This is a genomic window from Vibrio sp. R11-SG3-ISO9 (assembly GCF_059834255.1).
The window spans coordinates 173,015-288,357 of sequence record NZ_JCBDGU010000009.1 but is presented as its reverse complement, the minus strand read 5'-3'; the positions used below and the strand labels follow the sequence as shown (position 1 = coordinate 288,357).

At 45.0% G+C, this 115,343-nt stretch carries 102 protein-coding genes, 1 tRNA gene and 2 pseudogenes (2 of these 105 running past the window's edge); 42 read left to right on the top strand and 63 right to left on the bottom strand.

What is annotated here, in order from left to right; genetic code table 11:
* The 4 genes from AC6R05_RS03880 to fabB form a co-directional block, all read right to left on the bottom strand.
* Positions 1–4,646, bottom strand: partial view of a FimV/HubP family polar landmark protein gene (locus AC6R05_RS03880; protein ID WP_500646623.1) — the 5' portion only. It extends 646 nt beyond the left edge of the window; 4,646 of the gene's 5,292 nt are visible here — the first part of the coding sequence; it begins with the start codon at positions 4,644–4,646; its stop codon lies beyond the left edge, outside the window.
* A gap of 209 nt (positions 4,647–4,855) precedes the next feature.
* Positions 4,856–5,869 (bottom strand): aspartate-semialdehyde dehydrogenase, encoded by a 1,014-nt coding sequence (locus AC6R05_RS03875; RefSeq protein WP_032551900.1) that lies wholly within the window; start codon positions 5,867–5,869, stop codon positions 4,856–4,858.
* A gap of 12 nt (positions 5,870–5,881) precedes the next feature.
* Complete coding sequence (locus AC6R05_RS03870; RefSeq protein WP_285468336.1) at positions 5,882–7,015, bottom strand: 4-phosphoerythronate dehydrogenase; 1,134 nt, start codon at positions 7,013–7,015, stop codon at positions 5,882–5,884.
* A gap of 334 nt (positions 7,016–7,349) precedes the next feature.
* Positions 7,350–8,561: a beta-ketoacyl-ACP synthase I gene (fabB, locus tag AC6R05_RS03865; protein WP_032551898.1), complete on the bottom strand. Its 1,212-nt coding sequence runs from the start codon at positions 8,559–8,561 to the stop codon at positions 7,350–7,352.
* Between the two features lie 56 nt (positions 8,562–8,617).
* Here fabB and mnmC point away from each other — a divergent pair, with 56 nt between their 5' ends.
* A complete protein-coding gene (gene mnmC / locus AC6R05_RS03860) occupies positions 8,618–10,768 on the top strand; it encodes a bifunctional tRNA (5-methylaminomethyl-2-thiouridine)(34)-methyltransferase MnmC2/FAD-dependent 5-carboxymethylaminomethyl-2-thiouridine(34) oxidoreductase MnmC1 (RefSeq protein ID WP_500646622.1) in 2,151 nt (716 codons plus the stop codon).
* A 61-nt stretch (positions 10,769–10,829) separates the two neighbouring features.
* Here mnmC and AC6R05_RS03855 read toward each other — a convergent pair whose 3' ends face one another.
* The 3 genes from AC6R05_RS03855 to AC6R05_RS03845 all read right to left on the bottom strand — a co-directional run bounded on the left by AC6R05_RS03855 (position 10,830) and on the right by AC6R05_RS03845 (position 12,321).
* Complete coding sequence (locus AC6R05_RS03855) at positions 10,830–11,351, bottom strand: NADPH-dependent FMN reductase (protein WP_285468332.1); 522 nt, start codon at positions 11,349–11,351, stop codon at positions 10,830–10,832.
* Positions 11,352–11,517: 166 nt separating this feature from the next.
* A complete protein-coding gene (locus AC6R05_RS03850) occupies positions 11,518–11,781 on the bottom strand; it encodes a YfcL family protein (protein ID WP_032551895.1) in 264 nt (87 codons plus the stop codon).
* A gap of 9 nt (positions 11,782–11,790) precedes the next feature.
* On the bottom strand, positions 11,791–12,321 hold the full coding sequence (locus AC6R05_RS03845; protein ID WP_500646621.1) for an elongation factor P hydroxylase: 531 nt from the start codon (positions 12,319–12,321) through the stop codon (positions 11,791–11,793).
* A 298-nt stretch (positions 12,322–12,619) separates the two neighbouring features.
* Here AC6R05_RS03845 and AC6R05_RS03840 point away from each other — a divergent pair, with 298 nt between their 5' ends.
* Positions 12,620–13,243, top strand: coding sequence for a trimeric intracellular cation channel family protein (locus AC6R05_RS03840; RefSeq protein WP_500646620.1), 624 nt, complete (start codon positions 12,620–12,622; stop codon positions 13,241–13,243).
* A gap of 101 nt (positions 13,244–13,344) precedes the next feature.
* Here AC6R05_RS03840 and aroC read toward each other — a convergent pair whose 3' ends face one another.
* The 5 genes from aroC to AC6R05_RS03815 all read right to left on the bottom strand — a co-directional run bounded on the left by aroC (position 13,345) and on the right by AC6R05_RS03815 (position 19,360).
* Positions 13,345–14,430, bottom strand: coding sequence for a chorismate synthase (aroC, locus tag AC6R05_RS03835; protein ID WP_032551893.1), 1,086 nt, complete (start codon positions 14,428–14,430; stop codon positions 13,345–13,347).
* A 242-nt stretch (positions 14,431–14,672) separates the two neighbouring features.
* Positions 14,673–16,850, bottom strand: coding sequence for a putative Ig domain-containing protein (locus AC6R05_RS03830; RefSeq protein ID WP_500646619.1), 2,178 nt, complete (start codon positions 16,848–16,850; stop codon positions 14,673–14,675).
* Positions 16,851–17,028: 178 nt separating this feature from the next.
* Positions 17,029–17,616, bottom strand: coding sequence for an ECF-type sigma factor (locus tag AC6R05_RS03825; RefSeq protein WP_331440849.1), 588 nt, complete (start codon positions 17,614–17,616; stop codon positions 17,029–17,031).
* Positions 17,617–17,622: 6 nt separating this feature from the next.
* Positions 17,623–19,056: a serine/threonine protein kinase gene (locus AC6R05_RS03820; protein WP_500646618.1), complete on the bottom strand. Its 1,434-nt coding sequence runs from the start codon at positions 19,054–19,056 to the stop codon at positions 17,623–17,625.
* Between the two features lie 227 nt (positions 19,057–19,283).
* A tRNA-Arg gene (locus tag AC6R05_RS03815) sits at positions 19,284–19,360 on the bottom strand.
* 210 nt (positions 19,361–19,570) lie between these two features.
* On the opposite strand from AC6R05_RS03815, the gene folD reads away from it, so the two are divergent.
* The gene (gene folD / locus AC6R05_RS03810) at positions 19,571–20,431 is read left to right on the top strand and encodes a bifunctional methylenetetrahydrofolate dehydrogenase/methenyltetrahydrofolate cyclohydrolase FolD (RefSeq protein WP_032551891.1); all 861 of its coding nucleotides are present in this window, start codon (positions 19,571–19,573) and stop codon (positions 20,429–20,431) included.
* 106 nt (positions 20,432–20,537) lie between these two features.
* Here the strand turns inward: folD and AC6R05_RS03805 are convergent, their stop codons facing one another.
* The 4 genes from AC6R05_RS03805 to AC6R05_RS03790 form a co-directional block, all read right to left on the bottom strand.
* Entirely contained in the window at positions 20,538–21,737 is a 1,200-nt protein-coding gene (locus AC6R05_RS03805; RefSeq protein ID WP_500646617.1) for a NupC/NupG family nucleoside CNT transporter, read from the bottom strand.
* 206 nt (positions 21,738–21,943) lie between these two features.
* Positions 21,944–22,864 (bottom strand): LysR family transcriptional regulator, encoded by a 921-nt coding sequence (locus AC6R05_RS03800; RefSeq protein WP_500646646.1) that lies wholly within the window; start codon positions 22,862–22,864, stop codon positions 21,944–21,946.
* Between the two features lie 177 nt (positions 22,865–23,041).
* Positions 23,042–24,034: a lytic murein transglycosylase gene (locus AC6R05_RS03795; protein WP_500646616.1), complete on the bottom strand. Its 993-nt coding sequence runs from the start codon at positions 24,032–24,034 to the stop codon at positions 23,042–23,044.
* A 32-nt stretch (positions 24,035–24,066) separates the two neighbouring features.
* Positions 24,067–24,357, bottom strand: a complete 291-nt coding sequence (locus AC6R05_RS03790; protein WP_032551887.1) for a YcgL domain-containing protein — start codon at positions 24,355–24,357, stop codon at positions 24,067–24,069.
* Positions 24,358–24,578: 221 nt separating this feature from the next.
* On the opposite strand from AC6R05_RS03790, the gene minC reads away from it, so the two are divergent.
* From minC to AC6R05_RS03770, 4 genes are all read left to right on the top strand, one after another.
* On the top strand, positions 24,579–25,241 hold the full coding sequence (minC, locus tag AC6R05_RS03785) for a septum site-determining protein MinC (RefSeq protein WP_032551886.1): 663 nt from the start codon (positions 24,579–24,581) through the stop codon (positions 25,239–25,241).
* Positions 25,242–25,261: 20 nt separating this feature from the next.
* Positions 25,262–26,074 carry a septum site-determining protein MinD gene (gene minD / locus AC6R05_RS03780; protein ID WP_032551885.1) on the top strand — a complete coding sequence of 271 codons (813 nt, stop codon included), beginning with the start codon at positions 25,262–25,264 and terminating at the stop codon, positions 26,072–26,074.
* A gap of 6 nt (positions 26,075–26,080) precedes the next feature.
* Positions 26,081–26,344, top strand: coding sequence for a cell division topological specificity factor MinE (gene minE, locus AC6R05_RS03775; protein ID WP_032551884.1), 264 nt, complete (start codon positions 26,081–26,083; stop codon positions 26,342–26,344).
* A gap of 191 nt (positions 26,345–26,535) precedes the next feature.
* On the top strand, positions 26,536–26,955 hold the full coding sequence (locus AC6R05_RS03770) for a YMGG-like glycine zipper-containing protein (RefSeq protein WP_150869046.1): 420 nt from the start codon (positions 26,536–26,538) through the stop codon (positions 26,953–26,955).
* Positions 26,956–27,021: 66 nt separating this feature from the next.
* Here the strand turns inward: AC6R05_RS03770 and rnd are convergent, their stop codons facing one another.
* From rnd to yoaA, 7 genes are all read right to left on the bottom strand, one after another.
* Entirely contained in the window at positions 27,022–28,140 is a 1,119-nt protein-coding gene (rnd, locus tag AC6R05_RS03765) for a ribonuclease D (RefSeq protein WP_500646615.1), read from the bottom strand.
* 113 nt (positions 28,141–28,253) lie between these two features.
* The gene (fadD, locus tag AC6R05_RS03760) at positions 28,254–29,948 is read right to left on the bottom strand and encodes a long-chain-fatty-acid--CoA ligase FadD (protein WP_500646614.1); all 1,695 of its coding nucleotides are present in this window, start codon (positions 29,946–29,948) and stop codon (positions 28,254–28,256) included.
* Between the two features lie 106 nt (positions 29,949–30,054).
* The gene (locus AC6R05_RS03755; RefSeq protein ID WP_500646613.1) at positions 30,055–30,906 is read right to left on the bottom strand and encodes an alpha/beta fold hydrolase; all 852 of its coding nucleotides are present in this window, start codon (positions 30,904–30,906) and stop codon (positions 30,055–30,057) included.
* A 62-nt stretch (positions 30,907–30,968) separates the two neighbouring features.
* Entirely contained in the window at positions 30,969–31,529 is a 561-nt protein-coding gene (locus tag AC6R05_RS03750; RefSeq protein WP_285468317.1) for a Slp family lipoprotein, read from the bottom strand.
* A gap of 37 nt (positions 31,530–31,566) precedes the next feature.
* A complete protein-coding gene (locus tag AC6R05_RS03745) occupies positions 31,567–31,872 on the bottom strand; it encodes a chromosome partitioning protein ParA (protein WP_150869051.1) in 306 nt (101 codons plus the stop codon).
* Between the two features lie 181 nt (positions 31,873–32,053).
* A complete protein-coding gene (gene tsaB, locus AC6R05_RS03740; protein WP_285468316.1) occupies positions 32,054–32,755 on the bottom strand; it encodes a tRNA (adenosine(37)-N6)-threonylcarbamoyltransferase complex dimerization subunit type 1 TsaB in 702 nt (233 codons plus the stop codon).
* 53 nt (positions 32,756–32,808) lie between these two features.
* The gene (gene yoaA / locus AC6R05_RS03735) at positions 32,809–34,728 is read right to left on the bottom strand and encodes a DNA repair helicase YoaA (RefSeq protein ID WP_032551875.1); all 1,920 of its coding nucleotides are present in this window, start codon (positions 34,726–34,728) and stop codon (positions 32,809–32,811) included.
* Positions 34,729–35,043: 315 nt separating this feature from the next.
* On the opposite strand from yoaA, the gene purU reads away from it, so the two are divergent.
* Positions 35,044–35,877 (top strand): formyltetrahydrofolate deformylase, encoded by an 834-nt coding sequence (gene purU / locus AC6R05_RS03730; protein WP_032552212.1) that lies wholly within the window; start codon positions 35,044–35,046, stop codon positions 35,875–35,877.
* A 136-nt stretch (positions 35,878–36,013) separates the two neighbouring features.
* Here the strand turns inward: purU and AC6R05_RS03725 are convergent, their stop codons facing one another.
* Positions 36,014–36,604 (bottom strand): VOC family protein, encoded by a 591-nt coding sequence (locus AC6R05_RS03725; protein WP_500646612.1) that lies wholly within the window; start codon positions 36,602–36,604, stop codon positions 36,014–36,016.
* 307 nt (positions 36,605–36,911) lie between these two features.
* On the opposite strand from AC6R05_RS03725, the gene argS reads away from it, so the two are divergent.
* Together argS and AC6R05_RS03715 are read left to right on the top strand one after the other, a co-directional pair.
* Positions 36,912–38,645 carry an arginine--tRNA ligase gene (gene argS / locus AC6R05_RS03720; RefSeq protein WP_150893820.1) on the top strand — a complete coding sequence of 578 codons (1,734 nt, stop codon included), beginning with the start codon at positions 36,912–36,914 and terminating at the stop codon, positions 38,643–38,645.
* 409 nt (positions 38,646–39,054) lie between these two features.
* Positions 39,055–39,483 carry an HIT family protein gene (locus AC6R05_RS03715; protein WP_500646611.1) on the top strand — a complete coding sequence of 143 codons (429 nt, stop codon included), beginning with the start codon at positions 39,055–39,057 and terminating at the stop codon, positions 39,481–39,483.
* Positions 39,484–39,549: 66 nt separating this feature from the next.
* Here AC6R05_RS03715 and AC6R05_RS03710 read toward each other — a convergent pair whose 3' ends face one another.
* The 5 genes from AC6R05_RS03710 to znuA all read right to left on the bottom strand — a co-directional run bounded on the left by AC6R05_RS03710 (position 39,550) and on the right by znuA (position 47,642).
* On the bottom strand, positions 39,550–39,780 hold the full coding sequence (locus AC6R05_RS03710) for a FeoC-like transcriptional regulator (RefSeq protein ID WP_152469100.1): 231 nt from the start codon (positions 39,778–39,780) through the stop codon (positions 39,550–39,552).
* Positions 39,777–42,050, bottom strand: a complete 2,274-nt coding sequence (feoB, locus tag AC6R05_RS03705; RefSeq protein WP_500646610.1) for a Fe(2+) transporter permease subunit FeoB — start codon at positions 42,048–42,050, stop codon at positions 39,777–39,779. Before feoB ends, AC6R05_RS03710 begins: the two co-directional genes overlap by 4 nt.
* Complete coding sequence (locus tag AC6R05_RS03700; RefSeq protein ID WP_152469102.1) at positions 42,050–42,271, bottom strand: FeoA family protein; 222 nt, start codon at positions 42,269–42,271, stop codon at positions 42,050–42,052. The genes feoB and AC6R05_RS03700 overlap by 1 nt, the downstream gene beginning before the upstream one ends.
* 855 nt (positions 42,272–43,126) lie before the next feature.
* Positions 43,127–46,480, bottom strand: coding sequence for a helix-turn-helix domain-containing protein (locus tag AC6R05_RS03695; RefSeq protein WP_500646609.1), 3,354 nt, complete (start codon positions 46,478–46,480; stop codon positions 43,127–43,129).
* 274 nt (positions 46,481–46,754) lie between these two features.
* Positions 46,755–47,642: a zinc ABC transporter substrate-binding protein ZnuA gene (gene znuA / locus AC6R05_RS03690; RefSeq protein WP_500646608.1), complete on the bottom strand. Its 888-nt coding sequence runs from the start codon at positions 47,640–47,642 to the stop codon at positions 46,755–46,757.
* 83 nt (positions 47,643–47,725) lie between these two features.
* On the opposite strand from znuA, the gene znuC reads away from it, so the two are divergent.
* Both znuC and znuB read left to right on the top strand, forming a co-directional pair.
* Positions 47,726–48,505 carry a zinc ABC transporter ATP-binding protein ZnuC gene (gene znuC / locus AC6R05_RS03685; RefSeq protein ID WP_285409141.1) on the top strand — a complete coding sequence of 260 codons (780 nt, stop codon included), beginning with the start codon at positions 47,726–47,728 and terminating at the stop codon, positions 48,503–48,505.
* Positions 48,505–49,290 (top strand): zinc ABC transporter permease subunit ZnuB, encoded by a 786-nt coding sequence (znuB, locus tag AC6R05_RS03680; protein ID WP_076654554.1) that lies wholly within the window; start codon positions 48,505–48,507, stop codon positions 49,288–49,290. The genes znuC and znuB overlap by 1 nt, the downstream gene beginning before the upstream one ends.
* Positions 49,291–49,381: 91 nt before the next feature.
* On the opposite strand, the gene sucD is transcribed toward znuB, so the two are convergent.
* The 8 genes from sucD to sdhC all read right to left on the bottom strand — a co-directional run bounded on the left by sucD (position 49,382) and on the right by sdhC (position 59,014).
* Entirely contained in the window at positions 49,382–50,254 is an 873-nt protein-coding gene (sucD, locus tag AC6R05_RS03675) for a succinate--CoA ligase subunit alpha (protein ID WP_004737919.1), read from the bottom strand.
* Entirely contained in the window at positions 50,254–51,420 is a 1,167-nt protein-coding gene (gene sucC, locus AC6R05_RS03670; protein WP_500646607.1) for an ADP-forming succinate--CoA ligase subunit beta, read from the bottom strand. Before sucC ends, sucD begins: the two co-directional genes overlap by 1 nt.
* A 225-nt stretch (positions 51,421–51,645) precedes the next feature.
* On the bottom strand, positions 51,646–52,854 hold the full coding sequence (odhB, locus tag AC6R05_RS03665) for a 2-oxoglutarate dehydrogenase complex dihydrolipoyllysine-residue succinyltransferase (RefSeq protein ID WP_500646606.1): 1,209 nt from the start codon (positions 52,852–52,854) through the stop codon (positions 51,646–51,648).
* 21 nt (positions 52,855–52,875) lie between these two features.
* Positions 52,876–55,692, bottom strand: coding sequence for a 2-oxoglutarate dehydrogenase E1 component (gene sucA / locus AC6R05_RS03660; RefSeq protein ID WP_500646605.1), 2,817 nt, complete (start codon positions 55,690–55,692; stop codon positions 52,876–52,878).
* Positions 55,693–55,790: 98 nt separating this feature from the next.
* Positions 55,791–56,504 (bottom strand): succinate dehydrogenase iron-sulfur subunit, encoded by a 714-nt coding sequence (locus AC6R05_RS03655; protein WP_150869062.1) that lies wholly within the window; start codon positions 56,502–56,504, stop codon positions 55,791–55,793.
* 12 nt (positions 56,505–56,516) lie between these two features.
* Positions 56,517–58,283: a succinate dehydrogenase flavoprotein subunit gene (gene sdhA / locus AC6R05_RS03650; RefSeq protein WP_032551861.1), complete on the bottom strand. Its 1,767-nt coding sequence runs from the start codon at positions 58,281–58,283 to the stop codon at positions 56,517–56,519.
* Positions 58,284–58,628 carry a succinate dehydrogenase, hydrophobic membrane anchor protein gene (gene sdhD / locus AC6R05_RS03645; protein ID WP_032551860.1) on the bottom strand — a complete coding sequence of 115 codons (345 nt, stop codon included), beginning with the start codon at positions 58,626–58,628 and terminating at the stop codon, positions 58,284–58,286. It lies immediately after the preceding gene.
* Positions 58,622–59,014, bottom strand: coding sequence for a succinate dehydrogenase cytochrome b556 subunit (gene sdhC / locus AC6R05_RS03640; protein ID WP_150893808.1), 393 nt, complete (start codon positions 59,012–59,014; stop codon positions 58,622–58,624). Before sdhC ends, sdhD begins: the two co-directional genes overlap by 7 nt.
* A gap of 416 nt (positions 59,015–59,430) precedes the next feature.
* Here sdhC and AC6R05_RS03635 point away from each other — a divergent pair, with 416 nt between their 5' ends.
* A complete protein-coding gene (locus AC6R05_RS03635) occupies positions 59,431–60,720 on the top strand; it encodes a citrate synthase (protein WP_032551858.1) in 1,290 nt (429 codons plus the stop codon).
* A gap of 432 nt (positions 60,721–61,152) precedes the next feature.
* Here AC6R05_RS03635 and AC6R05_RS03630 read toward each other — a convergent pair whose 3' ends face one another.
* Positions 61,153–61,911 (bottom strand): Nif3-like dinuclear metal center hexameric protein, encoded by a 759-nt coding sequence (locus AC6R05_RS03630; RefSeq protein ID WP_500646604.1) that lies wholly within the window; start codon positions 61,909–61,911, stop codon positions 61,153–61,155.
* Positions 61,912–62,017: 106 nt separating this feature from the next.
* Between AC6R05_RS03630 and AC6R05_RS03625 the strand changes: the two genes are divergently transcribed.
* Complete coding sequence (locus AC6R05_RS03625; protein ID WP_500646603.1) at positions 62,018–62,776, top strand: DUF1853 family protein; 759 nt, start codon at positions 62,018–62,020, stop codon at positions 62,774–62,776.
* Between the two features lie 74 nt (positions 62,777–62,850).
* On the opposite strand, the gene pgm is transcribed toward AC6R05_RS03625, so the two are convergent.
* Together pgm and seqA are read right to left on the bottom strand one after the other, a co-directional pair.
* Positions 62,851–64,497, bottom strand: a complete 1,647-nt coding sequence (pgm, locus tag AC6R05_RS03620) for a phosphoglucomutase (alpha-D-glucose-1,6-bisphosphate-dependent) (RefSeq protein WP_152469111.1) — start codon at positions 64,495–64,497, stop codon at positions 62,851–62,853.
* Positions 64,498–64,587: 90 nt separating this feature from the next.
* The gene (seqA, locus tag AC6R05_RS03615; RefSeq protein ID WP_032551854.1) at positions 64,588–65,127 is read right to left on the bottom strand and encodes a replication initiation negative regulator SeqA; all 540 of its coding nucleotides are present in this window, start codon (positions 65,125–65,127) and stop codon (positions 64,588–64,590) included.
* A gap of 93 nt (positions 65,128–65,220) precedes the next feature.
* Between seqA and AC6R05_RS03610 the strand changes: the two genes are divergently transcribed.
* From AC6R05_RS03610 to fldA, 3 genes are all read left to right on the top strand, one after another.
* Positions 65,221–65,982 carry an alpha/beta fold hydrolase gene (locus AC6R05_RS03610; protein WP_150895921.1) on the top strand — a complete coding sequence of 254 codons (762 nt, stop codon included), beginning with the start codon at positions 65,221–65,223 and terminating at the stop codon, positions 65,980–65,982.
* 130 nt (positions 65,983–66,112) lie between these two features.
* Complete coding sequence (locus tag AC6R05_RS03605) at positions 66,113–66,334, top strand: DUF2788 domain-containing protein (RefSeq protein ID WP_032551852.1); 222 nt, start codon at positions 66,113–66,115, stop codon at positions 66,332–66,334.
* Between the two features lie 55 nt (positions 66,335–66,389).
* Complete coding sequence (gene fldA / locus AC6R05_RS03600; RefSeq protein WP_150869066.1) at positions 66,390–66,923, top strand: flavodoxin FldA; 534 nt, start codon at positions 66,390–66,392, stop codon at positions 66,921–66,923.
* A gap of 83 nt (positions 66,924–67,006) precedes the next feature.
* Here the strand turns inward: fldA and AC6R05_RS03595 are convergent, their stop codons facing one another.
* Positions 67,007–67,507 (bottom strand): DUF4442 domain-containing protein, encoded by a 501-nt coding sequence (locus AC6R05_RS03595; protein WP_152469113.1) that lies wholly within the window; start codon positions 67,505–67,507, stop codon positions 67,007–67,009.
* A gap of 208 nt (positions 67,508–67,715) precedes the next feature.
* Between AC6R05_RS03595 and fcrX the strand changes: the two genes are divergently transcribed.
* Together fcrX and AC6R05_RS03585 are read left to right on the top strand one after the other, a co-directional pair.
* Positions 67,716–68,165: a ferric iron uptake transcriptional regulator FcrX gene (fcrX, locus tag AC6R05_RS03590; protein WP_032551849.1), complete on the top strand. Its 450-nt coding sequence runs from the start codon at positions 67,716–67,718 to the stop codon at positions 68,163–68,165.
* Positions 68,166–68,257: 92 nt separating this feature from the next.
* Positions 68,258–68,842 (top strand): hypothetical protein, encoded by a 585-nt coding sequence (locus tag AC6R05_RS03585; RefSeq protein ID WP_500646645.1) that lies wholly within the window; start codon positions 68,258–68,260, stop codon positions 68,840–68,842.
* A 96-nt stretch (positions 68,843–68,938) separates the two neighbouring features.
* Here the strand turns inward: AC6R05_RS03585 and glnS are convergent, their stop codons facing one another.
* Together glnS and nagE are read right to left on the bottom strand one after the other, a co-directional pair.
* A complete protein-coding gene (glnS, locus tag AC6R05_RS03580) occupies positions 68,939–70,606 on the bottom strand; it encodes a glutamine--tRNA ligase (protein ID WP_150893795.1) in 1,668 nt (555 codons plus the stop codon).
* A gap of 306 nt (positions 70,607–70,912) precedes the next feature.
* Complete coding sequence (gene nagE, locus AC6R05_RS03575; protein WP_032551847.1) at positions 70,913–72,472, bottom strand: N-acetylglucosamine-specific PTS transporter subunit IIBC; 1,560 nt, start codon at positions 72,470–72,472, stop codon at positions 70,913–70,915.
* A 476-nt stretch (positions 72,473–72,948) separates the two neighbouring features.
* Here nagE and nagA point away from each other — a divergent pair, with 476 nt between their 5' ends.
* The 4 genes from nagA to asnB all read left to right on the top strand — a co-directional run bounded on the left by nagA (position 72,949) and on the right by asnB (position 78,871).
* On the top strand, positions 72,949–74,085 hold the full coding sequence (gene nagA / locus AC6R05_RS03570; protein WP_500646602.1) for an N-acetylglucosamine-6-phosphate deacetylase: 1,137 nt from the start codon (positions 72,949–72,951) through the stop codon (positions 74,083–74,085).
* A gap of 2 nt (positions 74,086–74,087) precedes the next feature.
* Positions 74,088–75,302 (top strand): DNA-binding transcriptional regulator NagC, encoded by a 1,215-nt coding sequence (gene nagC, locus AC6R05_RS03565; RefSeq protein ID WP_032551845.1) that lies wholly within the window; start codon positions 74,088–74,090, stop codon positions 75,300–75,302.
* A gap of 84 nt (positions 75,303–75,386) precedes the next feature.
* Positions 75,387–76,973, top strand: a complete 1,587-nt coding sequence (locus AC6R05_RS03560; RefSeq protein ID WP_032551844.1) for a cation:proton antiporter domain-containing protein — start codon at positions 75,387–75,389, stop codon at positions 76,971–76,973.
* Between the two features lie 233 nt (positions 76,974–77,206).
* Positions 77,207–78,871, top strand: coding sequence for an asparagine synthase B (gene asnB / locus AC6R05_RS03555; protein ID WP_500646601.1), 1,665 nt, complete (start codon positions 77,207–77,209; stop codon positions 78,869–78,871).
* 74 nt (positions 78,872–78,945) lie between these two features.
* Here asnB and rfaH read toward each other — a convergent pair whose 3' ends face one another.
* A complete protein-coding gene (gene rfaH, locus AC6R05_RS03550; protein ID WP_032551842.1) occupies positions 78,946–79,464 on the bottom strand; it encodes a transcription/translation regulatory transformer protein RfaH in 519 nt (172 codons plus the stop codon).
* A 438-nt stretch (positions 79,465–79,902) separates the two neighbouring features.
* Between rfaH and AC6R05_RS03545 the strand changes: the two genes are divergently transcribed.
* On the top strand, positions 79,903–81,294 hold the full coding sequence (locus AC6R05_RS03545; protein ID WP_150869072.1) for a peptide MFS transporter: 1,392 nt from the start codon (positions 79,903–79,905) through the stop codon (positions 81,292–81,294).
* An 84-nt stretch (positions 81,295–81,378) separates the two neighbouring features.
* Here AC6R05_RS03545 and hemH read toward each other — a convergent pair whose 3' ends face one another.
* The 3 genes from hemH to htpG all read right to left on the bottom strand — a co-directional run bounded on the left by hemH (position 81,379) and on the right by htpG (position 85,464).
* Complete coding sequence (gene hemH, locus AC6R05_RS03540; RefSeq protein ID WP_150893789.1) at positions 81,379–82,341, bottom strand: ferrochelatase; 963 nt, start codon at positions 82,339–82,341, stop codon at positions 81,379–81,381.
* 219 nt (positions 82,342–82,560) lie between these two features.
* The gene (gene adk / locus AC6R05_RS03535; RefSeq protein WP_032551838.1) at positions 82,561–83,205 is read right to left on the bottom strand and encodes an adenylate kinase; all 645 of its coding nucleotides are present in this window, start codon (positions 83,203–83,205) and stop codon (positions 82,561–82,563) included.
* A gap of 354 nt (positions 83,206–83,559) precedes the next feature.
* A complete protein-coding gene (htpG, locus tag AC6R05_RS03530) occupies positions 83,560–85,464 on the bottom strand; it encodes a molecular chaperone HtpG (protein WP_150869074.1) in 1,905 nt (634 codons plus the stop codon).
* Positions 85,465–85,736: 272 nt separating this feature from the next.
* Here htpG and AC6R05_RS03525 point away from each other — a divergent pair.
* The 4 genes and pseudogenes from AC6R05_RS03525 to AC6R05_RS03510 all read left to right on the top strand — a co-directional run.
* Positions 85,737–86,109 (top strand): annotated as a pseudogene (locus AC6R05_RS03525) (winged helix-turn-helix domain-containing protein); the annotation flags it as partial.
* A 164-nt stretch (positions 86,110–86,273) separates the two neighbouring features.
* A pseudogene (locus AC6R05_RS03520) lies at positions 86,274–86,642 on the top strand (transcriptional regulator); the annotation flags it as partial.
* 1 nt (position 86,643) lies between these two features.
* Positions 86,644–87,159 (top strand): regulatory protein ToxS, encoded by a 516-nt coding sequence (locus tag AC6R05_RS03515; protein WP_500646600.1) that lies wholly within the window; start codon positions 86,644–86,646, stop codon positions 87,157–87,159.
* 108 nt (positions 87,160–87,267) lie between these two features.
* The gene (locus AC6R05_RS03510; RefSeq protein WP_150869077.1) at positions 87,268–87,573 is read left to right on the top strand and encodes an Rdx family protein; all 306 of its coding nucleotides are present in this window, start codon (positions 87,268–87,270) and stop codon (positions 87,571–87,573) included.
* 54 nt (positions 87,574–87,627) lie between these two features.
* Here AC6R05_RS03510 and yfcE read toward each other — a convergent pair whose 3' ends face one another.
* The 5 genes from yfcE to AC6R05_RS03485 are packed head-to-tail and all read right to left on the bottom strand — an operon-like array spanning position 87,628 to position 90,534.
* Positions 87,628–88,173 (bottom strand): phosphodiesterase, encoded by a 546-nt coding sequence (gene yfcE / locus AC6R05_RS03505; RefSeq protein WP_390518845.1) that lies wholly within the window; start codon positions 88,171–88,173, stop codon positions 87,628–87,630.
* A 44-nt stretch (positions 88,174–88,217) separates the two neighbouring features.
* Positions 88,218–88,628 carry a CBS domain-containing protein gene (locus AC6R05_RS03500; protein WP_500646599.1) on the bottom strand — a complete coding sequence of 137 codons (411 nt, stop codon included), beginning with the start codon at positions 88,626–88,628 and terminating at the stop codon, positions 88,218–88,220.
* Positions 88,625–88,975: a P-II family nitrogen regulator gene (locus AC6R05_RS03495; RefSeq protein ID WP_150869079.1), complete on the bottom strand. Its 351-nt coding sequence runs from the start codon at positions 88,973–88,975 to the stop codon at positions 88,625–88,627. The genes AC6R05_RS03500 and AC6R05_RS03495 overlap by 4 nt, the downstream gene beginning before the upstream one ends.
* The gene (locus AC6R05_RS03490) at positions 88,976–89,803 is read right to left on the bottom strand and encodes a DUF1538 domain-containing protein (protein WP_500646598.1); all 828 of its coding nucleotides are present in this window, start codon (positions 89,801–89,803) and stop codon (positions 88,976–88,978) included.
* On the bottom strand, positions 89,800–90,534 hold the full coding sequence (locus tag AC6R05_RS03485) for a DUF1538 family protein (RefSeq protein ID WP_500646597.1): 735 nt from the start codon (positions 90,532–90,534) through the stop codon (positions 89,800–89,802). The genes AC6R05_RS03490 and AC6R05_RS03485 overlap by 4 nt, the downstream gene beginning before the upstream one ends.
* A gap of 302 nt (positions 90,535–90,836) precedes the next feature.
* Between AC6R05_RS03485 and AC6R05_RS03480 the strand changes: the two genes are divergently transcribed.
* From AC6R05_RS03480 to AC6R05_RS03460, 5 genes are all read left to right on the top strand, one after another.
* On the top strand, positions 90,837–91,751 hold the full coding sequence (locus AC6R05_RS03480) for a TIGR01777 family oxidoreductase (RefSeq protein ID WP_150869082.1): 915 nt from the start codon (positions 90,837–90,839) through the stop codon (positions 91,749–91,751).
* Between the two features lie 47 nt (positions 91,752–91,798).
* A complete protein-coding gene (locus tag AC6R05_RS03475) occupies positions 91,799–92,626 on the top strand; it encodes an SDR family oxidoreductase (protein ID WP_500646596.1) in 828 nt (275 codons plus the stop codon).
* 379 nt (positions 92,627–93,005) lie between these two features.
* The gene (locus AC6R05_RS03470; protein WP_500646595.1) at positions 93,006–93,860 is read left to right on the top strand and encodes a co-chaperone YbbN; all 855 of its coding nucleotides are present in this window, start codon (positions 93,006–93,008) and stop codon (positions 93,858–93,860) included.
* A gap of 180 nt (positions 93,861–94,040) precedes the next feature.
* Complete coding sequence (locus tag AC6R05_RS03465) at positions 94,041–94,967, top strand: SPFH domain-containing protein (protein WP_032551825.1); 927 nt, start codon at positions 94,041–94,043, stop codon at positions 94,965–94,967.
* 3 nt (positions 94,968–94,970) lie between these two features.
* Entirely contained in the window at positions 94,971–95,426 is a 456-nt protein-coding gene (locus AC6R05_RS03460) for an NfeD family protein (RefSeq protein WP_500646594.1), read from the top strand.
* A gap of 54 nt (positions 95,427–95,480) precedes the next feature.
* Here AC6R05_RS03460 and cueR read toward each other — a convergent pair whose 3' ends face one another.
* From cueR to zipA, 5 genes are all read right to left on the bottom strand, one after another.
* Positions 95,481–95,873 carry a Cu(I)-responsive transcriptional regulator gene (cueR, locus tag AC6R05_RS03455; RefSeq protein WP_150893775.1) on the bottom strand — a complete coding sequence of 131 codons (393 nt, stop codon included), beginning with the start codon at positions 95,871–95,873 and terminating at the stop codon, positions 95,481–95,483.
* 540 nt (positions 95,874–96,413) lie between these two features.
* Positions 96,414–97,214, bottom strand: coding sequence for a DUF2057 domain-containing protein (locus tag AC6R05_RS03450; protein WP_500646593.1), 801 nt, complete (start codon positions 97,212–97,214; stop codon positions 96,414–96,416).
* Positions 97,215–97,297: 83 nt separating this feature from the next.
* Positions 97,298–98,398, bottom strand: a complete 1,101-nt coding sequence (locus tag AC6R05_RS03445) for a porin (RefSeq protein ID WP_500646592.1) — start codon at positions 98,396–98,398, stop codon at positions 97,298–97,300.
* A gap of 523 nt (positions 98,399–98,921) precedes the next feature.
* Positions 98,922–100,934 carry an NAD-dependent DNA ligase LigA gene (ligA, locus tag AC6R05_RS03440; RefSeq protein ID WP_500646591.1) on the bottom strand — a complete coding sequence of 671 codons (2,013 nt, stop codon included), beginning with the start codon at positions 100,932–100,934 and terminating at the stop codon, positions 98,922–98,924.
* A gap of 90 nt (positions 100,935–101,024) precedes the next feature.
* Positions 101,025–102,041, bottom strand: a complete 1,017-nt coding sequence (gene zipA, locus AC6R05_RS03435) for a cell division protein ZipA (RefSeq protein ID WP_500646590.1) — start codon at positions 102,039–102,041, stop codon at positions 101,025–101,027.
* A 233-nt stretch (positions 102,042–102,274) separates the two neighbouring features.
* Between zipA and cysZ the strand changes: the two genes are divergently transcribed.
* The 5 genes from cysZ to crr all read left to right on the top strand — a co-directional run bounded on the left by cysZ (position 102,275) and on the right by crr (position 107,263).
* Positions 102,275–103,030: a sulfate transporter CysZ gene (cysZ, locus tag AC6R05_RS03430; protein WP_032551818.1), complete on the top strand. Its 756-nt coding sequence runs from the start codon at positions 102,275–102,277 to the stop codon at positions 103,028–103,030.
* 227 nt (positions 103,031–103,257) lie between these two features.
* Complete coding sequence (gene cysK / locus AC6R05_RS03425; protein ID WP_032551817.1) at positions 103,258–104,226, top strand: cysteine synthase A; 969 nt, start codon at positions 103,258–103,260, stop codon at positions 104,224–104,226.
* Positions 104,227–104,526: 300 nt separating this feature from the next.
* Complete coding sequence (locus tag AC6R05_RS03420) at positions 104,527–104,784, top strand: HPr family phosphocarrier protein (RefSeq protein ID WP_032552209.1); 258 nt, start codon at positions 104,527–104,529, stop codon at positions 104,782–104,784.
* A 138-nt stretch (positions 104,785–104,922) separates the two neighbouring features.
* Positions 104,923–106,647: a phosphoenolpyruvate-protein phosphotransferase PtsI gene (gene ptsI / locus AC6R05_RS03415; protein ID WP_500646589.1), complete on the top strand. Its 1,725-nt coding sequence runs from the start codon at positions 104,923–104,925 to the stop codon at positions 106,645–106,647.
* A 106-nt stretch (positions 106,648–106,753) separates the two neighbouring features.
* Positions 106,754–107,263: a PTS glucose transporter subunit IIA gene (gene crr / locus AC6R05_RS03410; RefSeq protein WP_032551815.1), complete on the top strand. Its 510-nt coding sequence runs from the start codon at positions 106,754–106,756 to the stop codon at positions 107,261–107,263.
* A 69-nt stretch (positions 107,264–107,332) separates the two neighbouring features.
* Here the strand turns inward: crr and AC6R05_RS03405 are convergent, their stop codons facing one another.
* The 5 genes from AC6R05_RS03405 to AC6R05_RS03385 all read right to left on the bottom strand — a co-directional run bounded on the left by AC6R05_RS03405 (position 107,333) and on the right by AC6R05_RS03385 (position 112,736).
* A complete protein-coding gene (locus tag AC6R05_RS03405; RefSeq protein WP_500646588.1) occupies positions 107,333–108,460 on the bottom strand; it encodes a flagellin in 1,128 nt (375 codons plus the stop codon).
* 187 nt (positions 108,461–108,647) lie between these two features.
* The gene (locus tag AC6R05_RS03400) at positions 108,648–109,781 is read right to left on the bottom strand and encodes a flagellin (protein ID WP_500646587.1); all 1,134 of its coding nucleotides are present in this window, start codon (positions 109,779–109,781) and stop codon (positions 108,648–108,650) included.
* 235 nt (positions 109,782–110,016) lie between these two features.
* On the bottom strand, positions 110,017–111,150 hold the full coding sequence (locus AC6R05_RS03395) for a flagellin (RefSeq protein WP_285466089.1): 1,134 nt from the start codon (positions 111,148–111,150) through the stop codon (positions 110,017–110,019).
* A 135-nt stretch (positions 111,151–111,285) separates the two neighbouring features.
* Positions 111,286–112,209, bottom strand: a complete 924-nt coding sequence (locus AC6R05_RS03390; protein WP_500646586.1) for a Dyp-type peroxidase — start codon at positions 112,207–112,209, stop codon at positions 111,286–111,288.
* Between the two features lie 65 nt (positions 112,210–112,274).
* Complete coding sequence (locus AC6R05_RS03385; protein ID WP_500646585.1) at positions 112,275–112,736, bottom strand: DUF2919 domain-containing protein; 462 nt, start codon at positions 112,734–112,736, stop codon at positions 112,275–112,277.
* A gap of 108 nt (positions 112,737–112,844) precedes the next feature.
* On the opposite strand from AC6R05_RS03385, the gene AC6R05_RS03380 reads away from it, so the two are divergent.
* Together AC6R05_RS03380 and AC6R05_RS03375 are read left to right on the top strand one after the other, a co-directional pair.
* Positions 112,845–113,186 carry a DUF2956 domain-containing protein gene (locus AC6R05_RS03380; RefSeq protein ID WP_150869094.1) on the top strand — a complete coding sequence of 114 codons (342 nt, stop codon included), beginning with the start codon at positions 112,845–112,847 and terminating at the stop codon, positions 113,184–113,186.
* A 9-nt stretch (positions 113,187–113,195) separates the two neighbouring features.
* Positions 113,196–113,528 (top strand): DUF4156 domain-containing protein, encoded by a 333-nt coding sequence (locus tag AC6R05_RS03375; RefSeq protein WP_500646584.1) that lies wholly within the window; start codon positions 113,196–113,198, stop codon positions 113,526–113,528.
* A gap of 71 nt (positions 113,529–113,599) precedes the next feature.
* Here the strand turns inward: AC6R05_RS03375 and AC6R05_RS03370 are convergent, their stop codons facing one another.
* Positions 113,600–113,887 carry a winged helix-turn-helix domain-containing protein gene (locus AC6R05_RS03370; RefSeq protein ID WP_032551746.1) on the bottom strand — a complete coding sequence of 96 codons (288 nt, stop codon included), beginning with the start codon at positions 113,885–113,887 and terminating at the stop codon, positions 113,600–113,602.
* 205 nt (positions 113,888–114,092) lie between these two features.
* On the opposite strand from AC6R05_RS03370, the gene AC6R05_RS03365 reads away from it, so the two are divergent.
* Both AC6R05_RS03365 and dapE read left to right on the top strand, forming a co-directional pair.
* A complete protein-coding gene (locus AC6R05_RS03365; RefSeq protein WP_372068130.1) occupies positions 114,093–114,440 on the top strand; it encodes an ArsC family reductase in 348 nt (115 codons plus the stop codon).
* Between the two features lie 100 nt (positions 114,441–114,540).
* On the top strand, positions 114,541–115,343 hold the 5' portion of the coding sequence (gene dapE / locus AC6R05_RS03360) for a succinyl-diaminopimelate desuccinylase (RefSeq protein WP_032551744.1). Its footprint extends 337 nt past the window's final position; the window shows 803 of its 1,140 coding nt (coding positions 1–803); it begins with the start codon at positions 114,541–114,543; the stop codon falls past the right edge of the window.

Genomic DNA, 115,343 nt, shown 5'->3' with positions numbered 1-115,343 from the left:
TCATCTTGAGTAACTGGCGATGATGGTTGTTCTGCTTCAGGCTGATGCGGCGTAATCTCATCATTTGCAAAGCTATTCGCTCCAGAGAAAAGGTCATGCAGTGCATCTTGCTCTTCCGCTTGCGCGCCGTATGTATTAAGTGGCTCACCAATTTCAGAGAACGCATCGCTAAGCGCTTCATCTTCTCCATACTCAGGTAGCTTACTTTCATCAAGCTCCGCACCCAGCTCAAGAGGAACTGGCTCAGATTGCTGCAGTTCAATGTCATCCAACACCGCATCTGCTTTTGCACTCTCTTCGTCGTATTCTGGTAGCTCACTCTCTTCAAGCTCTAGCGCGCCATCATCAATGGTAAGGTCCTGCTCGAGTTGAGCATCATCTTCACCACTTAGAATCTCAGCTAAAGCGTCTTCTTCTTCAAAGTCTGGTAGCTCTAAATCGTCGAACGAGAATTCGTCTTCAGCTGCTCGTTCTTGTGCTGGAACTTCTGAAGTCAAACCTTCTTGAGCCGACTCTTCCTGAGCTAAAGGCTCTTGAACTGAAGACTCTTGATCGACTGTCTCTTGAACAGGCGCTTCTGATTCTAGTTGCGGCTCAGCTTGAACAGCATTTAGTGCATCATCTTCGTCAAACTCTGGCAGTTCGAGATCATCAAACGAGAACTCCTCCTCAGCAGCTTGCTCTGGAGCTGAAGTTTCTGCCTCTAATTGCGGCTCATCTTGAACAGCATCTAATGCATCGTCTTCGTCAAACTCTGGCAGCTCTAGATCGTCGAACGAGAACTCTTCTTCAGCAGCTTGCTCTGGGGCTGGCGTTTCTGTTTCTGGCGTTTCCGTCTCTAGCTGCGGCTCATCTTGAACAGCATCTAATGCATCGTCTTCGTCAAACTCAGGCAGCTCTAGATCGTCGAACGAAAACTCTTCCTCAGCAGCTTGCTCTGGAGCTTGCGCTTCTGTTTCTGGCGTTTCCGTCTCTAGCTGCGGCTCATCTTGAACAGCATCTACTGCATCGTCTTCACCAAACTCTGGCAGCTCTAGATCGTCGAACGAGAACTCTTCCTCAGCAGCTTGCTCTGGAGCTGGCGTTTCTGTTTCTAGCTGCGGCTCGTCTTGAAAAGCATCAAGCGCATCGTCTTCACCAAACTCAGGCAGCTCTAGATCGTCGAACGAGAACTCTTCCTTAGTTGCTTGCTCTGGAGCTTGCACTTCTTGAGTTACAGGCTCTTGAATTGGCGCTTCTGTTTGGAGTTCAGGCTCTTCTTGAGCTGGTGTTTCAGAAGCTGGCGTTTCATCAGCCTGCGGCTCTGCCATTAAAGGCTCGGAACTCGCATCATCTTCGAACAACCAGTCGTCGTCTTCTGGAACGCCAAACTCGTTTGGAATGATCTCTGGCATATTCGCAGCACGAACTGGCTCTGGCTCTGGCTCTGGCTCTGGCTCTGGCTCTGGCTCTGGCTCTGGCTCTGGCTCTGGCTCTGGCTCTGGCAAGGAGTCTTCCATATCCAGCTGAGGCTCGCTAGCTTCAATTTTCGGCGCGAAGTCAAAATCCGACTCCAACTCTTGCGGCGACTCAACATCGTCGATTGCAGCAGAAAGCCAATCATCCTCAAGCTCTGTCGAATCTTCTACCGATTGCTCTTCTGTGAACTGCTGTGATGTCTCTTGTTCTAAATCTGCGGCTAATACATCTTCCAGATCATTTAGTGTCGGCTGAACTTCCGGCTCTGGTTGAGACAGTAGTTCTTCTACGCTTTCTTCCAAATCCGCAGATGGCGTTGGTTCATCAAATGCTTCTAGCTCAGGATCGAACTCTTCTAACTCGGGCTCTACTGCTGATGCAATATCCTGCTCTACGCTCTCAACTTGTGGGGAAGCAAGCATATCCTCGTCGATAGCAGCTTCTTGATCAGTAGCTTGAGTCTCTGATGTCGCTTCTAGCGTCGAATCATCAGTCGCAATAGAATCTTCTTGTTGAGTATGTTCATCAAACAGAGCATCTGCTTGAGGCGCGATGTCGAACATGTCATCAATAAAGTCGTTACGGTTGAAGTCTTTGCTTTCTTGCTCAACCGGAGCTGTCGGCTCATCTGTTACTTCAATATCATCAACAGGGCTTTCCGCTTCTAGCGCTTCAGATTCTAACTCTGCGGCAACTTCTGGTTCAGAATCTTCTTCCGGTTCAAGAGCTTCTGCCGTTTCAAATGGATCAAGTTCGTCTAAGCTCGCTTCTGGAGTTTCAGGCGCCTCTTCAAGTGCTGAAGAGAGTGATTGCTCAAAGCTTGGTTCTTCAGGCTGGGTGTCTTGTTCAGGCTCTAGATCATCAATGCCACTAGTTAGCAGATCATCGAACGGGTCGAGAGATTCTGACTCTTCTTGCGTCTCAGGTTCTGGCAGTGATGAGTCAGATAAGTCGTTACCCAGAAGCTCATCGAGTGTCTCATCATCGTCAAGTGACAACGGCGTATCATCGTCATCTAAGAAGTCATCGAGCAGATCTGTACTGCTTTCATCTAACTTAAAATCATCTTCATTTTCTTCAGATAAACCCGACAACTCTTCAAGTTCAGCAAGCGGGTCTAGGTCTAGATGTTCCTGTTCGCCAGTCTCATCGTCATCTCCTAGCATGTCATCAAGAAGATCGGTTGAATTGCTAAGGTCTACATCGTCACCATCAAGCAGTTCATCGAGTAAGTCAGTACTTTCGTTAGAAGCCAGCTCTGGGTCGTTGGAAAGTAGATCGTCTCCAATCAATCCTTCCTCTTCAGGCGCAGGCTGATCAAATTGAGAAAGGATATTCTCAATGTCATCATCAGAAGCGAGCTCACTTGAGAACTGAGACGTCAGGTCTTCTTGCTCATCAAGGTTAAACTCGTTTTCAGTATCCGCTGGCGACTGCTCCGCAACTTGAGCGAAAATATCGTCAATATCATCGTTACTTGCAGGCTCAGCTGGCGATTGTTGCTCTGAGATAAGAGCATCAATATCGAATTCGTCACCTAAGTCAGGCGTATCAGTAGAAGCCGACGACTCATCCGCAGACGGCTGCTGTTCTGAAATAAGCGCATCGATGTCAAAGTCATCACTCACACCCGGCGTCGTAGAGCTGTCGTCTTCCGACATCAAGGTATCGAGGTCGAAGCTATCGTCATCATCATCGCTAGATGCAAACAGGTCGTCCAACATCGACTGATCCAACTCATTAGAGCCAAGATCTTCAGTTTGGGCATCTTGAGACAATAGAGCTTCAATATCGTCGGCAGACATTGGGTTATCATCTGAAAGGTCAAAGTCACCTTCATCAGAATCAAGTGCACTCTCTACTGTTTCGTCAAGGGCACGCTCCATCTCTTCAAGACCAAGCGCTTTTTCTTCACCGTTAACACTAATGCCGTTATTGCTATCAAGGTCATTGCTGTCTAAATCGATATCCTCGAAGCTACCATCTAGATCGCCGTCATCACCAATACCAGCAAATGGGTCGTCATCTTCGCCGTCAAGGTTGAAGTCAAGATCAGCATCGTCCAATCCAGCAAAGACATCTTCCTGCTCACTGCTGCCTTCATCATCAAACAGCTTCTCAGTGTCTTCATCAGCACCGAACAACTCATCGTCCAAAGAAAGCTCTGTATCAAGGTCCGCCATCTCTTCGTCGAGTGGCATTGGAACAACGTTGTTTTGCTCCGGTAAGTTATTAGTTTCTTGCGCTGCTTGTTGAGGCTCGTCTTGTTTAGACTTTCTGCCCAGCAGTAGAACAATGATTAGACCAATTAGAAGACCCGGAATAATAGCCAACGCAGCAACAAGCCAACCGTTAGACAGCAGTTGGTCCATGGTGCTAGGTGCCATTTTTTCCATTTCAGCGTTCTTCTGACGCTCTTCTTCAAGCAGTTTTTCTACTTCATTGCGAATACGGTCTTCATCGCTCAGCTCAGTTTTGAGTACTTCTACTTCAGACTGAACATTGGACAGCATCAGACGCAGCTGATGGTTTTTCTCTTCAAGAGACAACAGCTCAGACTCTGACATCTCCAGCTGCTTCTCAAGCTGGTTCACTTCATTTTCTTGAGGCGACATCATCGGCTTTGATGGCGCTGCAGGTTTGGTCTCAGCCGCTACCTTAGGTTCAACCGTTTCTGGTTTTACGACTGGAGCAGGTTTTGGTGTCGCAGGTTTTACTACTTCTGGTTTAGTAGGAGCGACTGGCTGGCTAGATGGCGCGTTCAGCTTAGCTTGGTGCGAGTCCATAATTCGGATCGCTTGCTGCGTTGAGCTTGCGCGAGCCTGCTCTAAAGATGGCACACGCAGGTAACTCGATGGCTCTAAACTGTGGATGTTTTGATTTTCAAAAGCCTGAGGGTTTAATCGGTAGATCGCCAAAAGCGTTTGTTGCACTGAAACTGAGTTATCAGGGCGCAGTCGAGACGCAATAGACCACAAGGTTTCGTTGCCATTGGTTGGTCCATAAAATCGAGAAGGCTCACTCGCTTGATTGAGTGATTGAGCGCGAACTGGCTCTGAGAATGTTGGCGAGGATTTTATCTGTCCATCGGGGCCAACCACTCGAATAGTATCTGCACGAACTACGGAAATCTGAGTCGCAATAACAAACGCTAAAGGCATCCACCACTGCTTGAAAATTTGAAACATAAAAGGCTCAGTTAGGTGCTTAAATTCGGAAAAATAACGATCTACTAAATATATCGGATAACAGGAGCAAAACTATAGGGATGAAAACAAAAAATGTGTTGCGACGACAATATTCGCAGCAATTTCACACAATTTGTGAAGATGTATTTTTGATTGATTAAAAAAGCCCCACTAATGAGTGAGGCTTCAATAAACAGTGAGGGTGTCGATTAGAAGTAATCGCGAATCAATACTTCACCGATTTGCACTGCGTTAGTCGCTGCGCCTTTACGAACGTTGTCAGCAACTACCCACATATTAACGCCACTGTGGTGACTGATATCACCGCGGATACGACCAACCATTACATGATCTTTACCGCCTGCATCACGAACCTGAGTTGGGAACTCTGCACCGTGGAACACTTCAACACCTTCTGTGTTCTCTAGCAATTGAACTACATGCTCAGCACCGATTGGAGAGCGTGTTTCAATGTGCAGAGATTCAGCGTGACCGTAGAATACTGGCACGCGAACACATGTAGGGTTTACTGTGATTGAAGAGTCAGCGAAGATTTTTTGAGTTTCCCAAACCATCTTCATCTCTTCACGGGTATAGCCATTTTCAGTGAACTCATCAATCTGAGGGATACAGTTAAATGCGATCTGTTGAGGGAACGCTGAGTTCTCTGCTGGCATACCGTTCAGCAGCTTCGCTGTTTGGCCTGCTAACTCATCAATACCCGGCTTACCTGCACCAGAAACCGATTGGTACGTAGAAACGTTAATACGCTCTAGACCCACTTCATCGTGAATCGGTTTTAGTGCGACAACCATTTGGATAGTTGAGCAGTTCGGGTTTGCAATGATGTTACGGTTACGGAACTCTGCGATTGCTTCTGGGTTCACTTCAGGAACAACCAGAGGAACATCGTACTCGTAACGGAACTTAGAGGTGTTGTCGATAACAACGACGCCTTCGTCTGCTGCAATCGGAGCCCACTTCTCAGATAGATCACCACCAGCAGAGAAAAATGCGATGTGTACTTGAGACCAATCAAAGTCTTCGACATTCTGCACTTTTACCGTTTTACCATTGAAACGGTAGGTTTTGCCTTCACTACGTTCACTTGCTAGTAAGTGCAGTTCACCGACAGGGAATTTACGCTCTTCTAGTACTTCGATAATGGTTTCGCCAACCGCACCCGTCGCACCTAAAACAGCAATATTAAATTCTTGGCTCATTGTTTCTCTCTTTTATAAAGTTGGCTTTACCATAAAACCGAGTTTCGCTAACGGTGCTAAGTTACAAGTCTCATCACCCGTTAGTTCGACTGCACTGTATTCTCTGCGGTCCCAATATTCTTTACGCATGCGGTCAAAAGAACCTGGCGTAGCGATATTGCGACGGAATAAGGCGTCGTCTTTGCGCACATCATAGATCAACTGAGTCAAATTGTGCAGTGTTGCTTCGTCCCATGCTCTATCTAATTTCATTTGCGGCACTGGTGCCGTCGGCAATAAGTCACTTGCATATGCACGTTGCTCTTTACCTAAGAACTCACAATAGCTGTTGAAAATCATGGTTGTACCGCGCGCTTTGCCCTCTAAACCATAACCAGCAACATGCGGTGTTGCGAAGGCAAGCAGTGGCAATAGCTCCATGTCCACTTCTGGTTCGAATTCAAATACATCCAATACCGCTGTGAAACCATCCGCTTTTTGTAGGCGAGCCTTCAGCGCTTGGTTGTCCACCACAGGACCGCGAGCTGCGTTAATCAAGATTTGATCAGCACGGAAGTTGTTCAGTACCGTTTCGTTGATCAAGTGATGCGTTGGGTAGTCACCCGTTTTGGTAATTGGCGTGTGCGTGGTGATAATGTCCGCTTGCTCAAGCAAAGTCTCAAGCTCAGTGAAATCACGCGCGTCGCCCTCTTGCTGTTTTAGAGGATCATTCAAAAGCACTTTAATGCCGATACCTTCTAAGCAACGAGCTAAGTAGCTGCCCACCTGACCACAACCGATAATGCCGACCGTTTTGTCGAATACTGAAAAGCCTTGCTGCTGAGCCAGTACCATCATTGAGCTGAACACATATTCAGCCACACCGACTTTGTTACAACCTGGAGCGGCTGTGAAGAAAATCCCACGCTCTTTCATCAAGTCTTGATCAACATGATCCATACCTGCGGTTGCTGTACCGACGAACTTCAATTTATTCGCTTTGCTAATCAGCGACTCATTCACTTTAGTCACAGAGCGAATCATTAGAGCATCAACATCTACAAGGTCGTCTGCAGTTAGGGTACGGCCTGATTTTAAAATCACTTCGCCCAGTTGACTGAATAGAGCTTCAGCATAAGGCATATTTTCATCGATTAAGATTTTCATTACGCGGGTACTTTAGTTACGGTCCATCGACCTAAAATGAGGATTGAAATGATTGTGCAAAATTAGACAGCGGCTGTCGAGGGCAAATAGACAAACGACCTTAGCTTGTGGCGCTTAGGACGCTATAAAAAGAAAAATGCCCGATTGAATAAACAATCGGGCAAATACCCAGAACAAAAGGATCCTGTCTCGCTCTCCAGGAGACAGAGTCTGCGTCTGTTCGATCAGTGACTAACCAAAGCCAGTACTGATCAAGCTCTGGAAACCTATAAATCTAATAATCTATACGCCTGTCGTCAGACTTATTCTGTTTATTGGTGATGAAAGTAAAGACTTAGTCTTGGTACTTTTTGATCACTAGCGTTGCGTTAGTGCCGCCGAAGCCGAAGCTGTTCGACATTACTGTTGTTAGCTCTTGCTCGCGAGCTTCAGTTACGATGTCTAGACCCGCTGCTGCTTCGTCTAGGTTTGCAACGTTGATGCTTGGCGCAATGAAACCATTGTCTAGCATTAGCGTTGAGTAAATCGCTTCGTGTACACCAGCAGCACCTAGAGCGTGACCTGTCATCGCTTTAGTTGCAGAGATAGCTGGGCTGTTGCCACCGAAGACTTCTTGGATAGCGCCAAGTTCTTTAACGTCACCAACTGGCGTTGAAGTACCGTGAGTGTTCACGTAATCAACACCTTCAACGTTTTGCATTGCCATCTTCATACAGCGAACTGCGCCTTCACCAGACGGAGCTACCATGTCGTAACCGTCAGATGTTGCACCGTAGCCTACGATCTCACCGTAGATTTTCGCGCCACGTGCTTTCGCGTGCTCAAGCTCTTCGATAACTAGCATGCCGCCACCACCAGAGATTACGAAACCGTCACGGTCTGCATCGTAAGTACGAGATGCTTGCTCTGGAGTGTCGTTGTACTTCGTAGATAGTGCGCCCATCGCGTCGAACATCATAGTCAAAGACCAATCTAGCTCTTCACCGCCACCAGCGAATACTACGTCTTGTTTACCCAGTTGGATAAGTTCCATTGCGTGACCAATACAGTGTGCAGATGTCGCACACGCAGAGCTCATTGAGTAGTTCACACCACGGATTTTGAAAGGAGTCGCTAGACAAGCAGAAACCGTTGACGCCATTGTACGTGGAACCATGTATGGACCAACACGCTTAACGCCTTTTTCACGCAGGATATCAACCGCGTTAACTTGGTTTAGAGATGAAGCACCACCAGAACCCGCAACAATACCTGTGCGATCGTTTGATACTTGCTCTTCTGTTAGACCAGAGTCAGCGATTGCTTGCTCCATTGAAAGGTATGCAAATGCCGCTGCATCACCCATAAAGCGCATTTTTTTGCGATCGATATGGTCAGCTGGGTTCATTTTTAGGTTACCCCAAACTTGAGAGCGAAGGCCTTGTTCCTTGAACTGCTCTGAAGCGGTAATACCTGACTTACCCGCTTTTAATGATGCTAAAACTTCTTCGACGTTGTTACCGATACTTGAAACAATACCCATACCGGTGATTACGACTCGTTTCATGTGACATTCCTATAATTCAAAATTCAGCTAGATGATAACCAAGAAGGCCAACAAAAGTGGTCAGCTTTCCTAGAAATTCGTACAATCCCTCCCAACATATCGCTTCAAATCACAAAATGACAGATTTTATGACTTCAATTACTAATGCTGAACTGGAATGGAACGAGTCTGGTACGCCAGTTTCCGACCAATTCGACGACGTTTACTTCTCAAACGTGAACGGTTTAGAAGAGACTCGTTACGTGTTCTTAAAACAAAACCACCTTCCAGAGCGCTGGCTAGAACACGAACAGCGTCGCTTTGTAATTGCAGAAACAGGCTTCGGTACTGGCCTAAACTTCCTTGCTGTCTGGCAGTGGTTTGATAAGTTTCTAAAAGATAACCCACAAGCTGTGACCAAAGAGTTACATTTCATCAGTTTTGAGAAGTATCCACTAAATAAAGACGATCTCATCAAAGCACACAAGGCATGGCCAGAGCTTGCTGAGTACGCGACTCAGCTTCAGGAGCACTACCCGATTGCACTGCCTGAGTGTCACCGCATTGTGCTAGGCGATGGTAAAATCACACTCGATCTGTGGTTTGGTGATATCAAAGACTGCATGCCACTTGTCCCTAACCCACAGCAGGGATTAGTCGATGCTTGGTTCCTCGATGGTTTCGCACCGAGCAAAAACCCTGAAATGTGGAACCAGAACCTGTTCAATGGCATGGCTAAACTGGCTAAGCAAGATTGTAGCTGCGCGACCTTCACTGCAGCGGGCTTTGTTCGCCGCGGTCTTATTGAAGCTGGCTTTGAGATGAAAAAGGTCAAAGGCTTTGGTACCAAGCGCGAAATGATTGCGGGCCGCCTCACTGAAAAGCAAGATGACTCTAATATCAAGCCCTGGTTTGGTTTAGCGCCTCATAGTGACACCGAAGATATTGCCATAATTGGTGGTGGTGTGGCGAGCGCAGCACTAGTCAAAACGCTAACCCGCCGCAGTAAACAAGTATCGCTCTATTGTGAGCATGCACAGCCAGCAGAAAATGCATCTGGCAATAACCAAGGGGCGATCTACCCGCTGCTAAGTGAAACTCGCTCAAACGTGTCGCGTGTATTTGGTCCTGGGTTACTTTTTGCGCGCCAGTTCATTGAGCAAGCATCTCAATCTGTCGAGTTTGATCACGACTGGTGTGGCGTGAATATTTTGATGTGGGATGAGGGCTCGACCAAAAAGCTCAATCGTATGCTTGAAGGTAACTTCCATACTGATTTAATTCAACGTCTGTCTCCAGACCAAGCCAATGAAAAGATTGGTCTGCCTGTTGATAAAGAGAGCGTCTACTTCCCACTCGGCGGTTGGTTAAGCCCACGCCAACTGACTCAAGGCTTGATTTCTCAGCTTGAAGCAAGTGGCTTGCTGCAAGCTCACTACCAACATCAAGTAACCAATCTGGAGTGGCTTGATGCTGATCAGAAGTGGAAACTCACCATCGATACCCCGCATGGCGAAGTCACAAAATTGCATAGCCAAGTGGTAGTGGCTAATGGACACAAGTTTACTCAGTTTGAGCAAACCGCTCCGGTGCCATTGACCCCGGTGAAAGGCCAAGTCAGTCATATCCCAACCACTGAGAATCTGAGCAAGCTTAAAACCGTGCTCTGCTTCGACGGCTATATGACACCGCAAAATCCGAACAATGGTCACCACTGTATTGGGGCAAACTACGACAAGAGTAATATCGATCAAGAGTTTGATATTGAGGTTCAACAGCACAATGGTGAGCGCCTACATGGCTCGCTGCCAGACCAAGCTTGGACTCAAGATGTCGACACTACTGGTAACCTATCGCGACAAGGCATCCGCAGTGTTAGCCGTGACCATCTACCATTTGTTGGTAATGTCGGCGATTTCGAAGCGATTAAAGTGCAGTATCAAAACCTGCATAACTTTAACCCGCAACGTGATGAAGCTAGCAACATTCAGACAGTTGCCAGCTACCCTAACCTCTACTGCTTTATTGGCTTAGGCTCGCGCGGATTAAGCTCAGCGCCCTTACTCGCTGAAGTGTTAGCATCGCAGATCTGTGGTGACCCATTACCATTGCCTGTTGATGTATTGGAAGCGATTCACCCTAGCCGCATGTGGGTAAGAAGGCTGCGTAAAGGCAAAGCGCTCACCGCTGGTTGGGTGGCAGACAAACAAGCCGAACGTAATCAGTAAAACCAAAAAGCCCAAGCTTAGTTAAAAGCTTGGGCTTTTTTTAATTTCTAGTAAGCATGACTTACAGTTTGGCTACCGCATCTTTAATCTGGGTTGCGATCTCTTCATTGCTGATCGAACCCGTCTCAAAGTCAAAGTTATCGTAGAAGCTTGGTACAGAAACCGATGCCTTCACATTGCCACCGAAGTAAGGTGCTGAACCTGTTGCCGCACCTAGCACATTCTGTGCACCACCAGGGCCTGGAGACGTCGCTAGGTATACCGCTGGTTTCTCACCATATACTGAGCGCTCAATTCGTGTCGCCCAGTCAAACAGGTTTTTAAACGCTGCTGGGTGGTGGCCGTTGTGCTCAGCAAAAGAGATTACATAAGCGTCGGCTTCCGCTAGGTCGCGTAAAAATGCTTGAGCACCTTCCGCTTGGCCAATCTCTTTCTCTTTATCTTCACTGAACATTGGAACTTGGTAATCGTTAATGTCCAAGATTTTTACTTCGGCTCCTTCAATCAAGTTAGCCGCGTAAGTTGCTAGAGCTTTATTGATAGAAGTAGAGCTGGTGCTTGCGCCAAATGCGATAACTTTCATGATGATTTCCTTTCGTTTATCTCAGTAAGTGGTATTAGATTAGCCTAAGCACGAAATGGAACAATCACAAGATTTGTACAGACTCATTCAAATTCTTCGAACAAGTTAGAAAGGAAGAACGGCGCACCACAAGGAGGGTTAAATCAGCGCGCCATTTATGAAGAAGTTAAGCGAGGTTTTGTAGTTCAACCCATAGGTCATTAACGATAGTACGGTCTGCTGGAGTCAGTTCTGCACGAGCGTCTTCTAGGCTCTTTTCGATGCGAACTTTTACTTCAGCAATATCTTCGATGCCTTCTTCTTCACACGCTGCAACAGACAGTGAAATATGACCACGCAGATAGCCACCCGCAAACAGCTCATCATCAGAGGCATTCTCAATACGAGCATCAATTACTTCAAGTAGCTTTTCTTCAAATTCGATAATCATAGTCTTCTCTTATTTCACAATAAATTGGTTCGCCGTCAATGGAGCAATGTCATAGAAGTCTCGCAATGCCTCTGACAGCATTTTTACGCGAGGTGGCAAACCCACTTCTAAAATACCCATGACTTCGTTGTACACCTTTTGCATAAAGGCCAAACGATCTGGCTCAAAATCGCCGTGTAGATTGTCACAGCTGACGTTAAAAGGAAAGCCTGCACTCAATGCTAAGATCCATTCGTATGCTTGAGGTCGAATTTCTACCTTCTCAAACTCCGCTTGCACAGCCTCAGTGCGACCATCCGGCTCATACCAATAACCAAAGTCTTCCAATAAACGGCGCTCTGGGCCAGCCACACACCAGTGAGCAATCTCGTGTAACGCTGATGCGTAAAACCCACGAGCAAAGATGATGCGATGGTGAGCAACTTGCTCATCCGCTGGAAGGTAAATCGGCTCATCTTCTCCCAACTCTAACTTGGTATTAAAGCTCTCGAAAAAAGTGCGGTTGAAGATGTTAATGATATCTGGATATTGATGCGTCATAAGATAAAAAATAAATAAGAACAACGAGGGCATTTTGCGTTTTTTTGAGTGCTTGGTAAAGCCCTATTCCGCGTAATGTCATTAGGTTGGTAAGCTCATCGGGCCATGATAATCGATTGCTCATCCCAGATTAACCCACCTTAGGTTGTATGATTAGTTTTGCTAATCTGAAACGCCAATTCGCGGTACAAATATTCATTCGTAAAATGTGACTTTTCGCACTAAACTCGCGCTTCTTTTTTATATCGTACGGCTCATAAATCACGATTTTATAGACCGAAATTATAGAGTTACAGCAATGCTACTAAGTGTTTTATATATCATTGGTATCACGGCAGAAGCCATGACTGGCGCACTCAGCGCTGGCAAACAAAAAATGGATTGGTTTGGTGTAATGCTGGTTGCCAGCGCAACCGCAATTGGTGGTGGTACAGTACGAGATATCTTGCTTGGCCATTACCCACTAGGCTGGGTGGAAAACCCAGAATTTTTGGCTATTACATGCATTGCGGGCGTCATCACTACTGGCCTCGCAAAGTGGGTGATTAAGCTCAAAGGCTTATTTATTCGCTTAGACGCACTTGGTTTAATTGTATTCAGCATCATCGGTACTAAAGTAGCCATGAACATGAGTTTGCACCCAATGATCTGTATGGTGTCAGCACTAGTCACTGGTGTCTTTGGTGGCCTACTGCGTGACCTTATCTGTCGCCAAACGCCACTTGTGCTGCATGAGGAGCTTTACGCATCTATCGCACTTATCGCATCAGGCCTATACCTCGCATTACTAGAGTTTGGTATTAATGATGTAACCGCAACCATCACAACCTTGGTTGTTGGCTACCTATTGCGAATGGCAGCAGTGCGCTTTAAGTGGCGTCTACCATCATTCCACTTAGACCCAGAAAGCTCTGTTCACTGATCTGTGGACTAATCAGAGACAACGAACTTACTAGAAAACAAAAAGGGTTGCTCCAACAGGAAGCAACCCTTTTTTAATCCATTACCCTACACACTCAGTCGTTAGATTTGAGGTGTATTGGTTGTCACGCCGTGGTTTTGACCACGATGACGTAATAGGTGATCCAGAAGTACAATCGCTAGCATCGCTTCTGCAATTGGCACTGCACGAATACCAACACATGGATCGTGACGTCCTTTAGTGATCAACTGTGTAGGCTCGCCATCTTTAGTAATAGTATCGCCCGGCACGGTGATGCTTGAAGTTGGCTTAAGCGCGATGCTTGCTACGATATCTTGCCCCGTTGAAATACCACCCAAGATGCCACCAGCGTGGTTACTTGTGAAGCCTTCCGGTGTTAGTGGGTCACGGTGCTCGCTGCCCTTTTGATTAACGACATCAAAGCCATCGCCAATCTCAACACCTTTAACCGCATTAATGCTCATTAGTGCGTGTGCGATGTCAGCATCTAGACGATCAAAGATCGGCTCACCAAGACCGACTGGTACTTGCTTTGCCACAACTTGGATCTTAGCACCGATAGAGTTACCTTCTTTCAGTAGATCACGAATCATCTGATCGAACTCTGGCACTTTATCTGCGTCAGGACAGAAGAATGCATTGTTCTCGATTTCGTTCCAATCTACTTTCTCGATAGCGATATCGCCCATCTGAGATAGGTATGCCTGAATCTCGACACCGAACTCTTGCTTAAGGTATTTCTTCGCAATTGCACCCGCTGCTACACGCATTGCTGTTTCACGAGCTGAAGAGCGACCGCCACCACGGTAATCACGTACACCATATTTCTGATGATATGTGTAATCTGCGTGACCCGGACGGAACTTGTCTTTAATTTCTGAATAGTCTTTAGAGCGTTGGTCTGTGTTTTCGATTAGTAGACCAATAGATGTACCCGTAGTTTGACCTTCAAAAACACCCGACAAGATCTTCACTGCGTCAGCTTCACGACGAGCAGTGGTATAGCGAGAAGTCCCCGGACGACGACGGTCCAGATCTTTCTGCAGATCTTCTTCGGTAATTTGTAATCCTGGTGGGCACCCGTCTACGATACATCCTAGTGCGATACCGTGACTCTCTCCGAATGTAGTTACTCGAAAGTGTTGTCCGATACTGTTTCCTGCCATTGCTTCCTCTAAATTAGCAGCTAGTGAGGCGGTTTGAATAAGTAAACCTTCTTCCTAGCGGCTTTACTTGTCTATTCTTCGTGGATTCATAGTGGCTTTATTACTAAATGATGTAAACCCCCAATAGGGAACAATTGTCAGTTTATCGAAAAATAAAAAAGGAAGCCTATCGCTAGGCTCCCTTAATTCAATTATTGGATCCACCTTATTATTAAGGGTATATCTGAATCGGGAGCTTCCCATTAATCGTCGTTTGACGAGCCATCCCACACCATGTTGAAGTTCACGTCAGTGATGTACTCACTCCACTCATCACTGATCTGGCCAATGATGCTATAGTTCTCATCTAACTCAAGTGAGTGACTATCTTGTAGTCCGAATAGGAAAGAAAATACCGCATTCGGCGTACTACCTTCGTAGATGTCATCACAAAAGTATGGAGATAGACTGTAACCATTGTCAGCGGAAAGCGACTCAGATGTCACAGTGAATCGTTCAAAGATAGCGGCATCGCCATCATGAGAATTCAACAATCCGTCACAGCTAATACCATTCATCCAAACCTTGATGTAGTCGTGAGAATTACCTGGTGAAAGCGCTGCTGTGTTCATCTGCAATGAGGTAGAAATTAATTGGTATTGGTGCTCTTGTTCACCAGGCCAGTATAAATAAGCATCACGCAACTCAGGGCCATCACTGGATTTCACTTGAATACGCTTTTCTGCATCCGCTTGACTGCTAAATCCAACATAACGACTCGAGCGTCCCTCTTCTGTCCAAAGCATGGTCACCGCACCTTGCGAGATAACGTTGCTATCGTAGTCATTAGTGACATCGTAGCGCATGATCATCGTATCGCCGTCTTCCGTATATGAACCGACTATAGTGTCACCCTCGACAACATAAGTTCCCACTTTCATTGTCGCTTCAGTTGTACACGTAGTCTTATTACTTTGGTCGCGATCGTTATAGAAGATCTCCCCATCTTCAAAACGTACTGTGTCACACCATACTTGAGAGTAATTTGTGCCGTTAGAACCTCTTTCAAGGAAATACCAAGTGTTATCCTCTAACGGGTGAGAATCGCCTGGTGGTAGTGGCGCTTCTTCAATAATCGGGAAGCTCAGAGTTGCCGCAACCCATTCACTGTTTACACCATCATTCACTGAAAGAGTCAGTGTTTCTGCACCCGCTGCAGCTGAACGCGGAATCAGACCGGTAAAGCTCACGACACCCTCGTCGTCCACTAGAGCGTTGAAGCCTGTGCGTGCAACGGTTGATAGCGTCGTTTCTACTTTGTAGCTCAGAGCATCACCATCTTGATCAGTGAACAGCGCGCTTACATCAAGCGTATCCGTCAACGACTCGCCTTCTGTCAGCATCCATGTATTCATTGTCGACTGTAGGTTTGCAAGCTCGCCCTCATCAACAACTGGAGGCTGGTTATCCGTTAACACGGTAACTTCAAACGTCAGTGGGTATGAACGAGCACCATGCTCATCGGTGGCGAAAATATGATAAGTGAAACCGCCCGCGATCTCAGGTTCACCAGTGATCAGGCCGGTTAGCGAATCGATAGACAGGCCATTATTACCTTCACCTTCAACAACCATAGTGAAGGTAATATCATCGCCTTCAGCATCTTGGAATTTGTCACTCACATTGAACGGACGCCATGCTTCACCCAGCGTCAATTCAACGGGCTCAGTGGTACCGACAACTTTTGGACGAGTATTTGGGATAACGGTGACATCGCCGCCATCTGATGGAATATCAATAATAGGCGAGTAGTCGTCTAGTGTTTGACCGTCGGCATCAATGATCTCTTGCGTTGCCTCCGCCATCGCTTGAGTCAGCTTCAGCTTGGTTTCGATATCTTGGTCGGAATGATCTACCAGCACTTCACCAATCAAATTCAGTGCTTCTGCCTGCTCTGTGGTATCGGCAATGTAGTCACCAAAGATAAGAGCTTGTGACACCTCAAGACCTGCGTCACCCGTGATAGCAGCAACGACTTGTTCCTCAGCTTCAGCAACTGTCAATTCCGAGTCTTCAGCAAGAAGTTTGTTCACCATGTTAGTCATTGGGTTGATGATTGTGCCACTGCCCGCATTTGCCAGCGTGAAGTCATGTTGAACCAGACCACGGTTGCTATCTACCGTTTGACCAGCAACTGCATCAACACAGACAACGGCATTTCGATACTCTACGCTGAGATTTGCCTGACCTTTATTATCCGTTTTGCCCTGAGACAGATCACAAACACCATCTTGAGTACTATCCACCGAAACATTGGCATTCGCTAAGTAGCCATCAATTGCGGTAATTGAAAATGATGTTGGTCCACTTGAATCACTGTCTGAACCACACCCGACGAGAGCCACTGCAATTGACGCTGCCAGTAAACCTTGCTTTTTCATTGATATTCCCTTTGTAAGCCTTTTATTGTTTGAGCCATGACTGAGTGTTGAGAATCAGTGGCATCAAGTCGGCGTTATTTTTAGGGAGATCACTCACCACAAACAAGACACAGGGAACAACAGAAAAACCGTAAAATTTTTTATGAATTTATTAATAAAATTAGACACTTCACAAAGATCATGCGGCAAGCCTGCTGTGAAGCCAACTCTTAGCAAATTTAAGATCTTTTTCCACCAAGCTGGAGCTGCACTCTAGAAGCTGGCAGATCTCGGTATGCCTGAGCCCAATGTAATACTTTAGCTTTAAGACATTAGATTGGCGTGGATAATAATTGGTAAACTCAACCAAAGATTGTTCTAGCGCGATCCTGCGCTCTAAAGGCAGGCCTTCAATTGACAAGGCTTTTTCTATGACAAGGGATTGATCAGGTTGACGCTTATCCGCTTGTGCTGCCCATGCTTGGTTGATAAGAATATGCTGCATTGCTTTGGCAGCCATCAAATAAAAATCTCGAGTTTTTTCGATGGTTCCTTTATCCAAGACTGACACCTTCAAATACGACTCGTGAATCAGAGCGGTAGTATTGGTTGATTCTTTGTTTAGGCTAGCACCCGACTTTTGACGACGCTGTTGAGCCAACTCTTTTAGCCTACGGTAGGCAAAACGAAATATCTGCTCTTCAGACTTTTTACAACCCACCTGCCATTGTGAAATCAGCTCCGTGAGATGATCGCTATCGACCCTAACCTCTTTGGTTACAGTCATTGCGTGTTACCCCACGGACTCATTGAAAGTGACAACCTCATCGGTTGGATGAATCTCATCATGCTCTTGGTCTCCTTCAGACTGCATAAGCTGTATATTCAATGGATAAATGATGTTGTATTCGATGTCATCAGCAGTGCTGCTACTGACGACTTGCACTGAAGAATTCAAATCTCCCCGCCTTTGTGGCCAGAATGAACGTGAGGGAGTATCCAACACGAGCTTGCGTTGGTTTTCTCGGTTCTCAATTACCGCTTCCCAATCTGTTAAATTGTTGTTCAGGGGATAAACACTGGCCGTCACGTCATTGAGCATTTCTTCCAATGTCAGCTTTTGACGATTGAGATCTTGAGTCGCGGTCGACAACGCCATAATGATAGCCATCATGCTCAGCACTAGAGCAGTACTACACAGAGTAAACACTGGATAACGAATCATTGATTTCTTTATCACTTCAACGCTTACTTTGGACTCTTGGCTTAAAGGGAAAAAGCAGCGAACATTTTCGATATCTTGCGCAAGATCTTTGGCTCTGGCATATCTGCGGCTAGGGGAGGAATGAGTCGCTAAAGCCACGACCTTAGTGATATCGCCTCTCGGCTGAGCTCGGAGGATATCCAAATACAGAATCCGACCTAAGGCGTACACATCCGTTCGCTTGTCTATCGCATCGTTATCAAGCTGCTCTGGGCTTGCGTAGTTTCGCGTGAGTGCCAACACATTTTGGGTGATTAATTCCCTATCCCCAGTGCTCAGCCTTTGTACTTTTTGAGCAATATTAAAGTCGATGATTTTCGGTACACCATCACGACAAACCAGTATGTTTTCGGGCTTAAGATCCCCATGAATAACCTGATGTTGATGAGCATGCTCGACAGCCAAGCAAATATCTCGAAACAGCATCAATTTCTGCTCGAAACTCAACGAGTGTGAGCTTAAGTAGTCGCGTAAGTTCAACCCATCGACAAACTCCATCACGATATAGATCGCTCCGTCATAAATACCTGCGTCGTAGACTTTGGCAATATTGGAGTGACTGACATTAGCAAGGAGCTGTGCCTCTGAAAAGAGTGCCTCTTGACCTAGCAGTCCTAAGATCTCGGGATGGAAAAATTTGATTGCGTACTGGTGATGAAACAGTGAATCGTGGCGAACAGCATAATAAACCGCCGCAAATCCTCCTCTACCTAGCTCATGACCGATAACATAGCGATCAACGCGAAGGTTTTCATAACAAATGGTAGATTCATTAGCTGTCGATAGATGCACTTCCAATGCTTCAATCGCTAAGTCATTGTTGGCGTGTTTCAATAATTCATCGACATTACGGGCAAGTTGAGGCGAGTTTTGACGAACATCCGAGAGTATAAGATCGCGTTCGCTGGCGTTCTTATCAATCAATCGATAGAAGAGTTGAGTACTACTGAGGTTAAAATCCATTTTAAGTGTCAGTTATTATAGCCACTGGTTTTATATCCCAGAACTTTTAACCCTATCAATTAAAGGGAAATAACTTGATACAGTTTGTAGACTCTTGAAATGAATTTCTAAAAGTTCCATCAAGCAAAAAAATAACAGAGTGACGAGCAACTAAGTCACAAATATAATTAAGCCGGAAATGCAAAAAACCCGACAACTCAAAGAGCTATCGGGTTTCTTAAAATAAATGGCACGCCCTGTAGGATTCGAACCTACGACCACATCCTTAGAAGGGACGTGCTCTATCCAGCTGAGCTAAGGGCGCGCTACAGGAAAGAATTATACGAATTCGAATCAGTAAAGCAACGGCTTTATCTAACATTCTGATCTAAGTGAGTAAAAAAAGGGCAAAGGCATTATAAGTGTTGAAAATTAGACCAAAGCAAACGTTTGCTTGATGGAAATCAAAAACGTTTTCTGGAATAATGCGCCAAAACATCAGCCACTAACTTGAATATCAATACTAAGGAAATTCATGACTGCTCAAAATATTGATGGAAAGCTAATATCTCAAACCGTTCGCTCTGAAGTTGCTGCACGTGTAAAAGCGCGTACTGAAGCAGGCTTACGAGCGCCAGGCCTAGCGGTAGTTTTAGTGGGTGAAGACCCAGCTTCTCAAGTTTATGTGGGGAGCAAGCGCAAAGCGTGTGAAGAAGTCGGCTTTGTATCAAAGTCTTTTGACTTACCTGCAACGGCAACCGAAGAAGAGCTACTTACTCTTGTTGACCAATTGAACGAAGATCCAGAGATTGATGGCATTCTTGTTCAGCTACCTCTTCCTGCCGGTATCGATAGCACACACGTACTAGAGCGTATTACGCCAGAAAAGGACGTTGATGGTTTCCACCCATACAATGTCGGTCGTCTTGCACAGCGTATCCCTAAGCTACGTTCTTGTACGCCAAAAGGTATCATCACTCTGCTTGACCGCTACAATATCGATCTGCGTGGTAAGCACGCGGTTGTTGTTGGCGCATCAAACATCGTTGGTCGTCCTATGACTCTAGAACTGCTTCTAGCGGGTTGTACAACGACAACTTGTCACCGTTTCACTAAAGACCTAGAAGGCCACGTACGTCAAGCTGACGTTGTTGTGGTTGCTGTAGGTAAGCCTAACTTCATCCCAGGTGCGTGGATCAAGAAGGGTGCAGTTGTGGTCGATGTTGGTATCAACCGCCTAGAGTCAGGCAAATTGGTGGGTGACGTGGAATACGATGTTGCAAAAGAGAGTGCAAGCTTCATTACTCCAGTTCCTGGTGGTGTTGGTCCGATGACGGTTGCAAGCCTTATCGAGAACACAATGATCGCTTGTGAGCAGTTCCACTCTAACAAGTAACCACTGCCTCAAATAGCTATTATCTCATGTAGCCATTGCTTCAAATAATGAAAAGCCGCGATAATCCGTCGCGGCTTTTTTATTGGCTATTCACTTATGGCAAAGGCTATAGCGACAGCGCTACACCTGCAATCGAAGCACTCATCAAGTTCGCTAGTACGCCTGCACAAATCGCGCGGAAGCCGTACTTAGAGATGAACGAACGACGCTCTGGAACTAGGCTACCCAAACCACCTATTAGAATCGCCATAGTTGAGATATTCGCAAAGCCACACAGTGCAAAGGTTACGATAGCTTGAGAGTGTTCGCTCAGTACTTCCTTCGCTTCCATTAGCTGGATGAAGGCAACAAACTCATTCACAATAATCTTGTTACCGATCAGTGAGCCCGCAACAACCGCTTCGTTCCATGGCACACCAATCAGCCATGCAACGGGTGCAAACACATAACCTAGGATAAGCTCGAAGCTTAGGTCCACACCGAACCAACCACCAACTGCACCTAGCATGCCGTTCAGCATTGCAATCACGCTGACAAAAGCAAGAAGTGTTGCACCCACTGCGACTGCAATACGAAGTCCAGACATAGCCCCATCTGCCATTGCCTCAACTACGTTCGTTGCTCGTGGAATTTCTACATCTGACTCAATGCTCTCTTGAGTCTCATTAGCACTGCCCGGTACCAAGATTTTTGCCATCAATAAACCTGCAGGCGCAGACATAAATGCCGCAGCAATTAGGTAGTTCAGATCCACGCCTAGAGACGCATAACCAACTAGCGTGCCGCCTGCTACCGATGCCAAACCACAAGTCATTACCGCAAACAGCTGAGAATCGGTCATGTGCTTCAGGTAAGGCTTAACCACTAATGGTGCCTCAATCATGCCAACGAAGATGTTCGCCGTAGCAGAAAGAGATTCCGCACGGCCTGTACCTAACAGCTTCTGCAATGCGCCGCCAATTAGGTTGATCACTTTTGGCATGAAACCGATGTGGTACAAACCTGAAATCAGAGCTGAAAAGAAAATGATGATACCGAGAACATTAATCGCGAATACGAAACCACTATTGGTTAGGCCACCAAATAGGAAGCCGATGCCCTCTTGGCCGTAATTGATTAAGCTCGAAACGGCTCCCGTCACGCCATTAAGCACGTCTTTACCCATAGGTACGTACAACACAAGCAGTGCAAAAGAGACCTGAAGTAAGAAAGCAAGAGACACCGTTCTTAGCTGAATATTTTTTCTGTCCGTAGATAGTAACCAAGCGATTACTAGAAGAGTAATGATTCCAATTAGGGATGCCATATGCGTCAAACCTGAAAAGTTGTAGTAGGAAAGGCGACGCATTGTATAGAGGAAACCGTTTGCGGCAAGCAGTGGTTGTTACATGGATGTTGGCTTAACTGTCCATTTAAGCACCAAATATATAACTCATTGAATTAATTAAAACTTTATTGATTATTTTTAATACTTTTTCCATATGGAAATTATATTTTCAAAAACAGCGACAGTTAGCGGTGTAATTCAACGCAAGTTTTCAGATTTTTATCCCAATACGTCGGAGAACCAATGTGCTGTTTCAGGAACTCAATCACCGTGGATAGCTTCTTTGGCATGTTCTTGCGGCTTGGATAGACAGCAAAAAATGGCATGATCTGACTGGCTTTCCACTCAGGTAATACCTGAATTAGCTGACCACTGCGAAACTCCTCTTTAACAAGATAAGTCGCAAGATAGGCAATTCCCCAACCTGCCACAGCTGCGTCTCTTACCGCCTCTGCTAGATCGACAGAGTAATCACCACTAACGGTGACACATAAACTTTCTTGTCCGTTATCGAACGCCCAAGAGGTGTAATCACGCTCACGGCTACGATAGATAAGACAGTTATGTTCGCTCAGGTCCGAAGGACAACTCGGTGTACCCGCTTTGATCAAATAATCCGGTGATGCCGCGACGACAAACTGGCTGTCTGCTAATCGCTGAGCAATGTAGCCTTCCGGCAACTCTTCATTGTTGGTGATCCAAAGATCCAAGCGTTCTTCGATCATATCCACTTTGTAATCGAACAAGTGAATCTCAACTTTGAGCTGTGGATAGAGCTGACGTAACTGATCAATAGCAGGAATCACATGCAAAGTACCGAACGATTGTGAGATACCGACGCGTAACTTACCGGAAACATCATCACGTTGGCTCTCCATATCCATTTGTGCAGCCTTGAGCGTGCCAAATAGCTGTTCACAGTGCTGATAAAACACTTCACCCGCTTCGGTCAACGTGAGGCTGCGCGTCGTACGCTGAACCAGCTTAATCCCAATGTTGTCTTCCAACAGTGCGATCTGCTTACTGATGTGCGATACCGATACATTTAAGCTCTTTGCTGCACTGGTAAAACCGCCATGCTTAATCAAGGCGTGGAAGATCACCATTTGTGCCGCTCTGTCTGTTAACACTCCGCCTACCCTCTATCTATCTTAAAAACAGCCTATCTAAAATAAGCCATTAATCTGGAACACTATTTACTAAAAAACAAAAGGACTCCGAAGAGTCCTTTTTAATCTGTTGGCTTACGCCGCTTTGCCTTGGTTGCTTTCTTTAAACTTAAGTTATTTAAACTTAATTCGATCAGCGAGGTGACTCACTGCCAGTGCAAAGTAGTACGAACGATTCCACTTCATCAGTACATTGTAGTTATTGTAAACCAAGTAAGAGCGCCCGGTTTGGTCATCCGGCATGATCAACCAAGCTTTAATATCTTCATCAAGCTTAGGCAGTGGGCTACCATCAAAGCGCGTAATACCCAGCTTTGACCACTCTTGAAGGTACTTACCTTTCTCTTCCGAGCGGCCCTGCATATCTAGCGAGATATTCGCCGGCACTTTTACCTGTCTGCCCCATGTGTACTTATCATCCCAACCAGACTGGCTCAGATAATTCGCCGCAGAAGCAAAAACATCAGCTTCGGTATTCCAGATGTCTTTCTTACCGTCACCATTACCATCCGCAGCATAAGCTAGGAATGAACTTGGCATAAACTGAGGTTGCCCCATCGCTCCAGCCCACGACCCTTTCATATCCTGAGGTTTAATATGCCCCTCTTCAAGAATGGTCAGTGCTGCCATCGCTTCTTTGGTAAAGAACGCCTCGCGACGACCTTCGTAAGCCATTGTAGTTAGCGCGTCAATCACACGATAATTGCCAGTAAAAGTACCAAAGTTACTCTCAACGCCCCACAATGCGACGATAAAGCGAGGTTGAACACCATACTCATCACCGATGCGTTTCAGCTCAGTATGGTGCTTATCATAAAGCGACTGCGCTTGCTTAACCTTCCAAGCAGGAACTGCTCTTGGGATGTACTCGTCGAGCGTCAGTTTTTTCTCTGGCTGATTTTTATCAGCCTTCACTGCACGCGGTTTAAACGTCACGCCATCAAAGGCTTGGTCGATGATCGATTGAGAGATGCCTTGCTCTGAGCCCTGCTGTTTTAGCTTTTCAACAAACTGCTCAAAGCTCAACTCGTTAGCGTGTAACGGAGCCACTGCACTGCCGACCAACAACGCCGACACGGTAATTAGGGTTTGCGATAATTTACTCAACGATCATTCCTCCCTGAATAAGGTGAGTAAGACTACTCTTCATCTTGAGTGTTTTGTTGAGCCTTACGCTCCTTATACAACTCAAGTTCATTCACTGGTGGTGGCGGCAATTGTAAAAAGAAGCCGTCGGTTTCTAGAGACTCACGAACTTTATCGATGTTCACTTGCGCCAATTTACGGCCATCCATTTTGATGACCATTACGAAGCTAGGTTTACCAAACATTTCCATCAATGCGTCAGGAACTTGTGAAAAATCATCCTTTTTAGGGATATAAAGGTATGTTCCTTCTTTTTTTGAGCTTTTATATATAGAACACAGCATGACAAACCTTTTCTAAATGTTTATGACTACAAAACTCTCACATGCGAGATCAATAGTTTATGTTGGTGAAATATTGGGAACAAAACGTCCATTTGACAACAAGATCACTTGCTGTGCTTGGTCTGGGAATATAACATGATAAGCCTAGTTTCAGGCAATGCCCTTTATCGTAAAGATGAAAGAAATTGTAGCCAACCGTTATTGAGGTCCTGTAGTTTTCGATGTCTAGTAACCCAGATTTAAAAGGTAGCAGCTTTACGCTATCTGTCTTGCACTTATCCGATGATAACGTCGAAAATGCAGCGTCATTCCTTCAAGAAAAAGTCGACCAAGCACCAAACTTTTTTGCTGCAGCTCCTGTGGTAATTAACATCAGTCAAGTTGCTGGTGATATCGACTTCCTTCAACTTAAAAACGGCATCTCTCAAGCAGGTATGATCCCTGTCGGCGTAACGGGTTGTTCCGATAAGCGCATGCAAAACCTAGCAAAAGAAGCAGGCTTTGCTGTAATGACGGCGAGCAAGTCCCCTTCACAGGCTCCGGCTAAGATGGCGCCCACAAAAGTGGTAAGAACTCCGATTCGTTCTGGACAACAGGTCTATGCTAAAGATGGTGACCTATTAATTTTGAGTCACGTGAGTGCTGGGGCGGAAGTGATTGCGGATGGCAGTATTCATATTCATGGCACATTACGCGGCCGCGCAATTGCAGGCGCAAGCGGTCAAACTGAAGCAAAGATTATCTGTAACGATTTACAAGCCGAGCTGGTTTCCATTGCAGGCAACTACTGGCTCAGCGATCAAATTGAAAGCGAGTACTGGCAGAAGAAGACCATGTTCAGCATGGACAACGACGTACTACGTGTTGACGTACTCGCACTATAAAGAAATAAAAGGAAAAAATAATGGCACGCATTATCGTTGTAACGTCAGGTAAAGGCGGTGTTGGTAAAACTACCTCCAGTGCAGCTATTGCCTCAGGTTTAGCTTTGAAAGGAAAGAAAACAGCGGTTATCGACTTTGATATTGGTCTGCGTAACCTCGATCTTATCATGGGCTGTGAGCGTCGTGTCGTTTACGATTTCGTTAACGTTATCAATGGTGAAGCAACTCTGAACCAAGCGATGATCAAAGACAAGCGCACAGACAATCTATACATTCTTCCAGCCTCTCAAACTCGTGATAAAGATGCACTAACCAAAGACGGTGTTCGTCGTGTATTTGATGAGCTAGACGAAATGGGCTTCGACTTCATCATCTGTGACTCTCCAGCAGGTATTGAGCAAGGCGCTTTGATGGCACTCTACTTTGCAGATGAAGCTATTGTGACGACTAACCCAGAGGTGTCTTCAGTTCGAGATTCAGACCGTATTCTAGGCATCTTAGATTCTAAGTCACGTCGTGCTGAAGACGGCCTAGAGCCAGTGAAAACTCACCTACTGCTAACACGCTACAATCCTGCGCGTGTAACCCAAGGCGAAATGCTAAGCGTAGAAGATGTAGAAGAGATCCTTCACATCTCGCTATTGGGCGTAATCCCGGAGAGCCAAGCAGTACTGAACGCATCAAACAAGGGTGTACCAGTAATCTTTGACGAAGCAACTGACGCAGGTATGGCTTACAGTGATACTGTAGACCGTCTACTCGGCAGCCAAGTGGACTTCCGCTTCCTAACGGAAGAGAAGAAAGGCATCTTCAAACGACTATTCGGGGGCTAAGCAACTATGTCATTACTAGAGTTTTTTAGACCACAGAAGAAAACCACAGCTAACCTAGCCAAAGAACGCTTGCAGATCATCGTGGCAGAACGTCGCAGCCATGACGACCCTGCACCTTCGTACCTGCCGCAACTAAAAGAAGACATCTTGAAGTGTATTGCCAAGTACGTTGAAGTAGATCCTTCAATGGTCGACCTATCATTCGAGCACAAAGACGATGATATCTCTGTTCTTGAATTGAACGTCAAACTGCCAGAAGACGACAAGTAATTTCGTCGAAATTCTAGATCCCTAAAACGGCTCACTTGCTTTCAAGTGGGCCGTTTTTATATCTCAAGACAATCCATACATATGTCAAACCATAACCACTGGTTATTATTTCTATAAAGAGTCAGCATTATCCAAGCCTGATTGTTTTTTGTACTCTGAATAGGTTCCCTACAGACAGAAAGAGTACAACTATGACTTACCTAAACAACACATTAAAAGCCATCATAATTACCTCTGTATTGGTTGTTACTGGATGTAGTTCCCCTGCAATGGACAAAGACAATGAAAATGCCGCTAGAAATCGCGGTGCCGCAGGAGGTGCTTTGATGGGGGCAACATTAGGTGCGCTTACTGGTGAACCAGGGCTAGCAGTGAAAGGCGCTGTAGCGGGTGGTGTTACAGGAGGTGTCGCTGGTTCAATGAAAGACCTTGATGACTCTCGCCAGAGTGAAAACACTCAGGTTCTGGCGGATGGTCACTCACAAGATAATCGCAGTGACGCAGAGAAACGCGTTGCCGAGCTCGAAGCTGAACTAAGAATCATGGAACTGGAACAGCAACTGGCTGAAGCTAAAGAGAAAGAAACGTCCACAAGCGACGACAAATCGTAATGACAAAAAAGGGGTAAAACGATTGTGTTTTACCCCTTTATATCTATCTGCGAATCAGAAAACTGGCTACTTAATCAGCTTATTCAATTTCTCACCTGCAATTTCTAGTCGCCAGCCTTGCATTACATCAGGCAATTTTTCTGGGTTGCGATCGTGTTTCCAAACCCAACTCAAGACTTGATTAAGCTGTTTTTTAGAAGCGATAAACTCAGTCGCCAAACCACTATGTTGAGATGCTTTCTTCACTTCATCTTTTAGGACTTTAAACATCTGCTTATAACCAGGGAAGTCCATCAAGCGTTCAACAAGCGCTGGGTACTCCTCTTCTGGAGTGTGCTCTGCCAATTTCACGATAGAGCTGATTTTCGCACCGTGGCGACGCACTGAACGGAAATCAAAACCTTCCTCTTCCATGCGCTTTGGATTTTTAATAGCAAAACGAGCTACCGCCCAAAGGTCTTGCTCTTTGAAAATGAAGTTAAGCGCTAGATCACGCTTAATTGCTTCTTTTAATCGCCAAGTTGCCAAAGGCTTCAAGATAGCCAGTTGCTTAGGTTTTAGCTGCCAAGCACCTTTAATGTCTAGATAAGCGTTCTCTGGCTCAATTGAGCGAATACGCTTGCTGACTTGCAAATCAGACTCTTGCTGCGCGGCATCCCACCAGCCAGCTTCCATCACTTTCTCTAGCAACTTGTTATACATTGGCAGCAAGTAGTAAACGTCTGCTGCGGCGTAATCCAACTGCTTTTGTGATAATGGGCGCGCTAACCAATCGGTGCGTGATTCACTCTTATCCAGGTCAATACCAACGAATTCAGATACCAGTGCAGCAAACCCCGTCGATAAACCGTGCCCTAAGAAAGCGGCCATGATTTGCGTGTCCACCATTGGTGTTGGCGTACAACCAAATGCATTCTGGAATACTTCCAGATCTTCACCGCAAGCATGTAACACCTTCAGTACTGAAGCGTCTTTTAGCAGCGATACGAACGGGGTCATCTCATCCAATGCGATTGGGTCAATCAAAGACAGAGTTTCACCATCAAATAATTGAATCAAACCTAACTGCGGGTAGTAAGTTCTGGTACGGACAAACTCGGTATCAAGCATCACAACATCGGCTTCACGGGCTTGCTGACATACACGTTCAAGGTCTTTCAATTGGGTAATGATTTGATAGTTCACAAAAACTCTCACTGATTTAATTATTCCGCCGGATACAAAAATGCCGACATTCACTGTCGGCATTCTATCACTAATTTACATTAACCGCTTAGATTAAGCGGTAAGACCATCAGTTATGCACTTGCACGTTTAGCAAGCTCGGCATCGTTCTCTTCGCGCAGTACGCGACGCAAGATCTTACCTACGTTGGTCTTCGGTAGATCATCGCGGAACTCAACCAGTTTTGGCACTTTGTAGCCTGTTAGGTGCTCACGACAGTGCGCAATCACATCTTCTTTCGTCAGGCTTGGGTCACGCTTAACCACGTAAACCTTCACAAGCTCACCAGAAACTTCGTGTGGTTGGCCAATTGCCGCAACTTCCAGTACCTTACCGTGCAGAGCTACAACATCTTCGATTTCGTTAGGGTAAACGTTGAAGCCAGATACCAGAATCATATCTTTCTTACGGTCAACGATGTGTAGTAGACCTTCATCATCGAACTTAACGATATCACCAGTCGACAACCAACCATCATGGTCGATCACTTCCTTGGTCGCTTCAGGACGCTGCCAGTAGCCTTGCATCACTTGAGGGCCACGTACTTGCAGCTCACCCACTTGATCATTCGCAACAACATTGCCTTCGTCATCAATGATGCGAACATCTGTCGACGGCACAGGTAAGCCAATAGCGCCCGTGTAATCTTTAAGATCGTAAGGGTTACCCGTAACCAGTGGAGAACACTCGGTTAGACCATAGCCTTCCAGTAGGTGAATACCTGTTACCTTCTTCCATTGTTCAGCAACAGCGCGTTGCACTGCCATACCACCACCCACAGATAGGCGTAGGTTGCTGAAGTCCAGTTCATGGAAATCTTCATTGTTCACAAGCGCATTAAAGAGTGTGTTTACACCGGTAATCGCCGTGAATGGGACTTTCTGTAGCTCTTTGATGAAGCTCGGGATATCACGAGGGTTAGTAATAAGCAGGTTGCGACCACCCATTTCTACAAACAGTAAGCAGTTCACTGTCAGTGCGAATACGTGGTAAAGAGGTAGTGCCGTTACCACTAGCTCACGACCTTCATTCAATACAGGGCCGTACGCTCCTTTCGCTTGAAGAACGTTCGCGATCATATTGCGATGCGTCAGGATTGCGCCTTTCGCGACACCCGTAGTGCCACCTGTGTACTGCAGGAACGCGATGTCATCACCAGACATGAATGGTTTTACGTATTGTAGGCGGCGACCTTTATGCAGTGCCTTGCGGAATGAGATTGCGCCCGGAAGATCGTACTTAGGAACCATGCCTTTTACGTACTTCACTACGAAATCGACAATCGTACCCTTCGCACGCGGTAACATCTGACCAAGGCTAGTCAGTACTACGTGCTTAACAGGAGTATTATCGACCACTTTCTCAAGCGTACTCGCAAAGTTCGAAACGATAACAATCGCTTTTGCGCCCGAATCGTTTAGCTGATGCTCAAGTTCACGTGGGGTGTACAGAGGGTTTACGTTAACTGCAATCATACCAGCACGAAGTACACCAAATAGTGCAATTGGGTATTGCAGTAGGTTTGGCATCATTAGAGCGACGCGATCGCCCTTTTTCAGCTTCAGATCATTTTGTAGGTAAGCGGCGAAAGCACGGCTACGCTCTTCGAGCTTACGGAATGTCATGACCGAGCCCATGTTTTCGAATGCAGGTTGATCAGCGTACTTCTGTACAGACTGCTCAAACATCTCAACTAAAGATTGGTACTGATCTGGGTCGATCTGCTCTGGTACGTCACTTGGATAACGTGAAAGCCAAGGTTTATCCACGATGTTACTCCTCGTTTATCAGCTGACGACTGTTTCGCCGCTATTTATCATGGCGATATTACAGCACAGCTTTAGTGCATGAGCACTAAAAGGCTCAAACACTTGTTTAAATTTTGTTAACTACACCAAGAATTAGCTCAGAAACTGACTCTGGGTTCTCTAAATGACAATGGTGTCCACCTGAAATCATCTTAATAATTGGGGGATTTTGAGTGGATTTGTAGCGATTATGCTGTAAATCCTTAAATCCTTCATTTCCCAAGATTATCAATTGAGGGCATTCTATAGCCTCATTTATCGCATCCGCGTGTGACTGAGACATGCGATAAACAGAATCACACTTCAATTTTGGGTCACTACGCCACTGCCAAACGCCCTCAAATTGCGCAATGCCTCGAACAACAACGGGAGCGATCAAATCTGGTGCAATTTGATTAGCATGAGATCTCAGTTTAATGGCGTCCTCTAGGCTAGCTAATGGACGTGAAGGCTTTCTTCGCTGTCGTTGACGACTGAGTACCCCATCTCGCAAACGAGAGACTGTTGCTTGGGGAGCTTCGGAAAGAGGTCCGTGACCTTCAATTTGGATTAATCCAGACACCATTTCAGGAAAGGCGGCACTATAGCAACTTGCGATCAATGCACCAAGCGAATGTCCTACTAGTACCAGTCTGTTTGGCGATAATTTACCCATCAACTGATGTAAATCATCGATATAGTCATGAAAAGGGTAATAACTGCCGGCTTTATGCGAGGAGTGTCCGTGTCCAAACAGGTCTATCGCCACCAAATGGTAGTGGTTTGACTGAGTGTGTATGGTCTGCATTAGAGAGGTAAAACTGGCCGAGTTATCGAGCCAGCCATGAACAAAAACGACCGTCAAAGCGGCCGTTTCTGGGTTTCCGAGCTCTTGGCACACCATAGTGCCACTCGGGAGTGAATAGGATTTTTCAATCATCCGTTGTGATCATTCCTTAATCTTGTCTATTCAAACGGGATGTAAAAGCAATAGCTCAATGACTATTCTAAGTCTTGTACCACTCGGCCTTGTCTTGGCATGGTGTGGAAACTACGACAATGTAGGCTGCGACACGAGTAGTACGTCGGAGCAAAGTCATTCACAATCACACGCTCTGTGATTTGCCATAGGCGCTGATTATCAGCGTTCATCACTGGGAATGTATATGGGAACTCACCAATTTTGCCATCTTCTGAGCCTGCCGATTGACCCACAAATGTCACCAAACGACCTTCCGCAAAGCTTAGAGGTTCTACGTAACCATCTACATAAGCCACGAAGCGACCACTTGGCTCCGCATCGAGATCGGGTTTACCGCTGCTAGAGATCGGCATATTCACCACTTCAACGCGTGATTTATCTTTGAGGTTAGTGACTTTAGCTATCACACCGCCCAGACGGACATCCTTAGCATCAGGGAGTTGATTTACCCACTCTTGGTAATCGGTAATTACTGGTTCTGAAGAGGCTTCCAGTTCAGTAGGTAAGGATGAACACCCAACCAATAATACTGAGAATAACCCGAGGGCGAAAAGGCGTAACTTTGCAGGGGAAATCGACATGGTTCTAACCCTTAAAATAGAAGATAAATTGATGTTTTTATATATAAATATCGACACCGATGAGTCTTGTAAGTTCCTCTTTTTTCGCCTGGTTCATAACATCCATATACTCTTCCATCGCTTTTCGTCCACGTCCTTCAGGGAGGTCGTACTGAACTTGAGCTCGATGAATATCTGATTCTTGAACATGACGAATAGAGTGCGAGACAGCATTGGCTACCTTAGTGGGCTGCCCCACAGAGGTCTTTGCATCGGTTTTCTTTACCTGATTCTTCTTGTTGGTGCGATTGGCTTTAGATGTATTGCCTATCGAAGAAGGAGGTAAACCATTAATTGATACCATTCACTCAATCTCTGCCTCGGTATGACTCTAAATATGTACTATCTAGAGTCATGGGTTATCAGAACCTTGTAAAAGTTATGACGTTTTTGTTTGTTCCTGACTAGGGCGCTTCTTTACGGCCAAGGAACTGTTCTCGACCAAGAAGCTATTTTCAACCTAGAAGCTATTCACGATCTAGAAGTTATTCGCGACCTGGAAGCTTTTTCCACGCCACCTTATCACGCAAATACACAGGCTCAGACTCTTCTACTGGAACCGCTTTACCCGCCGCAAATGCAAACTGAGCGATAAACGCCATGTCTTGCGCCTCTGGGTAAAGAACGTCACTTGGCTTCGTAGTTAATGATAGCGTATCCATGTGCTCAGCGTACGCAGCCCAACCTGTACCAACTTTTGCCCAAGTGTTTTGGTCTGCTTCAATTTGGTTCACTAGCTCTTGTGGCGGGATAACGCACTCTTCATCAGTCAAAGACCAACGACCGTCTTGTTCACGACTGTAACGAGCCCAGTAAACTTCACTCATACGAGCATCAATGGCACTTGCAACATGTGTATCACCAAACTGGCGGTAACTCGATTGCGCCATGGCTTCCAGTGTCGATACACCAATCATTGGCAGATCAGCACCAAACGCTAGACCTTGTGCGATGCCGATGCCAATGCGTACACCAGTGAAGCTACCTGGACCTTGACCAAATGCAATCGCATCGAGCTCAGCTAAGGTCAATCCCGCTTCTTTCAGTACTTCATCAACCATAGGCAGTACTTTCTTGGTATGGTCACGTGGTGCTACTTCACTGCGGGCGAACACTTGCTCTCCCACCATCAATGCTACTGAACAGTTTTCCGTTGCTGTATCTACTGCAAGAATTTTTGCGCTCATTTATGTCTCAAATATTCGTTATCTAAATCTAAAAACAGTGGCCAAAGCGTCACTTATGACTTGTTCGCTTCGGCTAGAAACTCTTTAATTACCCCTAAATCTCGGGTTCGTGGAATAGGAGGTAAACTCCCCAGGAAAATGCCGCCATAATCCCGAGTCACTAAACGATTATCGCAAATGATCAGTGCGCCACTGTCGCTCTTATCTCGAATTAATCGCCCGACACCTTGCTTAAGGGTGATCACCGCATCAGGCAGTTGAACCTGAGCAAATGGATCGCCTCCTTTAAGCTTACAATCTTCGATCCGCGCTTTGAGCAAGGGATCATCCGGTGCCGTAAAGGGTAATTTATCGATGATAACACAGCTTAACGCGTCGCCCCTAACATCTATCCCCTCCCAGAATGCGCCCGTTGCCACCAGCAATGCGTTACCTAACTCCATAAATTCAGCCAAGGTTTTCTGTTTGCTGGTTTCACCCTGTAGCAGCACTGGAACGCTCAATGTTTCTCGAAAGCGCTCACCCAGCTCTCTCATCATGCTGTGAGAGGTACAAAGGAAGAAACACCGCCCTTGGTTCTGCTCAATCACAGGGGCAAGCATGCGAACTAGTTTATCCGCTAGTCCCGGGCTGTTAGGTTCAGGCAAGTAGCGAGGCACGCATAAACGCGCTTGTTTCGGGTAATCAAACGGGCTTGGTAAAGAGAACTGCTGGCTCGGTTTTAAGCCAAGACGAGAGGTAAAGTGGTCAAAGTCATCCGATACCGCGAGCGTTGCCGACGTAAAGATCCATGCTCCTGGTTTGAGCTCAATCTGTTCATGAAACTTATCCGCCACAGACAGCGGTGTAATATGCAGGGCAAAATGACGTGGCGTGGTGTCATACCAATACGAGTAACCAGTAATTGAAACATCGCAAACGCGCTCAATGCGAGCCTTAATCAAAGTGGCACGCTCAAACGCGGTGTCCAATAATTGACTGCGCCCAAGAGCCAGCTTAAGAACATCAACGGCCAACTGCAGAGCGTCTTGCATTCGCACCAATTCACGAGCAATCGACTCAGACTTCAATGCTTCACGCCAGTTCCCACGAAACCCTGTATCACCCAGTACAATTCTGAGGTCAGCGGCAGACTGAACCAACCTATCTCCGACTTTTTGTAGCTGGCGCATATCTTTGGCTTCGGTGCGATAGCCAATCTCAATGTCTTTCGCGAGTTCATGTATCTGGCGGCTCGACACCGATTGACCGAAGTACTCACTGGCAATGTCGGGCAGTTGATGCGCTTCATCGAAGATAAAGACATCTGCATCGGGAATTAGCTCACCAAAGCCAGTTTCTCTGATCGCCAAATCCGCCAAGAATAGATGGTGGTTCACCACAACCACATCCGAATCCATCGCTTTTTTACGCGCTTTAAGCACAAAACAGTCCGTATAACTTGGACACTCTTTACCTAAACAATTGTCGTTAGTAGAGGTAATTGTCGGGATAATTGGGCTATCTTCGGCGATATCATCACAGTCACCAAGATCGCCAGTTTGCGTCGATGACGACCAGCTGCGCACCTTAACTAACTGTGCAAGCAACGTTGGGTCAGTGTGTGTGCCGTGGCTCTCAACCATCTGACGACTGAGTCTATCCAAGCACAAATAGTTAGAACGCCCTTTTAGCAGTGCCACTTGTCCATAAAAGCCGAGCGCGTCGGTCATTAGCGGAAGGTCGCGATGGAAAAGCTGCTCTTGAAGGTTTTTGGAACCCGTACTTATGATGGTTTTCTTACCACTCAGTAGAGCGGGAACTAAGTAAGCAAAAGTTTTACCTGTACCAGTCCCAGCCTCAACCACCAACTGGCTTGAATCTTTGATTGCATTAGAAACCGCTTCGGCCATATCAAGCTGAGCTTGTCGAGGCTGAAAACCGGGAATTGCTTTACCTAGCGCACCATCAGCAGAAAACGTTTTGGATATCATAATTTACGAACTTGGAGAAAACCGTGTACAGGTTAAGGAATCTGACCGTGAAGTATGGCAGGTTTGAGGAGCCAGTGCGAATCAAGACTGCATCAGTATGATAGAAATATTAAGCATATGAATAAGAAGTAAAAATAAACAATCTAAATGGGTTTGCAGTGGGATATTTATTAAAACAATCTTTCTTCAATATATTTTGTTGAAAGTCGGTTAATAATAGATTAATTATAACAGTCATATTACAGCGCGGTTAACCGTTCGACTGGCTGTAGTTTTTTTGAAAAATTAGAATTGTTTCATGGAAGTAAGATGGAAATGGAAAAGAAAACACTGCTGACGCATTGTACCGATGCGCCGGGACTAATCTCTAAAATCACCAACATTTGTTACAAACATCAACTCAACATCATCCACAACAACGAGTTCGTAGATAACACCAGCGGCCACTTCTTTATGCGTACCGAACTTGAAGGGTATTTCAATGACGAGACCTTTCTTGCCGATTTAGACCAAGCTCTGCCAGAAAATGCTAAGCGCAAGCTAATGGGTTCATCACGCAAACGTATTGTAGTGCTAGTGACCAAAGAAGCGCACTGTCTAGGTGATATTCTGATGAAGAATTTCGATGGTAGCCTAGACGTTGAAATTGCTGCTGTGGTTGGTAACTACGATATCCTACAAAGCCTAACTGAGCGCTTCGACATCCCTTATCATCACGTTTCTCATGAAGGGCTCAACCGTGAAGAGCACGAGCAGAAAATGCTAGAGGTGATCGACAGCTACAATGCCGACTACCTAGTTCTAGCAAAATACATGCGCGTATTAACTCCAGGCTTCGTCGAGAAATACAACCACAAGATCATCAACATCCACCACAGCTTCCTGCCTGCATTTATTGGTGCTAAACCATATCAGCAAGCGTATGAGCGCGGTGTGAAGATCATTGGTGCGACGGCTCACTTTGTTACGAATGATTTGGATGAAGGTCCAATCATTAAGCAAGACGTGATCCCTGTGGATCACAACTTCAGCGCCAAAGACATGGCTCAGGCTGGTCGTGACGTTGAGAAGAATGTTTTAAGTAAAGCGCTAAACAAGGTGATCAATGATCACGTGTTTGTTTACGGCAATAAGACTGTGATTCTATAGCGAGTAAGCGAGTAAGCGAGTAAGCGAGTAAGCGAGTAAGCGAGTAAGCGAGTAAGCGAGTAAGCGAGTAAGCGAGTAGTTTTAAAGGGTTGGCAATTATCGTCAACCCTTTTTTTCATTGTAATAAAGGGCGTTATTAACCCTGCTCTGATTCCACAATCTTCTTCAACGAATGTGGATGCAGCTTAATGCAAATCCCTTGATGCTTAAACGCTACCGTTGGGTTGTTCAAACGCTCGCCTTCGCCTTTCGGACTGGAAAGTTTGATCTTAACGCCTTGCTCTGCCAACGTTGCAAAATTAGCAGCGAACTGCGGGTAAGTGTCTTTAAGATCCGCTAGATACTCATCAGCTGTTTGTGCATGAGATGGAATCACAAACTCAACGTGCTCCCAATCTTGGCTTGGGTAAATCTTACCTTCCGCAGGGTATGGCAGTTCTAAACACTCAATCGACCAGCCGCGGCTTTGCAAGGGCTCATCAAAAGCAATCACAACAATTGGACGACCGTTAATCATCGCTTGTGAAATCGTCTCGCCGTAACCAGACCAAGCCTCATGTGCCGCTTTCGCTAACGACGTCTCGTTGATTCTTAACGCAATGTGATCCGCTTGTGCAAAGCTAAGATCTAACCCTAGCTTACTACCAAACTCTTCGATCTTGCCCATAAAATCATCTAGGCGTTCAATCATCTGTTGCGGTTCTAATTGTGCTTGCGTGAGCGTCATAATCTACTGTCTCCAAATCTGATGCGCGCATGGTAGCAGCTCTATTTTTTGCAACAAGCCTTCTATTGAGCGTTGTTTTGAAATCTCTACGGTAATTGCGTTTATTTGGTTAAAGGAAATGTAAATTTTCTATCAATCCGCCCTATAAGAAGCCACACAAAATTGGTATCATTACCGCCATTTTTGTGAACTCAAACAGAGTCTGTTGTTCATTTCATCAATAAAGCGTTAAGTAAATTGCACCTTAACCTTAGCTGACAACGAAATAACAACCACTCTTATCATCCTTGAATTGAAGGAAACGCGTGTGAATATCCAAGCACTTATTAATGACAAAGTATCTCAGGCTCTAGAAGCCGCTGGCGCACCTGCAGGCTCTCCTGCGGCTGTTCGTCAATCTGCAAAACCACAATTTGGTGACTACCAAGCAAACGGCGTAATGGGCGTTGCAAAGCGACTAGGCACTAATCCACGAGAATTTGCTCAGAAAGTATTGGACGTTCTAAACCTAGACGGTATCGCTTCTAAAGTTGAAATCGCAGGCCCTGGTTTCCTAAACATCTTCCTAGACGAAGCTTTCCTTGCACAACAAGCAGACGCAGCCTTGGCTGATTCTCGTCTAGGTGTTGCAGCGGCTGAAGCTCAAACAATCGTTGCTGACTACTCTGCACCAAACGTTGCTAAAGAGATGCACGTTGGTCACCTACGTTCTACTATCATCGGTGATGCAGTTGTTCGTACTCTAGAATTCCTAGGCCATAACGTTATCCGTGCGAACCACATCGGTGACTGGGGTACTCAGTTCGGTATGCTTATCGCAAACCTTGAGCGTGTACAACAAGAGTCTGGCGAAGTTTCGATGGAGCTTTCTGACCTTGAAGCTTTCTACCGTGAGTCTAAGAAGCTATACGACGAAGACGAAGAGTTTGCAGTTAAAGCACGTAACTACGTAGTGAAACTACAAAGCGGCGACGAGTTCTGCGCAGAGATGTGGAAGAAACTGGTTGATATCACAATGATTCAAAACCAGCGTAACTACGACCGTCTAAACGTATCTCTAACTCGTGATGACGTAATGGGTGAAAGTAAGTACAACGACATGCTTCCTGCAATCGTTGAAGACTTAAAAGCTCAAGGTCTTGCTCAAGAAGATGACGGCGCACAAGTTGTTTTCCTAGATGAGTACAAGAACAAAGATGGCGACCCAATGGGCGTTATTATCCAAAAACGCGACGGCGGTTTCCTATACACGACAACCGATATCGCATGTGCTAAGTACCGTTACGAAGAACTAGGTGCAGACCGTGTTCTTTACTTCATCGACTCTCGTCAACACCAGCACCTAATGCAAGCTTGGACTATCGTTCGTAAAGCGGGCTACATCCCTGAGTCTGTATCTCTTGAGCACCACGCATTCGGCATGATGCTAGGTAAAGATGGTAAGCCATTCAAGACTCGTGCAGGTGGTACGGTTCGCCTTGCTGATCTTCTTGATGAAGCAGAAGTTCGTGCAGCACAGCTGATCGAATCTAAGAACCCTGAGCTAGCGGAAGACGAAAAGAAAACTATCGCAAACACAGTTGCTATGGCAGCGGTTAAGTACGCGGATCTTTCTAAGCACCGTACTACTGACTACGTGTTCGACTGGGACAACATGCTTGCGTTTGAAGGTAACACTGCACCATACATGCAGTACGCTTACACTCGTGTTGCTTCTGTATTCGCTAAAGCTGGCGTTTCTATGGACTCGCTTGAAGGTGAAATCAAGATCACTGAAGAGAAAGAAAAAGCACTTATCGCGAAGCTTCTACAATTTGAAGAAGCGGTTCAGTCTGTTGCTCGTGAAGGTCAGCCGCACATCATGTGTACTTACCTATTCGAACTTGCTGGTCAATTCTCTAGCTTCTACGAAGCGTGCCCTATCCTAGTTGCTGAAGACGAAGCGGTTAAGCAAAGCCGTCTTAAGCTTGCTGCACTGACAGCGAAGACAATCAAACAAGGTCTGTCTCTACTAGGTATCGACACGCTAGAGCGCATGTAAGCGATTCGAGATTCGAGATTCGAGATTCGAGATTCGAGATTCGAGATTCGAGATTCGAGATTCGAGATTCGAGATTCGAGATTCGAGATTCGAGATAATTAGAAAGGTTGGCGTGAAAGCGTCAACCTTTTTGTTTTATTTTGGGGTTTAGTTTTCTTATCAAGTGTTGGCACGCACAGGCGTTCACCGTAAGAGATCTCTTACTACGCTCCTTCGTCGCTTTAGGAGATGACGGGAATAAAAGCAGTGATTACAAAGCGGCACCAATGACGCGCCACCACTCTCCCCAATCGTCATTCCCTACTGTGAGGAACGAACGTGATAGGGAATCTGCTTATTGAGAACGTAAGCGCTAGCCACATTCTTAATCCAACCTTATACTCAACTAAAACAATCAATTGGAAAGATCATGAGCTTCGAACTTCATCCTCAATTAGCGAAAGACACCACTGTTATTGGTGAGTTTCCACTAAGCCTTGCCCTGCTGCATAAAGACAATGCCGTGCCTTGGGTTATCCTTGTACCAAAGCGTGCCAACCTAAAAGAACTTCATCACTTACCGATGAAAGAGCAACAACAATTCTTGCATGAGTCACAAGCGGTAAGCCAAGCTCTAGAAGCGACTTTTCAGCCAGACAAACTGAACTTAGGTGCACTAGGTAATATGGTGCCGCAACTACACATCCATCATATCGCTCGTTTCACAGATGACATCGCATGGCCGGGGCCGGTATGGGGCAATACCAAAGGTGAGCAACGCAGCGAAGACGAACAAGCAGCACTACTGACCCGCATTCAAAACGTTCTATCTCTGAGCTCTTTGTTTCAAAAAGCATAATTAAAAATTCGAATTCAAAAAAACCGCAGCCAATAAGCTGCGGTTTTTCATTTTCAATCTTAAGAACTACATCATCACATTGAGCGACAAACTGTCTTGTTGATTAATAGTGTAACGTATTCGAGTCGTGTGACCATGTTGGTTGGTGTCCACTAAACGACTTACCTTACCTTTCTTAATCCAAACATTAAGCATCGCGTCGACGCCATCTTCACTCATGCCAAACTTTGTAGCTAGCTCTTTACGAGCTGCACCACCTTGTTCACCAATGTACTGATGTAATTCTCTTAAAATCATGCGAATTGAGCCTCTAGTGCGCGCTGTTTTTTACCCAGCTTTTTAAAGCCGATGTAAGTGAGAACAAAACCAGCCACAATCACTACCATCCACACTGCACTTGAGATTGGGTGAGCAGCGAAATTAGCTGCTTGGTAGTAGAAAGTCGCGCCAAAGTAGCCTAGAGCCATTGTCCAAACAGCAATAAAGCGAGCAAACATTTGGCCAAACTCTCTTACGTACGCGCCCATCGCAGCAACGCAAGGAGTATATAGTAAGATAAGAATTAGGTACGCAAACGCAGCATGGCTAGAGACAAACTTCTCTTTCAGGTTACCGAAGATAGATGTATCAACTTCTTGATCTTCAGCCACAGCGCTTGAATCTGAAAGATCACCGACTTCGATACCTAGAGGATCTGAATAGCTAAGACCTGCTAGGTTATCTGGGATTGTCATTACCGCTTCATGTAGGCTGCCCGCTAAATCAAACTCCGCAGCTTCTTCATCAGAAGGTGTTGTGTACAAGCTGTTCAGTGTACCCACTACCGCTTCTTTAGCGAAGATACCAGTAATGATACCTACTGTCGCTGGCCAGTTCTCTTCCTGAATACCGATTGGCGCAAACACAGGCGTTACCACTTGAGCTGCTTTCGATAATACCGAGTTTTCGCTGTCTTCGTTACCGAATGACCCGTCAGTACCTAGTGAGTTAAGGAAGCTCAGTACTGCAACGACCATAACAATAGTTTTACCTGCACCAAGAACGAAACGCTTCAGTTTCTGCCATGTTTTTAGCATCACGTTTTGCATAGTTGGTAACTCGTAGTCTGGCATCTCCATTACTAGACTGTCACTGCTACCCGGGTAAAGAGTATTCTTCAAGAATAGGCCCGTAAAGATAGACGCAACAATACCTAACAGGTAAAGAGCGAATACGATGTTCTGACCCGCACCCGGGAAGAACGCTGCAGCAAACAGAGCGTATACCGGTAGACGTGCACCACATGACATAAACGGTGCCATGGCAGCAGCGAGTTTACGCTCACGTTCTTGATCAAGAGTACGTGTCGCCATAATAGATGGCACGTTACAACCAAAGCCAAGCACTAGTGGTACGAATGCCTTGCCTGGAAGACCAATTTTTTGCATGACCTTATCAAGCACAAATGCTGCACGAGCCATGTAACCAGAGCTCTCTAGAACAGCAAGGAACAAGTACAAGCAAGCAATAACAGGAATAAAGGTCGCGACCGTTTGAATACCACCACCAATGCCATCAGCTAAGATCGTCACTAGCCAAACCGGTAAATGATCATCCAATAAGTAGTGACCACCATCGACCAACAGTGCGCCAACGCCGATGTCAAAGAAGTCGATGAATGCGCTACCGATGTTAATGGAGAACATGAACATCAGGTACATAACCACGAAGAAGAACGGAATGCCTACCCACTTATTCAGAATCAGTTGATCAGCTTTCTCCGTAAAGCTTCGGCTCAATTTACCTTCGCTACGACGCACGCGCTTACAAAGCTCATGCAGCATAGTGTATTTTGCATCTGCTACCGCTAAGTCGATATCAAACTGGGCAGCCGCTCTCAGTGCATCAACTTGTTGGCGCTCGTTCGGTGCAAGGCTGTTCAAAACTAGGTAATCATTTTCGAGGGCGCGAATAGCAAGTGCACGATGTGATACGTCAGCATCATTAAATTGAGTTTCGACTTGTGGTAGTAGCGCTTCGAACGCTTCTTCATATTCGATCTTAGTCGGCTCTAAGCTAACGCCTTGGACCAACAATTTATGCAGCTTCTCTTTAAAGCGAGCAACTTGTGATTTGTCGTTTGCTGATAAGCTTAAAACTGGACAGCCAAGAGCTTTTTCCAGTGCTTTCTGATCAATCACCTGACGCTCACGCTTAAGCACATCCATCTTGTTTAATACAACAATCATTGGACGACCCATCTCACGCAGCTGAAGCGTCATGTATAGGCTGCGCTCTAAGCTACTCGCATCGACAACATTGATGATCACATCTGCTGGATGGGTAAGTACTGCACGAGAAGCAATAGATTCATCAATACTGTTGCTGTCATTACCACTATCTAGGGCGTAAATACCTGGAAGGTCAGTCAGTTTAAACTGATCACCCGCATGATTATATGTACCTGTCTTTTTCTCTACGGTAACACCAGCCCAGTTACCAACGTGCTGTTTAGCACCGGTTAAAGCATTAAACAGAGTCGTTTTACCGCTGTTTGGATTACCAACAGTCAACACTTGATAGTTCATTAGCTCACCTCGATCTGTTCAGCAATGTTTTGACGAATAGCGATAGAGACACCTCTTACTTCAACCTGTAATGGGTCTCCCATTGGTGCACGACGGATCAGAGTGACTTGGGTTTTCGGAAGAACCCCCATTACCATGAGTTTTTTTCTAACATCGGGAGATAGCCCGGTGAGAGCAACAACGGTAGCCGCTTTACCTTGCTCAAGCTGTGACAGTTTCATAAGCATCCAGTAGAGATATTGATAATGAGAAATATTGTTATTAACGCGATCATACACATCAATAACCATAATAATAATGTGTGAAATCAAAGTTTCCGAAAATAGACACTCGTAAATTTCGTTAAAACACGCTACGTCAATTCCGTTATTTTCAACACTCAATGAAAACTAGTGCGCGAGTACAAAATCAAAAAACACCAAACAAATCAATTAAAATCAATAACTTAAGATTATGTCGCATTTATTACATAATGATGTCGTTAATTTTATAAGGAAAATAAGTGCTACCCCGTATAGTTAATTCCAACGAAGAGAAACTCCTTCTCTTTAACTTTATTCCAGAGGTGATATGGCTTTCGCTGTATCACTCCGGCAGCAAGCGAAGGTGTCTTTGACACCCGTGGTATAGTCCCCCCGGCTATACCACGATATTTTTTTCTTATCTTCTCTGTCCCATCTTTTATTAAGTAATCGTCTATTCTTTCGTATCTCGTATCTCGTATCTCAGAAGCATAAAAAAGCCCCGAACAATATCGAGGCTCATTAGGGCGTGTTGATCTTTCGAGCTGGTTTTTGCAGCGAGTTGCTGGGTATTTATACAAGGCAGAGGCTTTGATGTGTAGCTAGCCTACATGAGAAGCCGATAACGCAGTAGAAATGACCAGCAAACGCTGCCCGAAGGGTTCGAGCTGGGCGCCCTCGCAAAAAGCGTTTTACTCTTTGTTGAGGGAGACTTGCTTAGAATGACTAGACTACTTCTCCCTCGCCGCGATTAAAACGCTTTTGACTAGGCGTCCCCATCTGAACAAAAATTCAACCACGAAAGGTCAACACGCCCTAGAATTTCGATTTCCTTTAGTCTTCGCCATTTTCAGCAAATTTCGAAGGAGACATACCAAAATGATGTTTGAATCTCTGACTAAAATACGACGGGTCATTGAATCCAGAATTGAATGCCACGTCAGATACCTTCTCGCCAGCCAATAGTCTTTCACAAGCATGCTCTAAACGTACTTGGTTCAGGTACTCTTTAAACGTCTTATCAAAAGCAGATTTAAAACGACGTTGTAAGCTACGCTCAGACATATATAACAAGCGTGCAGCAGAAGCCGTACCAAACTCTGCATCCGAGTAATGCTCACTAACTAATAGCGTGACGCGGTTCTTCCACTCTTGTTCAGCGCTCAGTTTCTGCTGCTCTTGCGTAAGCACAGGATGTTTAATGGTTTCTATCTGCTCTAGAGTGCTTGCTGTGATTTTCTGAGAGGCTTGGTATTCGATCGGCCATGACAGTTGCACGACATTCTGCGAATCCGATATAAACGTCTTCAGCTCGCCTCCACTCTGGTGGATAAGGAGCGGTAGTTTTTCAATATTTAGATCTGTTGACTGAGCTAATCCAGCCTCGGGATCGGCGGCCGTCCACTTAGGGAAAGGCATCCCAAAATCACGGAGTGTTATCACAAGCTGCTGCTTAACCTCTTCAACCGAGACAAGCATTCGTTGTGATTTAAAGTTACGTTTGATGGCACTCGCCACCAAGCTATTAAAGACAATATCAAGATTGAAGTAGTTCAGCGTTATGTATCGCTGTTTGGTATTTAAGTTAACCTCAAGTTCAATACCGGCCTTTGCAAGATCGTCCTTCCATGCCGTCAGCACCGACTCTAAAACTAATACCAAGTCATAATACGTTGTTTGACCGCTCTCATGGCCTTGAGCGAGCTGTTCTAAACCTTGGCGAAGCTCTACGATAGGTGATACTTCATCACTTTCTTGCCAATTAGGGATAAGTGCTGCAGCACGATTGACTTCTTCAACCAGCCCACCAGCGGTATGGGTTACCAGAACATTTTTAACCGCCAACTGTTTTTTAAGTTGCTGGTTAGTCGCCAATAGAATTCGACTTTGATGACGTAACTGATCGGTCTTCAAAGCCACTTGAGCCTTAAGCTTGCGGTTAGCAAAGGTGACAAAACGGGAACGCCAAAATACCAGTACCGTAACGAAACCTATCAACAAAACCATAAAGCTTGCGGCTGCCCAATTGCTCAAATACCAAGGTTCCAAAATAGTAAATGGTTGCTTAGTTGAAACGAAGCGATAGTGAGAGTCTTTAACAGGCTTCACTTCAAGAACATAATCTCCAGGAAGAATATGCTCCAAAGCCAACAAACCGCCTTCGAACTCAATCCAAGGTTCGTCCTCATTCAATCGATACTCCATTGCTTGGACAAAACCAACCGGCAATACACCAAACTTAAAGCTCAATGAGGATCCATAGGGCACTTGTAATGACTCTATGTATTTACCACCCAAAGCAACTGTATTTTGATCAACAGTGACTTTACTTACCAACGCACGCCTTTGTGGCGTATCAGACACCAAGAGCTCGTTGGACATCGCACCAACGAGGCCATACTTAGAGCCCATAACAAGCAAGCCCGATTGCAGTGGGTCAGCCACTGATAAGCTGCACGCTCCCGGTGAAAACTCATTGAGAATCAAACCAAATGGTGAACCAATATGTTTGTTGAGAATGCCACTGAGCCCATAAAAGCTAATTCCCTTTGACGAACCTAACCAGATTCCGTGCTTATCACTGACCAAACAAACCGGGCTAATGTTATCTTCAACCAACTCGACATCTTCTATGTATTCGCTTCCATTGGCAATTCGATAAACGCCATAGCTTCCAGCAAACCAGTGTGAGCCATCATTCGAGTGAGCAATATCAACCACCTTGCCAAATCTCAAGCTGTCTCTTTTGAAGCTAATCCTGCCATCGACTAATGAATAGAAACCATGGTCGGTGCCAATATAGACTTCGCCTTGTTTATCTACTGAGAGATCTGTGATTTTTGCAGGTAAGTACTTACTGACTAGCCAATCCATGCCGTACGATGTCGCTTTATTAGTAGCTATATTGAACGAATAAAGGTTTTGTTCAGAAGTCAGCCATAATAGCCCTTGTGTATTCAGCGCGAGAGTATCGACTGGTCGTTGACGCAAGCTTCTAGGTAGCTCTAATGAGGTGAGCTGGCGACTATGTTGGTCGACTGCATTTAAGCCTGTTGGAGTAGCAAGGTAAACCAAGCCCTGATGCGCGACGATATCACTTACGGGCTCAGAATAAATTCGCTTTGGAAGCTCGCCCGCATCCGCTTTCGCTACGTAGAGACCCTCTGATGTTGCTACCCAAAACTCGGATTCACTGATAGACAGTATTTTATTGACGGAAAAGCGCACCGAATGCATGCCTAATCCAGAGATGGAAGTTCTTTGAAAAGTGCTACTGTATAAAGAAAAGTAGCGTATTCCATTGTTAGTGGCTATCCACAAACCACCAGCAGAGTCGTTGACTAACGAGTATATCTTTTCACCAGGAAGCGAAAAGTCTTGGTTATCAGATCCTTGGAAACGCTTTATCTTACCCGTAATAAAGTTGTAACTCATCAAACCGTGTTCAGTTCCAATCCAGTATTGATCGGAGGTTTCAGCAAGAGACAACACGTGAGAGCCGGGAATTCGATTTACTACATCCGGCGATGATAAGTTAATGATCACTAACCCATTGCGCGTCCCGACAAGCAGCTCACGTCGAGCATCAGAAAAGTAGACCTCTTCGATATAGAATTTACCGGAAGCGGTAATGTGTTCAAATTCTTTCTCTTCAGAGCGATACACCCCTGCCGACGTTGCGAGTACCCACTTCGAAAGTACCCTTTCAGCGTCATTGATTCGGATATCGCTGCGCTTATTGTGACGATATAGCTTGAGTAAAGAATACGTTTCGAATTCACTGGTGAGTGTATTGTAGGTATAGAAGTTATTTCTATCGGTAACCCAGATATAGTCACCTGATGCGCCGATATTACGAATTTCAGCTCCCGGGCTCAGACTAAATGCGAGAAAGCTCTCTATACCTGGTACATGTCGATAGACCTCATTATCAAAGTAGGTCCAAAATTCATCGTTTAAAAATGCCACCTCATCGGAAGAGAATTCAAGCAAACTACCTTTCCTGGGTAAGAGAGTTCCACCGTCATAAAACATGACTTTACCGTGGACATCGTGAATCCATAAACCACCACCTTCACCTAAGTAAAGGTTTTTAGCGGCAAGAAAATTCCCTTGCCCTTGAACAGGTAAAGGATAGAAAACAGATGACGCGGCACTCAGTGTAGAAACACCCAGCGAAATACTCATGAAGATGAGTAATCTGATGATCACTTGATACAAGGTTTTTCCCAAAAACAGCAAATACAGCGCGGCCCACGCGGCTTTGAAAGTGCGATAACCGTCGACGAGTTATTTTGTGATTATAATTATCTCACTATTTTAGCGGAAATTACCTAGGGAAAAAGACGGTTTGTAAAATTGAGGAAGGAATTATCTTATAGATCACGAAAATGCCGCAAAAAGCGGCATTATTCATAAATGTCTGATTGTAAAGTCTATAAATGACTGGAGTGTATCAGTACTATTGAGTTGATAGACAGCTTGAGTAGCTATCCGTCAGCTGTTGTAGGAATGCAAAGTAGCTCCCTTTACCCACTTCGATTGTTGAACCGATTGGATCAAGCTGGCCTTTTTGCGTTGAGCTACCGCGTACAACAGATTCAATCACAGCTGGCGTAAATTGAGGTTCAGAGAATACACACTGAACATCTTGCTTTGCCAATGTCTTCTTAATAGTAATCAGAGTCTTAGCACCCGGTTTGCGCTCTGGGCTTACGGTGAAATGACCAAGTTTGTTTAGACCAAACTCGTCTTCATAATAACTGTAAGCGTCGTGGAATACGTAGTAACCCTTATCCTTTACAGGTGCGAGCTGAGCTTCAATTGCGCTCTTTTTCTCAGCCAGTTGTGCTAAGAAGTTCTCAAGGTTCTTGTTGTAAGTGTCGGCATTCTTAGGATCAAGTTCAACAAGCTTGCCCGTGATGTAAGATGAAGCGACTTCCACTTGGTCGGTACCCAACCAGAAGTGTGGGTCATGGCTGCCGTGATCATGGCCGTCATGGTGGTGATCATGTGAATCTTCACCAAACTCTTTTAGATTGATGTTTGGGATTTCACTAATAGTAATCACGTTATCATTCGACTTAATGACTTTGGTCAGGAAGGCTTCCAAGTCTGGACCGAACCAAATAACCATATCTGCCTGCTGAACTTTCTTCACATCAGACGGTTTTAAAGCGTAGTCGTGTGGTGAGGCATTACTGTCCATTACCGCGTCTGGTTCACTGACACCTTGCGTTAATTCAGTAACAATCATTTGAATAGGTTTAAAACTTGTTAGAATGGTGCTCGCACTGGCAAGGCTTGGAATTAATAATAAGCTTGTCAGTATAAAAGATGAACGTAACATATTACCTCGATAATAGAAAAGTAGCTTAGGCCTGCTGTAAATGTTACATTATAACATTAGCTAATTGCAAATGAGTTCTATTCATGGATAACTTAATCCAATTGGATTCCGTCAGTGTTGAGTTCGACGGTAGAAAAGTTTTAGACAATATCTCTCTAAATATAGAGCGCGGCCAAATCACAACTCTAATAGGCCCAAATGGTGCAGGTAAATCGACCCTAGTCAAAGTGCTACTAGGACTTCAAAACCGATACTCTGGCACCATTACCAAAAACAAAAAACTAAAAATTGGCTATGTTCCACAAAAACTTAAGCTTAATGACTCGCTCCCTTTAAACGTAGAGCGCTTCTTAAAGCTTACCGGTAAATTCAGTGAACAAGAGATTCTTGAATCATTGAAACTGGTTGGTGCCGAGCACCTGATTAAAAACAACATGCACCAGTTATCTGGTGGTGAGAACCAACGTGTGTTGATCGCCCGCTCGCTACTCCGTCGCCCAGATCTACTGGTACTCGACGAGCCAGCACAAGGTGTTGATGTTCAAGGTCAAATTGATCTTTATGAACTGATCGACTCCATTCGCCACCGTTTTGGCTGTGCAGTGTTCATGGTTTCACACGACTTGCACTTAGTGATGGCAAAAACTGATGACGTGATTTGTCTGAATCATCATGTTTGCTGTTCTGGTGCGCCTGCTGATATTAAGCACCATCCTTCTTATATCGCTCTATTCGGTACTGCGGTACAAGAGAGCTTGGCTTTCTACCATCACCAACATGATCATCACCATCACGACTTGGCAGGCCAACCTGTTTCAGGCGATGTTCACGACTGCAAAAATCATAATCACGGACATCACTAATGCTTGAGTTCCTTTTACCTTCTATTCTCGCTGGCCTTGGCATTGCACTTATTGCTGGCCCACTGGGTTCATTCGTTGTGTGGCGTAAAATGGCTTACTTTGGTGATACGTTGGCTCACGCGTCATTGATGGGGCTAGCTCTTGGCTTTCTATTAGAGATTAACCTCTACTTAGCACTGTTAATCTGCTGTTTGATGCTCGCGGTACTGCTAGTTACCTTACAGAAACAGAAGCTGGTCGCGACCGACACACTTCTGGGCATACTCGCACACAGTGCACTTTCGCTTGGTTTAGTGGCCGTTAGTTTTCTCGACAACGTACGTGTAGACCTAATGAGCTACCTATTTGGTGATCTGCTTGCTGTATCACCAACAGACCTTGTGTTTATTTATGGCGGCGCCGCCGCTGTGGCACTAGTTTTGGCTATCTTCTGGCGTCCATTGCTATCCACAACGGTTAACGAAGATCTCGCCGCTGTAGACGGTATCAACATAGACCTGATGCGTTTGGTATTGATGTTAATGGTCGGTATCGTTATTGCGGTAGGTATGAAGTTTGTCGGTGCTCTGATTATGACATCGCTACTGATTATTCCAGCTGCGACAGCACGTAAATTTGCTCAAACCCCTGAACAGATGGCCTTTATTGCCTCTGGCATTGGTTCTTTGGCAGTGCTCGGTGGACTGAGTCTTTCTTGGTTCTACGATACCCCAGCGGGCCCTTCTGTAGTCATCACAGCAACGGCAATGTTTATGCTGTCCCAAATGGTAAAGAATCGAGCATAGATTAGTTTTACATCTCGCATCTTCGAGAACATACAAAAAAGGCTTGGTCATCGACCAAGCCTTTTAATTATCTATCACTGTAAAGTGCTGGTTACCAACCAGTAATCTCGCGTAGACCTTTACCGATGTCAGCAAGAGACTTAACTGTCTTAACGCCTGCTGCTTCAAGTGCTGCGAATTTATCTTCAGCAGTACCTTTACCGCCAGAGATGATTGCGCCAGCGTGGCCCATACGTTTACCTGGAGGAGCAGTAACACCCGCGATGTAAGAAACAACTGGCTTAGTTACGTTCTCTTTGATGAACGCTGCAGCTTCTTCTTCCGCTGTACCACCGATCTCACCAATCATTACGATTGCTTCTGTTTCAGGATCTTCTTGGAACAGTTTTAGGATGTCGATGAAGTTTGAACCTGGGATTGGGTCACCACCGATACCAACACATGTAGACTGACCGAAGCCTTCGTCTGTTGTTTGTTTAACTGCTTCGTAAGTAAGAGTACCTGAACGAGATACGATACCTACTTTACCTTTCTTGTGGATGTGACCAGGCATGATACCAATCTTACACTCGTCTGGAGTGATAAGACCTGGACAGTTAGGACCGATCATGCGAACGCCAGTTTCTTCTAGCTTCACTTTAACGTCGATCATATCTGTCGTTGGGATACCTTCAGTGATCGTTACGATTAGTTCGATACCTGCGTCGATCGCTTCAAGGATTGCATCTTTACAGAAAGGTGCTGGTACGTAGATAACTGTTGCTGTTGCACCAGTCACTTCTACTGCTTCACGTACTGTGTTGAACACAGGAAGACCAAGATGAGTTTGACCACCTTTACCTGGAGATACACCACCAACCATTTGCGTACCGTATGCGATAGCTTGCTCTGAGTGGAATGTACCTTGACCGCCAGTGAAACCCTGACAGATTACTTTAGTGTCTTTGTTAATTAGTACAGACATTATTTCGCCTCCGCAGCAGCAACAACTTTCTGAGCAGCATCTGTTAGAGATTCAGCTGCAATGATATCAACATCAGAATTAGCAAGTACTTCACGACCTAGGTCTGCGTTTGTACCTTCTAGACGAACAACAACTGGTACTGTTACGCCTACTTCTTTAACCGCACCGATAATACCTTCAGCGATCATGTCACAACGTACGATGCCACCGAAGATGTTTACTAGTACTGCGCTAACATTGTCATCAGAAAGGATGATCTTGAATGCTTCAGCTACACGCTCTTTCGTTGCGCCGCCGCCTACATCAAGGAAGTTTGCTGGTTTGCCGCCGTGTAGGTTAACGATATCCATCGTACCCATTGCTAGACCTGCACCGTTAACCATACAGCCAACGTTACCGTCTAGTGCTACGTAGTTTAGTTCCCACTGTGCTGCGTGTGCTTCGCGCTCATCTTCTTGAGATGGATCGTGCATTTCACGTAGTTTAGGTTGACGGTACATCGCGTTTGAGTCGATGTTGATCTTGCCGTCTAGACAAAGAAGGTTGCCTTCGCCAGTAATTACAAGTGGGTTGATCTCTAGTAGAGCTAGGTCGTACTGAGAGAACATTTGGCCAAGACCCATGAAGATCTTAACGAACTGTTTGATTTGGTCGCCAACTAGACCAAGTTTGAACGCAAGTTCACGGCCTTGGTAAGCTTGAGGACCTACTAGAGGATCAATCGCAGATTGGTGAATCAACTCAGGAGTCTCTTCAGCGATTTTCTCAATGTCCACACCGCCTTCAGTAGACGCCATGAATACAATTTTACGAGTTGCACGGTCTACAACTGCGCCTAGGTAAAGTTCGTTAGCGATGTTAGACGCTTCTTCAACTAGGATTTTAGTTACAGGCTGACCATTTGCATCTGTTTGGTAAGTCACTAGGTTCTTACCTAGCCACTTTTGAGCAAACTCTTTAACGCCTTCTCTTGTGTCATGTAGTTCTACACCGCCCGCTTTACCGCGACCGCCTGCGTGTACTTGACACTTAACAACTTTCTTTTCAGTAGAGATACGACCCGCAGCTTCGAAAGCTTCTTGAGCTGTATCACATGCGAAACCTTCTGGTACAGGCAAACCGAATTCTGCAAACAGCTGTTTGGCTTGGTATTCATGCAAATTCATTTTGATATTCCGTTTATTTTCCCTTAAGGGATTATTATTTCCATAACGACACAGTTATCTGTGTTACGTCTGTAGGGTCTTCTCAAATCAGCCAAGACTACTCATATAAACAGTTAATATTTAACAAGTAATCGTTGGCTCAAGTGAAGGCCAGACGTCGAGCTAGCCTAGCCTTTGAAACTATCAACGTCTAGCTGTTGAGCACAACTAGACGTTTTAGCGATATTAAACGTCTAATAGGAGACGTGCTGGATCTTCTAGTAGCTCTTTAATCGTTACTAGGAAGCCAACTGACTCACGGCCATCGATTAGACGGTGGTCGTAAGATAGCGCTAGGTACATCATCGGTAGGATTTCAACTTTACCGTCAACCGCCATTGGGCGCTCTTGGATCTTATGCATACCCAGGATAGCCGCTTGTGGTGGGTTGATGATTGGCGTTGACATCAGTGAACCAAATACACCGCCGTTTGTGATAGTGAAGTTACCACCCATTAGCTCATCAACAGTTAGCTTGCCGTCACGGCCTTTGATCGCTAGCTCTTTGATGCCTTTTTCGATGTCAGCGAAACCTAGAGTATCACAGTCTTTAAGTACTGGAGTTACTAGACCACGTGGCGTAGATACCGCCATGCTGATGTCGAAGTAGTTGTGGTAAACGATATCATCACCGTCGATAGACGCGTTTACTTCTGGGTAACGCTTCAATGCTTCAGTTACCGCTTTCACGTAGAAAGACATGAAACCTAGACGCGTGTCGTGACGCTTCTCGAACTGATCTTTGTACTGCTTACGAAGGTCCATGATTGGCTTCATGTTTACTTCGTTGAACGTCGTTAGCATTGCAGTGCTGTTCTTCGCTTCAAGCAGACGGTTAGCGACTGTCTTACGTAGACGCGTCATTGGTACACGCTTCTGGCTACGAACTGCTGCTGGCGCTTCTACCGCTGCAGGAGCTTCTGCTTTAGGTGCAGAAGCTCCTGCAGCTAGGTGCGCATCGATGTCTTCACGAGTGATACGACCACCTACGCCAGTGCCTTTAACGTCAGCTGGTTGCAGGTTGTGTTCAGCTAGAAGACGACGAACTGCTGGGCTTAGCGCATCGTTGCTCTCTTCAGAAAGCGTCGCTTTGTGGCGCTTATCTGGAGATGCTTCAGTATCTTCTGTTGTATCTGTCGTTGGTTCACCAGCAACCGCGCCAGGCTTAAGCTTAGCGATAAGTTGCTTAGAAAGTACTGTTGCACCTTCTTCTTCGATGATTGCCTCTAGAACACCAGCTTCTGGAGCTGGTACTTCTAGAACCACTTTGTCAGTTTCAATATCTACGATGACTTCATCGCGTTCAACCGCTTCACCCGGTTGTTTGTGCCAAGTTGCGACTGTTGCGTCAGCCACCGATTCAGGTAAATCTGGAACCAGAATTTCAATTGTCATATCTGTGTTTTCCTTTTACTTCTAGTTCGAAAGTAGGGTCAGAGCGTCTTCAATTAACGCTTTTTGTTGTTTCAAGTGTACTGACATGTAGCCAACCGCAGGTGATGCTGAAGCAGGACGACCTGCATATTTAAGATCAGCACCCGCTGGAATCGCAGCACGGAAGTTGTGTTGGCTGCTGTACCAAGCACCTTGGTTTTGTGGCTCTTCTTGACACCAAACGTAATCTTCAACATTTGTGTACTGTGCAATCGCAGCTTGAACTTCCTCAAGAGGGAATGGGTACAGCTGCTCGATACGCACAATAGCAACATCGTCTTGTTCGTTCTTACGGCGCTGTTCTAATAGGTCGAAGTAAACCTTACCTGAACAGAACACTACGCGTTTCACGTTCTCTGGCTTGATGGCATCAATCTCAGCGATTGCTGGCTGGAATGTACCCTCTGCAAGATCTTCAAGTGAAGACGTACACAGTGGGTGACGCAGCAATGACTTAGGAGACATAACAATCAGAGGACGACGCATTGGACGTACAACCTGACGACGAATCATGTGGTAAACCTGAGCTGGTGTTGATGGAACAACAACCTGCATGTTCTGTTCAGCACATAGCTGTAGGTAACGCTCTAGACGTGCAGAAGAGTGCTCTGGACCTTGACCTTCGTAACCGTGTGGAAGCAGCATTGTAAGACCACATAGACGTGCCCATTTTTGCTCACCAGACGAGATGAATTGGTCGATAACCACTTGAGCGCCATTCGCAAAATCACCAAACTGTGCTTCCCAAAGGGTTAAGCCGCTTGGCTCTGCTGTTGCGTAGCCGTATTCAAATGCCAGAACCGCTTCTTCAGATAGTACTGAGTCAAATACTTGGAAAGGACCCTGTTTATCGTGAATGTTCGCTAGTGGAACGTAAGTGCTCGCATCTGTTTGGTTATGTAGAACAGAGTGACGGTGGAAGAAAGTACCACGGCCTGAATCTTGGCCAGAAATACGGATACGTTTACCATCATCAACCAGAGTCGCATACGCAAGCGTCTCCGCCATACCCCAATCGACTTGTTTCTCACCATTAATCATGGCAGTACGATCGTTGTACAGTTTGTTTACTCGGCTTTGTAGCTTGTGGCTATCTGGGTATTGGCACAGCTTAGTACCAAGCTCTTTTAGACGCTCGATATCAATTTGGCTGTTCCAATCGATGTTCCAATCGTGACCAATGTATGGGCTCCAGTCTACAGAGTGCAGGGCCATTGGGCGCCACTCTTTAACGACAACTTCACCATGGTCTAGAGCATCACGGTATTCGTTGACCAGCTGAGTTGCTGTGTCGATACCAAACTCACCGCGCTCCATTAGGATGTCTGCGTATAGCTTACGTGGTGTTGGATGCTTCTTGATTTTTTGGTACATCAGCGGTTGAGTTGCATTCGGCTCATCTGCTTCGTTGTGACCGTGACGACGGTAACAAACAAGGTCGATAACAACATCGCGCTTGAACGTATTACGGTAATCCAGTGCCAAGCGAGCAACGAAAGCTACTGCTTCTGGGTCATCTGCATTAACGTGGAAAATCGGTGCCTGTACCATCTTAGCGATATCAGTACAGTACATAGTAGAACGCGTGTCACGTGGGTTTGACGTTGTGAAGCCAACTTGGTTGTTAACAACGATACGAACGGTACCGCCAACACAGAAGCCACGTGCTTGAGACATGTTGAATGTCTCTTGAACTACACCTTGACCTGCAATTGCAGAGTCACCGTGAATAGTAATAGGTAGTACGCTGCTGCCATCTTTATCGTCTAGACGATCTTGACGAGCACGAACTGAACCAATAACTACTGGGTTTACAATCTCAAGGTGAGACGGGTTAAATGCCAACGCTAGGTGAACATCGCCACCTGGAGTTGCGAAGTCAGCAGAGAAACCTTGGTGATATTTCACATCACCTGTACCCCATGTTTCGTCGTGTTTGCCAGCAAACTCGTCGAATAGGTCTTGTGGTTTCTTACCAAGTACGTTCACCAGCATGTTCAAACGACCGCGGTGAGCCATACCAATAACAACTTCACGCATACCTTGACCACCAGCATGACGAATGATCTCTTTCGTCATTGGAATCAAAGCATCACCACCTTCTAGAGAGAAACGCTTTGCGCCTGGGAACTTAGCACCAAGATAGCGCTCAAGACCTTCAGCAGCAGTTAGCTCTTCTAGGAAAGCTTGCTTCTCTTCTTTATTGAATGATGGTTGACCAGAAACAGACTCTAGACGTTGTTGAATCCAACGTTTTTGTTCTGTGTTAGTCATGTGCATGTATTCTGCACCGATAGAGCCACAATACGTCTGCTTCAAAGATTTGTAGAGATCTTTAAGAACCATCGTCTCTTGGCCAATCGCGTAAGAGCCGACGTTAAACGTCTCGTTGAGGTCTTCTTCGGTGAGAGTGTGGAAGGAAGGATCCAGTTCAGCGACTGTATCTCTTTTCCATAAACCTAGTGGGTCTAGGTTTGCTGCTTGATGCCCACGGAATCGGTAAGCATTAATAAGTTGCAGAACCTTTACTTGTTTCGCATCGACATCTGGATCACTAACTTGGACACTGTAATGCTTTGTTTCTTGAGCGAGTCGTCGGAAGTATTCACGAACACGAGAGTGTGGTTGTTCCACCGCTTCTGAAGCTTGCACAGGCAACTCTTCAAAAACGCTTCTCCATTCGTCACTTACCAAGTCGGGGTCACTTAGATACAGTTCGTAGAGTTCCTCTACGTATGTTGCATTGGCGCCAGCCAAGTGTGAAGACTCGAGCCATGCCTTCATCACGCCGTTGTGCATATTTTCCCTTAACCAGTAGTTTTCACGTTTGCTGCGGTCTTATAGCCGAGCTATTAAAAGGCCGCCCAAAACAGCTAGGGCGGCAATTTTTTTATTTCTTAAACCGAGCGATTTACAAGCATGGTCTTGATGTGACCAATCGCTTTCGTCGGATTTAATCCCTTAGGACAAACACTTACACAATTCATGATGCCATGGCAACGAAAAACGCTAAATGCATCATCAAGATCAGACAAACGTTCATCTGTCGCTGTATCTCGGCTATCAATTAACCAACGGTAAGCAGCTAGTAGGCCTGCAGGACCGATGAACTTGTCTGGGTTCCACCAGAAAGAAGGACAAGACGTTGTACAACATGCACACATGATACATTCATACAACCCATCCAAATGTGCTCGTTCATCAGGGGTTTGTAGGTTTTCGCGTGACGGTGGCACATTGCCATCAGACACTAAGAATGGCTTCACTTTTTCGTAGTTATTGTAGAACTGAGTCATGTCCACGATAAGGTCACGCACAACCGGTAGACCCGGTAGTGGGCGAATCACAATCTTGTCTTGGCCAGACAGCGCAGACAATGGAGTGATACATGCCAGTCCATTTTTACCATTCATGTTGAGACCGTCAGAACCACATACACCTTCACGGCATGAACGACGGAATGAAATTGTTGGATCTTGCTCTTTTAGTAGGATAAGAGCGTCCAAAAGCATCATGTCTGACCCTTCGTCTACTTCAAGGACGTAGTCCTTCATGTAAGGCTTTTGGTCAACATCTGGGTTGTAACGGTATAAAGAGAAATTCAGTTTCATGGTTAGATCTCCTTAGTACGTACGTGCTTTTGGTGGGAACGCTTCACGGTGGATAGGTTCCATGTTTACGTTACGCTTAGACATCTCTTCAGTATCAGGATTGTAAAGCGTGTGGCATAGCCATTGCTCATCATCACGATCAGGGAAGTCAAAACGAGCGTGTGCACCACGGCTCTCTGTACGGTAGTTAGCCGCTACAGCAGTCGCGTAAGCTGTTTCCATTAGGTTTTCAAGCTCTAGACACTCAATACGCTGCGTATTGAATTCTGTAGACTTGTCAGAAAGGTGTGCATTCTTCAGACGCTCACGAATCGCTTTAAGCTCTTCTAAGCCCTCAGCCATTGCTTTACCTTCACGGAATACAGAGAAGTTGTTCTGCATACATTGCTGTAGATCTTTACGGATCTGCGCTGGATCTTCACCGTCCGTGCTGTTTTCCCAACGGTTGTAGCGCTCTAGTGAACGTGCAATGTCTTCTTCAGTTGCTGGCTTCGCATCCGCTTGCTTCTTCAGTGTCTCACCTAGGTGTAGACCTGTTGCACGACCGAATACAACCAAGTCAAGTAGCGAGTTACCACCTAGACGGTTCGCACCGTGTACAGATACAGAAGCAATCTCACCACAAGCAAATAGACCTTGTACTTCAACATCGCTACCGTCTTCAGCTTGCTTGATCGCTTGACCAGAAACTTGCGTCGGAACACCACCCATCATGTAGTGACATGTTGGGATTACTGGAATTGGCTCTTTTACTGGGTCAACGTGTGCGAATGTACGAGACAGTTCACAAACGCCAGGTAGACGAGATTCAAGCGTCTCTTTACCTAGGTGGTCCAGTTTCAGTTTGATGTGTGGGCCCCAAGGACCGTCACAACCACGACCTTCACGGATTTCAACCATCATTGAACGAGCAACAACGTCACGACCCGCTAAGTCTTTCGCGTTTGGTGCGTAGCGTTCCATGAAACGTTCGCCGTCTTTATTTAGAAGGTAACCACCCTCACCACGACAACCTTCCGTTACAAGAACACCTGCGCCAGCGATACCCGTTGGGTGGAACTGCCACATTTCGATATCTTGCATTGGAACACCAGCACGGATCGCCATACCAACACCGTCACCAGTATTGATGTGAGCATTTGTCGTTGAAGCGTAAATACGACCAGCACCACCAGTTGCTAGAATAGTTGCTTTTGCTTTGAAGTAGCATACTTCGCCTGTTTCCATGCAAAGTGCTGTTGTACCAAGGATGGCACCGTCTTCGTTCTTCACAAGATCAAGCGCATACCACTCAGAGAATACGGTTGTTTTGTGTTTGATGTTTTGTTGGTAAAGCGTGTGTAGCAGAGCGTGACCAGTACGGTCAGCTGCCGCAGCGGTACGAGCCGCTTGCTCACCACCAAAGTTTTTCGATTGGCCACCAAAAGGACGTTGGTAAATGGTGCCGTTATCAAAACGAGAGAATGGAAGACCCATCTTCTCTAGTTCGATAACTGATTCTGGGCCATTTTTACACATGTATTCGATAGCGTCTTGGTCACCGATGTAATCAGAACCTTTAACCGTATCGTACATGTGTTGTTCCCAGTGATCCTCATGCGCATTACCTAGCGCAACCGTGATACCGCCTTGAGCAGAAACGGTGTGAGAACGAGTTGGAAATACTTTAGAAAGCAATGCACATGAAAGGCCTTGCTCAGAAATTTGTAGTGCGGCACGCATGCCAGCACCACCAGCGCCGATTACTACGGCATCAAACTCACGAACAGGAATAGTCACTTACGCACCCCACAAAACAAACAGACCAGAGAAGAAATATCCTAGAAGAACCGCAACTACACCTACTTGAAGACCAACACGCAGTTTCGCGCATTTGATGTAGTCGGTTAGCACTTGCCATAGACCGATCCAAGCGTGAACAAGAACCGATGTAAGCGCTAACATGGTAAAGACTTTAGTGAAGGTTCCACCAAAGAACTGAGTCCATGATACGTAAGAGATATCGGTGAAGGCACAAAAGCTCACCAAATAAATTGTGTAAAGCGTCATAATGATTGCAGTTGCACGAATCAGTAGAAAATCGTGAACGCCATTACGACCAAATGTAGAAACGTTGTTTACCATACTAAGATCCCCGCTAGTAGAGACAATACCGCTGTCGCTGCGAATGCAACCTTAGCGCTCTTAGCGCCAGATTCCAGCTCTTCAAAGTGACCTAAGTCCATAAGAAGGTGACGAATACCACCAGCAATGTGGTATGCCAAAGCGGTTAAAATGCCCCACAGAATAAACTTAACGAAAAAGCCATCGACGATGTCGCTTGCTTCCGCAAAGCCTTCTGGGGAAGAGAGGGAAATATTTAATAGATAAAGTAAAATTCCGATCGCAACAAAAGTAATCACCCCAGACACGCGGTGTAGGATGGAAGCTATTGCTGTGATAGGAAAGTGGATAGTCTGCAAATCTAAATTAACAGGTCTTGTCTTTCTTTCTTTCACGGGCTTGCTCACTCAGCTCCATTGAGCATTACGGTCATTAAATAACCTTTGATATTGTTATGGACAAAATTTGGTCGCAAACCTGTAAAATTTAACATTAACTTAACAAATAACTGAAGTTGAGCCTGAGTTAATTGTAAAATATTTGTTAACAACAAGGTTAACGAAGACACCTCACATTTCTTCTTAGCCTTGCATTTATAAGGTTTTAACCAAACTTTTCAGCGCCACTATACGGACGGCAACATTCTAATACAATTGATGTAACAAATAATGCTACACAGCACAGATTTTTAACGAATTTAATGTAAAAAACACTAACAAGTGCACACAAAGCTGCAGAAAAATTGACTTTCCCACGTAAGACCAGTAAAAAAATGGCACATAAACATCCTGGACGGATTAAATAATAAACAAAGGAGATTGTTATGGCGGATAAGAAAGCTACCCTTCATATTGAAGGTCAAGCGCCAATCGAGCTGCCGATTACGGAAGGTGTACTTGGTACGCCAGTGATCGATGTTCGTACACTAGGTTCTAATGGTTTTTTCACTTTTGACCCTGGTTTTCTTGCCACTGCATCCTGTGAGTCTCAAATCACTTTTATTGACGGCGGCAAAGGTATCCTTTTGCACCGTGGTTACCCAATTGACCAACTAGCCAATAACGCTGATTACTTGGAAGTATGTTACATCCTTCTCTATGGTGAAGCCCCATCTCGCGACGAATACGAGAAATTCAAAACTACCGTTACTCGTCACACCATGGTTCATGAACAAATCGCAAGCTTCTTCCACGGCTTCCGTCGTGATGCACACCCAATGGCCGTTATGTGTGGCGTGGTTGGTGCTCTTGCTGCGTTTTATCATGACTCACTTGATATCAATAACGACACGCACCGTGAGATCGCGGCTTACCGCCTGATCTCGAAAATGCCAACGTTGGCGGCAATGTGTTACAAGTACTCGATCGGTCAACCGTTCATCTACCCTCGTAACGACCTAAGCTACGCAGAAAACTTCCTTCACATGATGTTCGCTAACCCATGTGAAGAGTACGAAGTAAACCCTATCGTTGCTCGCGCAATGGATAAGATCTTCACTCTGCACGCAGACCATGAGCAAAATGCTTCTACTTCAACTGTACGTCTATCTGGTTCTTCAGGTGCTAACCCGTTCGCGTGTATCGCGGCAGGTATCGCATCTCTTTGGGGTCCAGCTCACGGCGGTGCAAACGAAGCATGTCTACGTATGCTTGAAGAAATTGGCAGCGTAGATAACATCGAAGAGTATGTTGCAAAAGCGAAGGACAAAGATGACCCATTCCGTCTAATGGGCTTCGGTCACCGCGTTTACAAAAACTACGACCCACGTGCAACAGTAATGCGCGAAGCGTGTCACGAAGTACTGAAAGAGCTAAACATCAAAGATCCACTGCTAGACGTTGCAATGGAACTTGAGCGCATCGCACTTTCTGATGAGTACTTTGTATCTAAGAAACTGTACCCGAACGTAGATTTCTATTCAGGTATCATCCTGAAAGCGATCGGTATCCCTGTTTCAATGTTCACAGTAATCTTTGCGATGTCTCGTACTATCGGTTGGATTGCACACTGGAACGAGATGCACAGCGACCCAACGAACCGTATCGGTCGTCCACGTCAACTGTACACTGGTCAAGAGCAGCGTGACTTTAAAGCACTTCACGAACGTGAATAATCGCTTTTGAAGTATGATTGTTAAAAAGGGTTGATGCGAAAGCATCAACCCTTTTCTTTTATACGAGATACGAGATACGAGATACGAGATACGAGATACGAGATACGAGATACGAGATACGAGATACGAGATACGAGATACGAGATACGAGATACGAGATACGAGATACGAGATACGAGATATTTTGAATATCCGTAACGGCCTGTCAAGGAGATTCCCTACTCCTTCCTTCGTCAGTCTAGGAAATGACAGATTCAGATATAACCCTTTAGCGTTCTGAGTGGCGCATCACATCGGCGGATACAAACTTATAGTTGCTCGTCATCCCCAAGAACGAGTTGGGGATCTCATGAAGCGTATAGCGAACCTTACGAAGTTCCTCAAAGGTTTAAGGGATACTCTCTACTCGTATCCCTCATCTAGCATCTGGTCTTAAACTGGATTATCGATATCGATAAACTCAACATCCAAGCCATGCTCTTTTGCTAGCCACTCACCTAGCGCTTTAATGCCGTAGCGCTCTGTTGCATGATGCCCTGCTGCGAAGTAATGAATGTCTTGCTCACGCGCAGAGTACGTTGTGCGTTCTGAGATCTCACCCGAAATAAATGCATCTAAGCCGTTCGCTGCAGCAAGCTCAATGTAGTCTTGGCCGCCACCTGTACACCAACCGACTGTTTCAATCATTTTATCGGCGTTTTCCGGAGCAATATGCAGTGGCTCACGATTCAAAACTTGATTGATCTTCTCCGCAAACTCAGTACCTGTCATTGGTTTGCGCAGCTTACCAAACATAGCGACTGATTGTGGGTGCCCTTCTAAACCACCTTCTACCTCAATATCAAGCAGTCGAGCCAGCTCAGCGTTGTTACCTAATTCCGGATGAATATCCAGAGGTAAGTGGTAGCCCATAAGGTTGATGTCATTCTTAATCAAAGTGCGGATGCGTTTACCCTTCATACCACGAATCGGCTCAGGCTCACCTTTCCAGAAATAACCATGATGAACAAGCAGTGCATCTGCGTTTAGCTCAACCGCCTTGTCAATTAAAGCTTGTGATGCAGTAACACCTGTAACAACGCGTTTTACTTCAGACGTACCTTCAACTTGCAGACCATTCGGGCTGTAATCTTTAATCTGTTGAGGTTGCAGCTTCTCGTTAAGAATTTTTTCTAATTGTAGGTTATTCATTGCTTGTTCCAGCTTACATTTTTGATAACGTGGTTATATCAATTTACGGGTAGAATGTCGAAAGCATACTTGGGTCGGACGACCTTAGCCAATCAGTGAGGAATAGATGGCGTCATTACAACGATTTTTTCAATGGATCATGGATTCACCGCCACTGTTAGAGTGCAAGCAACCCGTTAGTGATTTAACACAATTTGCATCGTCACAATCACTTCCAAATGACCATCAATATCAAGGCAATCCAAGATTAGGATTTGTTTATCAGCATTTGTGCCAAACTCTGTTCGAAAACTCACCTCATTACGCCATTGCTCATGATGAAATCCAAATCAATGTAGATGGTCGAACATTGGGTGCCATAGACTTTATTCTAGAAGATAAGCGCAACGCTCAATTGGAGCATTGGGAAGTGGCAATTAAGTTCTATCTGCTTCATGAAGATACTTGGTATGGTCCTAATGCGCATGACCAACTCGACAAGAAGTTTGATCGAATGCTTAGCCACCAGCTGCAAATGTCTTGTTCTGAAGCATTTCGCGCTCAATACCCTGACCTCGATATTCAATCGCAACATCTGTTAATGCAAGGCCGCTTGTATACTAACCCGTTTCTTGAACAAAAAGTTCCAACTCATTGTTTAGGTTATGAAATTAACCCCACAAAAGTAAACGGCTACTGGTGTTATCAAAATCAAGCCCACTTAATTGAGGAAGCGCTGTACCCACTTACCAAAAACCAATGGGCGTCAGGTAGTGAGAATTTCAAGCAATCACCCATTACAGAGTTTGGTGATCGCTTCGTACATGGCCAAACAAAGTCTGGGCAATTCTGGTTCGTGATGCCAGAGCGCTGGCCACATGGATAAGACCACTTTCAAAGTGGCACAAAAAAGGGTTGATGCTTTCACATCAACCCTTCTTATTATCTAGCTAAAATCGATTATAGGCCTGCCGCAGCAAACACTTGGTTAACGATCTCTTGAGCTTCTGCTTCGATTTGCTTCAGGTGCTCTTCGCCTTTAAAGCTTTCGCAGTAGATCTTGTAGATATCTTCAGTGCCTGACGGACGAGCTGCAAACCAACCGTTTTCAGTTGTCACTTTAAGACCACCGATTGCTGCACCATTACCAGGGGCGTGCGTTAGACGAGCAGTGATTGCATCACCCGCTAATGTTTCTGCTGCAACCATCTCTGGCGATAGCTTTTTAAGTACGTCTTTTTGAGGACCGTTAGCAACGGCTTGAATACGGTTGTACTTAGACTCACCGTGTTTTGCCGCTAGCTCTTCGTAGTAGTCTTGTGGGTTCTTACCCGTTACCGCGGTAATTTCAGCAGCAAGAAGACACAAAATGATGCCATCTTTGTCTGTTGACCATGGTGTACCGTCTTTACGTAGGAATGATGCACCCGCAGACTCTTCACCACCAAAGCCGAACGTACCGTTGTATAGACCATCCACAAACCACTTAAAGCCTACTGGAACTTCACAAAGTTCACGACCAAGGTCTGCAACTACGCGGTCAATCAATGCACTTGATACCAGTGTCTTACCAACAGCAACATCTTTGCCCCAACCTTCACGATGACGGTATAGGTAGTCGATACATACCGCTAGAAAGTGGTTCGGGTTCATTAGGCCTTTTGGCGTTACGATACCGTGGCGGTCGTAATCAGGGTCATTACCAAATGCTAGGTCGTACTCATCTTTAAGCGCTAACAAACCTGCCATTGCGTAAGGAGAAGAACAGTCCATACGAACCACGCCATCTTTATCTAAAGACATAAACTGGAACGATGGGTCGATAGCTTCACTTACTAAAGTTAAGTCAAGGTTGTATGCCTTACCAATTTGACGCCAGTAGTCGATGCCGCTACCACCTAGTGGATCAACACCAATTTTTAGGTTCGCTTTTTGGATTGCTTCCATATCGATTACATTAACTAGATCATCGATGTATGGCTTAACAAGATCCATCTCTACAAACAGTTCAGATGCTTTCGCTTCTACAAGAGACATGCGTTTCACACCCTGTAGACCTTCTGCGATCAGAACGTTTGCACGATCTTCGATAGCTTGAGTCAGCTCAGCTTCCGCAGGACCGCCATGTACTGGGTTGTACTTGATACCGCCATCTTGTGGTGGGTTGTGAGATGGCGTAATAACGATGCCGTCAGCCTTATCTTCGTGCTTAAGGTTGTACGTTAGAATCGCATGAGAAACACCCGGTGTTGGTGTGTAGCCATTGTCTTGTTGAGTGATTACTTGAACGCCATTGGCAACCAGTACTTCAACAACACTAGAGAATGCTGGCTCAGAGAGCGCGTGTGTATCTTTACCTACAAACAGAGGACCTGTCGTGCCCTGCTCTGCACGCACTTCTGCTACTGCTTGAGCAATAGCAAGAATGTGGTTTTCATTAAATGTTGATTTGTCTGCTGTACCACGGTGACCAGAAGTACCAAACTGTACTTTATGGTCTGGGTTAGAAGCATCCGGTTGCTGTAAGAAATAGTTCGCAACTAAAGCCGGGATATTATGAAGATCTTCCTGCTGAGCTTTCTGCCCGGCACGAGGGTGCATAGCCATTTTGACATCCTTATATACAAAATTAAAAAACAAAAAAACCTCATAATATCTTCTTTAACATGGATATTATGAGGTTTAAATCAGATTTCCTTAGATTGAACCTGTTACTTTTTCTATTAGTTCAGCTTGGAAATTCATGCGACTCATCAACTGTTCAACCATCTGTCTCTTACGACTGGTGTTGTTGTTGGTGATTACCCAAAACGGGCTCTGCGGAATCGCTTTTGGCTTAGTGGTGTTACCGTTAGCCAATAGTGTCGCTTCATTGTCTGCGAAGTAAACACGTTTGCGACCTTTTACTTGAGTCGCTTCTGAAAAGCTCGCTGGGTCAATTTTATGCAGTGTTGATAGCACCAGCATGAAACGATCAATGGCTTTCTTTAAAGAGGCAAATTCATCTGAAATAAGCAGTGAGCGCATCTCTTTTACGCCATCCAGCTTCTCTGGAGTAAAGCCTACTTCCTTACTCACAACGATACCTTTCGGCTCCACGATCTCTTCAGCCGGAGCCAAGCCTTGGTTATCCACCTGCAATAAGCGGCGCAGAATATCTGAAGCACTTTCGCCGATACGTTCTGTCTGACCCGCGATATAACGGTATAGGTCCTCATCAACCTCAATTGTTTTCATTCGCTTTTCACAATCTCAATGTTTAAACTCTGAGGGATTATAGCGAGATCCGCGCGGATACTCTACGTCAAACCCACCATGAATAAGATAAAAATGTCAGTACAGCTCAACTATAAATTGGAAGGTGAGGGTCACACCATCGTTTTGATCCATGGATTGTTCGGTAATCTGGATAATTTAGGCCTACTTGCTCGCGATCTTAGAACCGATCATCAGGTACTCAGTATTGATCTACGTAATCATGGTGTATCCCCGCACAGCGGCACCCACGATTACCGTTCAATGGCCGAGGATGTTGCGCAGCTTTTGGCGTCACTCAACATCTCTAATCCTATCGTTATAGGTCACTCAATGGGTGGCAAGGTTGCGATGGCACTGACTGAATTAACAGATATCGATAAACTCATTGTACTCGACATGGCACCTGTCGCTTATACGCAGAACCGCCATGACAATGTTCTTGCAGGTTTGAATGCTGTTATTAAAGAGCAACCAACTTCTCGTTCAGAAGCGCTCGAGGTATTGGCTCGTCATATCGAAATTGACGGCGTACGACAGTTTTTGACTAAGTCATTGTACAAAAACGAACATGGGATAATGGTTTGGCGATTTAATGTTGCATCGCTAGAGGCCAATTACGCCAACATTATTGGTTGGGAACCAATTGAGAAAACCAGCGTCAAAACTCTACTGATTAAAGGTGGCGACTCTGACTACTTGATGCCAGAACATCAACCTATGGTTCAGCAGCAGTTTTCTAACGTAAAAGCGCACGTCATTGCCAATACTGGTCACTGGCTGCATGCCGAGAAACCAAAAGAAGTCCTCAGAGCTATTCGCAAGTTTTTGAGCTAATAGTCTCGGCTTTTTGAAAGAACAATCTCTATATCAATAGATAAATGAGAAGTCAGCGATTTCTGTTGATTAACTTTATCCCACAACAGTGATATAGTGCGCCCAAGCAAAATTGGTATATAAGGTTCCCATGCTTTACGACTACATGAACATCATTGAATCTATTGGTTTAGATCTTCTATTTGCATCGATTTTCTTTCTAATCGGTATGGCAATCAAAGACGTTCTGAAACAGGGTAATGTTCCGGCATTTGGTCGTCGCATCGTATGGTTAGTGTTGTTCCTTGGCTGCGCAGGTTTTATCGCCAAGGGAATTATTCAAGTGAGCTGGGAAGGTTCAGGAATCGGTTGATTCTGGTCCAAACTTTATTACACCGACAACAGACAAAATGAAAGGTAATGATTCTATGGCAAGTGTAGGTCTCTTCTTCGGTAGCGATACAGGTAACACTGAAGCTGTTGCAAAGATGATTCAAAAGCAATTGAGCAAGCAGCTCGTTCACGTTCAAGACATTGCAAAAAGCAGCAAAGAAGACATCGATAACTTCGACCTGCTTCTTCTAGGTATCCCAACTTGGTACTACGGTGAAGCACAATGTGATTGGGATGACTTTTTCCCAGAGCTAGAAGCTATCGACTTCTCAACTAAGCTAGTTGCTATCTTTGGTTGTGGTGACCAAGAAGACTACGCTGAGTACTTCTGTGATGCTATGGGTACTATCCGTGATATCGTTGAAGCGAAAGGCGGTACTATTCTAGGTTACACTTCAACTGAAGGTTACGAGTTCGAAGCATCTAAAGCACTTGTTGAAGGCGACGATAGCCAATTCGTTGGTCTATGTATCGATGAAGATCGTCAACCAGAGCTAACTGATGAGCGCGTTTCAAGCTGGGTTAAGCAAATCCACGAAGAGATGTGTCTAGCAGAGCTAGAAGACTAATCCGTCTTTAAGCTAACTGAACATATTAAAAAACCTCCCAAGCGGAGGTTTTTTTGTTTCTACTTTTTACAGAATACGATTAGTTAGGCCTCAACAGGTTCATCGTCTTCCCTAAATTGTGGTTTCTTCCTTACGTAGAGCGTACGTTGGATTTCAGACACCACCTGCCCTTTTTTATCTTTTACATAAATAATGAACTCTGGGAAACACTTTTCACCCAGTTGAGTCTGACGATAAATGTCATCCAACTGATTTTGACTAATTTCAAACTCGGCATACAGATCCGACTGACCTGGCTTGATAAAGTTAATGCTCGCTTCTTTATCCCAAACATAATAACGCTCACCAAGAATTCCCATTAACATCAATGAGTAAACTGGATCAGTAAGAGAAAAAATGCTCCCTCCATACTGAGTGCGATTGGCATTTTTGTTCCACCAACGTAGCTTCAATACGGTTTTTACAACTCGGAAATCAGGGCTAATGTGGGCAATTTTGATTCCTGCGCCCCAAAAAGGCGGCCAGATGTTGAGCGCAAACTTAACGATATTGGGTTTGTAGATTCTAGCGAGTTGCTTATTCATTACGATCTTCCATGTTCTGTTTTTTATTCACCACCATAATAACTGGTCGTACCTCCAATATAAGAGAGATATTTAGATTTTACAAAACAGATTGTGATGTAAGTGAGTAACCCTTTGAAGTTCGTGGTTTATTGTTGTGGTCGAGTATCCTATAATAATGGGAATATTGAATTCTGTTAATTGCTGCAGATCATCAACAGGAAAGTATATGTCAGACAACAATCAAGCGCTAAAAGATGCTGGTCTTAAAGTGACCCTCCCAAGGCTCAAAATTCTAGAAGTATTACAACAGCCAGACTGCCAACACATTAGTGCTGAAGACTTGTATAAAAAGCTAATCGACCTCGGTGAAGAGATTGGCCTTGCGACCGTTTATCGAGTTCTTAACCAATTCGATGACGCTGGCATTGTAACTCGCCACCACTTCGAAGGCGGTAAGTCTGTATTCGAACTATCAACGCAGCATCACCACGATCACCTTGTATGTTTAGACTGTGGTGAAGTGATTGAATTCTCAGACGACATCATCGAAGAGAGACAAAAAGAGATCGCTAAGCGTTACAACGTTCAGCTAACAAACCACAGTTTGTACCTTTACGGTAAGAGCATGACGGGTGATTGCAAAGGCAACCCAGACGCACATAAACCGAAGAAATAGAAAAAGCGCTGGCCTCGGTCAGCGTTTTTTATTTGTCCGCTATGAATAATATCTCGACTTCATCATCTCAAAACGGCTTCACACTGATTGAAATGATTGTTGCTATAGCAATCATTGGCATCATTGCGGTAGTTGCCCTACCGCGATTCCTTGGTATACAAAACGACAGTCGAATTGCTCAATTTCAAGCTGCAGAGTCACAGTTCCAAACTGCCGTTACCTATGCTCATAGTAAATGGTTGGTCAATGGTGGTGGCAGCTCAGAGATGAATGATCTACCCGGGTTTGGTGAAGACGAAAACGGTAATCCTCAGCTCGATATCAACGACGAAGGTTATCCATTAGGCACAACCAAAAACAATCCTATGGGCGCACCGTATAATATTGGCCAAGGCCATCAAGGCTGTGTTGATATCTGGAATGCGATTATGAACACTGAACTAACCGTTACGACAGATAGGGATAATTTCGAAGGCTTTGACTTTGTATCGAGACGACAAAACCTCGATTTCTTCACCAAAGAAGGTCAATTTATTCAAAATGCTAAAGCCGTTTGCTATTACATTTATACGGCTATCGGCCACCACCGTAACCCAGATAGAGCCGAATACGTCTTTTGGTATAACTCGCGTACGGGTGAGATCAGTAACAGTCGGCCTGAGGATATGACTCCTTAAGTCAATAATCTCGGCTACCCCCTTTGGCCTCTATCATCTAGACGTAAAAAAGCCGGCAATTATGCCGGCTTTTAATATGTCTAACAGAAGATGCAATTAAGCTTCTGTTTTACCCCAAGTATCACGTAGACCAACCGTACGGTTGAACACTAGCGCGTCTGCTTTCGAGTCTTTTGAGTCAACACAGAAGTAACCTGTACGCTCAAACTGGAAGCCTTGCTCTGGGGCTGCTTCTGCTAAGCTAGGCTCAACGAAGCCGTTCAGTTTAACCAAAGAGTCTGGGTTGATTGTTGCAGCAAAGTCATCCGCAGCCGCTGGGTTAGCTACTGTAAATAGACGATCGTACAGACGAATCTCTGCTGGTAGTGCTTTGTCAGCAGATACCCAGTGAATAACACCTTTTACTTTGCGACCATCAGCTGGGTTCTTACCTAGCGTTTCATCGTCGTAAGAACAGAAGATCGTTGTGATGTTACCTTCAGCATCTTTCTCGATACGTTCAGCTTTAATCACATAAGCACCACGTAGGCGAACTTCTTTACCTAGAACCAAACGCTTGTACTTCTTGTTTGCTTCTTCACGGAAGTCATCACGCTCAATCCAAACTTCACGAGTAAATGGTACTTCACGAGTGCCCATTTCAGGTTTGTTCGGGTGATTTGCTACCGTTAGTGTTTCCACTTTGTCCGCATCGTAGTTTTCGATCACGATCTTAACTGGATCCAGTACAGCCATTGCACGTGGTGCGTTCTCGTTAAGGTCGTCACGGATACAAGATTCAAGCGAACCGAATTCAATCATGTTCTCTTGCTTCGTTACACCGATACGCTTACAGAACTCACGGATAGACGCAGGCGTGAAACCACGACGACGCAGACCAGAGATTGTTGGCATACGTGGGTCGTCCCAACCATTAACTAGGTTTTCAGTCACAAGTGTGTTCAGCTTACGCTTAGACATCACCGTGTACTCTAGGTTTAGGCGGCTAAATTCATACTGACGTGGCTGACAATCAATCGTAATGTTATCTAGCACCCAATCGTATAGACGACGGTTGTCTTGGAATTCTAGAGTACAGATAGAGTGCGTAATGCCCTCTAGTGCATCAGAAATACAGTGCGTGAAATCGTACATTGGGTAAATGCACCACTTGTCACCAGTTTGGTGGTGGTGAGCAAAACGCACACGGTAAATAACTGGATCGCGCATTACCATGAACGACGAGCTCATGTCGATCTTAGCACGCAGACACGCTTTACCTTCTTCAAAGCCACCATCACGCATCTTTTCAAATAGCGCTAGGTTCTCTTCAGGGCTGCGATCGCGGTATGGGCTCGCTTTACCAGGCTCTTTTAGCGTGCCACGGTATTCACGGATCTGCTCAGGACTTAGCTCGTCAACGTACGCTAAGCCTTTATTAATTAATTCGACAGCGTAAGCGTAAAGCGTATCGAAGTAGTTTGATGAGTAACAGATGTCACCAGACCACTCGAAGCCTAACCAGCTTACATCATTCTTAATTGACTCAACGTATTCAACGTCTTCTTTTTCAGGGTTTGTATCATCGAAACGAAGATTACATTGTCCCTGGTAGTCCTGAGCAATACCAAAGTTCAAGCAGATAGATTTAGCGTGACCAATGTGCAGGTAACCATTCGGCTCCGGCGGGAAACGAGTATGCACGCTAGTGTGTGTACCATCCGCTAAATCTTTATCAATAATTTGGCGAATGAAATTCGATGGACGAGCCTCAGCTTCACTCATCTATAGCACCTCTATGTATTTAGTATTGTCAGAGAAAAATTCTTCTTTCTGTTCTAGAAACAGCGCTTTTAACTCAAGCCTAGGATAGAAAGATCATTGTTGCTAATCATCCACAATTCTTAGGCTTTACACAATAAGAACCATCAGTTTATTGCGAATATTTCTGCTATTCGATGAAGAATAGAACGCTGAATGATTCAAGCGTCAAAGCCAGATACGAAAAAGCCTCCCATAAGGGAGGCTTCAATTTCGATTTACTTAGTTCTTTGGGCTGTTGCGTGAGTGATTTGCTCTACGCGAAAGCGACTAAGGAAGTTTAACGTCTGATAGGTCTTCACCTGCACCGATTGCTTTCATTTCGCCAGCAACGATTTCAGCTAGTGGGCCTAGGATAACCTGTAGGTTGTTTTCACCTAGTTTAACCACACCTTTAGCACCTAGTTTCTTAAGAACAGCTTCGTCAGCTACTGAGCGGTCTTTAAGAGTTAGACGTAGACGAGTGATACAAGCGTCGATTGAAGTTAGGTTCTCGTGACCACCTAGAGCTTTCAGGTATTGACGAGCTAGGTCACCTTTTGGCGCTTCACCGTCAGTTGCTGCAGCACCTTCTTCGTCATCTTCACGACCTGGCGACTTCAGGTTGAAAGCGCGGATTGCGAAGCTGAATGTGAAGAAGTATAGAGCACCGAAGCCTAGACCGATGAATAGTAGCGTCATTGGCTTAGTCGCTAGACCGAAGTTCAATACGAAGTCGATTAGGCCAGCAGAGAAACCGAAGCCGTGAAGCGTACCGAACATGTTAGCGATTACTAGAGATAGACCAGTAAATACAGCGTGCATTGCGTATAGAGCAGGAGCTAGGAATACGAACATGAATTCTAGTGGCTCTGTGATACCTGTTAGGAATGAACAGAATGCTACTGAGAATAGTGCGCCACCAACTTGACCGCGTTTTTCAGCTGGAGCTGCTAGGTACATTGCTAGTGCTGCACCTGGTAGACCAAACATCATTACTGGGAAGAAGCCGTTCATGAATACGCCAGCGCCTTTGTCGCCGCCGAAGAAGCGGTGTAGGTCACCAGACTTAACTGTTTCAGTTACTTCTTTAACAACTGCAGTGATTTCTGGGTTTACAGAGTTCGCGAAGTTGAATGTGTACTCTTGACCAACAACTAGAGTTTTCGCTAGAGCTGGGTCAACACAAAGTTGCTTGAAGCTTTCGAAGCCAGCAGAACCAGCTACTACGATCTCTTGACAAGTACCCATACCGAACCAGAAGTAAGAGTTCAATACGTGGTGTAGACCTACAGGGATAAGTGCACGGTTAAGAGTACCGTATACGAACTGACCGATAGCGCCAGACGTTGATACTGCGTGAGCTAGTGCATCTAGACCAGATTGAACACCAGGCCATACCACACCAGAGATTGCACCAGCAACTAACGCAAATAGACCGGCCATGATAGGCACAAGACGTTTACCTGCGAAGAATGCTAGCCACTCAGGAAGGCGTGTTGCATGGAAAGCGTTGTATGAGTGACCTGCGATGATACCTGCGAAGATACCGCCGAAGAAAGACATGTTTACGTCAGCATTAATTGTTGTTGCTGTCGCAGTTAGTACGAAGTAAGCAACCGCACCAGCAAGACCTGCTGCACCGTTACCATCTTTAGAAAGACCAATTGCGATACCTAGACCAAATAGCAGCGGTAGGTTACCGAAGATAGCACCACCAGCTTGCGCCATGAATGGAATATCAAGTAGATCGCCTTGACCTAAACGTAGTAGAAGCGCCGCAATCGGAAGCGTTGCGATAGGAAGCATTAACGCTTTACCCAGCTTCTGTGCATATCCTAGAATATTCACCTGTTGTTTCCCCCTATAGGATTTTTAGAATTCGTTTGAGAAACTTATTTTAGTCGCTCAATTTAGTCCTAATCAGTGTATTCAATTAATTTTGCTCCGCAAATTAAAACCTTACCATTTGTGATCCTAATCACCAGTTTTTGCCAAATCCCAAGGTTTTTGCTAGCGAGATCATAAAACTTATTTTATCATTCAAAAAAATGAAGATTTACAGATAAAATTCGACACTAAACATTAGGCCAATGCATAGGTAGCACCCGCTTTCTTTGCCTCACTAATAATCAATAACCAGGCCGCCTAATGAAAGGCTACAACGTATTTGTTTACTGTATTTTCAATGGCTTAATTCGAACTTCACTTTGAAGTTTGCCGATTTAAAAAAGTTAAATCGTTACGTAAATGATGTTTGCAAACTAAGTCGACATTTAGGTAACGAACAAAATTTAAAGATCTCACGAAATAAGGATTAGCTGACTATGTACGCGCTAAGTAACTGTAAAATCTACACTGGTAGTGATGTTCTCACCGATCACGCAGTTGTTGTTGAAAACGGACTGATTAAGCAAGTCTGCCCTGTTGCTGAACTGCCAGACGGTATTGAGGTTCGTGACCTAGACGGTGCTAACCTAAGCCCGGGCTTTATTGACCTACAACTTAACGGTTGTGGTGGTGTGATGCTCAACGATGAAATCACTGCTGAGACTATGCAGATTATGCACCGAGCTAACCTTAAGTCTGGCTGTACTAGTTTCCTGCCAACACTGATTACCTCTTCAGACGAAGATATGCGCGCAGTCATCACTGCTGCTCGTGAATACCACAACCAATACCAAAACCAATCTCTTGGTTTACACCTAGAAGGTCCTTACCTTAACGTTGCGAAAAAAGGTATTCACAGCGTCGACCACATTCGCAAATCAGACAGCGAGATGATCGATCTAATCTGCGAAAACCGCGATCTCGTTGCTAAAGTTACTTTGGCCCCTGAATTAAACGACCCTGAGCATATTGAACGCCTACACAAAGCTGGTGTTGTAGTTTCTATCGGTCATACCAATGCGACTTACGCTGAAGCGCGTAAAGGCTTTGAATCTGGTATCACATTCGCAACACACCTATTCAACGCGATGACACCAATGGTTGGTCGTGAGCCAGGTGTTGTAGGCGCAATCTACGATACGCCAGAAGTTTACGCCGGTATTATCGCTGACGGCTTCCACGTTGATTACGCAAACATCCGTATTGCACATAAAATCAAGGGAGAAAAGCTTGTATTAGTGACGGATGCCACAGCTCCTGCAGGTGCTGACATGGAATACTTTATTTTTGTCGGTAAGAAAGTATATTACCGAGATGGTAAGTGTGTTGATGAGAACGGCACACTGGGCGGCTCAGCTTTGACTATGATTGAAGCAATACAGAACACAGTTGAGCACGCTGGAATCGCTTTAGACGAAGCTCTGCGCATGGCGACTCTGTACCCAGCAACAGCGATGGGTGTGGAAGATAAGCTAGGTCGAATCAAGAAAGGCATGGTTGCAAACCTGGCTGTATTCGATAGAGACTTCAATGTAAAAGCGACTGTTGTTAACGGACAATACGAGCACAATTAAGTATGAATGGCGGACAAATAGGTAACGTAGACTTAGTTAAACAACTAAACAGTGCGGCGGTATATAGACTAATAGACCAACAAGGTCCTATCAGTCGTATACAAGTGGCTGACGTAAGCCAACTCGCACCAGCAAGTGTTACAAAAATTACCCGCCAATTATTAGAACGTGGCCTTATCAAAGAGGTCGCGCAGCAAGCGTCTACTGGCGGTAGGCGCGCTATCTCCCTAACGACAGAGGTGGAACCTTTTCACTCCATCGCTGTTCGTTTGGGCCGAGATTATATCCAACTCAGCCTGCATGACCTTGGTGGTCGTGAACTGGCTTTTGTTCAAGAAGACCTAAATTACTCGGATCAATCCGATTTGATGGAAGGCTTGTTGACGACCCTTAAGTCTTTTGTTGCTGAGCAGCAGTATCAAATCGACCAATTGATTGCGATCGGTATTACCCTACCAGGCCTTGTAAACCCGACAACGGGTGTGGTTGAGTACATGCCAAATACCGATATAGATAACCTAGCCCTTAGCGACATTATTCGCGACACATTCCACGTTGCTTGTTTCGTAGGCAACGACGTTCGTGGTATGGCGCTCGCTGAACACTACTTCGGTGCAAGCCAAGACAGTCAAGACTCTATCCTAGTCAGTGTTCACCGTGGTACGGGAGCGGGCATTATCGTTAACGGCCAAGTGTTCTTAGGGCATAACCGTAACGTTGGTGAGATTGGTCATATTCAAATCGACCCACTGGGTGAGCAGTGTCAATGTGGCAACTTTGGTTGTTTAGAAACCGTTGCAGCAAACCCAGCTATCGTGGAGCGCGTTCAAAAGCTGATTAAGCAAGGTTACGAGTCCTCTCTAACTGAGCTTGAGCGCATCACAATTCAAGATGTTTGTGACCACGCGATGAATGGTGATGAACTGGCAAAACAGAGCTTGGTTCGCGTTGGTAACCAATTAGGCAAAGCGATTGCCATGACGATCAACTTATTTAACCCACAAAAAGTGATCATTGCTGGTGATATTACTAAAGCTCAAGACATTGTTTTCCCCGCAATTAAGCGCAATGTAGAGAATCAATCGCTAACGACTTTCCATAGCGGCTTGCCTATTGTAGCATCTGAGATCGATAAACATCCGACAATGGGTGCTTTCGCGATGATCAAGCGTGCCATGCTCAACGGCGTGTTATTGCAGAAGTTACTCGAAGACTAAAGAAAAACAATATTGATTTTCCGCGGGCCGTGTTTGGATAAACACGGCCCGTTTTTATAAGCTAGGGAACAACAACTACAAGTTATGGAACTTATATTATTATCCGCTGCATTTATTGCAGGCTTTATCTCTTTAAAGTGTCAACTTCCGCCACTCGTTGGCTTTCTCATTGCTGGCTTTGCGCTTAACGCGTTTGGTTTTGAAAGTAATGACACCATCGTGACTCTTGCCGACCTCGGCGTAACCCTGTTGTTATTTACGATTGGCCTTAAGCTAGATATCAAAACCTTGCTATCCAAAGAGATCTGGGCTGGCGCAACAGTGCATAACCTGCTTTCTACCCTCTTTTTTGCACTGGCTCTGTTTGGCTTTAAACTACTTGGGATCTCTTCCCTTGCGGCAATGTCGAACGAACAGATCATCTTATTAGGTTTTGCCCTCTCCTTCTCTAGTACGGTTTTTGCAGTCAAAACCCTTCAAGAGAAAGGTGAAATGAATGCCACCTACGGTACTCTGGCGATCGGCATCTTGGTTATGCAAGATATCTTCGCAGTGGTATTCCTAACTGCTTCTACCGGTAAGATCCCTGAATGGTATGCCATTGCCCTATTTGCACTTCCTCTACTACGCCCACTCTTCTACAAAGTACTCGACTGGGTTGGCCACGGCGAAATGTTGGTGCTATTTGGTATCTTCTTCGCATTGGTTGTTGGTGCTGGCCTGTTTGATTTTGTTGGTGTTAAACCCGATCTTGGCGCACTGATCTTAGGTATGTTGCTTGCGGGTCACGCTAAAGCATCGGAACTATCAAAGTCACTCTTCAACCTAAAAGAGCTGTTCCTCGTCTGCTTCTTCTTAAACATCGGCTTATCTGAGCAACCGACTATTCAAGGCTTTATGCTGGCAATCCTGTTCTTACTGCTATTGCCAGTCAAAGGCTTCCTCTACTTCTGGGTACTCAACTTCTTCAAATTCCGCGTCCGCACCTCGCTACTTGCGTCGCTTTCTCTATTCAACTTCAGCGAATTCGGCCTGATCGTTGGTGGTCTTGCATTTAAGATGGGATGGATGTCTGGCGATATCTTGGTCGCAGTCGCAATTGCTGTCTCTCTCTCTTTCTTGATTGCAGCGCCACTCAATCGCGCTGGGCACAAACTGTATCAACAGTCTGGTAAGTGGCTAAAAGAGCACGCAGCAGAAAAGCTCAATCAGCGTGACAAGCGAATTGACCCAGGGCATGCCCAAGTATTGATTCTTGGCATGGGTCGAATCGGTACCGGTGCTTATGACGAACTCCGCGCTCGTTACGGCAAAGTCAGCCTAGGAGTAGAAGTAAGAGAAGAAGCAGCACATAGCCATCGCAGCCATGGGCGTAACGTTATCTCTGGCGACGCAACCGACCCGGACTTCTGGGAACGCATTCTAGATACCGCTAATGTTAAGCTCGTTATTCTAGCTATGCCTCATCACCAAGGTAATCAGACGGCTCTCGAACAACTCAAAGCGCGTAACTTTAAAGGTCAAATCGCTGCTATCGCCGAATATTCAGATCAGTTAGAGACACTTAAAGAAAACGGTGTTGATGCTGCATTCAACATTTATAGCGAAGCGGGTAGCGGTTTTGCACGTCACGTATGCGAGCAACTCAACCCTAACATCATGAAAATGTAGTCTTTGACTCCAGCCACTCACTCTTATTTTCGATCAAATATTGTCGATAATTTGAGAGGAGTGGCTAAAAATCACACCACATTTAAACCCTATCAATCAAAACCTCACTTCAATTAAATATTTTTTAATATAACCCTCTTTATATAATTTTTTTCATCATACCCGGTTGCATTTTTTAACCAGAATGGCAAATTGAATGCAGTTGATTTGGAAATGATTTGAAAGGAAGTTCTATGTGTTCAGTATTTGGCATTCTTGATATTAAAAGTGATGCTGCAGCACTTCGCCCTGTTGCTCTAGAGATGTCTAAAAAACTCCGCCACCGTGGCCCAGACTGGTCTGGTATTTACGCAAGCGACAAAGCAATTCTTGCTCACGAGCGTCTAGCTATCGTCGGCCTAAATAGCGGTGCACAGCCTCTATACAGCCAAGACAAAAAACACATCTTGGCAGTAAACGGCGAAATTTATAACCACAAAGAACTTCGCGCTCGTTACCAAGATAAATACGAATTCCAAACGGATTCTGACTGTGAAGTTATCTTGGCACTATACCAAGAGCTAGGTGCAGACCTGCTTGAAGAGCTAAACGGTATTTTTGCATTCGTACTTTACGATGAAGAGAAAGACGAATACCTAGTTGGTCGTGACCACATCGGTATTATCCCTCTATACCAAGGTTACGATGAGCACGGTAACTACTACGTTGCCTCAGAAATGAAGGCACTAGTGCCAGTATGTAAAACAGTGAGCGAATTCCCTCCTGGTTGTTCATACGGTTCAAAAGATGCTGAGCCTCAACGCTACTACGTTCGTGACTGGAACGAATACGCAGCGGTACAAGGTAACTCAACCAGCAAAGAAGAGCTGACAGAAGCGTTAGAAGCTGCGGTTAAACGCCAACTAATGACTGACGTTCCTTACGGTGTACTTCTATCCGGCGGTTTGGACTCATCTATCACATCTGCAGTAGCGAAACGCTTTGCGGCAATGCGTATCGAAGACGATGAGCAATCTGAAGCTTGGTGGCCACAACTGCACTCTTTCGCTGTTGGTCTTGAAGGCGCGCCTGACTTAGTCGCTGCTCGTGAAGTTGCTGACAAGATTGGTACGGTTCACCACGAAATGACCTACACAATCCAAGAAGGTCTGGATGCGATTCGCGACGTTATCTACCACATTGAAACTTACGATGTGACCACCATCCGTGCATCTACTCCAATGTACCTACTTGCTCGTAAGATCAAAGCGATGGGTATCAAGATGGTACTTTCTGGTGAGGGTGCGGATGAGATCTTCGGTGGCTACTTGTACTTCCACAAAGCACCAAACGCAAAAGAGTTCCATGAAGAGACAGTACGTAAACTTCTAGCTCTGAACATGTTTGACTGTGCTCGAGCAAACAAATCTCTAGCAGCTTGGGGTGTTGAAGGTCGTGTACCTTTCTTAGATAAAGAATTCATTGATGTTGCAATGCGTCTAAACCCAGAAGATAAGATGTGTGGTAACGGTAAGATGGAAAAACACATCCTACGTGAGTGTTTTGAACACTACCTACCAGATTCTATCGCTTGGCGTCAGAAAGAGCAGTTCTCAGATGGTGTAGGCTACGATTGGATCGATACTCTGAAAGCAACAGCGGAAGCGAAAGTAACCGACCAGCAAATGGAAACAGCGAAATTCCGTTTCCCATACAACACGCCAACAACCAAAGAAGGTTACGCTTACCGTGAGATCTTTGAAGAGTTGTTCCCGCTAGATTCTGCAGCAGAGTGTGTACCTGGTGGTCCATCTGTAGCATGTTCATCTGCGAAAGCGATTGAGTGGGATGAGTCATTTAAGAACAATGCTGATCCTTCAGGTCGTGCTGTTAAAGCGGTTCACAACGACTCTTACTAGAAACCAGCATTCTAGAAAATCAAAAAAGGCGCTCATAGCGCCTTTTTTTATTATCCAATGATTCGAAAGTCAGATTAGATACGCGCTGCTAGTGCTGCATTCTCAATGCTCACCGGAACCACTTGACTGATCATCTGTACCAGCATTATGGAGCGTGCTTCACCATCTTTTTCATGGTAAACCGCCTTGATACCTGCAAACTGACCACTGCAGATCTCAACCACATCACCTGCTTGATAGTCTGGACACAACTGCGGACAATCATCCACTGGGTAGCCCTGACACTCTCGTTCAATCTGCTTCAGTTCGTAAATCAGATCACCTTGGACCTCATGTGGCATCGCGCCAAATTTTATGAAATCCACCACGCCTCGTGTTGAACGCAACGTAGTAAAGCTTGGGCCCTGTTCATAGTCAAATCGAACAAAAATGTAAGAAGGAAACAGCGGCTCTTTGACACGCTTCTTTTTTCCTCTAACAACTTTTTCGACTTCAAGTTGAGGATAGAAACACTCTACCCCCTGATTTTCCATATGCTGCTTCGCTCGGAGTTGCTCTCCTCGCTTACAGTAAAGTAGATACCAACGTTTCATTTTCCTAGCCATTTTGTATTTTTTTTACATCTTAACATAGCCAAATTCGGATTAACTCACGTTAATGACATGAATTGCTTATCACTAACAAATATTGCGGAATAGACCAATTAATCAACAAAAATAACTTTATCGATAACCACAACCCGAATTATACAGTAAAGCGTACCCAAAAATACAGAGCAAAATACATACGCTTACAAATCACAAATTGTTACTTACAAGCTAAAAAGCCATCAATAACACCTTGTTCAATAATGGAAAATTAGTTTGCAGCACATAAATACCGTCCAGCATTTCCAATAAAACCAAACTAAATCATCTACTTAACAAATTTTAATTGTCATCACTATAAAAACACCCTATTGCAGCTTTTTATCTGGGTATGTATACATGAGTGACTATAAAATCTTTTAATATCTAAAATTAGTAAAACTTATGCCAAACACACACAACATCTTCGGCCACCCAAGAGGGCTGTTTCTACTCTTTAGTACAGAGCTGTGGGAGCGCTTCTCCTACTATGCAATGCGTGCCATCCTTGTTCTGTTTTTAACAGATACCACCATCAATGGCGGCCTAGGTTGGTCAACCAAAGATGCATTGGATCTTTACGGTATCTACACAGGCCTTGTTTACATTACCCCACTTATTGGTGGTTGGATTGCAGACAACTACCTAGGTCAACGTAAATCTATTCTCATTGGTGGCGTGTTGATGGCATTGGGTCAGTTCACTTTAGCACTACCTAACGGCTTTATGGGATTAGACCAGGTGAGCGCACTTTACCTTGGCTTGGCTCTGCTGATCAGCGGTAACGGCATGTTCAAGCCAAACATCTCAACTATGGTTGGCGACCTTTATCAAGAAGGCGACAACCGTCGTGACGGTGCATTTACTATTTTCTACATGGGCATCAACCTAGGAGCACTGCTGGGTGGTCTAATTTCTGGTGCGGCTGTGGATTCATATGGTTGGAAAGCCGGTTTCCTTGCTGCAGGTATCGGTATGGTCATCAGCCTTGTTATGCAAATGACAATGGCCCAATCTTGGTTAGGCGATATCGGCTCCGTACCAGCGGCTGCTCGTGCAAAAGCGCTAAGTAAATCGAAAGAAAAAGCGCCGCTGACTAAAGAAGAGTTCGATCGACTAAAAGTTATTTTGATCATGGGTCTGTTCGTGATTGTTTTCTGGGCTGGCTTTGAACAAGCGGGTGGCCTAATGAACATCTACACTCAGCAATATACTGACCGTATGATTGGCGATTTTGAGGTGCCAGCTGCTTGGTTCCAATCTCTAAACCCATTCTTCATTATTACGCTAGCACCAATTATCGCTGCATTTTGGGTGAAACTAGGCAAGCGTGAACCAAACTCACCAGTCAAGTTTGCTATGGCACTATTCTTCTTAGCTCTTGGCTTCGTTTGTATGATCGGTGCTGTTATGGAACAAGGTGGCGATCTGAGCGTTAAGACCTCAATGCTATGGTTAGTTGGCGCGTTCTTCTTCCATACTCTTGGTGAGTTGTGCCTATCGCCGATTGGGCTATCACTAGTAACGAAACTGGCTCCTCTTCGCCTCGCTTCTTTGATGATGGGTGCATGGTTCGGTTTCAATGCGATCGCAAACTATGTAGCTGGTCTAGTGGGTTCTCACGTAGGTGAGCTAGGTGCAATGGCTATCTTTAGTGGTATTGCTATCTCAGCAACGATTAGCGGTGTGATTCTACTTCTTTGTGCGAATAAGCTGGTTGCTTGGATGCATGGTGTCGAAGGCAACCCTGTGAATACCGAGTCAGAAGAGACTAGTGCACAAACTTCGCTAGCTTAATACTAGACTCAACAAACAGAAGATAAATAAAAAGGAGTTGCTCTGTGAGTCACTCCTTTTCTGTTTTTCAATAATGCCGTTTAACTATCGATGCATCTCGACGAGTTCTGCCATCATTTGGATATGTTCATCATTGTCGTTGAGACACTTAATGTAGCTGAAGGCTTCGCCACCAGCTTCAATGAAGGTCTCTTTACATTGATCAGAGATCTCTTCCAATGTTTCTAAGCAATCTACAGAAAACGCCGGAGCCATAATATCGAGCTTCTTAATACCTTGCTTTGGCAACTCTTCTAACGTTTCGTCGGTATATGGCTTAAGCCACTCTTCACGACCAAAGCGCGACTGATACGTCATGGTAATCTTGTCTGCAGACAAACCAAGCTCTTGAGCTAACAGCTCGGTCGTTTGCTCACAATGTTGAGGATAAATATCGCCTTGGTCAGCCAAACGCTTCGGAATACCGTGGAAAGAACAAACAAGATGGTCACCTTGCCCATTTTCACGCCAATGCTTTCTCACACTCTCAGCCAGAGCTTTAACGTAGCTTGGGTGACTGTAGTAATCACGGATAAATCGGTAGCCCGGTATCACTGGCAGTTGCTTGAACGCTTTGGTCAGTCCATCAGAAACAGCAGCTGTCGTTGTACCAGAATATTGAGGGTAAAGTGGCAATACAATGACCTCTTCGACACCTTGCGCCATCAGGGCTTCAATACCTGATTTTAGACTTGGGTTGCCATAAGTCATACCAAGCGCGACTGGCATCTGCAATTTATCTTGTAGCTTAGCGACCTGACGTTGGGAGTAAACCAACAAAGGCGACCCTTGATCCATCCACACAGATTGGTAGAGCTTTGCAACTTTAGGTGAGCGGATTGGTAAGATCACGCCATGAAGAATCGGGCACCAAAGCCAGCGAGTGAGGCTTACAACTCGCTTGTCATGCAGAAATTCGCTTAAAAAACGGCGCACAGCTGCAGGAGTTGCTGCATCAGGTGTCCCTAAGTTCACCAACAACACACCCTGCTTTTTTTTATTTTCCATAGATACCTGAGACCATTAATGAAATTTGGAAAGCTTTATACTCAGCCAGTTACTCTTGGGATCACCTTGATATGCCTATTCAGATTCCCAGCTCGTTTTGTGTAATCTAACAACCACTTTAGCGATTACATAATCGAACCTGACTGAGCATCAATATAAAAAAAGCGACCTAACCGGTCGCTTCCAATATATCAAATAATAAAACTGGCTGTTAGCCAATTATGCTAGTGCTTTCTCAAGTTCTGCACTAACTTCAGCAACTTGCTTAGTACCGTCGAATTTAAGGTACTTAGTGTTACCGGCTTCAGCTTCTTTACCGTAGTAAGCGATAAGTGGTGCTGTTTGCTCATGGTAAACACCTAGACGAGCACGAACTGTTTCTTCTTTGTCGTCATCACGTACAACTAGCTCTTCACCAGTTACGTCATCTTTACCTTCTTCTTTAGGCGGGTTGTACACAACGTGGTATGTACGGCCAGAAGGAAGGTGAGCACGACGACCAGCCATACGCTCAACAATCACATCATCAGCTACGTCGAATTCAACAACGTAATCTACAGCGATACCCATCTCTTTTAGGCCATCAGCTTGTGGGATTGTGCGTGGGAAACCGTCAAGTAGGAAACCTTTTTCGCAGTCATCTTGAGCGATACGCTCTTTGATTAGACCAAGGATAATTTCATCAGAAACTAGCTGACCAGCGTCGATTACTGATTTAGCTTGCTTACCAAGCTCAGTACCCGCTTTGATAGCAGCACGTAGCATGTCACCAGTTGAAATTTGAGGGATACCAAATTTGTTCATGATGAAGTTTGCTTGAGTGCCTTTACCCGCGCCAGGAGCACCTAGAAGAATGATGCGCATGTTTAATCCTCTTATAAAATTATGATTTATACCGAAGCTCACTATTTGATTCCACAGTTGACGAATAGAGTTCGAAAACTGCAAAAATAAGCACAACGGTAAGTTTCGGTATAACGTTTAAAAATCATACAGGTAGAAACCAATTTAACGATTGCTACCCGATTAGGTCGAGCATTCTACCACATTAATATTCATTATGGCTGAATTTAAGACTAAAGAATGTAAGGTTGAAGATCGATGCCTCACTCCTTGACATTTTTTAACCTAATGGCGACCGTTCAACGACGTTCATTAAAAAAGCCCGCATTTGCGAGCTTTTTAATACAATTAGACTTTTAGCCCAAAGTCGAAAGCTTAGCGTTTCGACAACAGTTCATTGATTGCACCTAAGAACTGTGATGGATCTTCCATTGAGCCCTTTTCTGCCAACATTGCTTGACCAAGTAGAAGCTCAACCCAGCGACCAAACGCTTGTTCGTCCGCTTCATCAGCCATTTGCTTAACAAGTGCATGTTCAGGGTTAATCTCGAAGATGTATTTCACTTCAGGTGCCGCCTGACCAGCAGCTTCAAGAAGCTTCGCCATTTGCGTGCCCATTTCGAAATCATCGGTAACAACAACTGCTGGTGTGTTTGCCAGCTTGAACGTTGTACGAACCTCTTTAACACGATCACCTAGGTAAGATTGAGTGCGCTCGATAACAGACTTGAACTCTTCTTCTGTTTCTTTCTGCTTCTCTTTCTCTTCTTCACCTTCGAACTTGCTTAGATCTAGGCCAGCCTTAGTGATAGATTGGAACTGCTTACCGTCGAATTCAGTTAGGTAGTTCATCAAGAATTCGTCGATACGATCAAACATCAGTACCACCTCAATCCCTTTCGCTTTAAATTGCTCTAGGTGAGGACTGTTCTTCGCTGCTGTGTAGCTGTCTGCCGTCAAGTAGTAGATCTTATCTTGACCTTCTTTCATACGCTCAACGTAAGACGCGAGGCTGATTGCCTGTTCAGAAGACTCCACTTCCGTTGAAGCAAAGCGCAGTAGGCCGGCAATCTTCTCTTTGTTTGCCATGTCTTCTGCTGGGCCTTCTTTCATTACTAGGCCAAACTCTTTCCAGAACTCTAGGTACTTCTCGTTGTCATTTTTTGCCATGCGCTCAAGCATAGTAAGTACACGCTTGGTACATGCACCACGAAGAGACTGAGTTACCTTGTTATCTTGCAGGATTTCACGTGATACGTTCAGCGGTAGATCGTTTGAGTCAATCAGGCCGCGTACGAAACGCATGTAAGATGGCATAAATTGCTCTGCGTCATCCATGATGAACACACGTTGTACATAAAGCTTTAAGCCGCTCTTGTGGTCACGGTTCATCATGTCCCAAGGTGCTTTAGATGGGATGTAAAGCAGGCTTGTGTAGTCGTTTTTACCTTCAACTTTGTTGTGGCTCCAAGTCAGAGCGTCAGCAAAGTCGTGAGAAACATGCTTGTAGAACTCTTGGTACTCTTCTTTAGTAATGTCTGACTTATTGCGAGTCCAAAGCGCTTGAGCTTTGTTGATTTGCTCCCACTTCTTCTCTTCGGTGTCTTTACCTTCGTCATCTTTGACTGCGGTTAGAATCGAAACTGGGATGCCGATATGGTCAGAGTATTTGCTGATTACATCGCGTAGACGCCATTCATTTAGGAATTCTTTACCTTCGTCGCGCATGTGAAGGATGATGTCAGTACCACGAGACTCTTTTGAGATGGTCTCAATTGTGTACTCACCTTCACCCGCAGAGTGCCATTGAACCGCTTCGTCGTTTGCTAAGCCAGCAGCGCGAGTACGAACAGTTACTGCGTCCGCAACGATAAATGCCGAGTAAAAACCAACACCGAATTGACCAATCAACTGAGAGTCTTTGCTTTGGTCTTCAGAAAGCTTAGAGAAAAAGTCTGCTGTGCCTGATTTTGCAATCGTACCTAAATGCTCGATCACATCTTCGCGACTCATACCAATACCATTATCCGAAATGGTTAGGGTGTTTGCGTCAGCATCGAAAGAAAGCTTCACGCCAAGATCTGCATCGCCTTGGTACAAATCACCGTTTGATAATGCTTGGAAACGCAGCTTGTCTGCAGCGTCAGATGCATTTGAGATCAGTTCACGAAGGAAGATCTCTTTGTTTGAATATAGTGAGTGAATCATCAAGTGAAGCAACTGCTTAACTTCTGATTGAAAGCCACGAGTCTCTTTATTTTGCGTTGCTGTTTCGCTCATTTTTACTCCAAAACATCTATACTTTAAACGTCAAAATCGGAAGGATGTTCTGTTTGTCCCCCCAGCATGTTCATTAACATGAGGATGACAATTGTAAATTCAAGGTCAAAAATCATAAAAACACTGTTTTTTTGATCTGTTTTTATTATGCTAAGGATCATAAATATAAAAGAACATAAAAGAATCATGATTTAGATGGAATTGAAGCTGAATTCCTTCGCAATTTGTCTATTTCGCATCCAAAAAACCACTCAAAAACATAGAAGAGTTCAATGAGCAATATCGGCACAAAGTTTATTCTCGCGCAGCGATTTGTATTTGACCCTAATAGTAATTCCCTCGTTGATCAGACCAACGAAGGCGAGATCGTTCGTTTAGGCAGCAATGAAAGCCGCATTCTCCTTATGCTTTCAGAAAGACCGAACGAAGTGATCACTCGAAACGAACTTCACGAATACGTATGGCGCGACCAAGGTTTCGAGGTTGATGACTCAAGCCTAACTCAAGCAATCTCTACGCTGCGTAAAATGCTCAAAGACTCAACCAAATCCCCTGAGTTTGTAAAGACTGTGCCCAAGCGCGGTTACCAGTTTATTGCTACCGTAGAACGTTCAGCGCCGTTTTCATCAAGCGATCAAACCGCTTCAATTGAAAAACAAGAGGTTGCAGCGGAAGCTGTGAGTTCGACACAGACTCCAGTTGAAGAGGCCGTTGAAGCAGCACCTGTTGAGCCAATTGCCTCTCCAACGCCAGCCGCTAAGCCTGAAGTCCCTAGCCAAAATGCTAACGCTAATGCAGCTTCACCTGCTGAAAATAAATGGCTATATCGCGCACTGTGCTTCCTAGCGATTCTACTGCCGATCTTGGTAGTAACTTTCACGAATCCTGCTGAGTCTGAGTTTAGAACATTGACAGAAGTAGACGGCGTTCAGATCCAATCACCAATTAATCACCCAGATTTATCGGGCTGGATTCCTGCGATTGAAAAATGTGTCACGCACTACAATGCAGAGCATGGTGGTCAGCTCAAGCCGACACAGATCATTGCGACTGGCGGCCAAACCAATAACTTGGCTCTTAACTACATCCATGCGCAAGAGTACTCAAGTGAGAACATCACACTAAGACTTTACGCTAACCAAACTGACCTAAGTGAAATTTGTAAGGGTGACCAGTAATATGAAATTGAAAATCTCACTCGCGTTACTCGTAGCTTCTGCACTACTCAGCGGTTGGTTGTATTGGGGTAGCGATGCCAAGGTTGAGCGACTTTTAACTGCACATGAGTGGCAGTCAAAGATGGTGACGCTCATTACCGAAAACAAGCAAGAAGACACGATTGGTCCATTGCGTAAGGTAGAGCTATCTTCAAATGCTAAGTATCTACCAAACGGCACATATCTAAGAATGTCGATTGTTAGACTGTACGGCACAGAAACCGCACCTGCCAATGTCATCAACATTTCAGAGACTGGACAGTGGGACATCAACGACAACTACTTACTAGTATCACCAACTGAGTTTAAAGATGTGACTTCGGCGCAGCGCCAAGACTTCTCACAACAGCAGCTGGATTTGATCACTCAAGTCATCAAAATGGATGCTGAGCAAAGTAGAAGAATTGATATCGTAAATCCAAAGGCACTGTTATTAACTAGCTTGAACCACGGTTCTACAGTATTGTTTTCTAACTAAGTCACTCAATAATTACGATAAAAAAGGGGCATGACGCCCCTTTTTGCTATCTATGACTATGTGTTTAGTAAAACTAACGAATCCATACCATCGATGAGAGAACACGACATGGAACAATCTACTCTTAATCAAGCTTCTGATAAGCCAACAGTCACTATCTATTACTGCCGCCAGTGTAATTGGATGTTGCGCGCTAGCTGGTTATCTCAAGAGCTTCTGCACACCTTTAGTGAAGAGCTTGGCGCAGTAACGCTTTGTCCAGATACAGGTGGCCGATTCGAGATTTTTTGTAACGGAGTACAAATTTGGGACAGAAAAGCCGAAGGTGGGTTCCCTGAAGCAAAAATACTCAAACAGAGAGTTCGTAATATTATTGCTCCAGAGCGAGATTTGGGCCACGTCGATTCAAAATAATCTCAGACCCTGTATTTCAGACTGGGTTATAAAGTGGCTTAAAAGCGGGTTCTCTTACAGAGCGCCGCTTTTCAACACTTCGCCATCGAAACTCACGACCGAAAACAATCCGTTTTCATAGAGACCATAACTGGCTGGGTGGCCATCACGAGGAAAGGTGACAGAGCTTGGATTAAAGATGAAAATTTCATCTTGGTACTCTGCAACTGGGATATGAGTATGGCCATGAGCAATAACGTCACCTGAATTCAATGGCGGACGCTTGTTGGTGTTATACAGATGACCATGAGTCAAAAAGATACGCTGTCCTGTAGGCAACAACACCCACGAGTAATCCATCATCATAGGGAAAGAAAGCAGCATCTGATCCACTTCACTGTCACAGTTACCTCGTACTGCAATAATCTGCGAAGCAAACTCATTTAATTTATCCGCAACAGCTGGAGGATTGTAACCTTCAGGAACTGGGTTTCTTGGCCCATGGTTTAGGGTATCGCCCAATAGCACTAAGTATTGGGCACCGGATGCCTTGTATAGCTCTAGCACTTTTTCAGTCGCTGGTAGCGAACCATGTAAGTCTGAAGCAAAAAATAATTTCACGCGCACATCTCCATAAAAACTATGGGCCTATTGTACGGTTACACTTACTTCACGTCATCCTTCGCCATGCCATTTATCACGATATTATTGTAACTGACCATGCCGATTATTTTTCCCTCTTGAATTACCGGAGCTCGGCTCACACCGAAACGTTCAAACAATCGAGCGCAATACTTAACATTCATATCCGCTGATACACTCAACGCAGGCTTAGTCATGATTTCGTAGATATTAGTCCGTTGCGGCGCTCGATTCTTGGCCAAGACCTGTTTAGCAATATCATTCATCAACACAATACCGTACTCATCACCATCGTGACGTTTATCAACGATGAGCGCTTTGACCTGATGCTGCCTAGCTAACCTGATCGCTTCATCAACGGTGATCAATCCATCCACAATAATGTAGGTATTCGCCATTACGTCAGCGACGCATATTGTTTGTTGTTCGCTCATAGCTTGTCCTCAACAACCTTGGTTAATGTTTCAACTTGGTGGGCTACGCCGACGGCATCCTCAACGTCGATCTGTACCGCAATCCCCTGTCCCGATTCTTGGTCGAATTCGCCCACCTCACTGATGGTTTCTAGAATATGGCGAGACAAGTGCTCCTCAACGACAAACAAAACTACGTCTTTTTGAACCTCTAGCGTTAACCCAAAAAATGTTCGCTTTTGATTAAGCCCTTCTCCACGAGCATTGCTGATCACCGTTGCGCCTGTCGCCCCAGCACCGCGCGCCGCATCAAGGACGATGTCCGTCTTACTGTCTTCAACAAAGGCTAAAATGAGTTTGAAACGCATCTACTGCTCCTTATATTCTTGTGGTTGAACTTCTTGTGGCTGAGCGTTCTTTGGTTCTGTCTGCTGTGATTGATTGAGCCATTGAGTGATTTGTGCGTAACACATGACAGAAATAATGGGGAAGAGGCTGGCAAAGGCGATCAAACCAAAGCCGTCTATAACTGGGTTTCGACCAGGCACAGTCGAAGCCAAACCGAGCCCTAATGCGGTAACCAAAGGTACTGTAACCGTGGATGTCGTTACACCTCCTGAATCATATGCCAGGGGCACGATCAGCTTCGGTGCATAAAATGTCTGAATGACCACCACCACATAGCCACAGATAATGTAGTAATGAATAGGATCGCCCGCGACAATCCGATAGCTCCCTAAAGAGATACCAATAGCCACCCCTAACGCGACGGCAATACGTAACCCATTGACGCTAATACTGCCACCAGAGACCTGATTCGCCTTAATTGCAACAGCGATAAGTGAAGGCTCGGCAATCGTGGTACTAAAGCCAATAAAGAAAGCGAAAAGATAGACCCAATAATAGTCGAACCAGCCAAGCTGCTGCCCATCGCTGAATTTAAAGTTACTCAAAAAGTCTGGAGCCGTCAGCTGCATTGCCATCGTCTCTCCCAATGGGAACAAGGCAAGTTCTAGCCCCATTAAGAAGAGCGTTAAACCCAGTATGACGTAGAAAAAGCCAAGAATGACTCTCATCAGATTGGTAACCGGCTTACGGAGAACGGCCAACTGAAAGCCGAAAATGATAGCGGCAATCGGGATCACATCTGTCACAGTGCCTAAGAATGTATCGAAAAATAGATTCAGACTCATCATGCGATCACCATCCCATATACCATCACAAACATCATTGGTAGTAGAGAGGCGAAGGCAATCAGACCAAAGCCATCAATCATAGGGTTACGGCCTTTTATCGAAGAAGCCAGCCCAACCCCTAACGCTGTTACAAGAGGGACGGTAATAGTTGATGTGGTTACCCCACCCGAGTCATAGGCGATACCGATTATGTTTTCTGGTGCAAATGCTGTCAGAATGACGACGCCCACATAGCCGCCAATGATCATGAAATGGATCGGCCAACCTTTCAGGATACGCAGCACGCCAAGCACGATCGCTAGTCCAACAGAGAGAGCTACTGTGACACGAAGGCCATTAGCATACTCTTCCATCTCTTGGTTAGAATTAGGAATCATCCCACCTTCTGCTGCGACTTCTGCAGCCTCATCAGCGACCGCTGTCAATGCGGGTTCAGCGATAGTGGTGCCAAAACCCAAACAGAACGCAAAGATCAACAGCCACATGACGCTACCCTTGCGAGCAAACGCCTGTGCCATCGACTCACCAATAGGAAAGAGCCCCATTTCCAATCCAAAAATAAAAAAGGTCAACCCCAGTACAACGAGTAACAGACCACTTAAGATTGAAAATAGATTTGGGAGTGGCTCTTGCAGCACCACCAGCTGAAAGAATGCAATAACAACGACAATGGGCAGCAAATCTCTTAGGCTACCGAGCATGGCTTTCATCAAAGCAAGTATCGCTGTCATCAAATCTCCTTGGCTATCGAGTTAGTGCGGGCAAATTAACCACACAGTGAGTGTCACTTCTCAAATAAGCATGACAAATTATCCTTCGTTGTTATGTGACTCGCATTAAGCACTCAGTAACATATTGAAACATTTTCGCTAAACTGTGAACACAACCACCCACTAAAGTTAACGCGCAATCTATTCCACTCTTTGCGCTATCACATGAATGAAACCTTATGATCGTTATATAGTTTTCTGCGTATTGGTTGGCAGACTAAAACAAGCCGGGTCTATAATTAATAAATTAAGAGGAGGTTGGTATGAAGATATTGTTGACGGGTGGCACTGGGTTTATTGGCTCAGAATTGATCAAAAGCTGGCAGACAGACGAAGTGACACTGCTCACTCGAGATCCGTCAAAAGCACAGAGCGCACTCAGCCACCTCAATCAAAATAATCTTCACTACATCACATCGTTGGATGAGCTTTCTGATCTGAATAACTTTGACGCGGTTATAAATTTAGCTGGTGAACCCATTGCCGATAAACGCTGGAGCTCACAACAGAAAGAGCGTATCTGTCAAAGTCGTTGGCACATTACCGAGAAAATCGTGGAACTGATTCACGCAAGTACTAACCCACCGAGCGTGTTTATTAGTGGGTCCGCCGTCGGTTATTACGGCGATCAACAAGAACACCCTTTTGACGAGGCTCTGCATGTTTCAGACGATAGCTTCCCGCATAAGGTGTGTGCGCACTGGGAAGAAATAGCCAAGCGTGCTCAATCAGAAAACACCAGAGTCGTGCTACTCAGAACGGGGATTGTCTTGGGAGAACACGGCGGCGCACTAAAGAAAATGCTACTGCCGTATAAGCTTGGTTTGGGTGGGCCGTTAGGTTCAGGTAACCAATATATGCCCTGGATCCACCTTCTCGATATGATCCGAGCAATCAACCACTTACTCAACACCCCCCACGCTCAAGGGGAATTCAATATGTGCGCCCCTCACCCTGCCACCAACAAACAGTTCAGTCGCACCCTAGCCAAGCAGCTTGGTCGACCACACATCTTATTCACACCGAAGTGGGCTATGTCATTAATGATGGGCGAATCCTCATGCCTACTGTTTGACAGCATTCGCGCTAAACCAAAGAAACTCACTGAAATGGGCTTTATATTCAGTTACTCAAGAATTGAACCTGCATTGAAAAACTTGTTACAACATCAAGACTAATTCCTTTAACCTAGGGAAAGGTAACAGACCCTAGGAAAGGAACCCCCGTGACGAAATCAATATTGATTACTGGATGCTCAACCGGTATTGGCTACACCTGTGCTCACGCTCTCAAACAACGAGGCTTTCATGTGATTGCGTCGTGCCGCAACGAGCAAGATGTCATAAAACTCCAGCAGGAAGGGTTAGATTGCATTCAACTCGATCTCAACAGTGAACAGAGTATTGAGCGAGGTATAGAACAAGCATTCGAGTTAGCTCCTAATGGCCTATATGCCATATTTAATAATGGCGCTTATGGCCAACCGGGCGCGTTAGAAGATCTACCAACGCAAGGGTTACGCGACCAATTCCAAACCAATTTCTTCGGCTGGCATCATCTGATTCGCTTAGTGCTTCCTAGTATGCGTGAACGTGGTGAAGGGCGAATCATTCAAAACAGCTCAGTGCTTGGTTTTGCAGCTATGAAATATCGGGGGGCTTACAACGCTTCTAAGTTTGCAATTGAGGGGTGGACAGATACTCTTAGGCTTGAACTTCATGGTAGCGGTATCCACATTTCCTTGCTTCAGCCTGGTCCGATTGAGACGGAGTTTCGACGCAACGCTCTGGTCGCATTCAATCGTTGGATTAACCCAACCAGTAGTGTCCACAGTCAGTACTATCAGCAGCAGCAACAGAGATTGGAAAACGAAACATCCGGCAACCGTTTCGTGCTTCCTCCTGAAAGCTGTGTTGAGCCTGTCTATCATGCGCTCACCGCCAACAAACCCAAACTACGCTATCGAGTCACGACACCAACAAAGGTCTTTGCGATCCTAAAACGCCTGCTACCTAACCGCTGGCTGGATCCGATTTTACGTAGAGCAGCCTAACAACAAATAATCGAATAAATCGCAAAAATAATGTAACGATGTAATTTGTTCGTAACAATAAGATGTCATGATTCACATCGTAGCATCAAGCGCCCCTGCTTGATGTATCCATTGAAGGTACATTCATGACTCTTAACACCTTAAACTGGGTTGGTGTGAGTGTTGCCATCACCCTATTTTTACTGTTTTGAGTACTAACAGGGATCGCACCTCCAACCTGATTGGTAAATGACGCTATGCTTTCGCGCCCTAATAAACGGCGCCGAAAACGTAGCGTTTTTTATTATTAGCCACTGATTTCTCTTATCCTTTTCACCTTGAAATTACGATGATTGCCCCCATAGTGTTATTAGCACTCAATTAAACTCAAGGAACGCCGATGCAATCGCCGCATATTGTTGAACTCAATGAACAGAACTTTCGTCAGGTATTAGAAGGTTCGATGCAGACACCTGTTCTGATCCATTTTTGGGCACCAATGAGCCAAGAGAGCGCTCAGATCATCCCTGATCTGCAAACGCTTACCCAGCAGTACAATGGTGCATTTACCTTGGCATTACTAAACTGCGAGCAAGAACAAGCGATTGCGAGCCAATTTGGTGTGCAAGCACTGCCTACTATTGCTCTATTCGTTAATGGACAACCAGTAGACGGCCTGGGTGGTCCACAAACTTTAGAAGCGATTGTTGGCATGCTAAGCAAGCATCTTCCTAGCCAAGATGAATTAGCGCTTCGTCAAGCTTTGGAGCAGATGCAAGCAGGCGAACACCTACAAGCCCTGTCTGCAATGCAGCAGTTGCCAGAAGAACTCACCAATAAAGGCGAAGTGAAACTAGCGATTGCCGAATGTCTTCTAGAAACGCAACAGTTTGAATTGGCGGAAGCACAACTCGCTGCTATCCCGCTAGAATACCAAGACAACTACTTCAAAGGCTTAGTCGCAAAACTCGAGCTGCATAAACAAGCTGCCGATAGTCCTGAGATTCAAGCATTAGAAGCGAACCTACAAGCTAACCCTAGCGATGCGAAAATCGCTGCGGAACTCGCACTGCAATATCACCAAGTCAATCGAAGTGAAGAAGCGCTTGAGTTGCTGTGGTCATATCTAGTGAAAGACTTAAACGCACTAGACGGCGACATGAAGAAGAGCTTTATGGATATTCTAAGTGCACTTGGGCAAGGTAACGCCAGTGCGAGTAAGTACCGTAGACAGCTCTACTCGCTACTCTACTAGGCTCAATTACTGCGTAAACACTCAATAATTGAGCGAGCCAATTAAGCAATAAAAATTCAAAATGGGCCATAAAATCAATGTTTTATGGCCCATTTCTCATTTATAAATTTGCTCAGAGTACAAAATTAAGCCACTATCTTTAAAAGTAAAATTGAAGACTCGTTTAAACAAGGATTTTGTATGGCTATTGATACTCTGATTACTATCGGCGGCTTCACCGTTGTTGCCCTTCTATTTATTTTCGCTGGTGTAAAAACTGTCCCTCAGGGGAACAACTGGACCGTTGAACGTTTCGGTCGTTATACCCACACTCTCAAACCTGGTTTGAATTTGATCATTCCATTCATTGATAGCATTGGTCAAAAGATCAACATGATGGAGCGTGTATTAGATATTCCAGCACAAGAAGTTATCTCTAAAGACAACGCGAACGTTGTTATCGATGCTGTCTGTTTCGTGCAGGTGATCGATGCGGCAAGAGCTGCTTATGAGGTTAACGATCTTGAGCACGCAATTCGCAACCTAACGCTCACTAACATTCGTACCGTCCTTGGCTCAATGGAACTGGATGAAATGCTAAGCCAACGTGACATGATCAACAGCAAGCTATTAAACATCGTTGATGAGGCCACCAACCCTTGGGGCGTAAAAGTTACTCGTATCGAGATTAAAGATGTGCAACCACCAGCAGATCTGACTGCAGCAATGAACGCACAAATGAAAGCTGAGCGTAACAAACGTGCTGACATCCTAGAAGCGGAAGGTGTGCGACAAGCTGAGATCCTGAAAGCTGAGGGTCACAAGCAGTCAGAAATCTTAAAAGCAGAAGGTGAAAAGCAAGCGGCTATCCTTCAAGCAGAGGCACGTGAGCGTGCTGCAGAAGCAGAAGCGAAAGCAACGGAAATGGTATCTACGGCGATAGCCCAAGGTGACATGCAAGCGGTAAACTACTTTATCGCACAGGGTTATACCGATGCGCTTAAATCGATTGGCCAAGCAGAAAATGGTAAGATCATCATGCTGCCACTAGAAGCATCGGGGCTAATGGGCTCAGTTGCGGGTATTGCTGAAATGTTTTCTCACAAAGGAACAAATAACAAGGAGTAGCTGATGATTGAACTATTAGATCAGGTGAACCACTGGCACTGGCTTGCTTTTGGCTTACTGCTACTTGGATTAGAGCTATTGGGCACTGCAGGGTACTTTCTCTGGATTGGCATCTCAGCAATGATTGTCGGTGCGCTGCTTGGTGCTTTACCGCTGAGCTGGCAAATGCAATGGCTCTCTTTCGCCAGTTTCTCTCTAATCACCACTTGGTTATGGTGGCGCCGACAACTAAAAAGTGATCGTAAGTCAGATAAAGCTCGAGTTCTCAATCAGCGCGATAAACAGTTGATAGGAAAGACTACTCGATTGGAAGATGATATTCAGAAAGGTAAATGTCGAATCCGACTCGGCGATACAACTTGGTCAGCCATTACTGCGACTGACATAACCGCAGGAACCGAAGTAGTGGTCACAGCGGTTGATGGCATAGTTCTCACTATCGCACCAGCCAACAAGTAATCACTAGGCCATTAGAATGTACGTGAACACTACGTACGGTTCTAATGGCCTAATCTATTGCTCATCGACCAGATCATTAATTATCGGACAATGACTGTTAGTATCTCCAGGACACTTCTCAACCCACCCCTCTAATGTTGTCTTGATCGCCATCAAATCCGCAATTTTTCGATTCACTTCATCAAGCTTACTTTGAGCCTTAGCTTTGACATCTGCACTTTCTCGGCATGGGTTGTCAGCTAAAGCGACCAATTCTTTACACTCTTCTAAAGAAAATCCGGCGCTTCTTGCCTTGGCAACCACGCTCAACTCTTTTAATTGCTTCTGAGTGTAGGTTCGATAGCCGTTTTCTGAGCGCATCGGCTCTGAAATCACGCCTTTATCTTCGTATAGACGAATCGACTTCGTGGATAGGTTAGTTAGCTTAGCAACTTCACTTATATTCATGATATTACTCAAATCATTAGCAGAGTAAGGCCGTTTTCCTCACTCATAAATCATCATATTACGCTCAAATCATACACCCAAATACACTCGAGGCGTAGCAAAGATAATAAGAGAAAATAAAGCTTGCGAATTATGGTCAGTTTCACTGACTTTTGAATTAAACGAGCAAATTTCGACAAATGGTTGCTACGCAATTTCAATAAGTTACTGATTAATTTAGCCAAACTATCGAACGTTATTTTTCATAAGAAATTTTTATATTTTTTTGATCTTTGCGAAATAGTTCACATACTAATGAGTATCTCTTATTTGAAGGGATTTTAAGTGAGGTGTCATTATGAAATATTTTTTAGCATTTGCGTGTAGTTTACTTTTTAGTTTCTCTGTATCGGCTCAGAATCCAGGAAATTCCGCTTCAGGACCTCTGGTTAATTGCGAATTAAATGGTCACGTCGATTACGTTCCTATTGTTATTTGCAAACACAGCAATGGTACGGTTCTAGATTAAAAAAAGGAGCCGTGGGCTCCTTTTTCTCAATTCTATAGTAGCTGTTTAATTATTGCCTTTCTCTCATCTATTGTGGCTTTCTCAAACCAGTAACTAAACATTTCCGCTTCTTTTGAACCTGTTAGTGACTGAATTTCAGAAGAAGAACGGTTTTCAACAGCCCAGTTTAGAATTTCACTTTTCTCGGTTGCTGGCACTTCTTCAAACCAGTAAGTCGACATCTCAACAGGTTTAGATGCATTAGCAACAGGCTGTTCAGGTTGAGCAGCAGCAACAGGCGCAGAAACCATAATAGCAGGAGCTAAAGTAGTGCCTGAAGCGCTAGTGTAAATAGTCTCGATATATTCTTTAGGTACGATGAAGGTAGTGCTTAAAACCCCGCCTTGTCCTTCAAGGGTAAACTCAAGGCCACTTTGTCTTGCTTGTTGAACGTCTTTTTCTGTCAAAGGAAAGGTAAAGTACTGTGTTCTAGTGCAGTGCTCGCTGCAGCTTTCTCGTGACACTTGGGTGCTGTTAATATCTAGTGACTTACCATTGAAATTAACAGTGGAATATTCTTTGTAGCTTTGGAAGTAGCTTACATCCATTGTTATTAATGATTCAGGCGTAGCGTTGTTAGATACCTTGTAGTTGTAGGTAAAGTACAGCGACGACTTTAAAATATCTGCTCCAACATTAGCTTTGCTATCCGGAGAGTATGATTGACCTGTAACCTCGATGTATCCATTTTTAGGAGTTATCTCTGCTACAGAATTTTCAAAGTTGCTTTTAGAATCTAGTGAACTACAAGCTCCCAAAAATAATGACAATACTGCGATACTTACTTTATTCATTATGCTTAATTCCTCATATTCACTATGTAAAAACGCTGGTAAAGCAACTTACCAGCGTTCGTTTATCTCACTAAGACAATATCTTAGAAGCCGTATTCAAGACCGATACGAGTTACGATATCTGTATCAGCATCACCTACAGTACGACCTGCGATTCGTAGGTAAGGTACAAAGCCGTTGTGTACAGCCATCAACTGACCAGAAATAGTGTTGCTATCTGTGTTAGCTTCTTTTTTACCGTTTAATTCAGACTCAAGGTTAGCTGCGTAGCCAAGTTTGAAACCGATTGGGCCGTTCCAGTATTGACCAATAATTGAGTAAGAATCTTGAGTTTGTTTACGTGTACCGTTATCTAGCTCTTCGCCTTTATATGCTGCAGCAATACCAAAGCCTGCTGGTAGGCTCGCTTCAAAACCAACAATGTATGCAAATGTATCATCTTTATAACCAGGTACTACTGGGTTTTGTACTGGGTTACCAGTATCGTCAAGTTCCCAGTCACCACCTGTTTCTTCAACAACACGAGTACCAGATTCTACTGCGCCCATTAATGTTACTTTTTCGAATGCGTATTTTGCACTTGCACCAAAGAATTCAGCGTCACGTGTTGCAACACCACCGCCGTTGTCATTGTCATCACGACCAACAGAAGCAGCAAAAGAGAAACCACCAAACTTAGCTGAATCGTAACGAACTTGGTTAGATTGGCGATCGTAGTGGCCATTGATGCCACCCCAATCGAATACAGAACCTAGACCTGGGTTAGAGAACGGCCAGTCAACGATTTCGTATAGAGGAGTTAGAACACGACCAACACGCAGGTTACCCCAGTCGCCAGATGCACCGATGAAAGTATCACGGAAACCTAAAACACCACCCGATACACCACCGTGAGACCAGTCAGTGCTATCTACATAGCCTGATTCGATTTGCATCGTAATCGTTACGTCTTCAAACATCGCTTTGTGAGCACGGAAGCCGATACGAGATTCGTTTTCTACAACGAAACCTGAGCTAGAGTCGTTGTTATCAGTCGTGTTGTAGTTCACAAGAGAGATAGCTGCAACCCCGTAAACATCAACGTTGAAGTCCGAGTTGATACCTACTTCTTTAGCCATTGCGCCAGTAGAAATCATTGCTACTGCCGCACCTAATAGAGTGCGCTTGAAAATTTTGTTGTCCATGGAATAAAACTCCTAAAAATGGATATAGCTGTTTGATTATTTCTCACCTAAAGTTGGCCGCCGTAGAGAGAAATACCTTTTCTTGTTTAGAACCTCTAACCGCCCGAGGCTCTTTTTCCTTACTGGGTATACACTGCGTGCATCCATGTCACTAAGACTAACTTTGCCCTTAAAAAGATCAATGAGAACTTAATTTTCATCTAAAAAAATATGAGTTGGTGCAAATTTATCTATGACTTAGTGATCCCGATCGACAAAATCCAAACCTTTTAAAAAATCAAAACTAAAATATTAAAAATCAACAACTTAAAAATCACCTCACTTTATAAAAAGTGATATAACTCGCAAATAAACAAGCGACAGAACGGTATTTTATTATTATTGAGCAAGCTCACAGTCCCAAAATCAGACTTAATATAGCTACAAATTTTTCTTCAGATAAAAAGAGCAAGACTTAATGCCCAAATACAAAGAAGGCACTCCACATTGGGAGTGCCTTTTAGCTTTTTTTAGAGCAGTTTAATTATGAAAGTAGGTCAATTAAGTCTTGCTCATTTCTTATTTCGATACCCAAATCTTGTGCCTTAGTGAGCTTAGAACCTGCCGCTTCACCAGCAAATAAGATGTCTGTTTTCTTAGAAACGCTGCCTGTTACTTTTGCACCCAGTGCTTGTAGCGCTGCTTTAGCTTCGCTGCGTCCTAATTGAGAGAGGGAGCCCGTCAAAACTACCGTCTTACCTTCAAGTGGTAGTGACTGCCCTTCTACAGGCGCTTCTATTGCTGGCCAAGTGAGCCCTAGCTCTAGAAGTTTATCAACCACTTCACGGTTCTTCTCTTGGGAGAAGAAGCTGGTAATGTGACTAGCAACAATATCACCGATATCTTGCACTTCTATGAGTTGTTCGTGAGTCGCAGTCTGAACCATATCAAGCGACTTAAAGTGCTGAGCAAGGTTCATTGCCGTTGCCTCACCAACCTCTCTAATACCCAGAGAGTACAAGAAACGAGCTAGCGTCGTTTCTTTCGCTTTGGTCAGTGCATTCACCACGTTTTGCGCTGATTTCGGTCCCATGCGGTCTAGTACCGTTAAGACACCAGCACTTAACTTAAAGAGATCAGCTGGGGTTTCAACCATTTCACGGTCAACCAACTGCTCAATCACTTTCTCGCCCAAGCCGTCAACATCCAGTGCTTTACGCGAAACAAAGTGCTTGAGCGCTTCTTTACGTTGCGCCTGACACACTAGTCCGCCTGTACAACGAGCCACAGCTTCACCCTCTACACGTTCGACAGCAGAGCTACACACAGGGCAAGCTTCAGGGAAAACAATCTCTTTTGCAGTCTCAGGGCGACGCTCCGCCACTACAGCAACAATTTGAGGGATCACATCACCGGCACGGCGAATAATCACACTGTCCCCGACCATAACGCCTAAACGTTCTATTTCATCAGCGTTATGCAGAGTCGCATTACTTACCGTTACACCGCCAACAAACACAGGCTCCAGTTTCGCTACTGGTGTAATTGCACCCGTTCGACCGACTTGGAACTCTACGTCGTTAAGTAACGTGATCTCTTCTTGTGCCGGGAATTTGTAAGCTATCGCCCAGCGCGGAGCTCGAGCAACAAAGCCTAAAACCTCTTGAGCCGCAATATTATCGACTTTGATCACTACGCCGTCGATCTCATAGGCTAACGCGTCGCGGCGAGCCATAATATCTTGGTAGTATGCTTTAACGTCATTTAATGAGCTCAGTTGCTTAGTCTCTGGGCACATAGGTAGGCCCCAGCTCTTCAACTGAAGAAAACGTTGATAGTGGCTACCTGAAAGCTCAGCACCTTCAACAACGCCAACGCTATAAGCATAAAACGCTAACGGACGCTTAGCCGTAATACGAGAGTCTAACTGACGTAGGCTGCCTGCCGCGGCGTTACGAGGATTTACAAAAACCTTTTCTCCTTTCTTCTGTGCTTGTTCATTCAGTTTGTCGAATCCCGCTTTCGGCATAAAGACTTCGCCACGCACCTCAATACGTGTCGGCCATCCCTCACCTTGAAGCTTGAGTGGAATTGAGCTAATGGTACGAACGTTTTCAGTGATGTTCTCACCGGTTGTACCATCACCACGAGTGGCTGCTTGAACAAGCGTGCCGTTTTCATAAAGAAGACTCACCGCTAATCCATCTAGCTTTGGCTCACAACAGAATGTTGTTAGGTCAGCCAGAGGGGCGCGATCAGACATACGCTTGTTAAATGCGTCTAAATCTTCATCAGAGAAAGCATTGTCTAAAGAGAGCATCGGAATTTCGTGTGTCACTTGGGTAAAGCCATCTAATGGTGCTCCACCAACACGCTGACTTGGCGAGTCAACGGTGACCAGTTCTGGGTTTTCTTGCTCAATCTTCAGCAGTTGCTGCATTAATCGATCATATTCTGCGTCAGGGATCTCTGGGCTATCCTCAACGTAATAGCGAACGGCATGATAGTGCAGAGTCTCTTTTAACTGCTCTAAAGTACTTTGAATGGATTCTTTCATATCATTCTCTGTCAGATTGAAATATCAAAAAGGGCCCCATCAGGAGCCCTTTCTATCATTATAGATTAACTGTAAGGCTTACATTGTCTACTAAGCGCTTTGATTAGCCATAAAGTCTCGAATTTGTTTGCGGTAATCAGACAAGCGGTTTGGCGTCATCAGGTTTCTTGACTCATCCAATACGTTACCGCCCAAATCGTCAGCAATTTGTTGTGCTGCGCTCAACATAACATTGAAGTTCTGATCAGCCTGACCGTAACAAGGCAGCGTCATAAAGAACGAAATGCCTTTGGTTGTGAAGTCTGCAGGGTTGTCGTGTTCTAACGTACCTGGCTGCATCATGTTCGCGACACTAAAGATCACTTTCGGTGTCTCTGCAGCTTCAGCAAAGCAGTGGTAAATAGACATCTCACCATAGGTTAGTCCATTGTTTTCCATACTGCGGAAAAGCTCAGTACCTACAAACGGCGTTTCACCGGCACAATGTACATTTAGTACAATCACTTCCAAGCCCATGTCATCTTCTTGTGCTTCTTGAGGTGCAGCAGTTGCCGCTTCAACGGTTGGTGCTGTGTCTTCTTGTTGCAAATTCTGTTGGACAGGCTGAGTGTCAAACTCAGGCTCTTGCGACATAGCGCCGTAATGCTCTTTAAAGTCAGCGTGGCTCTCTTTTTGCTCTTCGGTTAACTCAAAGCTTGGGACAACTGGCTCAGCGGGTGCCTCTGTTTGAAATTCTGGCTCTTCTTTAACAGGAGTCTCAACACTGAAAGATGGTAGATCGTTGAGCTCAAGATCCTCTTGCTCACTTTTCGCCGATGGGCTTGAAGTCAGCGGATCTGAATCAATCAATGGGTCTGCATTTGTTGGTGATACAGCAAAGTCCGGTTCTTTACGCTCTTTACGAATGATCTCGAAGTCGTCTTCTGGCGCGAAAGAGCGCTCTGGCATGGCGCCCACGTCATCTAAGCTGTCGTTGTCGAGCTTGCCAAGTGGCTTATCACCAAATTTGGCTTTCCCTTCTTTTTTACTCGTCCACAGTCCGTGGAACAATAATGCGGCGATCGCTAATGCGCCAACAATAATGAGTACAAATCGCAATTCCTGCATTTTTCGCTCTCAGCTTTCATAGTCACCCTGAATTTTCAGGTCGCTATATCAGTTAGGTTAATTTGACCAATCTCACTACTGTATCAAAAGTAGCTACTGTTTTAGAACAACTTAATACAATAAGTTCCTCAGTTGATGTGATTTTCACCACGCTTTTTTTCTTAATATCGGTCGAGTACACTATAGGTGTTTGCTATTTAACCAACTCCCCTTATGTGAGCTGATATTCCAATATGACTAATTTATCGATTCCTCGCTCTGGCTTCGGCTATTTCATTTTCGGCGCTAAAATCGCTCTTTCTCCAAGTATCCGTAAATTCGTACTGATGCCCTTATTAGCTAACGTATTGTTGGTTGGTGGCGCGTTGTTTTACATCTTTTCTAACCTCAATACTTGGATTGATGGCTGGTTAGAAGGCCTTCCTAGCTTTCTCACTTGGTTGACTTATGTTTTGTGGCCTCTGCTGGCGCTGACCATTCTTGCCACCTTCTCATACTTCTTTAGTACCTTAGCAAATTTCATCGCCGCCCCATTTAACGGCTTACTATCAGAGAAAGTAGAAGAACTTTTAACGGGCAAAAAAGTGAATGACGATGGCTTAATGGACGTGGTTAAAGATACGCCGCGTATCCTAGCTCGTGAATGGCGCAAGCTGGTTTACACACTACCAAAAGCAATCGGGCTTTTCTTATTGTTGCTGATCCCAGCTCTTGGTCAAACTGTCGCGCCGTTTTTGTGGTTCATTTTTACAGCGTGGATGCTGGCAATTCAATACGCAGATTACCCGTTTGATAACCACAAAATCAGCTTTGATGATATGAGAAGCTCACTGAAACAAAAGCAAGGTAAGAGCTATGGATTTGGAGCATTGGTTTCTATTTTCACAACCATTCCAATCCTTAATCTGATTGTTGTACCTGTAGCAGTATGTGGCGCGACTGCTATGTGGGTATCAGAACACAAAGGGCAATTTACTCACCTTCGCTAACCTCTTCTACTATTAGCAGAACTCTCGCCCATTTTGTTGAATCACTGATTTCTATCAAAATGGGCGTGCATTCTGCTACATATCTATATGATATAACTTTTTAATCCTTTTACCTTTTTTTCAACTTGTTTAATCTAAATTCAAGTTAAACAAACATTGAAATAAACGGGACGACTAAGTCATTGATATGCCGCGTTTAGTTCTGTCATCAAATGAAGGAATATTCCATGAGCAAGATTTACGAAGATAACTCCCTTACGATCGGTAACACACCACTGGTTCGTTTGAACAAAGTAAGTAAAGGTAATGTACTAGCGAAAGTGGAGGCTCGTAACCCAAGCTTCAGCGTTAAGTGTCGTATCGGCGCGAACATGATCTGGGAAGCTGAAAAAGCTGGCACTCTTAAGCCAGGCGTAGAGCTTGTAGAACCAACAAGTGGTAACACTGGTGTGGCACTTGCTTTCGTTGCAGCTGCTCGTGGTTACAAACTAACGCTAACTATGCCTGAGTCAATGAGCCTTGAGCGTCGTAAGCTACTTAAAGCACTAGGTGCCAACCTTGAGCTAACAGAAGCGGCTAAAGGCATGAAAGGCGCGATCGCAAAAGCAGAAGAAATTGTTGCAAGCGATCCAGAGAAGTACCTACTTCTTCAACAATTCAACAACCCTGCAAACCCAGAGATCCATGAGAAGACTACTGGTCCTGAAATCTGGGAAGCGACTGACGGTGAGATCGATGTATTTGTAGCGGGTGTTGGTACTGGCGGTACGATTACTGGTACAAGCCGTTACATTAAAGGTGAAAAAGGCAAAGCAATTACTTCTGTAGCGGTTGAGCCAGCAGAATCTCCAGTGATTGCCCAAGCGCTTGCAGGCGATGAAATTCAGCCAGCACCACACAAAATCCAAGGTATCGGCGCAGGTTTCATCCCTGGTAACCTTGATTTAGAGCTTGTAGACCGTGTTGAGTCGGTGACTTCAGAAGAAGCAATTGAAATGGCACAGCGCCTAATGGCTGAAGAAGGCATCCTAGCTGGTATCTCTTCTGGTGCAGCAGTAGTTGCAGCAAACCGTCTAGCGGAACTACCTGAATTTGCTGGGAAAACAATTGTTACAGTTTTACCAAGCTCAGGCGAGCGATACCTCAGCACAGCCCTATTCGCCGGCATTTTTACCGACAAAGAGAACCAACAGTAATATGTGGTCAAATCAATATTTGGTCTAAAAAAGCCCCTAATTGGGGCTTTTTTGTTGATCCCTGCCTCACCTTTGGTAATATCACCCCTGTTTTATTTTTCGCTTCAAAATAAAAGAAGCAATAAACCAGATTCTGAAAGTCGTGAGTTCTCACAAAAGAGCACCATGGCTGGATAAAATTTTAACCAAACTGTTCAAACACGAACATGGCGTACTACACTCTGGCGCATGCATGTCAAAGAAGTTAAGCTAAACTTGGTTATAAACTTTACAAATAATAAATTAATTGGGGTATATAAAATGTACGAGAAGCAAGTAGAAATCACAGCAGAAAACGGTCTTCACACTCGTCCAGCTGCACAGTTCGTTAAAGAAGCAAAATCTTTCGACGCAGACATCACTGTGACTTCTAACGGTAAAAGCGCAAGCGCTAAGAGCCTATTCAAACTACAAACTCTAGGCCTAGTTAAAGGTACTGTAGTTTCTATTTCTGCTGAAGGCCCACAAGCTCAGCAAGCTGTAGACCACCTAGTTGCTCTAATGGACCAACTACACTAATTCGGTCTCCTTCTTTCAAAGCCATTTTGCCCTGCAAAGTGGCTTTGTTCGAAATAGAACAGAATAAGCTCGGCATAACGCCAAGCGGAAAAAGTCACACACTCTCCCGTTTACAGTTGACCAACTTAAGGTAAAGCTATGATTTCAGGTATCCTAGCATCTCCTGGTATTGCTATCGGTAAAGCACTACTACTTCAAGAAGATGAAATCGTTCTAAACACTAACACTATCACTGATGACCAAGTTGAAGCAGAAGTTCAGCGTTTCTTTGACGCACGTAACAAATCTGCAGCTCAACTAGAAGTTGTTAAGCAAAAAGCGCTTGAGACTTTCGGTGAAGAAAAAGAGGCGATCTTTGAAGGTCACATCATGCTTCTTGAAGATGAAGAGCTAGAGGAAGAAATCCTAGCACTCATCAAGAACGACAAGATGCACGCTGATAACGCAATCCACACGGTTATCGAAGAGCAAGCATCTGCGCTTGAGTCACTAGACGACGAATACCTAAAAGAACGTGCAACTGATATCCGTGATATCGGTACTCGTTTTGTTAAAAATGCACTAGGCATCAATATCGTTTCTCTAAGCGATATCAATGAAGAAGTTATCCTAGCAGCATACGACCTAACGCCATCTGAAACTGCACAAATCAACCTAGACTACGTACTAGGCTTCGCTTGTGACATCGGCGGTCGTACATCTCACACATCTATCATGGCGCGTTCACTAGAGCTTCCTGCTATCGTTGGTACTAACGATATCACTAAGCAAGTGAAGAACGGCGACATGCTTATTCTTGATGCGATGAATAACAAGATTGTTATCAACCCATCAGAAGCTGAGCTTGAAGAAGCAAAAGCAGTTAAAGCTGCATTCCTAGCTGAAAAAGAAGAGCTAGCAAAACTTAAAGATCTACACGCAGAAACTCTAGACGGTCACCGTGTAGAAGTTTGCGGTAACATTGGTACTGTTAAAGACTGTGACGGCATCATCCGTAACGGTGGTGAAGGCGTTGGTCTGTACCGTACTGAGTTCCTATTCATGGACCGTGATGCACTTCCTACTGAAGAAGAGCAGTACCAAGCGTACAAAGAAGTTGCAGAAGCAATGAACGGTGAGTCAGTGATCATCCGTACTATGGATATCGGTGGCGACAAAGATCTACCATACATGGATCTTCCAGAAGAGATGAACCCGTTCCTAGGCTGGCGTGCAGTACGTATCAGCTTAGATCGTCGCGAAATCCTACGTGACCAACTACGCGGTATCCTTCGTGCATCTGCGCACGGTAAGCTTCGCATCATGTTCCCAATGATCATCTCTGTTGAAGAGATCCGTGAACTGAAGAAAGCTATCGAAGAGTACAAAGCTGAGCTTCGCGCTGAAGGCCTAGCATTCGATGAAGATATTGAAATCGGTGTAATGGTTGAAACTCCAGCTGCGGCAGCTATCGCGCACCACCTAGCGAAGGAAGTTGCTTTCTTCTCTATCGGTACTAACGACCTAACTCAGTACACACTTGCTGTAGACCGTGGTAACGAGATGATTTCTCATCTTTACAACCCACTGTCTCCTGCTGTTCTAACAGTAATCAAGCAGGTTATCGATGCGTCTCACGCTGAAGGTAAGTGGACTGGTATGTGTGGTGAGCTTGCGGGTGATGAGCGTGCAACACTGCTTCTACTAGGTATGGGCCTAGATGAGTTCTCTATGAGCGGTATCTCTATCCCTAAAGTGAAGAAAGTTATCCGTAACTCTAACTTCGCAGAAGTTAAAGCAATGGCAGATGAAGCACTTTCTCTACCAACTGCTGAAGAAATCCAAGCAGTAGTAGAAAAGTTCATCGCTGAGAAAACTCAGTAATCACCAATGGCTTAATATGATTAGACGACTAAAAAAAGTCGTCTAATTTGCTAGATTGGTATAGTATATTCTACAGAATAAAACTAAACGTTAGGAGCATGACACAATGGGTCTGTTTGACAAACTTAAGAAGCTAGTATCTGATGACAGCGCTGACGCTGGTGCAATCGAAATCATCGCACCTCTATCTGGTGAAATCGTAAATATCGAAGACGTGCCAGATGTTGTTTTCGCTGAGAAAATCGTTGGTGACGGCATCGCGATCAAACCAGCTGGCGACAAAATGGTAGCTCCAGTTAACGGTACTATCGGTAAGATCTTCGAAACTAACCACGCATTCTCTATCGAGTCTGACGACGGTGTTGAGCTATTCGTTCACTTCGGTATCGATACTGTTGAACTTAAAGGCGAAGGCTTCACTCGCGTAGCAGAAGAAGGCCAAACTGTTAAAGCTGGTGACACTATCATCACTTTCGACCTAGCGCTTCTAGAAGAAAAAGCAAAATCAACTCTTACTCCAGTTGTTATCTCTAACATGGACGAAATCAAAGAGCTGAACAAACTTGCTGGTTCTGTAACTGTGGGTGAAACTCCAGTTCTGAAAGTGACTAAGTAATCTTTACTTAGCATTTCAAAAGTTCAAAAAGCGCAGCCTCACGGCTGCGTTTTTTGTTGTCTGGAAAAGTTAGCCTAATAAAGAAAGAGCGGTACCCGTATCTTGATTCGCTTGTGCGAGCAGTGTTGACGTCGCACGTTCAAGCATCTGAGATTTAGTCAACTCTGTAGTAACCTTAGCGTAATCGGTATCTTTGATTTGCCCCTCTGAATCAGCAATACGATGAAAGGTATTGTTGAGGCTATTCATAGTGCGGCTGACTCCGTTCTGGAAACCACCGATTTCACTACGATGCCCGTCCACATAATTCAATGAGGCATCAATAACCGCAACACCAAGCTGCGCTCCACCGACGGTTGTCATGTCCACATCATCTAACGATATCGCCTGAGTATCATCAAAATTGAAGGTATTCGCGGCGCTTACCGATACTTCAAAGCCTTGAGGAGAATCGGCATGAGCAGCGAACAACTGAAGCTGGTGTTCTTCGTTTACTGATGCTCTAACCACATCCTGCTGCCCGTTAATATAGGTGGCTACCTGATAGATATCATCGCCCTCTTTAAGCTTAAAATCGAGCGCCTGTGACTCATCATTGCTATCTTGATAGCTGATACGTAAACCTTGCTCATTAGAAGAGACTCGCCAGTTCTCATCGACGTCACTATTTGCTTCTGTAAACTGCCCTCCCATCTGCGGGATATTGGTGTACATGCTCTTAAGCGTGAGCGAGACCGCATTCGAATCAGGACCAAGATTGAAGTTACGCTTTCCAAAAGAGCCATCAAATAGCTCATCCCCTGCAAAGGTCGTTGAGGATGCAATACGATCAAGATCATTGATCAGCATCTCCGATTCGATCTGGATACTTTCGCGCTCATCCCGACTCAATGCACCATTGGACGCCTGTAATCCAAGATCACGGAGTTTTTGGAGCATATTAGTACTTTCATGCAGCGCGCCTTCGGCAGTTTGTGCAATAGAGTCAGCATTAGTCGCATTCGACAATGCAGCATCAATCCCTCGGGTTTGAGCTTTAAGTCGATTGGCTATTTGAAGGCCTGCAGCATCGTCACTACCCGCGTTGATACGCGAGCCGGATTGCAGTTTTGATTGAGCGTCAACGGCTTGGCTTTGAGCTTCACCAAGATGTCGCTGAGCAATAGAGGAAGATATATTGGTTTGTATCGATACCATTTAGTTGTATTCCATTTAGCTAGGTTTACCCCAACTCACCATTTGTGTCGTTCCTTCGACACCAATTGCATACATCTGGATGATACAACCCACACCATCAATACAATTAATCATTCGGTAAATTTCACTCATAAAAAGAAAGCTAGGTGTTTGACCACCTAGCTTTCGGTTTCAACTTTATTTCTAATTAGCCAAGTAGGCTAAGTGCTGAGTTCGGTGCTTGCTTCGCTTGAGCAAGAATCGAGCTAGACGCTTGAGAAAGAATTTGCGACTTAGTCATTTGCGTCGTTTCTTTCGCGAAGTCTGTGTCTTTAATACGGCTCTTAGATGCATTCACGTTTTCGTTGATGTTATCTAAGTTGTTGATAGCGTGGTCGAAGCGGTTCTGGAATGCACCCAGCTCTGCACGGTGGCTATCTACGTACTTCAGTGCAGCATCGATGATAGCAACAGATTCTTGAGCGCCACCTACCGATGTTACGTCGATAGTATCAACCGTTACTTCTTTACCACCTTGAATGCCAAGCTCACCCGCAAGACCACCTGAGAAGTCTACGTTGCCGTCTACTTTGTTGTTACCTGCGAACATTTGCAGCTTACCTTCTTCAGTTACAGACGCTTTTACAGAGTCTTGTTGACCGTTGATGTAAGTTGCTAGCTCTTCGATGTCGTCGCCTGCTTTTGCATTGATGTCGATTTCTTGAGCTTGACCAAAGTTATCTGTGAACGTCATTTTCAGGTCGTTAGAGCCCGCTTGAACGTTCCAGTTCTTATCTTTTGCACTCTCAGTTTGGTAGCTCTTACCACCCATTTGAGCGTTATCTGAACGCATGTCTTTCAGCTCAAGCATTACGGCTTCACCGTTGTCTGCACCGATTTGGAAAGACTTAGTACCGTGTGTGCCGTTCAGAAGCTTGTTACCACCAAAAGAGGTTGTTTCTGCGATACGGTTTAGTTCGTCGTTCAGTGCTGTTACTTCTTCTTGAATCGCTACACGCTCAGACTTAGAGTTTGAACCGTTTGCAGATTGTAGAGAAAGGTCACGCATACGTTGCAGGATGTTTGTTGTCTCGTTCATTGCACCTTCAGCAGTTTGTGCAATCGAGATACCGTCGTTCGCGTTACGTACTGCTACGTCTAGACCGCGGCTTTGTACGTTCAAACGGTTAGAGATTTGTAGGCCCGCAGCGTCATCTTTTGCGCTGTTGATTTTAGAGCCAGAAGCTAGACGCTCCATAGAAGTCTGTTGAGCGCTGTTTGCGTTGTTTAGGTAACGTTGCGCAGTCATCGCTGAAACGTTGGTATTTACATTCACTGCCATAGTGATTTCTCCAATTGATTTTCCGGTGTTGCGGTTTCCGACGTCTCGGAAAACCAAGTAGTTCTCTCAAAGTTACTTTTAATAACGGCGCTAAATCTGAAACCTTTAGAGAAAAAATGAGAAAATTCAGAAATAAATTCGGTTGAATGAAAAAACGTGATTGGTGGGGTAAATATAAGAAAAAAGGAGAAAAAACACTAAAGTTGTCAGAAGTGTTGCCGAGAGACGTGGCAATTTACCCCAGCAGAGTTAACGCCAAATTAGGCGCCTGTTTGGCTTGAGCAAGAATAGTTGTGCTCACCTGCTGCAAGATTTGCTGCTTGAGCATCTGGGTGGTCTCTTTGGCGTAATCGGTATCTTTAATGCGACTGTTTGAGGTCGCCAAATTCTCATGTACGTTTTGCAGGTTATTAATCGCGTGATCAAATCGATTTTGCATCGCCCCCAGCTCTGAGCGATGGCTATCTACGTACTTCATTGCTGTATCAAGAATAGATACCGCTCGTTGCGCTCCACCAGCGCTAGTTACATCAATATCATTGACCGATTCGTAGCGACCTGATGACATGGATAACTCATCCGCTAGAGAACCTGAAAAGGAGATTGTTCCTGACGTTTGATCGCCCGCCATGTAGATTTGTAGCTGCCCATCTTCATTAACCGATGCAGATACTTGGTCTGTTTGGCCGTTAATATAGGTCGCAAGCTGCTCAATATCATCACCCGCCTTAGCATTGATCGAGATGGATTGAGATTGCCCAAAACGATCGGTAAACGACATATTGAACTCAGTATTACCTGAACTCACCGCCCAACTCTTATCAGCCATACCATTAGCAACATAGCTAAAGCCGCCCATGTCGATGCCATCTGTTCGCATACTTTTTAGGCCTACTTGTACCGCCTCACCAGAACTACCACCTATTTGGAAAGCGGTATTCCCAAAACTGCCATTCAATAGCTTCTTGCCACCAAATGAAGTCGTTTCGGCAATTCGGTTCAGCTCGTCATTAAGAGCAGTAATCTCTTCCTGGATAGCAATTCGCTCAGATTTACTGTTCGAACCATTCGCTGACTGCAAAGAAAGGTCACGCATGCGTTGCATGATATTGGTGGTCTCATTCATCGCACCCTCTGCGGTCTGCATAATAGAGATACCGTCGTTAGCGTTTCTAACCGCAACGTCAATACCGCTCATTTGCGCTTCAAGTCGATTTGAGATTTGTAGACCGGCAGCGTCATCCTTAGCGCTATTAATACGGTTACCTGAAGCCAGTCGCTCCAAAGATTGATTCAGCATGTTGCTGGCATTAGAGAGATTTCTCTGTGCCACCAGTGCTGAAACATTGGTATTTACCGTAATAGCCATAGATGTTCGCTTATCCGTTGGGAGGTAATAAAGTCAATCGTTGCTTCTATATCGACCAACTTTGCCAACTCTTTAATCAAAAAAAGAGGCATAACGCCCCTTTTTGTGTTTATTTAATTGTCGCTACGGCTATCGCTACTTAATCGACAGTTCAGCCAACATCTGCTGTGACGGTGCGAAGTAGTAAGCGCCAGTCACTGCACGGGTAAAGCGAAGCAATTGGTCAGTCTTACCATCTGTTACGCCATACATGCTTTCAAGCATTGCATCAAAGTTATGGCGAACATTACAGTAAGCGATGAATAGCAAGCCGTGATCGCCTGTCGCGCTACCGTAAGGCAGGCTATGACGAACAATTTTCAGACCTTTGCCTTCTTCTTTGATATCAACACGGCCAACGTGCGATGCTGCAGGCACATCTTCTAGCTCAATAGAATCAGGCTTAGTACGGCCGACTACTTTCTCTTGCGCTTTAACATTTAGGCGATTCCAAGCAGGTAGGTTATGGATAAAACGCTGAACCATAACGTAACTGCCACCCGCAAATTCACCTTCAGGGATAAGTGCCACTTCAGCACGCTGAGCATCTTTCGGGTTCTCGGTGCCATCGACAAAATCCGTCATATCACGGGAATCTAGATAGCGGTAGCCGTAAGTCTCATCAACGACTTCTACATCTTCAGACACTTGCTCTAGCAACTTACGAATCACATAGAAGTGCAAATCGTGGCGGTTAGAGTGGCAGTGAAGCAGCACATCAGAGTCTGTGCTTGGTGCCGTTATGTCACCCTCACCAAGTGCCGGGAACGCGATTAAGTCAGCCGGAGCCGCTTGTTCAAATTTGTCCCAGAATGTTTTAGAGAAAGCCAATGAAAGAGTCAGGTTAGACTCTGGTTGTGTCTCGTTCAGTTCTGCAACTAAAGAAGGTAGCTGCTTTAGTTGTTCTAATACTTGTGGTGCATTGTTTACGACTTTTAGCTGCACATACAGAGCGAAAGGCCCAGCTTCAGGTAAAATAGCACCTTGCGCTTGAGGCTGCTCATTTGAAGAGTTAAGCATAGTTCGATCCTTTCATTTTTAGCTTCTAGTATAAATATGATTGTATTAATTATTTTTGATTATTGTCAGTCTTCAGCTTCAACGGTGATAAAACAATCTCGTACAGTATTGCTCTTGATGAGATAGATTAAAAACCACAATAACAGCGTCAGTGTGACACCATGTAACCAATGAAACACACCGTGATCGAGATAGACAAGATAAACGGTATGTGCAAACTGACTTAAAACAGCGAAAAGGGTGACCCATCGCCCCCAAGAGACAATCGTATTAATGTACGGACGTTCCGGCGATCTCAGGCCAAGCAGCCACATCAATAGAACGCTCGGCACACTGAGAGCAATTCCCACATAAAACATTTGATGGTCGGGGTAAACTATCTCTAGTATTTTAGCTCCTGACTCTCGACTAGCACCAGCCACAACAAACACGACCAAGGCCTTGGCCAAAAACAACCAACCCAGCCACAGTAAAATCGGAGCTTTAAGAAAGCCGTGTTTATCATATTGTTCTAAAGAATACCGCACAGCTCTCACTTCAGCTTATTAGAAAACAGACACTTTAACGCAAATCATTCATACTTCTCTAGGTTTACGTTATCTTATCTACATATTGGTATTAACGATTATCTCAGCATGAAAAAGAAGACACAGACACCTTCTGTTGAATCCCAACAAGAAGCGTTCAAAATTGCTAAAGCAACTCAAAAGCCAGGCCAAACCAAAGAGCAGACTAAACTCATTGCTCAAGGCATCGAGAAAGGCATCGCGCAGTACAAGAAACAGCAAAAAGAGCGAAACCGTCAGGCCGATAAGGCTAAAAAGAAGCAACAAAAAGAGAAGCAGCAAAACCTTGCTCAAGCCAAAGAAGTCGCCACTGAGCCCGCCGCAGAACCAGCACAAAAACAAAGTATGCTGCCGTGGGTACTATTGATTGTGAGTTGGCTTGGCTTCGCTGCCTACATTACTCAATCGTGAGATGATGAAATGAAACGACTAACATTAGGGCTACTGGCTCTCGGCCTACTAGCAGGGTGTACAACCCCGACTAAAGTGCCACATGAGAACGCTCACCTAGTAAAGATGGACTACCATGGCATTATTGACGTCAGTAGTTGCCAATACAAAGGGGAGATAACCGGGAGCGAGGGGCATTGGTATAGCTATCTATTCTTCCCGAATGATACCTTGGTTCAAGGAGCGATGAATGAGCTTAAATCTAATGCTATCGCGCTAGGTGCAAACACCGCCATTTTTACGCTACCGCAAGACTTCGCGACATCGGTGACCATGCTTGGCGCTGCTTATGACTGCCCATAGTGTTTTCACGCTTTCGATAACATTAGATTGAAAACGAGTTGATAGAAAAGAAAAAGCCAGCTTTCGCTGGCTTATGCACTAAATCCAAGACTGGACGCTATATCACTCTTACGTTCCAGAACCCATTGACTGTCGAATGGTCCCCAATCAGATAACTGATAGTAACCATCATTATGACGTCGCCCATCTTGAATAAACATGAGTTCGATACCGATCCCCGGTAACGCCTTGAGTACATCTTGAATAGTACGACGAGGCCAACCCGTTTTTTCGATGAGTTTAGGCACATTCGGCCTTTCAAGGCTTTCGACGAGTAACGCTAAATATAGCCGCCTTGCAAAAACAGGACTCAACTCCATTGACACCTCCTATATCTGTGCCAGTTAATTATTTCTTTTTTCTCATCCGACATGTTGAGGTTGATCAATAAGTCTCCATTCGTGACATTTTCTTACTGTTTTTTTTCGTTCTTTGAAATATTCCTCACTCTGTTTTGTCTGAATTCCGAGTTCCTGATAGGATTCCACACATAACAATGAAAGAAGATCACCAAAAGGAAGAATAATGACTATCACAATGTTTGGTATCCCGAACTGCGACACAATCAAAAAAGCGAAGAAGTGGCTACAAGCTGAAGAGATCGGCTTCGAATTTCACGATTACCGCAAACAAGGTGTCGATGAAGCTCTAGTCCGCGGCTTCTGTGAGGAGCTAGGTTGGGAACAAGTGCTTAACAAGCGTGGCACGACTTATCGCCAGCTCACTCAAGAACAAAAAGATGGTCTAAATGAAGAAAATGCCATCGCTCTTTTGGTTGAACAACCTGCAATGATTAAGCGACCAATTCTAAAAGTTGAAGATAAGCTGCATATTGGCTTCAAAGCTGATCAATATTCCGCTATTTTTGCTTAATCCTCATTTGCACTAGCACTGAACACAACTTTAGAAACGTGGTGACCAAACGCCACGTTTTTTAAAAAAACAAAAGACAAGTAGAACAAGGAACTCAAGGATGACAGACAGCCCAACTTTGGCTCTGGCAAAAGATCTCATTAGCCGTCAATCAGTAACACCAGAAGACGCTGGCTGCCAAGAAGTAATGATCAATCGCCTCAAAGCTCTCGGCTTTGAAATCGAGGTGATGGTATTCGAAGACACCACCAACTTTTGGGCTCGCCGTGGCACAGAAGCACCGCTGTTCGCTTTCGCAGGTCATACAGATGTCGTTCCTTCTGGTCCTGCAGAGCTTTGGGATACGCCACCATTCGAACCAACGATTGTTGATGGTTACCTTCACGGCCGTGGCGCAGCGGACATGAAAGGTTCACTGGCTTCGATGATTGTTGCCGTTGAACAGTTCATCGCAGAAAACCCTGATCACAAAGGTTCTATCGGCTTTTTGATCACTTCGGATGAAGAAGGACCATTCATTAACGGTACTGTACGCGTTGTTGAAACACTGATGGCTCGTGGCGAGAATATCGACATGTGTATCGTGGGTGAACCTTCAAGTACAGAATTCGTCGGTGATGTAGTGAAAAATGGCCGCCGTGGCTCAATCACAGGCGATCTTACAGTCAAAGGTACACAAGGCCATGTTGCCTACCCGCACCTAGCGAATAACCCTGTACACAGCTCTCTGCTTGCGATTCATGAGCTTGCAACAACCGAGTGGGATAAAGGTAATGATTACTTCCCACCAACTAGCTTCCAAATTCCAAACGTGAGCGCAGGCACAGGTGCATCAAACGTAATTCCTGGTGAATTCAATGTTCAGTTTAACCTTCGTTTTAGTACTGAACTAAGCAACGACAT

Excerpts from the sequence above, each read along its gene's own strand:
- AC6R05_RS03875 (WP_032551900.1), bottom strand. The coding sequence starts at position 5,869 with ATGAGCCAAGAATTTAATATTGCTGTTTTAGGTGCGACGGGTGCGGTT.
- AC6R05_RS03870 (WP_285468336.1), bottom strand. The coding sequence starts at position 7,015 with ATGAAAATCTTAATCGATGAAAATATGCCTTATGCTGAAGCTCTATTC.
- fabB (WP_032551898.1), bottom strand. The coding sequence starts at position 8,561 with ATGAAACGAGTCGTAATCACCGGTATGGGTATTGTTTCAAGTATCGGT.
- AC6R05_RS03855 (WP_285468332.1), bottom strand. The coding sequence starts at position 11,351 with ATGAAAGTTATCGCATTTGGCGCAAGCACCAGCTCTACTTCTATCAAT.
- AC6R05_RS03850 (WP_032551895.1), bottom strand. The coding sequence starts at position 11,781 with ATGATTATCGAATTTGAAGAAAAGCTACTTGAAGTAATTGATGCTCGT.
- AC6R05_RS03845 (WP_500646621.1), bottom strand. The coding sequence starts at position 12,321 with ATGACGCATCAATATCCAGATATCATTAACATCTTCAACCGCACTTTT.
- AC6R05_RS03840 (WP_500646620.1), top strand. The coding sequence starts at position 12,620 with ATGCTACTAAGTGTTTTATATATCATTGGTATCACGGCAGAAGCCATG.
- aroC (WP_032551893.1), bottom strand. The coding sequence starts at position 14,430 with ATGGCAGGAAACAGTATCGGACAACACTTTCGAGTAACTACATTCGGA.
- AC6R05_RS03830 (WP_500646619.1), bottom strand. The coding sequence starts at position 16,850 with ATGAAAAAGCAAGGTTTACTGGCAGCGTCAATTGCAGTGGCTCTCGTC.
- AC6R05_RS03825 (WP_331440849.1), bottom strand. The coding sequence starts at position 17,616 with ATGACTGTAACCAAAGAGGTTAGGGTCGATAGCGATCATCTCACGGAG.
- AC6R05_RS03820 (WP_500646618.1), bottom strand. The coding sequence starts at position 19,056 with ATGGATTTTAACCTCAGTAGTACTCAACTCTTCTATCGATTGATTGAT.
- folD (WP_032551891.1), top strand. The coding sequence starts at position 19,571 with ATGACTGCTCAAAATATTGATGGAAAGCTAATATCTCAAACCGTTCGC.
- AC6R05_RS03805 (WP_500646617.1), bottom strand. The coding sequence starts at position 21,737 with ATGGCATCCCTAATTGGAATCATTACTCTTCTAGTAATCGCTTGGTTA.
- AC6R05_RS03800 (WP_500646646.1), bottom strand. The coding sequence starts at position 22,864 with ATGGTGATCTTCCACGCCTTGATTAAGCATGGCGGTTTTACCAGTGCA.
- AC6R05_RS03790 (WP_032551887.1), bottom strand. The coding sequence starts at position 24,357 with ATGCTGTGTTCTATATATAAAAGCTCAAAAAAAGAAGGAACATACCTT.
- minC (WP_032551886.1), top strand. The coding sequence starts at position 24,579 with ATGTCTAGTAACCCAGATTTAAAAGGTAGCAGCTTTACGCTATCTGTC.
- minD (WP_032551885.1), top strand. The coding sequence starts at position 25,262 with ATGGCACGCATTATCGTTGTAACGTCAGGTAAAGGCGGTGTTGGTAAA.
- minE (WP_032551884.1), top strand. The coding sequence starts at position 26,081 with ATGTCATTACTAGAGTTTTTTAGACCACAGAAGAAAACCACAGCTAAC.
- AC6R05_RS03770 (WP_150869046.1), top strand. The coding sequence starts at position 26,536 with ATGACTTACCTAAACAACACATTAAAAGCCATCATAATTACCTCTGTA.
- AC6R05_RS03755 (WP_500646613.1), bottom strand. The coding sequence starts at position 30,906 with ATGATTGAAAAATCCTATTCACTCCCGAGTGGCACTATGGTGTGCCAA.
- AC6R05_RS03750 (WP_285468317.1), bottom strand. The coding sequence starts at position 31,529 with ATGTCGATTTCCCCTGCAAAGTTACGCCTTTTCGCCCTCGGGTTATTC.
- AC6R05_RS03745 (WP_150869051.1), bottom strand. The coding sequence starts at position 31,872 with ATGGTATCAATTAATGGTTTACCTCCTTCTTCGATAGGCAATACATCT.
- tsaB (WP_285468316.1), bottom strand. The coding sequence starts at position 32,755 with ATGAGCGCAAAAATTCTTGCAGTAGATACAGCAACGGAAAACTGTTCA.
- yoaA (WP_032551875.1), bottom strand. The coding sequence starts at position 34,728 with ATGATATCCAAAACGTTTTCTGCTGATGGTGCGCTAGGTAAAGCAATT.
- purU (WP_032552212.1), top strand. The coding sequence starts at position 35,044 with ATGGAAAAGAAAACACTGCTGACGCATTGTACCGATGCGCCGGGACTA.
- AC6R05_RS03725 (WP_500646612.1), bottom strand. The coding sequence starts at position 36,604 with ATGACGCTCACGCAAGCACAATTAGAACCGCAACAGATGATTGAACGC.
- AC6R05_RS03715 (WP_500646611.1), top strand. The coding sequence starts at position 39,055 with ATGAGCTTCGAACTTCATCCTCAATTAGCGAAAGACACCACTGTTATT.
- AC6R05_RS03710 (WP_152469100.1), bottom strand. The coding sequence starts at position 39,780 with ATGATTTTAAGAGAATTACATCAGTACATTGGTGAACAAGGTGGTGCA.
- feoB (WP_500646610.1), bottom strand. The coding sequence starts at position 42,050 with ATGAACTATCAAGTGTTGACTGTTGGTAATCCAAACAGCGGTAAAACG.
- AC6R05_RS03700 (WP_152469102.1), bottom strand. The coding sequence starts at position 42,271 with ATGAAACTGTCACAGCTTGAGCAAGGTAAAGCGGCTACCGTTGTTGCT.
- AC6R05_RS03695 (WP_500646609.1), bottom strand. The coding sequence starts at position 46,480 with ATGAGTATTTCGCTGGGTGTTTCTACACTGAGTGCCGCGTCATCTGTT.
- znuA (WP_500646608.1), bottom strand. The coding sequence starts at position 47,642 with ATGTTACGTTCATCTTTTATACTGACAAGCTTATTATTAATTCCAAGC.
- znuC (WP_285409141.1), top strand. The coding sequence starts at position 47,726 with ATGGATAACTTAATCCAATTGGATTCCGTCAGTGTTGAGTTCGACGGT.
- znuB (WP_076654554.1), top strand. The coding sequence starts at position 48,505 with ATGCTTGAGTTCCTTTTACCTTCTATTCTCGCTGGCCTTGGCATTGCA.
- sucD (WP_004737919.1), bottom strand. The coding sequence starts at position 50,254 with ATGTCTGTACTAATTAACAAAGACACTAAAGTAATCTGTCAGGGTTTC.
- sucC (WP_500646607.1), bottom strand. The coding sequence starts at position 51,420 with ATGAATTTGCATGAATACCAAGCCAAACAGCTGTTTGCAGAATTCGGT.
- odhB (WP_500646606.1), bottom strand. The coding sequence starts at position 52,854 with ATGACAATTGAAATTCTGGTTCCAGATTTACCTGAATCGGTGGCTGAC.
- sucA (WP_500646605.1), bottom strand. The coding sequence starts at position 55,692 with ATGCACAACGGCGTGATGAAGGCATGGCTCGAGTCTTCACACTTGGCT.
- AC6R05_RS03655 (WP_150869062.1), bottom strand. The coding sequence starts at position 56,504 with ATGAAACTGAATTTCTCTTTATACCGTTACAACCCAGATGTTGACCAA.
- sdhD (WP_032551860.1), bottom strand. The coding sequence starts at position 58,628 with ATGGTAAACAACGTTTCTACATTTGGTCGTAATGGCGTTCACGATTTT.
- AC6R05_RS03635 (WP_032551858.1), top strand. The coding sequence starts at position 59,431 with ATGGCGGATAAGAAAGCTACCCTTCATATTGAAGGTCAAGCGCCAATC.
- AC6R05_RS03630 (WP_500646604.1), bottom strand. The coding sequence starts at position 61,911 with ATGAATAACCTACAATTAGAAAAAATTCTTAACGAGAAGCTGCAACCT.
- AC6R05_RS03625 (WP_500646603.1), top strand. The coding sequence starts at position 62,018 with ATGGCGTCATTACAACGATTTTTTCAATGGATCATGGATTCACCGCCA.
- pgm (WP_152469111.1), bottom strand. The coding sequence starts at position 64,497 with ATGGCTATGCACCCTCGTGCCGGGCAGAAAGCTCAGCAGGAAGATCTT.
- seqA (WP_032551854.1), bottom strand. The coding sequence starts at position 65,127 with ATGAAAACAATTGAGGTTGATGAGGACCTATACCGTTATATCGCGGGT.
- AC6R05_RS03610 (WP_150895921.1), top strand. The coding sequence starts at position 65,221 with ATGTCAGTACAGCTCAACTATAAATTGGAAGGTGAGGGTCACACCATC.
- AC6R05_RS03605 (WP_032551852.1), top strand. The coding sequence starts at position 66,113 with ATGCTTTACGACTACATGAACATCATTGAATCTATTGGTTTAGATCTT.
- fldA (WP_150869066.1), top strand. The coding sequence starts at position 66,390 with ATGGCAAGTGTAGGTCTCTTCTTCGGTAGCGATACAGGTAACACTGAA.
- AC6R05_RS03595 (WP_152469113.1), bottom strand. The coding sequence starts at position 67,507 with ATGAATAAGCAACTCGCTAGAATCTACAAACCCAATATCGTTAAGTTT.
- fcrX (WP_032551849.1), top strand. The coding sequence starts at position 67,716 with ATGTCAGACAACAATCAAGCGCTAAAAGATGCTGGTCTTAAAGTGACC.
- AC6R05_RS03585 (WP_500646645.1), top strand. The coding sequence starts at position 68,258 with ATGATTGTTGCTATAGCAATCATTGGCATCATTGCGGTAGTTGCCCTA.
- glnS (WP_150893795.1), bottom strand. The coding sequence starts at position 70,606 with ATGAGTGAAGCTGAGGCTCGTCCATCGAATTTCATTCGCCAAATTATT.
- nagA (WP_500646602.1), top strand. The coding sequence starts at position 72,949 with ATGTACGCGCTAAGTAACTGTAAAATCTACACTGGTAGTGATGTTCTC.
- nagC (WP_032551845.1), top strand. The coding sequence starts at position 74,088 with ATGAATGGCGGACAAATAGGTAACGTAGACTTAGTTAAACAACTAAAC.
- AC6R05_RS03560 (WP_032551844.1), top strand. The coding sequence starts at position 75,387 with ATGGAACTTATATTATTATCCGCTGCATTTATTGCAGGCTTTATCTCT.
- asnB (WP_500646601.1), top strand. The coding sequence starts at position 77,207 with ATGTGTTCAGTATTTGGCATTCTTGATATTAAAAGTGATGCTGCAGCA.
- rfaH (WP_032551842.1), bottom strand. The coding sequence starts at position 79,464 with ATGAAACGTTGGTATCTACTTTACTGTAAGCGAGGAGAGCAACTCCGA.
- AC6R05_RS03545 (WP_150869072.1), top strand. The coding sequence starts at position 79,903 with ATGCCAAACACACACAACATCTTCGGCCACCCAAGAGGGCTGTTTCTA.
- hemH (WP_150893789.1), bottom strand. The coding sequence starts at position 82,341 with ATGGAAAATAAAAAAAAGCAGGGTGTGTTGTTGGTGAACTTAGGGACA.
- adk (WP_032551838.1), bottom strand. The coding sequence starts at position 83,205 with ATGCGCATCATTCTTCTAGGTGCTCCTGGCGCGGGTAAAGGCACTCAA.
- htpG (WP_150869074.1), bottom strand. The coding sequence starts at position 85,464 with ATGAGCGAAACAGCAACGCAAAATAAAGAGACTCGTGGCTTTCAATCA.
- AC6R05_RS03515 (WP_500646600.1), top strand. The coding sequence starts at position 86,644 with ATGAAATTGAAAATCTCACTCGCGTTACTCGTAGCTTCTGCACTACTC.
- AC6R05_RS03510 (WP_150869077.1), top strand. The coding sequence starts at position 87,268 with ATGGAACAATCTACTCTTAATCAAGCTTCTGATAAGCCAACAGTCACT.
- AC6R05_RS03500 (WP_500646599.1), bottom strand. The coding sequence starts at position 88,628 with ATGAGCGAACAACAAACAATATGCGTCGCTGACGTAATGGCGAATACC.
- AC6R05_RS03495 (WP_150869079.1), bottom strand. The coding sequence starts at position 88,975 with ATGCGTTTCAAACTCATTTTAGCCTTTGTTGAAGACAGTAAGACGGAC.
- AC6R05_RS03490 (WP_500646598.1), bottom strand. The coding sequence starts at position 89,803 with ATGATGAGTCTGAATCTATTTTTCGATACATTCTTAGGCACTGTGACA.
- AC6R05_RS03485 (WP_500646597.1), bottom strand. The coding sequence starts at position 90,534 with ATGACAGCGATACTTGCTTTGATGAAAGCCATGCTCGGTAGCCTAAGA.
- AC6R05_RS03480 (WP_150869082.1), top strand. The coding sequence starts at position 90,837 with ATGAAGATATTGTTGACGGGTGGCACTGGGTTTATTGGCTCAGAATTG.
- AC6R05_RS03470 (WP_500646595.1), top strand. The coding sequence starts at position 93,006 with ATGCAATCGCCGCATATTGTTGAACTCAATGAACAGAACTTTCGTCAG.
- AC6R05_RS03465 (WP_032551825.1), top strand. The coding sequence starts at position 94,041 with ATGGCTATTGATACTCTGATTACTATCGGCGGCTTCACCGTTGTTGCC.
- AC6R05_RS03460 (WP_500646594.1), top strand. The coding sequence starts at position 94,971 with ATGATTGAACTATTAGATCAGGTGAACCACTGGCACTGGCTTGCTTTT.
- cueR (WP_150893775.1), bottom strand. The coding sequence starts at position 95,873 with ATGAATATAAGTGAAGTTGCTAAGCTAACTAACCTATCCACGAAGTCG.
- AC6R05_RS03450 (WP_500646593.1), bottom strand. The coding sequence starts at position 97,214 with ATGAATAAAGTAAGTATCGCAGTATTGTCATTATTTTTGGGAGCTTGT.
- AC6R05_RS03445 (WP_500646592.1), bottom strand. The coding sequence starts at position 98,398 with ATGGACAACAAAATTTTCAAGCGCACTCTATTAGGTGCGGCAGTAGCA.
- ligA (WP_500646591.1), bottom strand. The coding sequence starts at position 100,934 with ATGAAAGAATCCATTCAAAGTACTTTAGAGCAGTTAAAAGAGACTCTG.
- zipA (WP_500646590.1), bottom strand. The coding sequence starts at position 102,041 with ATGCAGGAATTGCGATTTGTACTCATTATTGTTGGCGCATTAGCGATC.
- cysZ (WP_032551818.1), top strand. The coding sequence starts at position 102,275 with ATGACTAATTTATCGATTCCTCGCTCTGGCTTCGGCTATTTCATTTTC.
- cysK (WP_032551817.1), top strand. The coding sequence starts at position 103,258 with ATGAGCAAGATTTACGAAGATAACTCCCTTACGATCGGTAACACACCA.
- AC6R05_RS03420 (WP_032552209.1), top strand. The coding sequence starts at position 104,527 with ATGTACGAGAAGCAAGTAGAAATCACAGCAGAAAACGGTCTTCACACT.
- ptsI (WP_500646589.1), top strand. The coding sequence starts at position 104,923 with ATGATTTCAGGTATCCTAGCATCTCCTGGTATTGCTATCGGTAAAGCA.
- crr (WP_032551815.1), top strand. The coding sequence starts at position 106,754 with ATGGGTCTGTTTGACAAACTTAAGAAGCTAGTATCTGATGACAGCGCT.
- AC6R05_RS03405 (WP_500646588.1), bottom strand. The coding sequence starts at position 108,460 with ATGGTATCGATACAAACCAATATATCTTCCTCTATTGCTCAGCGACAT.
- AC6R05_RS03400 (WP_500646587.1), bottom strand. The coding sequence starts at position 109,781 with ATGGCAGTGAATGTAAATACCAACGTTTCAGCGATGACTGCGCAACGT.
- AC6R05_RS03395 (WP_285466089.1), bottom strand. The coding sequence starts at position 111,150 with ATGGCTATTACGGTAAATACCAATGTTTCAGCACTGGTGGCACAGAGA.
- AC6R05_RS03390 (WP_500646586.1), bottom strand. The coding sequence starts at position 112,209 with ATGCTTAACTCTTCAAATGAGCAGCCTCAAGCGCAAGGTGCTATTTTA.
- AC6R05_RS03380 (WP_150869094.1), top strand. The coding sequence starts at position 112,845 with ATGAAAAAGAAGACACAGACACCTTCTGTTGAATCCCAACAAGAAGCG.
- AC6R05_RS03375 (WP_500646584.1), top strand. The coding sequence starts at position 113,196 with ATGAAACGACTAACATTAGGGCTACTGGCTCTCGGCCTACTAGCAGGG.
- AC6R05_RS03370 (WP_032551746.1), bottom strand. The coding sequence starts at position 113,887 with ATGGAGTTGAGTCCTGTTTTTGCAAGGCGGCTATATTTAGCGTTACTC.
- AC6R05_RS03365 (WP_372068130.1), top strand. The coding sequence starts at position 114,093 with ATGACTATCACAATGTTTGGTATCCCGAACTGCGACACAATCAAAAAA.